The following is a 113512-nucleotide window of genomic DNA, read 5'->3' as shown; positions in this document are numbered from 1 at the left end:
CCTGGCGCCCGGCAATCGGAATCGTCCCGGCGGTGCGAAAGATGAAATTGAGCACTGGCAGGTTGTAGATCTTGTAGTACATCACGAAGCGAATCGGCCGACGCACCGCGCCACCGATCAGCAACGCGTCGACGAAGGACACGTGATTGCAGACCAGCAGCGCGGCGCCTTCATCGGGAATCGCATCCAGGTTGCGATGTTCCACGCGGTACATGGAATGGCTCAGCAGCCAGATCATGAAACGCATGCTGAACTCAGGGACGATTTTGAAGATGTAGGTGTTCACGCCAATGTTCAGCAGTGACACCACCAGGAACAGCTGGGGAATCGACAGTTCCAGCAGGCCCAGCAGGACAATGGAGACAATCGCCGAGACCACCATGAACAGCGCGTTGAGAATGTTGTTGGCGGCGATGACCCGCGCCCGCTCATTCTCGGCGGTGCGCGACTGGATCAGTGCGTACAGCGGCACGATGTAGAAACCACCAAAGACACCGAGCCCGAGGATGTCGATCAGCACCAGCCAGGCGTGGCCGAAACCGAGCACTTCGAGCCAGCCGTAGCCCTCGGCAATGCCAGGAATTCCGCCGGAATGCCACCACAACAGCAGCCCGAATACGGTCAGGCCGAACGAGCCGAAGGGAACCAGGCCGATCTCGACTTTACGCCCGGACAGCTTCTCGCACAGCATCGAACCCACGGCGATCCCCACCGAGAACACCGTCAGGATCAAGGTCACCACGGTTTCATCACCGTGCATCCAGTCCTTGGCGTAGGCCGGGATCTGGGTCAGATAAATCGCCCCGACAAACCAGAACCACGAGTTGCCGACAATGGAGCGGGACACCGCAGGGGTTTGTCCCAGGCCCAGTTTAAGCGTGGCCCAGGACTGGCTGAAAATGTTCCAGTTCAGGCGCATCTGCGGTGAAGCTGCCGCCGCCCGCGGAATGCCGCGACTCGCCAGGTAACCGGCTACGGCGATAACGATAATCGACGTTGCCACGACCGGCGCGTAATGCGCCGAGGACATCATGATCCCAGCGCCGATAGTGCCCAAGAGGATCGCCAGGAATGTGCCCATCTCCACCAGGCCATTGCCGCCGACCAGTTCGTCCTCGCGCAGCGCTTGCGGCAGGATCGAATATTTCACCGGCCCGAACAGCGCCGACTGGGTACCCATGGCGAACAGCGCCGCCAGCATCAACCACAAGTGATCGAACAGGAAACCCACCGCGCCGATCGCCATGATGGCGATTTCGCCGAATTTGATCAGACGAATCAACGCATCCTTGGCGAATTTTTCCCCGAACTGCCCTGCCAGTGCCGAGAACAAGAAGAACGGCAAGATAAACAGCAGCGCACACAGATTGACCCAGATCGAGCGGTCGCCCTCGATGGTCAGCCGATAGAGAATCGCCAGGATCAACGACTGCTTGAACACGTTGTCGTTGAACGCGCCAAGGGACTGTGTGATGAAAAACGGCAGGAAACGCCGCGTGCGGAGCAAGGTGAACTGCGAGGGGTGACTCATCTTCCATGTTCCTGAGTGGCGTGGTCGCTTATTGGAATGAGGTTTTTCGATCCAGGCCACACATTACCTGTCTTTAACGATTATTTCGCCAGCCCCGCAATGCATGGCGACACGAACAGCTCACCGTGCCAGGCGCCGAGCACCGTGCGGCGGCCGACGATCAGCCACATCACCGCCAGCATCGCCACCAGCACACAACCGAACACAGTAAAAAAACCCAGGCTCAGCAAGCTCGCCAGCTTCAGCGTTGCCAGCGCATACACGCCCAAGGGGAAGGTAAAGCCCCACCACCCGAGGTTGAACGGGATGCCAGTGCGCAAATAGCGTGCGGTGATCAGCAGCGCCATCAGCATCCACCAGAACCCGAAGCCCCACAGGGTGATACCGGCCACCACGCCCACGCCGGCGGCGACTTCACCTAAGCCCGGCAAGCCATTGGCGGCAAAAATCAGCGGCGCATCGCCTCCCAGCAACAACATGCCCAGAGCACCGGTCCCGATCGGGCCGAGGGCCAGCCAGCTCGAGGCGGCCATGTTTTCGTGGGGTAGTTTGTGCAGGGCCATGCGCAGCAGCAGAATCGTCAGGATGCTGAACGCTACGGGTAGGGAAAATGCCCAGAGGATGTAGCTGGTGACCAGCATCACCAGTTGCGAATGAGCGTCTGCCAAGTGCGGTGCCAACAACCCGCCACTGGCGGCGGCGACTTCAGCGGCCACCACGGGCAATAGCCACACGGCGGTCATCTGATCGATCCGGTGTTCCTGGCGGGTGAACATCAAAAACGGAATCAGCACGCCGCAGGCCAAGGACATCGCCACGTCGATCCACCACAACGTTTCCGCCAGCGGCACCACGCCCTCGCCCCACCGTGGCAAACCGAATACCAACAAGCCATTGATGAGGGTCGCCAGCCCCATGGGGATGGTGCCGAAGAACATCGAAACCGTTGAATGACCGAAAATCCGCCGGGCCTCGTCGAAGAACAGCACCCAACGGGCGGTGTACAGCCCCGTGAACAACATGAACAACAGGACATTGAACAACCATAACCCTTCGGCCAGGAGGTGCAGGCCTGGGACATCCCCCGGCCATTGCGCCAGGGCCAGGGCCAATACGCCGGTGCCCATGACGACAGCAAACCAGTTAGGCGTGAACTGGCGAATGGCTTCCAATGGCCTGGGCAAATGACTGAGTGGGCGCAAACGGTTGGTTGCAGCACAGCATGGCATGGCGAACTCCTGCTCTGGGACGAGATAGAGCCATGCTAGATTCAAATCGAATATCTATATAACGGGTAATTTCTCTATATATTATCGATTATGCAAATATCGATCAGACGCTGCCCTCGGTCTCGATCACCAGAATTCGCGCTTCTCCCAATGGCTTGGCCAGATGTTCGGTGCCCACCGATGCATAGAAAATATCCCCCGCGCTCAGCAAGGTATCCTTTTCGATACCGTCTTCCCGATAGCACATCTGCACTTGCCCATCGAGCACCACGAAGACTTCCTGACCTTCATTGATGTGCCATTTGTAGGGCTGATCGGTCCAGTGCAGGCGCGTGGTAATGCCGTTCATGTTGGCGATATCCAACGCCGCCCAGGCGCGATCGCCAGTGAAGGATTTACTGCGGATGATGTTCAACTCAGATCGCCCCAAAGAAAACACATAGGCGCCAATGTTAACCCAAACCAGGCGCTGTTCGCGCCTGACGCGACAGCCCCAGCAAGGCAACGATCAACAGCACAATCAACACCGCCCCATAGCCATCGGTGGTCGGGATCAGCCCGTACACACGGGTCAGGCTCCCCGCCAACAGTGACGGCAGGCTGAACGCCAGGTAACTGAGGACATAAAACGCCGACATCAACCCGGCCCGCTCATGGGGCAAGGCCAACGGCATGATGCTGCGCAATGCTCCCAGAAAGCCCGCGCCGAAACCGCTGCCAGTGACCAGCGTGCCGACGAAGAACAATGGCAAGCTAGCAGCGTGCACTGCGAGCAATACCAGCGCCAGACCGACCATCAACAGGCTGGCGGCCAGGCGCAGCATTTTGTCGGCCACCTGGTTGCGCAGCGTGTAGATACTCAACGCTCCGGTGAGCGTCAGCACCGCCACCAGCGCGCCGCCAATCAAATTGGAGGTGGTTCCGGTTGCGACCCGCACCAATGACGGCGCCAGTGACAAGTAGAAGCCGCCCACCGCCCAGGCCACCAGGTTCAAGGGCAGTATCAGCCACAAGGCGCGCCGTGCCTGGATCGGCACATGCAAGGTGGGGCGCAAAGATCGCCAGGCACCCGGTTGCGGGCTGACGCTCTCGGCCAGAAACCAGAGGTAAATGGCCTGGATCAGGAACAATCCCAGCAGAATCCAGTACGTCAGTTGCAGGGGCAACGGCGCGAACTCGGCCAACATGCCACAGCCAAATGCTCCGCAAGCCATGCCCAGCAAGGGCGCGACGCTGGTGATCAGCGGACCTTGCCGACGATCGAAGTCCAGCAAGGCAGCGCCAAGCACACTGGTGGCCATGCCCGTAGCGAAGCCCTGAATCAACCGTGCACCGATCAACCAGGCGATACTGTCGGCGTTGATAAACAGCAGCATTGCCAGCATGTTGAGCAACAGCGCTACGAAAATCACCGGTTTGCGTCCCAGATAATCCGACAACGAACCTACGGTCAGCAAAGCCGCTAACAGACTGAACGCGTACACACCGAAAATCAGCGTCAGGACCCCAGGGGAAAATTGCATCTGTTCCTGGTAGAGGTGATACAGCGGGGTTGGCGCACTGGACGCTGCGAGGAAACCGAGCAGGGTGATCGCCAGGAATATCAAACTGGCACGAGTCGAAGCTGGACGGGACATGGGCACACTCCACAAGGCAATCCACAAAAGCTAATTTTTTGCTTTTGCGGAGTGTGCTATCGACGCGCGCTTAAAGCAAATTCTTTGTGTTAAGGTCCGATCCATGGCTATTAAAGAAGGTTTACGTCCCGGCGGCAGAAGCGCCCGGGTACAAGAGTCGATTCATTCGGCGGTTCGCAGCCTGCTCCAGGAGCAGGACCGCGCCACCCTGACCGTGCCGCAAATCGCGGCCCGCGCAGGCGTAACCCCGTCCACCATTTACCGGCGCTGGGGCGACCTGCCGGCATTGCTGGGCGACGTCGCGATTGCCCGCATGCGCCCGGACTGCGCACCGCTGGACACCGGCAGCCTGCGCGGGGATCTTCGCGCCTGGGCCGAACAGTACCTGGACGAAATGAGCTCCGAGCCCGGTCGCAACATGATGCGCGACATCCAGGCCTGCGCCACGCCGGGCTATTGCGTGGGAATCATCAGCGGCCAGTTGCAGACCATCCTGGATCGCTATCCTGACGAGCCAAACCCCGGGGTCGAGCGACTGATCAATGTGGTGGTCGCGCCGACGGTGTTTCGCATCCTCTTTGCCACCGCGCCGTTGGCGGTTGAGGAGTTGTATCGGTTGGTGGATATCGCGTTGGCCCAGTAATACCGCCATCGCGAGCAGGCTCGCTCCCACATTTGAGCAGTTGTGAATACAAAATCCATATTCGCCGAAGATCCAGTGTGGGAGCGAGCCTGCTCGCGATGAGGCCGACCAGCACACCCCATGCCCCATTGCTGAGCGCAACCGGCGATACCTCGACACGCCTCGACCTTGGTCGACACTGACGAACCCGAGCGGGCATGCGAGACTGTTCTGCCGGGCACTGCCCCCGGGGTCTTTCGTTCAGGAGCTTCCATGTCGTTGTCCAGCGGGCTGATTGCCGTTGTTGCCCTGGCCTATATGGCCATCCTGTTCGCCATCGCCTTCTACGGCGACCGGCGCAGCACACCGTTGCCCCCTCGGGTGCGGGCGTGGGTCTACAGCCTGTCGCTGGCGGTCTATTGCACCAGCTGGACATTTTTTGGCGCGGTGGGCCAGGCTGCCGAACAACTCTGGTCATTCCTGCCGATTTACCTCGGGCCGATCCTGTTGCTGGTGCTGGCCCCGTGGGTCTTGCAGAAAATGGTGATGATCAGCAAGCAGGAAAACATCACCTCCATCGCTGACTTCATCGCCGCCCGCTATGGCAAATCCCAGTCCCTGGCGATTGTGATTGCCCTGATTTGCCTGGTGGGTGTGTTGCCGTACATTGCCTTGCAGCTCAAGGGCATCGTGCTCGGGGTGAACCTGCTCATCGGCGCCGGGGCCGACACCACGGGCACCCGCGCCCAGGACACGGCGCTGATCGTTTCACTGATCCTCGCGCTGTTCACCATCGTGTTCGGCACCCGCAACCTGGACGCCACCGAGCACCACCGAGGCATGGTATTGGCCATTGCCTTTGAATCGCTGGTCAAGCTGTTCGCCTTCCTTGCCGTTGGCGCCTTTGTCACGTACGGGCTCTACGACGGATTCGACGATCTGTTCAACCAGGCGATGCTCGCGCCGCGGCTGGAGCAATACTGGAAAGAAACCATCAACTGGCCGTCCATGGTGGTGCAGACCGGGGTGGCGATGATGGCGATCATCTGCTTGCCGCGGCAGTTTCACGTGACCGTGGTCGAGAACATCGAGCCCCAGGACCTGCGCCTGGCCAAGTGGGTGTTCCCCGCCTACCTGGCCCTGGCGGCGTTGTTCGTGGTGCCCATCGCCCTCGCCGGGCAAATGATGCTGCCCGACTCGGTGCTGCCGGATTCATTCGTCATCAGCCTGCCGTTGGCCCAGGCCCACCCGGCGCTGGCGGTGCTTGCGTTCATTGGCGGCGCCTCGGCGGCCACCGGCATGGTCATCGTGGCGAGTGTCGCGCTCTCCACCATGGTGTCCAACGACATGCTGCTGCCTTGGCTGTTGCGCCGCAACAACGCCGAGCGGCCCTTTGAAGTGTTTCGCCAGTGGATGCTGTCGGTTCGCCGGGTGAGCATTGTGGTGATCCTGCTGCTGGCCTATGTCAGCTACCGCCTGCTGGGGTCGACGGCGAGCCTGGCGACCATCGGCCAGATCGCCTTCGCCGCCGTGACCCAACTGGCGCCTGCCATGCTCGGCGCGCTGTACTGGAAACAGGCCAACCGTCGCGGGGTGTTCGCCGGCCTCGCCATGGGGATTTTCCTGTGGTTCTACACCTTGGTGTTGCCGATCGCGGCCCACAGCCTGGGCTGGTCGCTGAACAGTTTCCCGGGGCTTGCGTGGCTGCATGGCAACCCCTTGAACCTGCCGATTTCACCGCTGACCCAAGGGGTCGTGTTATCCCTGGCCGGTAACTTCACCCTGTTTGCCTGGATCTCCGTGCTGTCGCGCACCCGCGTGTCGGAACACTGGCAGGCCGGACGCTTCATCGGCCAGGAAATCAGCGCCCGCCCCAACCCCCGCTCGATGCTGGCGGTGCACATAGATGACCTGTTGCAACTGGCCGCGCGCTTCGTTGGCGAAGAACGGGCGCGCCAGAGTTTCATTCGCTTTGCCTACCGCCAGGGCAAAGGCTTCAACCCGAACCAGAATGCCGACAGCGAATGGATCGCCCACACCGAACGGCTCCTGGCGGGCGTGCTAGGGGCTTCGTCGACGCGCGCAGTAGTAAAAGCCGCGATTGAAGGTCGGGAGATGCAGTTGGAGGATGTGGTCCGAATCGCGGATGAAGCCTCGGAAGTGCTGCAATTCAACCGTGCACTGCTGCAAGGTGCCATCGAAAACATCACCCAAGGCATCAGCGTGGTCGATCAGTCCCTCAGGCTGGTGGCCTGGAACCGCCGATACCTGGAGCTGTTCAACTATCCGGACGGTTTGATCAGTGTGGGTCGGCCCATCGCCGACATCATCCGCTACAACGCCGAGCGCGGCCTTTGTGGCCCGGGCGAAGCAGAGGTCCATGTCGCTCGACGCCTGCACTGGATGCGCCAGGGCCGTGCACACACCTCTGAACGGCTGTTTCCCAATGGTCGGGTGATCGAGCTGATCGGCAACCCCATGCCCGGCGGCGGTTTTGTCATGAGTTTTACCGACATCACCGCTTTCCGCGAAGCCGAACAGGCCCTGACGGAAGCCAATGAAGGATTGGAGCAACGGGTGGCGGAACGCACCCGGGAACTGTCGCAACTGAACATGGCCCTGACCGAAGCCAAAGGCACCGCCGAGTCGGCCTACCAATCCAAGACACGGTTCCTGGCAGCAGTCAGTCATGACCTGATGCAGCCGCTCAACGCCGCACGCCTGTTCTCCGCAGCGCTGTCCCATCAGCACGACGCCTTGCCGAGCGAGGCACGGCAACTGGTGCACCACCTGGACAGTTCGCTGCGCTCGGCCGAAGACCTGATCACCGACCTGCTGGACATTTCCCGCCTGGAAAACGGCAAGATCAACCCTGACCGCAATCCATTTGCCCTCAACGAACTGTTCGATACCCTGGGCGCCGAGTTCAAGGTACTGGCCCAGGAACAAGGCCTCAAATTCCGGGTGCGGGGCTCACGACTACGGGTCGACAGCGACATCAAGTTGCTACGTCGTGTGTTGCAGAACTTCCTCACCAATGCCTTCCGCTATGCCAAAGGCCCGGTACTGCTGGGCGTTCGCCGTCGCAATGGCGAATTGTGCCTGGAGGTGTGGGATCGCGGCCCGGGCATCGCCGAAGACAAACTGCAGGTCATTTTCGAAGAGTTCAAACGTCTCGACAGCCATCAGACCCGTGCGGAAAAAGGCCTGGGCCTGGGCCTGGCGATCGCCGACGGGCTGTGCCGCGTGCTGGGTCACACCTTGCGGGTGCGTTCCTGGCCGGGGCGCGGCAGTGTCTTCAGCGTCAGCGTACCGCTGGCCCAGGCGCAGACTGCCTTGCCCAAGCCCGCAGCCGAACTCAACGGTCATTTACCAAAAGGCGCCCAGGTGCTGTGTGTCGATAACGAAGACAGCATTCTGATCGGCATGAACAGCCTGCTCACTCGCTGGGGCTGCCAGGTGTGGACGGCGCGCAACCGCCAGGAGTGCGAGCGTTTGCTCAGCGAGGGAGGCCGACCGCAACTGGCCCTGGTGGATTTTCACCTGGACAATGGAGAAACCGGAACCGAGCTGATGGCCTGGTTACGCAGCCGTATGGGTGAACCGATACCAGGCGTGGTGATCAGCGCCGATGGCCGCCCCGAGACGGTGGCGCAGGTGCATGCGGCGGGTCTGGACTACTTGGCCAAACCGGTGAAACCGGCCGCATTGAGGGCGTTGTTGAGTCGGCATTTGCCGTTGTAGAGAATCGATTTCCCACTGTCAGGCACACACTGCCTGGCATCAAGCCCAGGTTTTTACATCAAGCCTGAGGCTTTTCGGTCTCTTCAGGCAGTTCGGGCAGCCCATCGACATCGGTCATTGCCCGTTCGAGCAGTTCGGCTGGCAGGCTTTTGCTGGCCCGGGCGCCGAGCAATTTGAGTTGTTCGCTGCGGCTGATCAGATTGCCACGCCCTTCTGTGAGTTTGTTGCGCGCCGCACTGTAGGCTTTGTCCAGTTGCTGCAAACGGCTGCCTATTTCGTCCAGGTCCTGAATGAACAGTACGAACTTGTCGTACAGCCACCCTGCCCGCTCGGCGATTTCCCGGGCGTTCTGACTCTGGCGCTCCTGTTTCCACAAGCTGTCGATCACCCGCAACGTCGCCAATAGCGTCGTCGGGCTGACGATCACGATGTTGCGGTCGAAGGCTTCCTGGAACAGGTTCGGTTCGGCTTGCAGCGCGGCAGAAAACGCGGCCTCGATCGGTACGAACAACAACACGAAATCCAGGCTGTGCAAACCATCCAGGCGCTTGTAATCCTTGCCGGCCAGACCTTTGACGTGGGCCCGCAAAGAGACCACGTGCTGCTTGAGAGCGAGGTGGCCGATGCTGTCGTCCTCGGCGGCCACATATTGTTGATAGGCCGTAAGACTGACCTTGGAATCCACCACCACCTGCTTGTCGCCGGGCAGGTAAATCAGCACGTCCGGCTGGAACCGTTCGCCGTCCGGGCCCTTGAGGCTGACCTGGGTCTGATACTCGCGGCCCTTCTCCAGGCCGGCGTGTTCAAGCACCCGCTCCAGAATCAGCTCACCCCAGTTACCCTGGGTCTTCTGGCCTTTGAGGGCACGGGTCAGATTGGTCGCTTCATCGCTCAGGCGCAGGTTCAGCTGTTGCAGCCGTTCCAACTCCTTGCCCAGGGAGAAGCGTTCCCGCGCCTCGGCTTGATAGCTTTCCTCGACACGTTTTTCAAAGGATTGGATGCGCTCCTTCAGCGGGTCGAGCAACTGCCCCAACCGCTGCTGACTGGTTTCCGCGAAGCGTTGCTCACGCTCATCGAAGATTTTTCCTGCCAGCTCGGCGAACTGTGCCCGCAACTCGTCTCGCGAACCTTGCAGGTCGTCCAGACGTTGCTGATGACTTTCCTGTTGCTCACGCAGTTCGGCATGCAACGAAGCCGCCTGGGCATCGAGACGCCGCAGTTCCGCTTCTTTTCCGGCACGCTCCAAGTTCCAGGCATGGGCTGCGTCTCGGGCATTGTCGCGTTCGATCTGCAACAACTCGACTTCGCGACAAGCGGCGGCAAGCTCGGCTTGCCGGGCGGCGTTGGCCTGGCCCAGGTCGCTGATTTCATCGCGGCACGCATCGAGCTGGGCGTTCAAGCCGTCGTGGGCCATGTGGGCGGTGGCCAGACGCTCCTCCATTAACGCGAGTTCGGTTTGCGCGGCGCTGGCCTGGCGTTGCAGGTGCCAGGCCAGGGCGAGCAACGGCACCGCAGCACCCGCCAGGCCAAACAACAGGCTGGTCAAATCCATAGCCATGACAATTCCCGCCGATGAAATAAAGCCCGCAGGTTAACCAAGCGGCCAGGGGATGCCCAGCTCAGTCTTCGATTTCACCCAGCGCCTGGCGCGCACGATGATCCCCGGCCCTGGCAGCCTGACGCAGCAGATCCTGGCCGATACGGCGATCGCGCGCGTTCCCGCATTCACGGCACATCAGCTGACCGAGGCGACTTTGCGCAGCTACCACGCCTTCCCGGGCTGGTTGCTTGAGTAAACGGCCGGCCAAGTGTTTGACACTGGTGTTTTCCCCAAGGCGCGGGCTGTCGAGCAGCCATTCGGCCACGCGCATCGAAATGCGTTTGGGTGGGGTAACACCGGCGGGTGTGGAGGTAACAGGATTTGATACTGAGCGAAACTTCATAAAGCACTGTGGGACAGATCAGGAAGGCGCGCCACTCTACTCCTTTTTTCGCACGGGTAAAGTCGAAAAAATCCGGCACGCCCGTGCTAGAGCAAGCGCTTGGGACAATCCACAGAAGCTGTGGATAACTCAGTGGACAACCCCCCCTGAAGTCGCCGTAAGCCCTGTGGAACGGGGCCTGCGCTCAAACTGACGATTTTTTCACCAGTAAAAAAAGCGATGTTTTTCATTGACTTAAATTTTGGATACAGGCACCCACCCCAGATTGTTTCCACATGACAATACGGTGACAACCACCGCATCGAGTGTGCACAAGTAACACGTGAAATGGTTATATGGTTGCGCCGTTTTGGCTCATTTGCGCGGTAAAACCTGGGGATAACCTGACGACGTGCGGGCCGTTGTCCGTCGGCTAAGCGCAAAACCATTGATCGGTTCCTGTGCTATGGCCGATCACCGATGGGCAAACAAACGATCAGGCAGCGGCCAGGCAGGATCTTTTTTCCCCACCGTCCTTCCCTTCGACCACTCGATCCGTTACTATCCGCGGCGTTAGTACCAAGCTGAAAGTCAATTCCGGGTCGAATACATCTCCACGGTCAGCCTTCTTCAAGAGAAGCCTCACCGACAAAAAGAGACCGACCCCCTCGATGGTTTCCAGGTAATTCTTGCGTCAACACTGCCTTTGATCGATTGCAAAGGATGTTGCCAGACTCGTTACTCTGACCGAACCAGCCTGCAAAATTGATCAGGATCTTCACCCCGGGCCCAGAACCTTTGCCCTTGATGTGTTGCCTGCCCTCCTAAGTACCTACCTGCCAGCCCAAGCGCGCACTTTATATAGCGCTCAAACTGGCTGCTTTGTTCCAGTCGGGTTCTTCGTTCGACCAATGGTGGTCGACGTTACTGGAACGTTTTAACGTTGCACGGTTCTTAACCGTGTCATTTGTAGGAACACCCATAACATGTCGACTCAAATCCATACACAGGATGCCATCCGCACCCTAACCAACGCTTTTGCCCCAATGAACTGCCTGATCATGGCCGCTCGCAAAGGCTGCTTCAGCTTCACGCTGGTCAACGAACATGGCATCGCCCGTCACAGCGAACGCCTGTACCCCGATCAGTACTCCAGCGCAGAACCGCTGCAGGCCGTGATCGAGCGTACCCGTCAGGCACTGGTTGCCTGATACGCCGCAAAGGCTGAAACCCTAAGGCCCCGCCCCAAAAGCGGGGTTTTTTATTGCCCAGAATTTCTCGATAAAGCGCAACGGCTTAAGCACCGGGGGATATAACGGTTATAACCGTTCGGCGAAGATGTTTTAAAAACAGTCCTTTACAGCGGGAATATGACACTACACTTCAAGTCAAGCGGCATGATCCGCTTCCGGCGGAGCCTGAACCGAACCACTGCTGCCAAGCCCACACCTATTCAGGCTCTGCCCATTTCACGTTTCGAGGGTTTTATGGGTATCGCTGCCAGCGAACTGTGTCGATATGTGATCCGCCCGACGCTCCTGTACCTGGAGCGCCACAGTGCAACGGCGGAATCCTTGTTGTTGGGGATTGCCGCCAGCCAGTCCGCCCTGGGATCAGCCCTGCATGACCGTCGCGGGCACGGCCTGTACCGCATTCCCGAACCTCGCCACCGGGCGCTCTGGGACCATTACCTGGCTCTGGATCCGGAACGAGCCAGCCTGGTGCGAGGCCTGGCCAGCCAGCACGCCTTTCTCAGCGGCCCGCACCTGGAATTGACCGTCAATCTGCGTTACGCCACCGCCATTGCCTGGCTTTTGGTGGAGGAACAGAACCTCGCGCTTCCTGAAGCCGATGACCTGTTAGGCATGGCCCGGATCTGGCGCCAGACATTTCACCCTCAAGGGCGCCTGCGGGATTTCACCTGCGCCTGGCAAAGTTGTGTTTCGCCGCTGAATCAGGTCGCCTGCTAAGGTCAGATCTGGAAAGTTCCTACAACAGCCGCGAATTTGGTCTGATTGTCCTACAAAACCGCTCTAAATCAAGCCATACAGCCTATAGCGCTTAAACGAAAATGTTGGTAATTTTCGCCCCGGTGATCACCTGGAGTTCTAACAATGAAAAAAATGATGCTCAAAACCACCCTTGGCCTTGCCGTTACCTTGGCATCCACGCAGATTTTCGCCAGTGGCTTTGCCTTGAACGAACAAAGCATCAGTGGCATGGGCACCGGTTTCGCTGGGCGTTCTTCCTCTGCCGATGATGCAAGCACTGTGTTTGGCAACCCGGCCGGCATGTCGCGCCTCAAGCGCCAGCAAGTTACGGGCGGTATGGCCGCTATCGACGCGTCCACCGACATCAACGACGCCAGCGGTAGCCAATCGGGCACCAACAAGGGCGACATGGTGCCGTTCACTGCCGTTCCGATGGGCTATTACGTCAAGCCTATCGATGATCAATGGGCTTTCGGCCTGGGTGTATACGCACCGTTCGGCCTGATCACCGATTACGAAAGCAGCTTCCAGGGTCGCAACTTCGGCAGCAAGAGCGAAGTGAAAGTCGTCGCCTTCCAGCCCACCGTCAGCTACGCCTTCAACGACAAGGTGTCGATCGGTTTCGGCCCGACCATCAACCACATTTCCGGCGCACTGGAATCGACCCTGACCACGCCGCTTTCACCGAACGATGGCGAAGTGAAGATCAAGGGCGACGACATTGGCTATGGCTACAATATCGGCGTGCTGGTCCAGGCGACCGACACCACTCGTGTTGGCCTGACCTACCACTCCAAGGTCAAGTACAAGCTTGAAGGCCACACCAAGGTAAGCCCGGGTGCCGGCACTCCCGCCGGGTTCCTGAGCGGGGCGCGTTATGACGCTTCGCTGGACATCACGACACCTGAATCGGTGGACTTTTCGGTCACCCAGCAGCTCAACGATGCCTGGACCCTTTATGCCGGCAGCACCTGGACTCGCTGGAGCCGCTTGAAAGAAATCACCGTGGACAACGAAGGCGTCACGCCTGCAAACGGTGGTGCACTGGCCCCTGCGTTCCTTGGCACCATTACCGAGGAACAGAACTGGCATGACACCTGGGCCTACGCCATCGGTACGTCCTACCAGTTGAACAAACAGTGGGTGCTGCGTACCGGCCTGACTTTCGACCAGTCACCTACCAACAACATCGACCGCTCGCCACGCATCCCTACCGGCGACCGGACCATCTTCAGCCTGGGTGCAGGTTGGAGCCCGACCGAAGACCTGACCATCGACGTGGCGTATTCCTATCTCAAGGAAGAGAAAGTCAGCGTCAATCACAGCAACGCTCTGGGCCAGTCCTACAACGCTGAATACGAAAACAGCGCAAATGGCTTCGGTGTCGGTGCAACCTACCGCTTCTGATGATTCACGGCGAGCCTGAACCCCTCGCCATCTGAAGCGAAAAAAGCCCCGCACTCTGCAAAGAGGCGGGGCTTTTTCGTGACTGGCGATCAGGGGCGAGAGGCGATGGCCGCTTCTACCGCCTGGATGAATTCAGGATCGTCGGGTTTGGTCCGACTGGAGAAACTGGCGACGACTTTACCCTGGCGGTCCACGACATACTTGTAGAAATTCCATTTCGGTGCCCCGGACTGTTCGGCCAGATGCCTGAACAACGGGATGGCGTCCGCGCCGCGTACCGGTTGGGGCTCGGTCATGGTGAAGGTCACGCCATAATTGACGTAGCAGACCTTGGCCGTCTCTTCGCCGTCCTTGGATTCCTGTTTGAAGTCATTGGACGGTACCCCCAGCACTTGCAGACCGTCACCTTTATAGCGCTGGTTGAGTGCCTCCAGACCTTTGAACTGCGGGGCGAAACCGCAGAAGCTGGCAGTGTTGACCACCACCAGCGGCTGGCCGGCGAAACGCTGGCACAGATCGATGTTTTCCTTGGCCCGCAACTTGGGCAGCGAGCCCTCCAGCATGGGTGGGCAGTCAGCGGCCCATACGTGCCCGGTCAAAGCCAGCAGCAGAGCGGGTACAGCAAACCTGCGCATCAGCATGTCGCAATCTCCTTGAAAGCACGTCAGACCCCGACGTTACTCCCCCCTGCCCGGCGCCGTCCACCGCTCAGCAGGTGCCCATACCCAGTTGCATCAACGCCAGCCCGCCCTGATGCCACCCCCACCAGGCGACCACCAGCAGCAGGCCGGCACCGGCAGCAATCAACCACGGGCCTACGCGGCTCATGCCGCACCTGCCTGAACTTGCAGCCGCGCCACCGGACGCTCACGCACCGGCCAGTTCAACGCCGCCGCCAGCAGACTGAGCAGGATCGACACCTGCCAGATCAAGTCATAACTGCCGGTTCGGTCGTATACCACCCCACCCAGCCAGCCCCCCAGGAACGAACCTAACTGGTGGAACAGGAACACGATCCCACCCAACATTGAGAGATTTCGTACACCAAACAACGTCGCTACCGTGCCGTTGGTCAAAGGCACCGTCGACAGCCACAAAAAGCCCATCGCCATCCCGAACAGGTAAGCCGTGGTAGTCGTCACCGGCAACCACAGGAACAAGCCAATCACCACCGCCCGCAACAGGTACAACCCGGTCAGCAAGCGCGGCTTGGACATCCGACCGCCCAACCAGCCTGCGGTGTAGGTGCCGAAGATATTGAACAGGCCGACCAGGGCCAGCACGGTCGTGCCGACGCTGGCCGCCAGGTGCTGGTCCACCAGATAGGCCGGCAAATGCACGCCAATGAATACCACTTGGAACCCACAGACAAAAAAGCCAACCGCCAGCAGCCAGAAGCCGGAGTGGCTGCAGGCCTCGCGCAGCGCTTCGGACAAGGTTTGCTCATGACCGGTCAGCGGCGCAGGGGTGTCCTTGAGCATGCTCACCAGCGGCACGATCAGCGCCACCAGCAGCCCCAGCGCCAACAGCGCGGCAGACCAGCCGAGCCAGCCAATCAGCCCCAGCGTGCCCGGCAACATGGCGAATTGGCCGAAGGAGCCGGCAGCGCTGGCGATCCCCATGCCCATGCTGCGTTTTTCCGGCGGCACAGCACGCCCGACCACGCCGAGGATCACCGAAAACGACGTGCCGGACAGACCGATACCAATCAACAGACCCGCGCTCAATGAAAGCGACCATGGCGAGTCGGCCATGCCCATGAAGACCAGACCGAGGGCATACAGCACGCCACCGATGAGCACGACTTTCGCGGCACCGAAGCGGTCGGCCAGCGCCCCGGTAAAGGGTTGCGCCAAGCCCCAGATCAAGTTCTGCAAGGCAATGGCGAAGGCAAACACCTCACGACCCCAGCCAAACTCGGCGCTCATCGGCGCCAGAAACAGCCCGAAGCCATGCCGTACACCCAGGGACAACGCCAGGATCAGCGCGCCGCCCACCAGAACCCAACCACAGGTACGCCACATCGATGTCATTATTATTCTCCGGTCACGGGTATATACCCGCTTATCTTCGAACGAACCGGCTTCACGCCAGTTCATCCAGCAAGGCCAGCAACGTTGCGCGCTTTTCGGCGCCCAGCTTATCGATCAATCGTTGTTGCGCCGCTTCCCAGGCCGGCAACGCCGCCGCCAGCCGGGCATGCCCGGCTTCAGTGAGTTCGACAATGCGATTGCGCAAGTCTTCACCTTCGGCCAGCGCCACCAGCCCCTCACCTTCCAGTACCCGCAGGTTGCGCCCCAGGGTGCTGCGGTCCAGGCCCATGGCCTCGGCCAGGGAAGAGATACTCGGTTGGTCCAGGCGCGCCAGGTTGCTCAGCAAGGAATACTGGGCGACGTTGATCCCGAAGCCGTCGAGGGCGCCGTCGTAATACCTGCTGACGCCCCGAGCAGCGCGACGCAGGTTGATGCACAAACATTGGGAGGCAAGCATAGTGCGTGTATATACCCGCGATTAAGTGAATGCAAATTTTAATTCAGGAAATTTCAAACTGAATCCCCAGCCAGACAGGTAGCGCTCAATTCCAGATCAGCACCAGCCCCACCAACACCACCATTTCAAGCAGCTCCAGCAAGGCGCCTGCCGTATCCCCGGTACAACCTCCCAGCCTGCGCAACATCATCTGGCGCAACCCGATAAATACCGTTAGAGCGATGACCAGCGCCGATACCCCGACCCAGCCCGCCACCAGCACGCCCCCCAGCGCACAGGCCAGCAATACCTGCCAGCCGCTGTGGCGCGGCAGATGGTCGGCGAGCGCCTGCCCTAACCCGCCGGCACGCACGTATGGGGTGGTCAGGAATAACCCCAGCAACGCGCCACGCCCCAACACCGGCACGATGATCAATGCCAGGGTTTGTCGCTGCTCGATCAGGGCCAGCAATGCGGCGAATTTGAGCAGCAGCACCAACACCAGCGTAATCACCGCAATCGGCCCGCTGCGAGGGTCTTTCATGATCAGCAGCGTACGCTCGCGATCGCCAAAACCGCCGAGCCAGGCATCCGCGCTGTCGGCCAGCCCGTCCAGGTGCAGGCCGCCGCTAAGCAGCACCCAAGCGGTGAGCAACAGGGCTCCATGGAGCAGCAGCGGCGTGCCAAGCAACAGGGCATCAAGCCCCCACAACAAGCCTCCGAACAACAGACCTACCAGCGGATAAAACAGCAACGAACGCCCCAACTGCGCAGGCTCAGGCATGCCCGGCAAGCGAACCGGCAGGCTGCTCAGGAACTGCAAGGCGATCCAGAACGCCAGCATCTTCAGCCCTCTTCCTTCAACACCGAACCAGGCGACACCCGAAGAGAAAACAGCGCGCCATGAGCCACTTCTACATTGAGCAACTGCTCCCGAGGCAGACCGCGGGCTCGCGCCAGCAGCAAGCGCATCACCCCGCCATGGCTGACCAGCAATACGCGCTGCCCTGCATACGCGGTCCTCAGGCGTTCAACCGCCGCCAGGACTCGCTTCGAAAACTCCAGCACCGGCTCGCCGTCTGGCGGGGTGAATGCGTAGGGATCGGCCCAAAAGCGGCCCAGCGCCTCGGCGTCGGTGTCCATCAACGCCGCCGCGCTGCAGCCTTCCCAGGCGCCGAAATGCAGCTCCTGCAGATCCTTGTCCAAGTGCACCGGCAAATCGAACTGGACGCCGAGTTGCTCAGTGAAACGAGCGCAGCGCTGCAACGGTGAACTCACCAGCCGATCCCAAGGCCCGCCCGCCGCGACCGCCTCGCGCATCTGCTGCCAGCCCCTGTCCGTCAAGGCATCGTCGAGGCTGCCACGCAGCCCGCCGCCCAGTTCGGTCTCGCCGTGGCGCAGCAGGTCCAGGTGCAAAGTCATGCCGGGCGATCCGCCACAGCCGCTTCGGCAAACGTCGCCATCTGCCCGTGAAGATCACACGCCAGGCGCAACAGCGGCACCGCCAACGCCGCACCACTGCCCTCACCCAGGCGCAGGCCCAGGTCAATGAGCGGCTCAGCGCCGAGGGTTTCCAGAACGTGCCGATGCCCCGGCTCGGCACCGCGATGGCCGAACAACAGCCATTGCCTGCATTGAGGATTGAGACGCACCGCCACCAGTGCTGCGACGCTGCAGATGAAACCATCCACCAGCACCGCAACGCCCTGCTGGGCGCAGGCCAGATACGCGCCAGCCAACGCTGCGATTTCAAACCCGCCCAGGTTGAACAGTGTTTGCAGTGGATCGTTACGCTGTGCACCGTGCAACGCCAGGGCGCGCTCGATGACTTGAGCCTTGCGGCTGACACCCGCGGCGTCCAGCCCGGTGCCCGGCCCGACCAGGTGAGTCACCGGGCAGTCAAGCAAGGCACAGGCCAGGGCACTGGCCGCCGTGGTGTTGCCGATGCCCATTTCGCCGCCGATGAACAGCTGCGTTCCGGCGGCGACCGCGCGCAGCACACTGTCACGTCCGGCCAGCAATGCCTGCTCGCCTTGGGTCACGGTCATCGCCGGCCCCTGCACGAAATTCGCGGTACCTGGCCCCACGTTCAGATGCCGCACACCGGGTAGCGCCAGCGAAGGCGTCACAGTGCCCAGGTCAACCACTTCCAACGAGGCGCCCAGTTGCCGCGCCAATACACTGATCGCCGCGCCGCCGCTGACGAAATTGAGGAGCATCTGCCCGGTGACTTCCTGGGGATAGGCCGATACGCCTTCGGCCACCACACCATGATCACCTGCGAAAATTGCGATCCAGAGTTGATCCAGGCTCGGCTTGACCTGCCCTTGCAAACCCGCCAGTTGCACCGCCACTGCCTCGAGTCGCCCCAGGGAGCCGGCCGGCTTGGTCAGTTGTTGCTGACGGACCGCAGCCTGCTCCAGGGCCTGGGTGTCGAGGGGCTTGCACGGGTCCAGCCACCAGCGATGATTCATAACGCAGTACCTTTGAGAGTCAGGGGCAGGCCGGCAACGGTCAGTACGACGCGCTGGCAACGTTCGGCCAAAGCTTGATGCAGCCAACCGGCTTCATCGACATAACGGCGAGTCAACTCGCCCAGCGGCACGACACCCATTCCGGTCTCGTTGCTGACAAAAATGATTTCGCCCGGCAGCGCGCCAACGCACTCCAGCAGGGCGTCACGCTCGGCGTTCAACTGCTCGGGGTTGTCGAGCATCAGCAGATTGGTCAGCCACAGGGTCAGGCAATCCACCAACAGGCAGTGCCCTGAACCTGCGTTATCGCGCAGCACCCGCGCCAGGGCCAACGGCTCCTCCACCAGCGCCCATTCGGCCGGACGGCGAGCGCGGTGTTGGGCGACCCGTTCGTTCATCTCGCCGTCCAGGGGTTGGCTGGTGGCGATGTAGGTGACGGGCAATCGGCTGTCTGTGGCGAGCTTTTCGGCCAGGCGACTCTTACCGGAGCGGGCGCCGCCGAGGATCAGTTGCAGCATGTTTTTTACCTTTCAAATTGGCCGTGTTGCTGCCGGCTTCATCGCGAGCAGGCTCGCTCCCACAGTGGTTGTGCGATGCACACAAGTCCCTTGTGGGAGCGAGCCTGCTCGCGATGAGGCCAGTGCAGCCACCCTAGATCCCACACAGCTCACGCAACAGCCCGATATCCAAATGCCGCTCCACCAGATCCGCCAACCGCTCGATGTCCCGCTCGCGCAACCCGTGGTAGTCCACCGCCTGCACATTCTGCAACCCGGCCCAACGCAACAAGGCGCTGCTGGCCGCCGCTGACTCGAACAGCCCATGCAGATAGGTGCCGAAAATCTGTCCATCCAGACTCTGGGCGCCATCACAACGCCCGTCATCCAACTGCACCGCCGGGTTTTCCAATGCCGGGCCTGAGGTTACACCGGCATGGATTTCATACCCGCTGACCTCGGCCTCTTCCAGGGCCAGTCGACCGCGCACATTGCGCAACTGCTTCTCGTGTTCCAGGGTCGTTTCGAAAGCCAGCAAGCCCAGCCCGGTGCTGGAGCCCGCGGCCCCTTCCAGCCCCAGCGGATCGTGGACCTGCTGGCCGAGCATCTGCAGACCACCGCAGATGCCTAGCAACTTGCCTCCATAACGCAGGTGACGATGGATGGCCGTCTCCCAACCGTTGGCGCGCAGGTAGGCCAGGTCACTGCGCACGCTCTTTGAACCCGGCAGGATGATCAAGTCAGCCGCGGGAATGGGCTGGCCTGGGCCGATGAATTGCAGATCGACCTGCGGATGCAGGCGCAGCGGATCGAAATCGGTGTGGTTGCTGATGCGCGGCAATACCGGCACCACTACCTTGAGCACCTGCTCGGCCTTGTCGGCCTGCCGTTGATCGAGACCGTCCTCGGCTTCCAGATGCAGGTCCATCACGTACGGCAACACGCCAATCACCGGTTTGCCGGTGCGCGCCTCAAGCCAGTCCAGGCCCGGTTGCAGCAGGGCGATGTCGCCGCGAAAACGGTTGATGATGAAGCCCTTGACCCGCGCCTGTTCGCTGGGCGAAAGCAGCTCCAGGGTACCCACAAGGTGGGCGAAGACGCCGCCGCGATTGATATCGGCAATCAGCAGCACCGGACAGTCCACCGCCTCGGCAAAGCCCATGTTGGCAATGTCACCGGCGCGCAGATTGATCTCCGCCGGGGAACCCGCGCCCTCCACCATCACCACCGGATACGCCGCGCTCAAACGTTCGTGGGAGGCCAGCACCGCTTGCATCGCGATGGCTTTGTAATCGTGATAGGCCACCGCATTCATGGTGGTGACGGCGCGGCCATGGATAATGACCTGGGCACCGGTGTCGCTGTTGGGCTTGAGCAGCACCGGGTTCATGTCGGTATGCGGTTGGAGACCGGCCGCCTGGGCCTGCACGGCCTGGGCACGGCCGATTTCGCCGCCATCGGCCGTTACCGCGCTGTTGAGTGCCATGTTCTGTGGTTTGAACGGCACCACGCTCACCCCCTGACGCCTGACCCAGCGGCACAACGCCGTGACGAGAGTGCTTTTGCCGGCATCGGACGTGGTGCCCTGCACCATTACAGTGGTCATTGGATGTCCTTGGCGTAGGCCTCGAAAGCTTGCTCGAGGCGCAGGAATTCACCGTCATCGGCCGGCAACCCGAAGCGCAGGCTGCTGGTATGGGTAAACAAGCGCAGAAGAATGCCGCGCTGGGCCATGAAATCGTAAAGTGCCTGGGCGTGCTCAGTGACCAGCCATTGGAACAACCCGCAGCCGCCCTGAGGCTTGAAGCCGTGGCGTTCGAGCGTCAGCGCCAGGCGCTGACTAGTGTCTTCGCAGCGTTGGCGCTGGCGGGCCTGGGCGTCGCTGTCCAGCAGGCACGCCTGGCCCACCACCCGGGTCGGCCCGCTGACGGCCCACGGCCCGACTTGTTCGGCGAGCAACTTGAGCAAATGGCGCTCGGCCAATACAAATCCCAGGCGAACCCCGGCCAGGCCAAAAAACTTGCCGAACGAACGCAGCACGATCAATCCGACCTGATGGGCATGGGCGGCCAGGCTCAGTTGTGGCGTAACATCCATGAACGCTTCATCCACCACCAGCCAGCCACCGCGCTGGGCCAGTCGGGCATGCCAATCCAGCAAGCGCTCGGGGCTCAACAGCAAGCCCGTGGGGTTGTTGGGGTTGACCACCACCAGCACGTCAAGGCTGTCGAGGAAGAAGTCCACCTCCGGCTCCAGCACTTCACGCACGATGTAACCACTGCGGCGCCAGGCTTCGGCGTGTTCGGCGTAACAGGGTGAGAGGACGCCGACCTTGCCGGCCCGGCGCAGGCGCGGCAAGAGTTGGATGGCCATCTGCGAACCCGCCACCGGCAGCACATGCATGGCGCCGTAATAATCGCAGGCGGCCTGTTCCAACCCGTCATCGGTCTCAGGCAGGCGTGCCCAGGCCCGCGGTGCAATCGCCGGCACGTCGAACGGCCAGGGCGCCAGGCCGCTGGACAGATCCAGCCAGTGCGCCTCGGCAATCGCGTATTGCCGGGCCGCGTTGCGCAGGCGCCCACCGTGCTCAAGCATAAAACTCAGCTCCCAGGCAGAGAATCAGCAACCACAACCATACGCCACGCTGGACCAGTTGCCAGCCGCGATCAATGGCGTCGGCGTTCGCCGGCGCGCCTTCGCCCAAGGGCGGACGTTGATGCAATTGGCCGTGATACACCGCCGCGCCACCCAGTTCGACCCCCAGCGCACCCGCGCCGGCGGCCATCACGGGCCCGGCATTGGGACTGTCCCAGGTCGGGCCCTGAGTGCGCCAGCACTTGAGCGCCAGGCGGGTTTTTCCAAGCACGGCGTAAGTCAGCGCCACCAGGCGCGCCGGAATGTAGTTGAGCCCATCATCGATCTTGGCCGCTGCCCAACCGAAACGCTCAAAGCGCTCGTTGCGATAGCCCCACATGGCGTCGAGGGTATTGCTCAGGCGGTATAACACCACACCAGGCGCGCCCGCGACGGCGAACCAGAACAGCGCGGCGAACACCGCGTCGCTGCCGTTCTCCAGCACCGACTCAGTGGCGGCACGGGCAACGGCAGTCTCATCCAGTTCGGCGGTTTCGCGACTGACCAGATAGCCGACCCGCCGGCGCGCTTCATCCAGATCCCCGCCGCGCAGAGCCCGGGCCACTGGCTCGACATGCTCCCCGAGACTGCGCAGGCCAAGGGCAAGGTACAGCGCCAGGATTTCCACCAGCCAGCCCACCAACGGCGCCCAGGACAGCGCCGTCGCGAGCAGGGTCAACGGCACCACGGCGATGATCCACGCCGTCACGCCATGGCTGCGCCAGCCACGCCCGCCGGAGTTGAAACGCTGTTCGATACGATCGGCAAAGCGACCGAACGCCACCAGCGGATGCCAGCGTCGGGGTTCGCCCAACAGCGCATCCAGCGCCACCGCGGCAGCACTGAGCAACGCCACACTCATGGGCTTACTCCCCAATGGTTTTCGTAGAGCAATTCATCCAGCGCACGCGGCTGCGCCCAGCCTTCCAAGGCAAGCATCGGTGCCGGGTAAAACCCCTCGACCGGTCCCAGGCACAATATTGCCAGCGGTTTGGCGCCGGCGGGCAGGCCCAACAGCTCGGCCAGGGCCTGGGGCTCGAACAGCGAAACCCAGCCCATCCCCAGCCCTTCGGCGCGAGAGGCCAGCCACAGATTCTGGATCGCGCAAGACAGCGAGGCCAGGTCCATTTCCGGCAGGGTTCGTCGACCGAAGACATAGCGCTCGCGATCATCCATCAACGCCGCCACCAGCACTTCGGCGCAGTCGTTGAGACCTTCGACCTTGAGCTTCATGAATTCATCGCTGCGCTCACCCAGGGCCTCGGCGGTGCGGATGCGTTCCTGTTCCACCAGTTGACGGATTTGCCCACGCAAGGCGCGGTCGCTGATGCGAATGAACCGCCACGGCTGCATCAGACCCACACTGGGGGCTTGATGCGCGGCTTCCAGAAGGCGACGCAGCAACGCTGGCTCAACGGTGCCGCCGGTGAAGTGGCGCATGTCGCGGCGTTCGGCGATGGCCCGGTAGACGGCATCGCGTTCGGCCTGAGAGAAAGCGGTGTCTGTCATGGCCGCTTCGCGAGCAGGCTCGCTCCCACAGGGGTCAGGTGATCGGAGGTGGGAGCGAGCCTGTTTGCGATAGCGGCCTCAGGATCAGGTGCAAACAGCGCGGCAATCGCCCTTGGATTCGACGGAAAATAGAAGTGCACATAGGAAGCCGTCATCCGACCCTGCCGGAAAACCGCCTCCGCGCCACGCCCGCCATTGGGACTATGACCTCGGGCAATCGGCTCCAGCCCGGTGCTGGTGAGGGAATGATGATAGGTATGCCCGCGCAAAGTGCCCTCCGGCAACTCCACCGATTGCAGCGCCAGGGCCGCCAGACGCTTTTGCATCTGCGCGTCACCGGCCAGCAACCCAAGCAGCTCGGCGCGGGTGCCGTCCACATCCGTCAACGAGTCCAACAGATAAAGCATGCCGCCGCATTCAGCCAGCAAGGGTTTGCCTGCTTGATGGTGCGCGCGGATCGCCGCCAGCATCGGCGCGTTTTGCGCCAGCGCAACATGGTGCAATTCCGGATAGCCACCGGGCAGATACAGGCTGTCCGCCGCCGGCAGTTCGCTGTCATGAATAGGTGAAAAGAAGCTCAGTTGCGCGCCCATGGCTCGCAACAAATCAAGGCTGGCGCCATAGGTGAAGGCGAACGCTTCATCCCGGGCCACGGCGATGCGCACACCTTCCAGCCACGGCTGCGCGGCAATCACCGCTGGCGCGACGAACTCCACAGCCGGCGGCAACGCCACTTCACAACTGCCAGCCAAGGCATCGGCGGCGGCGTCGAGGCGCAGGTCCAGATCATTCAATTCACTGGCCTGGACCAACCCAAGGTGGCGACTTGGCAGCTCGATACCGGTTTCCCGTGACAGGGCGCCGTACCAGCGCAGGCCTTCGGTCAGGCTGCCTTCGAGCAACTGCGCATGACGCAAGGTGCCGACCCGATTGGCCAGTACCCCGGCGAAAGGCAAGTCCGGCTGATACCGCGCCAGGCCCAGGGCCAGGGCACCGAAGGTCTGGGCCATGGCCGTGCCATCGATCACCGCCAGCACCGGCACGCCGAAGTGCCGGGCCAGATCGGCACTCGATGGCGTGCCATCGAACAGCCCCATCACCCCTTCGATCAGAATCAAGTCGGCTTCGGCAGCAGCTTCCCACAACAATCGACGACTCTCCTGCTCGCCGACCATCCACATGTCCAGTTGGTAGACCGGCGCGCCGCTGGCCCGCTCCAGGATCATCGGGTCGAGGAAATCAGGCCCGCACTTGAAGACCCGCACCCTGCGTCCCTGCTTACGGTGCAAGCGGGCCAGGGCGGCGGTGACCGTGGTTTTGCCCTGCCCGGAAGCAGGAGCGGCGATCAGCACCGCCGGGCAGTGACGACTCGCCAAGGGAACATCGCTCACAGTTCGACGCCCTTCTGCGCCTTGATACCCGCTTGGAACGCGTGCTTGATCATGCCCATTTCGGTGACGGTGTCGGCCAGTTCAATCAATTCCGGCTTGGCGCCGCGACCGGTCACCACCACATGCTGCATCGGCGGACGGGCCTGCAAGTCGCTCAACACCTGGTCCAGGTCAAGGTAACCGTGCTTGAGGGCAATGTTGAGTTCATCGAGCACCACCAGGCCTATGGACGGGTCGCTCAACAATTGACGCGAAACTGCCCAGGCCGCTTCAGCCGCGGCGATGTCGCGCTGGCGATCCTGGGTTTCCCAAGTGAAGCCTTCGCCCATGACATGAAAGCGCACCTTCTCCGGGAAGCGACGGAAAAACAGCTCTTCACCGGTGCTGTTACGCCCCTTGATGAACTGCACCACGCCGCATTGCATGCCATGGCCCATGGACCGGGCCAGCATGCCGAACGCAGAACTGCTCTTACCCTTGCCGTTGCCGGTCAGCACCAGCAGCAGGCCACATTCGTTTGGCGAGTTGGCGATGCGCTCGTCGATCACGGCTTTCTTGCGCAGCATGCGCGCCAGGTGGCGTTCGTCGCGATCGGGGGTGTGGGTCATGGGAGCTCTCCGTTGGGATTGGATAACGGCGGGCGGGCACAAAAAAGACGGCAACAAGCCTGGCATCGCCCACCGTGATGCCGTTGGATGAATCAGGCCGGTCTCCGGGCTCATGAGCGGCGTGATGCCGGGCTGCGCGCCTTCCCATGTCGTACGGACACAGTGGCTGGTGGCCTGTGTAGTGCCAGGCGCAGCGTTGACTCATTTACCGTTGCGGGGGCAGCGCCGGGTTCGTATGCACTCACCGGCTTCCCTGTTTCACTCTGTCGACCCAACGATCGCCCGGTCACAGAGCACCTGAAACAAGCCGCGAAGGTTAGAGGGTTGGGGGTGGAGCGTCAATTAAAGCCGGCACAGGTTCAACAGCGGACATTGGCCCTGATCAATAAAATGACGCCAATCTTGTGCCATGCTGCGGCAAGTGATATCAAATAGGCATCACGACCCGATATCACAATAACAAGAGGGCAAAAGCATGCAAGGCATGATCATCAGCAATCCAAAACTGGAATTCCTGCGCCCGGTGCTGGAACGCTGGTTTGACTGTATCGACCGTTACAACGCCGTGCGCGGCGATAACGACACACCTTACTGGTTCGATGAAAAAGCCAATCTTGGCTTGCTCTCGGCCGCAGCCTGGATGGCCGAGATGGTCACGCTGCAGAACACCCCCACTCGCAAACAGAATGAAGAAGGCGAACGCAACGTCAGCGCCGATCTGTTCATCGCCGGCACCGAGGAGCGTGCTTTCATCCAGGCCACTCAACGCTGGCCGAAGGTCAAGAACCTCAATCTCACCCAGCCGCTGCTCGACATCACCAGCGACGCCAAACGTATCAGCTATTCCAGTGACCTGCGATTGGGCTGCCTGTTCGTCGCACCGCAAAAGGCCCAGCAGAGCGCCACGCCGGAAGAACTGCAGGACATGATCGATGAACTGCAGAAGGAAAATACCTGCGCCGTGGCCTGGTACTTCCCTTATGCCTATCGCAAGTTGCGCAATGAGGCCGGGCAGTATCATCCGGGCATCGCCGTGCTGTTCAAGCAGGCCCACGGCTGACCGGTTGAACCATCGCGGGTCTAAGCTTCTCTATGAATAACCACCATGCACTCATAGGGAAGCCCGCATGCTCAAGCCACCACACCTTCTGATCGTCGCATTGGCCGCAGGGCTTGTTGCTTGCGGCGAGTCCTCCACACTTCAGGTTTCCGACGGCACTGGCCCCTCGCCAAAACTGCCGGAACCGAACAAGACCCTGATCCCCACCGTCAACATTGCCGAGGCTATCGGCTGGCCGGATGGCGCCAAACCTACCCCGGCCCAGGGCCTGCAAGTGGGCGCATTCGCCGAAGGGCTGGATCATCCACGCTGGCTCTACGTGCTACCCAACGGTGACGTGCTGGTGGCAGAAACCAACGCACCGCCCAAACCGGACGACTCCAAAGGCATTCGTGGCTGGGTCATGGAGAAAGTCATGGGCCGCGCCGGTGCGGGGGTGCCCAGCCCCAATCGCATTACCCTGTTGCGTGATGCCAATCATGACGGCATCGCCGAAACCCGTACGGTCTTTCTGGAAAACCTCAATTCACCGTTCGGCATGACACTGGTGGGCAATGATCTGTACGTGGCCGACACCGACCGACTGATTCGCTTCCCTTATAAAGAGGGCGATACGCAAATCAAGGCGCAGCCGACCAAGGTCGTCGACCTGCCGGGTGGCACGCTCAATCACCACTGGACCAAAAACGTGATCGCCAGCCAGGACGGCAGCAAGCTGTACGTCACTACCGGTTCGAACAGCAATGTCGGGGAAAACGGCATGGAGGCCGAGGAAGGCCGCGCGGCCATCTGGGAAGTGGACCGTGCCAGCGGCAATCACCGCATCTTCGCCTCGGGCCTGCGCAACCCCAACGGCCTGGCCTGGGAGCCGCGCAGTGGCGCGCTATGGACCGCGGTGAATGAGCGCGATGAGATCGGCAGCGACCTGGTCCCGGACTACATCACCTCAGTCAAGGACGGCGCCTTCTATGGTTGGCCCTATAGCTATTACGGGCAGCACGTCGATAAGCGGGTCGAGCCACAAAAACCGGAACTGGTGGCCAAGGCCATCGCCCCGGATTACGCCGTCGGCCCACACACCGCGTCACTGGGGCTGACGTTCGCCGAAGGCAGCACCTTGCCAGCGCCGTTTACCGAAGGGGCTTTCATCGGGCAGCACGGCTCATGGAACCGTAAACCCCACAGCGGCTATAAAGTGATTTTCGTACCCTTCAACGCCGGCAAGCCGGTGGGGCAACCGGTGGATGTGCTGACCGGTTTCCTGAATGCAGATGAAAAAGCCCAAGGCCGACCAGTGGGTGTGGTGATCGACAAACAGGGCGGGCTGTTGGTGGCAGATGATGTGGGGAACAAGATTTGGCGGGTTTGGGCTAAATAACCGCTGAAGAAGCTGACCTGAACACTGGAACCTGTGGCGAGGGATTGTTCTCTCGCCACAAGAGCTCTGCTGAGCCGGCGCAAAAAGCGAACTTGAATCGTCAGGGATTACGCGCCAGATGCGCCGGTTGCAGCACACGCTTGGCACTGAGATAGGCTTTCTGCCAATAAGCCTTGGACAGGCTATCGAGCTTGACCGTACCCCCGGTCGCTGGCGCGTGGACGAAACGCCCCTCCCCGACATAGATCCCGGCATGGCTGACCTGAGAGCCACCGTTGGTGGCGAAGAAAATCAAATCACCGGTCTGCAACGCCTCCTTACCGACACTCGGGGCGCGCATACCAATCATCTCGCGGGTGGAACGCGGCAGGGAGATACCGGCCGCATCGCGATACACATAGCCGATCAGGCCACTGCAATCAAAGCCTGAATCCGGCGTATTACCGCCCCAACGATAGGGTGTCCCCACCAACCCCAGCGCCCGGAACAGCACGTCTTCGGCAACCGGGGAAAAGCTTTGCGCGGGTGCGAATACCACCGGAGCCCGCACGGGCGCAGGTGGCGGAGTACGGCTGGCGCAAGCGCTGAGCAGCGCGGCAAGGAGCATGAGAGCGAGGCGGGCCGACGTCGACATATGCAGAACAATCCTGATCTGGATGCGGCTTTTCTGCCGTGGGCATGAAAACAAAGCCGCCTGCGGAGTACGCAGGCGGATTGCCATCAATCAATGATCATGGATTCTAGCGGCTATGAGGCAAACTTCAAGTAAGACTTTAAGTTTGCCTTACAAACTGTGAGCTTACTTGCGAGCAGTGACCACGGTCGGTGCCATCGCGAGTGCGCGCTTGGCTTCGATGAAGGTCTTGCTCCAGTAGCTGTCGCCCAGGCTGTCGATTCGCACGCCACCGCTGCGACGGCTGCTGGAATGGATGAACTGGTTGTCACCCAGGTAGATACCGGCGTGACTGACGCGACCACGACGACCGTTGGTAGCGAAGAACAGCAGGTCGCCCGGCTCAAGCTCGTTACGAGCAACCAGCGGGGCCTTCACGTTGATCATTTCGCGAGTGGAGCGCGGCAGGCTCATGCCAGCCTCTTCGCGAAACAGATACCCGATGAAACCGCTGCAATCGAAGCCGGCCTCGGAGGAACCGCCAAAACGATAGCGGGTACCGATCAAGGACATGCCCCGCTCCAGGATGCTGTCAGCCAGCACCGGAAGCTGATAAGGCTTGCTGCCGGCGAAGTCTGCCAGCTCTTTGTCGGTGGCCATTTCTTCCTCAAGTGCAACAGAGGAAGACTGGGCAGTAACGGAATTTTGAACCTGTGGTTGTTGCGCTTGCTGGGACACTGGAGAGTGGGCAGCACAACCGAACAACAGGGTAACGAGTGCGAGAGGCACCAGGGGTGCGAAGCGACTTAGCATGGGCACGACCGTGGCTGAAGTTGTAAAGATGGCGAGACTATGCCCACTATCAAGCTCATTTGCAAATTCAATCGATGCAAATGTGACTTCTCGGTTTTAGGTTTACATCTAAGCGCCCCAACCGTTTTCAACCCTCTGCAGCCTGCAGCCCAGAAGGGACGCGGGCTGTGCCGTGGTAGAAACAGGCTATAAGCCACTATTGCTGCGACTTCTACCAGCCAAGGGTTTCTTTCAAAAAAGGGATGGTCAGCTTGCGCTGGGCCTGAAGCGACGCCTGGTCGAGACGTTCGAGCAGTTCGAACAACGCGCTCATGCTGCGGGTGCCGCGGGTAAGGATGAAGTGCCCGACCTCATCGGTCAGGTGCAGGCCACGCCGGGAAGCGCGCAACTGCAATGCACGGAGCTTGTCTTCATCGGAGAGCGGGCGCATCTGGAAAATCAGCGCCAGGGTGAGACGGGACTTGAGATCGGCCAGCTTCACCGGCAGCTCCCGCGGCGACGTCGATGCAGCAATCAGCAAACGCCGGCCGCTGTCGCGTAACCGGTTGAACAGGTGAAACAGCGCTTCTTCCCAATCAGCCTTGCCGGCCACCGCCTGAAGATCATCCAGGCAGACCAGTTCGTACTGTTCAAGATTGTCGAGGATCTCTACGCCGCGATCCAGCAACTCGGCCAATGGCAGATACACCGCCGGCTCACCCAATTGCTCGAACCGCAGGCAAGCGGCCTGCAACAGATGCGTGCGCCCCACCCCGTCCTTGCCCCACAGATAAATCAGGCTCTCGGTCCAGCCGGCGTCGGCTTCGCAAAGCCGCTCGACATAGCCGAGTGCAGCGGCATTGGCGCCTGGGTAGTAGTTGATAAAGGTGGCGTCATCACGCAGACGCACACCTAGGGGCAGCTGAATCGGTTTCATGCTGACTGAACAGTTCCAAAAGAACCGTTAGTGGCCTCTGTGTAAAGTGCGCAAAGTTTATACCCGTGACGCGGACCGCACAATGCGCCGGACCACGAGCAAAATCAAAGGTTTGCAGCGACAGAACGATGGAGCGACGGTTTCCCTGACGCTGGGACAACCGCCGCGCCCGCCATTGGCGCTATAGCTCGGGGTCTTCGACGCCACTGTAGATGTCTGAATCCTTGTACAGATCGTGCATATGACGCACCAGCACCATGATCACCGCCGCCACCGGCAGCGCCAGCAGGACCCCGGTAAAACCGAACAACTCACCCCCTGCCAGGATCGCAAAGATCACCGCCACTGGATGCAGGCCGATGCGATCACCCACCAGCAACGGTGTCAGCACCATGCCTTCCAGCGCTTGCCCGACCATGAACACCGCCACGATGCCGACCATCGGGTACAGATCACCGCCAAACTGGAACAAGCCGGCAATCAACGCCGCGCCGATACCGATGACGAAGCCCATATAGGGCACGATGGCCGCAAGCCCGGCGATCAAGCCGATCAATAGCCCCAGCTCCAGGCCCACCAGCATCAATCCCGCCGCATAGATGAAGCCCAGCGCCACCATCACCAACAATTGCCCTCGCACAAACGCCCCCAACACTTCATGGCATTCGCCGGTCAGGGTCATGATGCGTTCTTCACGATGGCGTGGCAGCAGGCTGCGAATCTTGGCCATCATCAAGTCCCAGTCGCGCAGCAGATAAAAAGCCACCACCGGAATCAACACCAGGTTCGCCAGCCAACCGATCAACGCCAGCCCCGAGGCTGTGGCCTGGCTCAACACCACACCGACGATGTCAGAGGTCTGGCCCATATGCTCGCTGATGGCCGCCTTGACCTTGTCGAACTTCCAGAAGCCTTCAGCCAACCCCAGCCTCGACTGCACCCACGGCACGGCAGTGTGCTGTAACCAGTCGAGCATCTGCGGCGCCAGCTCGTACAGGCGCATCAGTTGCTTGGCCAGCATCGGTATCAGCACCAGCATCAGAGCAATGACAATCAAGATGATCAGCCCAAACACCGACACCACGCCCCAGGTCCTGGACAGGCCGAGTTTTTCCAGGCGATCTACCAGTGGGTCGAACAGATAGGCCAGGAGCAACGCAACCAGGAACGGCGTGAGGATCGGATGCAGCAAATAGATGAACACAAACAGCAGGGCGACCCCACCCAACCAGAACCAACGCCGCGTATCGCCCATGAACCACTCCTAGCTATATAAGAAAGAAAAACTACCAGCGAAACCGCAGGTTGGCGGTCGGCGCTGGCGCTGGCGCGGCGGCCGGAATGGAGCCATCAGCGGCTGGCTGGGGTACTGGCACTGGCGCGACGGCTTCGCCGGCAGGAATTTCCTGCAGTTTCGCCAGGGCCAATTGCGCTTTCAACTGTTCGGCGCTGCCCTTGACCCGATAAATGATCCGGTCCCCTTCAACCCGCTGCAACTGCCCACCGAACGGCTCGATCAAACGCCCAAGCGCCGCATAACGCTCCAGGTTCATGCCCTGCACTTCCAGCAGCTGCTCGGTGGCCACGCCCGGCTTGGTAACGAAACGCGGCGCCAGGCGTTGACTCACCGCCAGCATCACCGCATCAGCCAGGGCGGCAGGGTCGGCGCCCTGGGCATTGCCCTGCTCGCGCTGGTCACCCTGCCACAAGCGCCAGGTCGCCTGCCATTGGCCGCCCTCTTCCTTGGCATGGACCGCCAGCAAGGCGTCTGCACCATAACGCTGCGATGCCTCGCGCAGCGGGGCCGGATCACTGCCTTCCAGGTTTGGTGCGGTAGCAACGATCTGCTCGCTCAAATCCGCCAGGGGCAGGTGCAGCGGCAGGCCGCGGTGCTGGGCGGCGCGGCGCAGTGGCTCGGCACTGCCCTGGCCATCGCCTACCAGGTTGGAACCTTCAGCCGAGTCGTTCAGCCACCAGCCCAGGATCGCAGGCCGATTCGCGCCCCACAGCGACAAGCCCGCCGAGCGCAAGGCCCGGTCAGTGCTCGCTGGATCGAAATCCACCTTGAGGCTTTCCGGCGGCCCGGCGTCGTAACCATATTGAAGAATGATCTGCTGGGGATCCTTGCGGATCGCCGCCAGACCGGGATTCTGCGCGGCCTCGGCATCGCCGGTCAGGCGCAGCACCAGCGTGTCGAGGGCGCGCAAAGTCGCCTGGTCACGCTCTTGCGGGGCCTGGCTGCTGACCGGCTCGAGCACCTGATAGAGGCTATTGAGGTTTTCGGCATGGCTCGCCACGCTGATCAACGACAGGCAGCCCACAGACAAGAGTTTGAAAAAACGCATGGAAGATTCCCGGACATAACGGCTGGAACAGGCCGTGTGAAGAAAATTGAGCATGGCTGTGACCACAGCACCTGGCAAAACATTCACACACCCGCTGGAAGTTTCGCACTGTCATAACCATAGCCGGTTACCGCTACACCTTATACAGACGCATCGCGCAGCACCAATAGGAGAAATATCGGTTTTTTTCCAAGGATATGTCCCTGCCCGTCGGCGCGAGGATGGCCGCTGCCCCTCAAGCCTGATAAAATCGCGCGCCTTCGCAGACCGGCAATGGCTGGGCACCCGGAATAATTCGTACAACGGTTATTCAATGGCCCCGGCGGTCGGTCGTTACCCAGAAATCCCCCCTAAAGGCCTGGATCATGAGCAAGCAACCCTCCCTGAGCTACAAGGACGCCGGTGTAGACATCGACGCCGGTGAAGCATTGGTCGAACGCATCAAGAGCGTCGCCAAGCGCACTGCGCGCCCGGAAGTCATGGGCGGCCTGGGCGGTTTCGGCGCCCTCTGCGAGATCCCGGCCGGCTACAAGCAACCGGTGCTGGTTTCGGGCACTGACGGCGTCGGCACCAAACTGCGTCTGGCCCTGAACCTGAACAAGCACGACAGCATCGGCATCGACCTGGTGGCCATGTGCGTGAACGACCTGGTGGTGTGCGGCGCCGAGCCGCTGTTCTTCCTCGACTACTACGCCACCGGCAAACTGAACGTCGACACCGCCGCCCAGGTGGTAACCGGCATTGGCGCCGGCTGCGAGCTGTCCGGCTGCTCCCTGGTCGGCGGCGAAACCGCTGAAATGCCAGGCATGTACGAAGGCGAAGACTACGACCTGGCCGGCTTCTGCGTCGGTGTCGTGGAAAAATCCGAAATCATCGACGGTTCGAAAGTCGCCACTGGCGATGCCCTGCTCGCCCTGCCATCGTCCGGCCCGCACTCCAACGGTTACTCGCTGATCCGCAAGATCATCGAAGTCTCGGGTGCCGACATCGAGAACACCCAGCTCGACGGCAAGCCACTGGCCGACCTGCTGATGGCCCCGACCCGCATCTACGTCAAGCCGCTGCTCAAGCTGATCAAGGACACCGGCGCCGTCAAGGCCATGGCCCACATCACCGGTGGCGGCCTGCTGGACAACATCCCGCGCGTACTGCCAAAAGGCGCCCAGGCGGTAGTTGACGTGGCGAGCTGGACCCGTCCGGCCGTGTTCGACTGGCTGCAAGAGAAAGGCAACGTCGATGAAACCGAAATGCACCGCGTGCTGAACTGCGGCGTAGGCATGGTGATCTGCGTGGCCCAGGAGCACGTTGAAACGGCCCTGAATGTACTGCGTGAAGCCGGCGAGCAACCTTGGGTCATCGGCCAGATCAGTACCGCCGCCGAAGGCGCTGCCCAGGTCGAGCTGAAAAACCTTAAGGCTCACTGATGCAAGAACAGAAGCCTGCAACCTGTGATGTCGTGGTGCTGTTGTCCGGCACCGGCAGCAACTTGCAGGCCCTGATCGACAGCACGCGAACCGGCGATAGCCCGGTCCGCATCCGCGCGGTGATTTCCAACCGCGCCGATGCCTACGGCCTGCAACGCGCCAGGGATGCGGGTATCGACACCCGCGTCCTGGATCACAAAGCGTTCGATGGCCGCGAAGCCTTCGATGCCGCGCTGATCGAACAGATCGACATGTTCAATCCGCAACTGGTGGTCCTGGCCGGCTTCATGCGCATCCTCAGCGCCGGCTTCGTGCGTCACTACCAGGGCCGCCTGTTCAATATCCATCCATCGCTGCTGCCCAAATACAAAGGGTTACACACTCACCAGCGCGCGCTGGAGGCCGGAGACACGGAGCATGGCTGCTCGGTGCACTTCGTCACCGAGGAACTCGATGGCGGACCACTGGTCGTACAGGCAGTAATACCGGTAGAGTTGCACGACACGCCGCAAAGCCTGGCCCAACGGGTTCACGCCCGGGAACACCAGATCTACCCGATGGCCGTGCGTTGGTTTGCCGAAGGCCGGCTGACCCTCGACGATCGCGGTGCCTCACTGGACGGCCAGTTGCTCGCCGCCAGCGGCCATTTGATTCGATACTAGGAGATTTTATGCGTCGCGCCCTGCTCTTCGCTTGCGCTCTGCTTGCCCTGCCCCTGGCACAGGCCGCAGACCTTCAACCGTTCTCCGCCAGCTACACCGCCGACTGGAAACAGCTGCCCATGAGCGGCACCGCCGAGCGCAGCCTGACCAAAGAGGCCAACGGCACCTGGAAGCTGAGCTTCAAGGCTTCGATGATGATCGCCAGCCTGACGGAAGAAAGCACCCTGACCCTGGACAAGGACACACTGCTGCCACAGTCCTACCACTTTGAACGTGGCGGCTTGGGCAAGGCCAAGAAAGCCGACCTGGATTTCGACTGGAACACGAAGATGGTCACCGGCACCGATCGCGGCGATCCGGTCAAACTGCCACTCAACCGTGGCATGGTCGATAAATCCACTTATCAGTTGGCCCTGCAGCACGACGTGGCGGCCGGCAAGAAAAGCATGAGTTATCAGGTTGTCGATGATGGCGAGATCGACACCTACGACTTCCGCGTACTGGGCCCGGAGAAGGTCGATACCAAAGCCGGCCAGATCGACGCGATCAAGGTCGAGCGCGTGCGCGACCCGACAAAAAGCAAACGCATCACGGTGCTCTGGTTCGCCAAGGATTGGGATTACCTGCTGGTACGCCTGCAACAGGTCGAGACCGACGGCAAGGAGTACAACATCATGCTCCAGGACGGTACGGTCAACGGCAAGGCTGTCAAAGGCAGCTGATCCACACCGATATCAAGAGAAGCCCCGCCCAGTGCGGGGCTTTTTTATGCGCGGATTTCCTGAACACTAAAACTGCACCCGCGCAAAGTTAACCTGTGGAAGATGAATCGGTGGGAGCGAGCCTGCTCGCGATAGCGCTAGGTCAGCCGGCATCGGTATTGACTGATACACCGTTATCGCGAGCAGGCTCGCTCCCACAAGGTGACTGCCCGACATTTCACCCCCCCGAAACATGAAAACTTCTTCATGAAAAACACCCTGCGACCGAATGCCGCGCATTGCCTGACCTGCGGGATCGCTGAGTTTTTCATGAAATTTTCTTAACAGGCCCAGGCATTTACTTAGCCGGCTACCCAAATCTATAACAAAGTCCTGCACACGCCTTGCTGCAGATAACAGAGATTGGAGCTTGCAAGATGACTGTGAAAGTAACTGAACGCGATGACGCTCACATGTCCCACGAAGGTATTGCCGCCGGTATTCGCATCTGGGATGTACACCAACAGGACCTGCTGGTGGGGATGTTCCACTCCGAGACGGATGCCCATAACTACAAAGCCGAGCTGGAATGCCAGGAAAGGCAGCGCTCGGCTGAAATGACAGAATCCTGAACGATAAGCATCCCTGTGGGAGCGAGCCTGCTCGCGATAGCGGTGGATCAGCGACATCAATGTTGGCTGACAGACCGCCATCGCGAGCAGGCTCGCTCCCACAGTTTAGTGTTCAGTTCATCCTTACCACATCAAATCATCAGGGATCTGATACGCCGCATACGGATCATCAGCATCCACTTCTTCGGTCTGGGTATTGAGCTGCACGATGCGCTTGGGATCGCGCTCCTGGATCTTCAGGGCCGCTTCGCGCGGGATCACTTCGTAGCCGCCGGCATGATGGACGATCGCCAGCGAGCCGCTGCTCAACTTGTTGCGCATCAGCGTGTTGACCGAGATGCGCTTGACCTTCTTGTCGTCGACAAAGTTGTAATAATCCTCAGTGGTCAGCTTCGGCAAACGCGAGACTTCGATCAATTGCTTGATCTGCGCGGCCCGGGCTTTCTGCTCGGCTTTTTCCTGCTGCTGACGGTTGAGTTCCTGATCGCGCTTGACCTTCTCGGCCATGGCCTCTTGGGCGGCGCGCTGCTGGGAGTCATCCAGTTCGATCTGGCCCTTGTGGGCCAGGCGCTGCTGTTTCTGTTTCTCTTTGCCGACCTGCTTGGCCTGCTTTTGGTTGACCAGCCCTGCTTTGAGCAACTGGTCGCGAAGGGAAAGGCTCATGGTGCTTACTCACTTAGGCAACAGCCTCAGCCACAGCTGGGCAAATTCTTTTCCTGACGTTTGGCTTCGCCCCATAAGGCGTCCAACTCTTCGAGGGTGCAATCTTCCATGGGACGGTGGGTGTCGCGCAATGCCTGTTCGATAAATCGGAAACGTCGCTCGAATTTCCCATTGGCGTCACGCAGGGCCGTTTCCGGGTCGATTTTCAGGTGCCGGGCCAGGTTCACTACGCTGAACAGCAGGTCGCCGATCTCATCGCTGATGGCCACCGAATCGTTGTCAGCCATCGCTTCGAGGACTTCGTCCAGCTCCTCCCGGACCTTGTCGAGCACCGGCAACGGGCCTGGCCAGTCGAAACCGACCTGAGCCGCACGTTTTTGCAACTTCGCCGAGCGGGACAACGCCGGCAAGGCAACGGGTACATCGTCAAGCAACGACAGCTGCTCCGGTGCCGAGGCCTTCTCGGCCCGCTCCTCGGCCTTGATTTCTTCCCAGCGCTGCTTGACCTGTTCTTCGCTCAGGCGCGGGATGTCCACGGGCGCGTAGAGGTCACCGGTAGGAAATACATGGGGATGGCGGCGGATCAGCTTGCGGGTGATGCTGTCGACCACGCCGGCGAATTCGAAGCGGTTTTCCTCTCGCGCCAACTGGCTGTAATACACCACCTGAAACAACAGGTCGCCCAGCTCACCCTGCAAGTGATCGAAGTCACCACGCTCAATGGCATCGGCCACTTCGTAGGCTTCTTCCAGGGTATGGGGGACGATGGTCGCGTAGGTCTGCTTGATGTCCCACGGGCACCCGTACTGCGGGTCGCGCAGACGGTTCATCAGATGGAGCAGGTCTTCAAGGCTGTACATCAATCCAACTCATCACAAATCACCCTGTGGGAAATAATCCACTGGGAGTATGCCTGTGAAAGCAAAACTTGCTCGCGATTGAGGTGGTGGCCCCAACGTATGTCGGAACTGATCCACCGCTATCGCGAGCAAGCTTTGCTCCCACAGGCTCGCTCCCACATTTGGACCGCGCTTAACCCGGCGTGCGATTACGCCGGGTCTCGATGATGTTCGGCAGTTGGGAAATCCGCCCCAGCAACCGCCCCAGCGCATCCAATCCCGGAATCTCGATGGTCAGGGACATCAGCGCCGTGTTGTCTTCCTTGTTCGAACGGGTGTTGACCGCCAACACGTTGATCCGCTCGTTCAGCAACACCTGGGACACGTCACGCAGCAGGCCGGAACGGTCGTAGGCGCGGATGATGATGTCCACCGGGTAGGTGAGCACCGGCACCGGGCCCCAACTGACCTGGATGATCCGCTCCGGCTCACGGCCGGCCAGTTGCAGCACCGAAGCACAGTCCTGGCGGTGAATGCTCACCCCACGGCCCTGGGTGATGTAGCCGACGATCGCATCCCCAGGCAACGGCTGGCAGCAGCCGGCCATCTGGGTCATCAGGTTGCCCACGCCCTGGATCTGGATGTCGCCGCGCTTGCCCGGTTTGTAGCCGGTGGCTTTGCGCGGGATCAGTTCCAACTGCTCGTTGCCGCGTTCCGGCTCCACCAGTTGCTGAGCCAGGTTGACCAGTTGCGCCAGGCGCAAGTCGCCGGCACCGAGGGCGGCGAACATGTCTTCGGCGGTCTTCATGTTGGCCTTTTCGGCCAGCTTGTCGAAATCCACCTGCGGCAGGCCCAGGCGACTGAGTTCGCGCTCGAGCAAAGTCTTGCCGGCGGCGACGTTCTGGTCGCGGGCCTGCAATTTGAACCAGTGAACGATTTTCGCCCGCGCTCGCGATGTGGTGATGTAGCCCAGGTTCGGGTTCAGCCAGTCGCGGCTCGGCGTGCCGTGTTTACTGGTGATGATCTCGACCTGCTCACCGGTTTGCAGGCTGTAGTTGAGCGGCACGATCCGCCCGTTGATCTTGGCGCCACGGCAGTTGTGGCCGATCTCGGTGTGGACGCGATAGGCAAAGTCCAGCGGCGTGGCACCCTTGGGCAGGTCGATGGCGTGGCCGTCGGGGGTAAAGATGTAGACCCGATCCGGCTCGATATCGACCCGCAATTGTTCGGCCAGACCGCCGATATCACCGAGCTCTTCATGCCACTCGAGCACCTGACGCAGCCAGGAGATTTTCTCTTCGTAGTGGTTGGAGCCCGACTTGACGTCGGTGCCCTTGTATTTCCAATGGGCGCAAACCCCCAGCTCGGCTTCCTCGTGCATGGCGTGGGTGCGAATCTGCACTTCCAGCACCTTGCCCTCCGGACCGATCACCGCCGTGTGCAGCGAGCGATAGCCGTTTTCCTTCGGGTTGGCGATGTAGTCGTCGAACTCCTTGGGGATGTGCCGCCACAAGGTGTGCACGATACCCAGCGCGGTGTAGCAGTCGCGCATTTCCGGGACCAGTACGCGAACGGCGCGAACGTCGTAGATCTGGCTGAACTCCAGGCCTTTGCGCTGCATTTTGCGCCAGATCGAATAGATGTGCTTGGCCCGGCCGCTGATGTCGGCCTCAACGCCGGTGGCCTGCAATTCTTCCCTCAACTGGGTCATCACATCCGTGATGAAGCGCTCGCGATCCAGGCGCCGCTCATGCAGCAACTTGGCGATCTGCTTGTACTGGTCGGGCTCCAGGTAGCGGAAGGACAGGTCCTCCAGCTCCCACTTGATATGGCCGATGCCAAGGCGATGGGCCAGGGGGGCGTAGATGTCGAACACTTCCCGGGCGACGCGGTTGCGCTTTTCGTCGTCGGCGGATTTCACCGCGCGGATCGCGCAGGTGCGTTCGGCCAGTTTGATCAGTGCGACGCGCACGTCGTCGACCATGGCCACCAGCATCTTGCGCAGGTTCTCCACCTGGCCCTGGGTGCCCAGGACCATGGACTGGCGTGGACTGAGACTGGCACTGATCGCCGCCATGCGCAGCACGCCGTCAATCAGCTTGGCGACCACCGTGCCAAAACGCTGGCTGACCACCGGCAATTGGATCTGCCCTTCGCGCACACCGCGGTATAGCACCGCAGCCACCAGGGAGTCCTGGTCGAGCTTGAGGTCGGCAAGGATTTCGGCGATCTCAAGGCCCGTCTGAAAACTCGAGGTGCCTTCGGACCAGAGGTTCTTCGCCGCGTTGTGCTGCTGTTCCGCTTCACGCGCGAACTCGCAGGCTTCTTTCAAGGCTTCGCGATCCAGTGCCGTGTCGATACTGACCGCGTGATCGAGCCAAGCCTCGAGATTGATACTGCCGTCGGTGTTGATCGGCTGGTGTGCTCTCACCTGTACCATCTTTACATACCTTCCCTATGACGCAGATTCAATGCGTCAATAACGCTGACCTTCGTTGCCCGTGTCCCCGCCCAGGGCTGTGGCGGTTGGCACGAACGGGTCAGTCGGACAAGCCATCCTGGCTCGCTTCAAATAACGCCATGGCCTCGACATGTGCCGTCTGAGGAAACATATCGAGAATCCCGGCACGTTTTAACCGGTAGCCCTGCTTGATCAATTCGACCGTGTCCCGGGCCAAAGTTGCCGGGTTGCACGATACATATACCAACCGCCTGGCACCCAGGGATGCCAGTTTGCGCACCACCTCGAAAGCACCGTCGCGGGGTGGGTCCAAGAGTACCGCAGAAAAGCCTTCGCCGACCCACTCGGCACCCGACAACGGCTGGGATAAATCGGCCTGAAAAAAGGCAGTGTTATTCAAATTGTTGCTGACGGCATTGGCCGCCGCGCGGTCAACCATGGCCTGTACACCTTCCACCGCCACCACTTGGCGCACCGCCTTGGCCAGGGGCAAGGCAAAGTTGCCCAGGCCGCAGAACAAGTCCAGCACCCGCTCCTCGGCTCGGGGCGCGAGCCACTCCAGGGCTTGGGCCACCATCGCCTCGTTGACCCCGGCATTGACCTGGATGAAATCCCCCGGCCGGTAAGCCAGCTCCAGGTCCCAGGCCTCAAGGCGATAACCCAGCGTCTGTCCCGGTTCGACCGGTTGCGGCTCGCCCTCACCCTGCAGCCACAACTGGGCTTGGTGGGCGGCGCAGAAATCCTTGAGGATCGTCAGGTCAGGCGCCGACAGTGGCGACACGTGCCGCAGCAACACCGCCAGGGACGAGCCAGCAAACAATTCCACATGTCCCAGCGCCTGGGGCTTGCTCAGGCGACGGAGCATGTCCGGCAAGCGACTCATGATCGGCTGCAAGGGTTGTACCAGTACCGGGCAATCGCCGATGGCCACGATGTCCTGGCTGCCGACGGCACGAAAACCCACTTCGAGTTTTTTTGCCTTCTGATCCCAGCGCACCGCCACGCGGGCACGACGCCGATAACCCAGTTCCGGCCCGCTCAATGGCGCAGCCCATTCATCCGGCTGCACGCCGGCGACCCGCGACAACTGCTCGGCGAGCATGCGCTGTTTCAGGGCGAGCTGTTCGTTGTGGGGCAAATGCTGGACGCTGCAACCGCCGCAGCGACCGGCATGCACGCACGGCGCCGCACGGCGCAGTTCACTGGACAGGAACACTCGCTCAGTGCGGGCATCGACCACTTTGCCATGGGCCCCCAGCACCCGCGCCTCGACCTCTTCGCCGGCCAGGGCGCCGATCACGAACCAGGTGCGCCCGTCCAGAAAGGCAATGCCCCGGCCATCGTTGGCCAAGCGTTCGATGGTCAAGCGCTGCTTCTTTCCGGTGGGCACCTGCGGGGCCCGGCTTCCGCCGCTGGGCTGGAAGCGCAGACCTCTTTCTTGCTTGGCCATCAGTTGGGCGCGTCGAAAATGCCGGTCGACAAGTAGCGGTCGCCGCGGTCGCAGATGATCGCGACAATGACCGCGTTTTCGACTTCCTGGGACAAGCGCAGCATGCCCGCCACGGCACCGCCCGAAGACACGCCGCAAAAGATGCCTTCTTCACGGGCCAGACGACGGGTGATGTCCTCGGCCTCGCTCTGGGCCATGTCGATAATGCGGTCCACGCGGTCGGCCTGGTAGATTTTCGGCAGATACTCCTCGGGCCAGCGACGGATGCCGGGGATGGCCGAGCCTTCCATCGGTTGCAGGCCGATGATCTGCACGTTCGGGTTCTGTTCTTTCAAATAGCGCGAGGTGCCCATGATGGTGCCGGTGGTGCCCATCGAGCTGACGAAATGGGTGATGGTGCCATCGGTCTGGCGCCAGATCTCAGGGCCAGTGGTGGTGTAGTGGGCTTCGGGATTGTCCCCGTTGGCGAACTGGTCGAGCACCTTGCCGCGACCCTCGGCCTGCATCCGCTCGGCCAGGTCCCGGGCGCCCTCCATGCCTTCGTCTTTGCTCACCAGGATCAATTCGGCGCCATAGGCGGTCATTGCGGCCTTGCGCTCGGCACTGGAGTTGTCGGGCATGATCAGGATCATCTTGTAGCCCTTGATCGCCGCCGCCATGGCCAAGGCAATACCGGTGTTGCCAGAGGTCGCCTCGATCAGCGTATCGCCGGGGCGGATCTGCCCACGCAATTCGCCACGGGTGAGCATCGACAGCGCCGGCCGGTCCTTGACCGAACCCGCCGGGTTATTCCCTTCGAGCTTGAGCAAAAGCGTATTGCTGGTCACGCCGGGCAGGCGCTGCAAACGAACCAGCGGAGTGTTGCCGACGCAATCGGCGATAGTGGGGTACTGCACGGTCATGGCGTATTCGCAATCCGGACTGCGGGGGCGCCTATCATACCGGCAAACCTTGCCAGGCCATATCACGCAAAGTGTGGTGGTTATGGCTTATGGGAATAAGCAACGAAAGTGGGCTGCAAGCTGCCACTCAGAAATCCTGATTGAAGGGATCGCCGAGGCACGGCAACCGGCGAGACCGATGCACGGCGACATCAATTTTACGAAGATTGCCTGCCCGCAAGTCGCTACACTGCGCAGGTATTGCGTGCCGGATGCGCGCAAAGCTCAAACAGACCGCTGGATGCAGGAGAAAAGTGTGCTCAAGAAACTGGGAATCAAAGGCCGCGTGCTGTTGCTGACCCTGTTGCCGACCAGCCTGATGGCGCTGGTCCTGGGCGGCTACTTCACCTGGATGCAGCAATCGGACTTGCATGCCCAGTTGCTGCAGCGTGGCGAGATGATCGCCGAACAGCTGGCGCCGCTGGTCGCCCCGGCCATGAGCCACCAGGACACCGATCTGCTGGAGCGGATCGCCACCCAGTCCCTCGAGCAAGCGGATGTGCGCGCCGTGACCTTCCTGGCTCCCGATCGCACATCGCTGGCCCACGCCGGCCCGACGATGCTCAACCGAGCCCCGGAGGGCAACAGTGCCCAATTGCTGCAACGCACCGGCAACGATGCCACGCGTTACCTGCTGCCAGTATTCGGCAAGCACCGCAACCTGGCCGGCGAGCTGATTCCCGAAGAAGCCGATCGGCTGCTGGGTTGGGTCGAACTGGAGTTGTCCCACAGTGGCATGTTGCTGCGCGGCTATCGCAGCCTGTTCGCCAGCCTGCTGTTGATCAGCGCCGGCCTGTGCCTGACCGCACTGCTGGCGTTACGCATGGGTCGCACGATCAACCGGCCCCTGAGCCAGATCAAGCAAGCCGTGGCGCAACTCAAGGACGGCCACCTGGAAACCCGTCTGCCGCCTCTGGGCAGCCAGGAACTGGATGAGCTGGCGTCGGGCATCAATCGCATGGCCAGCACCTTGCAGAATGCCCAGGAAGAGTTGCAGCACAGCATCGACCAGGCCACTGAAGACGTGCGCCAGAATCTGGAAACCATCGAGATCCAGAACATCGAGCTGGACCTGGCCCGTAAGGAAGCCCTGGAAGCGAGCCGGATCAAGTCCGAATTCCTGGCGAACATGAGCCATGAAATCCGTACGCCGCTCAACGGCATCCTCGGCTTCACCCATCTGCTGCAGAAAAGCGAATTGACCCCGCGTCAGCTCGATTACCTGGGCACCATTGAAAAATCCGCCGACAGCCTGCTGGGCATCATCAACGAGATCCTCGACTTCTCGAAGATCGAGGCCGGCAAACTGGTGCTGGACAACATTCCGTTCAACCTGCGGGACTTGTTGCAGGACACCCTGACCATCCTCGCCCCCGCCGCCCACGCCAAACAACTGGAGCTAGTGAGCCTGGTCTACAGGGACACGCCCCTGTCGCTGGTGGGCGATCCGCTGCGCCTCAAGCAGATCCTGACCAACCTGGTGAGCAATGCCATCAAGTTCACCCGCGAAGGCACCATCATCGCCCGCGCCATGATGGAAGACGAACACGAAGACAGCGTGCAACTGCGCATCAGCATTCAGGACACCGGTATCGGCCTGTCGAACCAGGACGTACGGGCCCTGTTCCAGGCGTTCAGCCAGGCCGACAATTCCTTGTCCCGGCAACCGGGTGGCACCGGCTTGGGCCTGGTGATTTCCAAGCGGCTGGTGGAGCAGATGGGTGGCGAAATCGGCGTGGACAGCACGCCGGGCGAAGGCTCGGAGTTCTGGATCAGCCTGCGCCTGCCCAAGACCCGTGACGACGCCGAAGATTTGCCTGGCCCGCCGCTACTGGGTCGGCGCGTAGCGGTGCTGGAAAACCATGAACTGGCCCGTCAGGCCCTGCAACACCAGCTCGAGGACTGCGGTCTGGTGGTGACACCGTTCAACACCCTGGAAAACCTGACCAACGGTGTGACCGTCGCCCACCAGACCGATCAGGCGATCGACCTGGCGGTGCTGGGCATCACCAGCAACGACATGCCGCCGGAACGCCTCAGCCAACACATCTGGGATCTTGAGCATCTGGGCTGCAAGGTACTGGTGCTGTGCCCCACCACTGAACAGACGCTGTACCACCTCTCCGTGCCCAACCCCCACAGCCAATTGCAGGCCAAGCCGGCCTGCACGCGCAAGTTGCGCCGCTCGCTTTCCGACCTGGTCAACCCGCGCCCGCCCCGCAACGAACCCAACGAACCGGTGGGCAGCCGCGCACCCAAAGTGCTGTGCGTGGACGACAACCCGGCCAACCTGCTGTTGGTGCAAACGCTGCTCGAAGACATGGGCGCCAAGGTGCTGGCGGTGGAAAGCGGTTATGCGGCGGTCAAGGCCGTGCAAAAGGAAACCTTCGACCTGGTGCTGATGGATGTCCAGATGCCCGGCATGGACGGTCGCCAGAGCACCGAGGCGATCCGCCAATGGGAAAGCGAGCGTCATTGCACGCCGCTGCCAATCGTCGCCCTCACCGCCCACGCCATGGCCAACGAAAAACGCGCCCTGCTGCAAAGTGGCATGGATGACTACCTGACCAAGCCCATCAGCGAACGGCAACTGGCCCAGGTGGTGCTTAAATGGACCGGCCTGGCCCTGCGTAACCAGGCGCCGGACCGGAGCACCGACGCTCAGGGCGGCAGCGAACTGCTGGTGCTCGATCATGAAGAAGGCCTGCGCCTGGCCGCCGGCAAGGCCGATCTGGCGGCGGACATGCTGGCGATGTTGCTGGCGTCCCTGGAAGCCGACCGCGAAGCGATTCGCCAGGCCAGCGAGGCCAATGATCACAACGCCCTGATCGAACGGGTCCACCGCCTGCATGGCGCCACTCGCTACTGCGGCGTGCCGCAATTGCGCGCCGCCTGCCAGCGCAGCGAGACCCTGCTCAAGCAACAGGACCCCAAGGCCGAGGCCGCTTTGCAGGAACTGGAACGTGCCATCGACCGCCTGGCTAACGAGGCACGCATCAGCGCCTGATCCAGGGCAATAGCCCAAAACCCGGGATCAAGGAAAATCTAAACGCCTAGAGGCTTATCTTTTGTGCCAGGAGGCCGCCATGCGCGCGATTCTTTTCAGCAGCCAGACCTACGACCGCGACAGTTTCAGCAAAACCCCGGCGCCCGCTGGCCTTGAACTGCAGTATCAGCCGGCACGCCTGAACCTCGACACCGTGGCCCTGGCCGAACACCATGAAGTGGTGTGCGCCTTCATCAACGACGACCTGAGTGCCCCGGTGCTGGAGCGGCTGGCACAGGGCGGCACGCGGCTGATCGCCCTGCGCTCTGCCGGCTATAACCATGTCGACCTGGCCGCTGCCAAACGGCTGGGGTTGAGCATCGTCCGGGTGCCGGCGTATTCGCCCCATGCCGTGGCCGAGCATGCCGTGGCGCTGATCATGGCCCTCAATCGCTGCTTGCATCGCGCTTACAACCGCACCCGGGACGGCAATTTCAGCCTCCATGGGCTGACCGGTTTCGATCTGGTGGGCAAGACGGTCGGCGTGATCGGCACCGGGCAGATCGGCGCGACGTTCGCGCGGATCATGGCCGGCTTCGGCTGCCGGTTATTGGCCTACGATCCGTCCCCCAACCCGCAGGTCCAAGCCCTGGGCGCTCGCTACCTGCCCTTGGCCGATCTGCTGGCGCAAGCACAGATCATCAGCCTGCATTGCCCGCTCAACGAGCAGAGCCGACATTTGATCAACGCCGATTCATTGGCTGCCATGCAACGTGGCGTGATGCTGATCAACACCGGACGCGGCGGCCTGGTGGACACACCCGCCTTGATCGAGGCGTTGAAAAGCGGTCAGTTGGGCTATTTGGGGCTGGATGTCTATGAGGAAGAAGCGCAACTGTTCTTCGAGGACCGCTCCGACCTGCCCTTGCAGGATGATGTGCTGGCTCGGTTGCTGACGTTCCCCAACGTGGTGGTCACCGCGCATCAGGCCTTCCTGACCCATGAAGCGTTGGCCGCCATCGCCGCGACAACCCTGGACAACATCGGCGCCTGGGCCGCCGGCACCCCACAAAACCTGGTGGACAGCTGAGCATTACCCTTGTGGGAGCGAGCCTGCTCGCGATTACGATGGGCCTGTCAGCATGGCGTCGACTGACGCCCCGCTATCGCGAGCAGGCTCGCTCCCACAGGGGATTTCGTCGCCTGGATCATCCCAACCCATGGCCCGTGCTAGCATATCGCGCCTATCTGGAGGACCCATGGCCGAACACGATTTCCGCTACACCCTGATGAACCCGCAACACACCCTGACCGAGGTCCGCGCCCTGGCGCCGGGCCGTTATCAGGTCACCGGCAACGGCGGTTCGATTCAGGCCAACGATGTGCTGCTCGTCACCCTCAAAGGCAGCAAGGATTTGTCCATGCGCCTGACCGTGGACACCGTTCGGCACTTGCTCAAGCCCATGGGTCAATGGACCGCCATGACCACCGGCCCGGTGTTCGGGGAGCTGGCGATCCACACCTGGCAGGTCAACTGCGACCGCTGCGCCAAGCAACTGAGCTTTGAATTTGCCGTCGACGCCAAGCTCGGCGTCAAGGCGCAGAAGCCGGCCGCCACCGCGCGCATTGCCGAGCTGGGCTGGACCACCGTCGGTGAAAAACACCTGTGCCCGACCTGCCAGGAAGCCGCCTGATGAAACGCCTGGCCCTGACCGCGCTGATCGGCGCCGGCCTGATGGGTTGCGCCGCCGAGCCGGTGCAATTGCAGCAAAACCGCAGCTACATCCTGGAATGGATTGGCGAACGGCCCTTGATGGACTACAGCAACCTGACCATCACCCTCGGGGACGACGGTCGAGCCTACGGCAACGGCGGCTGTAACCACTGGTTCGCGCCCTACACCCTGGAAGGCCACCGATTGAGCTTCGGCAAGATCGGCAGCACCCGCAAACTCTGCGCCCCGGCGCTGATGGAGCAGGAGACGCGCTTTTTGCAGGCCTTGGAAAAGGTCGAACGCTGGGACATCTCGCCCATCGAGCAAATGCGCTTCTGGCCGGCCCAGGGCAAGCCCCTGCGGTGGTGGCTGGAGGAAGGTTGAGACCCGTTAAAACACGGACATAGGTTGCACCCGTGGCGCGGGAGCAAGCTCCCTCGCCACAAAAGCCTCCTTGCCTCCTTGCTCATTGCCACAAAGAGGGGTTATTTGAACGCCTGCAACGCCTCAAGCTTGGCCATCACCGCCGCCGCCGTCTGTTCCCCCAGCATCTGCTCGCGCACCTTACCCTGGTTGTCGATGATGTAAGTCACCGGTAACCCTTCGCTGCGCGGGATATCAAAAAAGTCGGCCGGGTCCCGGGCCAGCACGGTGAAGCCGATGCCCATTTTCTCGCTGGCGCTCTTGAGCTCCTCACCTTGCACCTGATCAAAATTGACCCCGAACACCCCCACGTTACGGCCCTTGAGCTGTTCGGCCAGGGCATTGAACTCGGGGATTTCGGTACGGCACGGTGCGCACCACTCGGCCCAGTAGTTGAGCACCACCCACTGTTTATCCAGCCGTTTTGAGGCGATAGCCTGACCGTTCTGGTCAACCCCGTAGTCATTCCCGCAGCCGGCGAGCAACAAAATCCCCATGAATGCCAGTGCCGTCGTCAATCGCCTTGCCATGTGCCAATCCTTGTATTGAATGTGAACGTCGGCGCGGCCCACCGTTTTCGAACGCGCCCGTCTCAGGTGCCTGGTACCTCGCGACACAGTAGAATAGCCGCCACCTTACGCAAGATGCGACCCGCTCATGACCGATCTGACGCTATATCACAACCCGCGCTGCTCCAAATCCCGCGGTGCGCTGGAACTGTTGGAGGCCCGTGGCCTGACGCCCACCGTGGTCCGCTACCTGGAAACCCCGCTCGACGCAGCGCAGTTGGAACGCCTGTTGGCCAAGCTCGGCATCACTGCCCGGCAACTGCTGCGCACCGGTGAGGACGAATACAAGACCCTGAACCTGGCCGATGAAAACCTGAGCCAGTCCCAACTGATCGCCGCCATCGCCGCTCACCCCAAACTCATGGAACGACCGATTCTGGAAACCGCTGACAAGGCCGTGATCGGGCGCCCGCCAGAGAAGATCCTGGAGATCCTGCCGTGAGTACACCGTACATTCTGGTGTTGTATTACAGCCGCAGTGGCTCGACCAACGAAATGGCCCGGCAGATCGCCCGGGGCATCGAGCAGGCCGGGCTGGAAGCGCGGTTGCGCACGGTGCCGGCAATTTCCGCCGAGTGCGAAGCGGTATCGCCGGACATTCCCGAACAAGGCCCGCTGTACGCCAGCCTCGATGACCTGAAAAACTGCGCCGGCCTGGCCCTGGGCAGTCCGACCCGTTTCGGCAACATGGCCGCGCCGCTGAAATACTTTCTCGATGGCACCAGCAACCTGTGGCTGACCGGCGCCCTCGTGGGCAAGCCGGCCGGTGTGTTCACTTCCACCGCGAGCCTGCATGGCGGCCAGGAAACCACTTTGCTGTCGATGATGCTGCCGCTGTTGCACCACGGCATGCTGATCACCGGCCTGCCCTACAGCGAGTCAGCCTTGATCGAAACCGAGGGCGGAGGCACGCCGTACGGCCCGAGCCATCACGCCGGGGCCGACGGTAAAAGCGGCTTGAACGAACATGAAGTGGCGCTGTGCCGGGCACTGGGCTTGCGCCTGGCAAAAACCGCCCTACTGCTGGAGAACGGCCGTGGCTAAGAAGCCGAAAATCCTGCCGCCCATTCAGTGGCTGGAACCGCGGGTACGCATCGCCCGGGCCCTGAGCCTGCTGTGCTTTTTCGGGCTGGTGGGGTTGCTCTGTGTGTATTACCTGCTGATCGCCGACCTGCACGGCGCGCGCCCCTGGGTAATTCTGCTGATCGAGCTGGTGCCGCTGCTGATACTGGCGCCAGGCATGATCAGCGGCAGCCCCCGCGGGCATTCGTGGATGTGCTTTGTGGTGAACCTGTACTTCATCAAAGGCGCGCTGGCGGCCTATGACCCGAACCGACAGGTGTTCGGTTTGCTGGAAATGGCGGCGAGCGTGGCGGTGTTCTGCTCGGCGCTGCTGTATGTGCGCTGGCGGTTTCAGTTGAACCGGCGGTTGGCTGGAGAAGGCGAGATTTCCGTCGCCTGATAGAAGGCTATCGCGAGCAGGCTCGCTCCCACATGAGATTTGTGGCGTTCACAGATCCCCTGTGGGAGCGAGCCTGCTCGCGATGCGTCCTCAATGATTGACGGTATACGCCAGCATCATCGAAATCTGGCTCATGGGCCTTCCACCACTCTCTTCATGCCACTGGTTGAAGGCCTGCTGCACCGTCGCCAGATCCCGCAGGCTGGTGGGAACTTTGTCGATGATGTCCTGCGCATTGAGCGCCGCCACCACGTCATAACTGGGCACAAAAGTGTCCTTGCCCATCATCCGCAGGAAACGCGGAGCCGACAGACCGCCCAGTTGATGGCCGTGCTTTTTCAGGTAGGTCCACAGGCCTACGATGTCGGTCACCGGCCAGTCGGCGATCAGCGCGCCAAAGCTGCCTTTTTCATGGGCCACGTCCAGTATCAATTGCGCGTTGCGCGGCACGCTCTTGAGCTTGCCCAAGTGACGGATGATCCGCGCGTCCTGCATCAGCCGCTCCAGGTGCTCGGCGCTCATCAGCACGACTTTTTCCGGGTCGAACTTGAAAAACACTTCCTCGAACGCCGGCCACTTGGCGTCCACCAGGCTGTGCTTGAGCCCGGCGCGAAACACCCGCAACGCCATGGTCGAGAGGTAGCGGTCGTCGCTGATCTTGCGCAGTTGGGCCGGGGTCTTGGGAACAGGCAGGTGGGCTTCCAGTTCAGCCGCCGAACCGAAGCGGTTCAGACAATACTCGTGCAGCCACTTGTAATCGCGCATGCCCTCTCCTGGGGTCGGAAATGAAAACGGCGCTCTAAGTGGCCTGGCCACGAGCGCCGTGAATAGGAGCCGCTGAGTTCGTCAGAGGTTCACCACGTTGACGAATCGCGGCGTGGCGCTTTCGTCGATGCGCAGGTTGGTGAAGTCGAACAGGTTACGGTCCGCCAGTTGCGACGGAACGACGTTCTGCAAGCCGCGGAAAATGCTCTCGGTACGGCCCGGGGTCTTGCGCTCCCACTCCTGCAGCATCTCCTTGACCACCTGGCGTTGCAGGTTTTCCTGGGAGCCGCACAGGTTGCAAGGGATGATCGGGAACTGCTTGAAGTCTGAATAGGCCTGGATGTCTTTCTCGCTGCAGTAGGCCAGCGGGCGGATCACCACGTTGCGCCCGTCATCGGCGCGCAGCTTGGGCGGCATGGCTTTGAGCGAGCCGTTGTAGAACATGTTGAGGAAAAAGGTCTCGACGATGTCGTCACGGTGGTGCCCCAGGGCCATCTTGGTCGCGCCGATCTGGTCGGCAAAGGTGTAGAGCGTGCCACGACGCAGGCGTGAGCACAGCGAGCAGGTGGTCTTGCCTTCCGGGATCAGTTCCTTGACCACCGAATAGGTGTCCTTCTCGACGATGTGATATTCCACGCCCAGCGATTGAAGGTAGGCCGGCAACACATCCTCGGGGAAACCGGGCTGCTTCTGGTCCATGTTCACCGCGACAATGTCGAACTTGATCGGCGCAACCTTCTGCAAATGCATCAGCACATCGAGCAAGGTGTAGCTGTCCTTGCCGCCGGACAGGCAGACCATGACCTTGTCGCCGTCTTCAATCATATTGAAATCAGCGACCGCCTCACCGGCCTGGCGGCGCAGGCGCTTTTGCAGTTTGTTCTGGTTGACCGTAAGAGTGCCCATGACGCGAAATCCGTGAGGTGTGACGAAAGGCCGGCATTTTACGCAAAAAATCCCGAATATGGCACCGCCCCTGTGGCGAGGGAGCTTGCTCCCGCTGGGTTGCGAAGCAGCCCTCTGGGCTCGTCTGTTGGCCTCTGCTTCGCAGCCGAGCGGGAGCAAGCTCCCTCGCCACAGGAAATCTCTTGGCCATGGGAAGCGCTCACAGATCACGCCGCGATTAGCCTGCTCCTTTACAGCGCGATTTGCTCTAAGCCCCCCATCCCCCTGGCGAGAACTCCTTTCTATACTGCGACATAAGGTCGCACACACTTACAGACCTGTACTTACTCGGCCGTTTGGCCCGTAGGCGCTCCGTTGGGGGGCGATGGCAATAACAAAGGAGTGACTGACTATGATCCATCATGTCGTGGGGCTCTTTACCCACCCTGATCAAGAATGGAAAGAAATCCGTGGCGATCAGGAGGAAAGCATCAGCCACATGTACCTCACCCACACGCTGATCCTGGCGGCCATTCCCGCGGTATCGGCGTTTATCGGCACCACGCAGGTGGGATGGGTCATCGGCAACCGGCCTCCGGTGATGCTCACCCAGGAAAGTGCGCTGTGGATGACCATCATGTCGTACCTCGCCATGTTGGGCGGTGTGGCGGTGATGGGCGCCTTCGTGCACTGGATGGCCCGCACCTATGACGCCAACCCGAGCCTGGCGCGCTGCGTCGCATTCGCCACCTACACCGCGACCCCCTTGTTCATCGGCGGCCTGGCGGCGCTCTATCCGCACATGTGGCTGGGGATGATCGTCGGTACGGCAGCGATCTGCTACACCGTCTACCTGCTGTATGTGGGCCTGCCCACTTTCATGAATATTCCTCAGGACGAGGGTTTTCTGTTTTCCAGTTCGGTGCTCGCCGTGGGCCTGGTGGTGCTGGTGGCTATCATGGCGTTTACGGTGATTGTCTGGGGGCTGGGCGTCGGTCCGGTGTATACCAACTGAAGGGTTCGAACCCGCTCAGGGTTCCCTTCTGAAAACAAAGCAATATCTGCCAATACAGGCCGCCGCAAGGCGGCCTTCCTGTGTTTGGCGCTGGCGAAACGACCACTGGGCGTCTGGGCGATTCGCAACGGCCGGCGCTTGCGGCATACTCAAGCCTCTGGAGACCCGTACAGCATGCTTGAGCAACTCAATACCCGCGTCGAAGAGTGTTACCAACAAGCCGAAACCTTTTTCAAACGTCCTTTCAAACGTCCCGTGGTCAGCTTCAAATTGCGTGGCCAGAAGGCCGGTGTCGCGCACCTGCATGAGAATCTGCTGCGCTTCAATCCACAGTTGTACCGGGAAAACGCCGAAGACTTTCTCAAGCAGACCGTCGCCCACGAGGTTGCGCACCTGATTGCCCATCAGCTATTCGGCGAACGCATTCAGCCCCATGGTGAAGAGTGGCAACTGATCATGCGCGGCGTGTACGAACTGCCGCCCAACCGCTGCCATACCTACGAGATCAAGCGCCGCAGCGTGACCCGTTACATCTACAAATGCCCCTGCGACGGCAGCGACTTCCCCTTCTCGGCCCAGCGTCACAGCCTGGTACGTCAGGGGCGCCGCTATTTGTGCCGCAGTTGCCGCAATACCTTGGTGTTCAGTGGGGAGACTCGGGTGGAGTAGCAGGTTTTTGTGGCGTCTGGGCTGGCCCCATCGCGAGCAGGCTCGCTCCCACAGGAATTCTGTGAGTGCTATAGATCCAGTGTGGGAGCGAGCTTGCTCGCGATGAGGCCCGAAAGAACGCTACAAAACCACCCCGGCATCGCGCAGTTGCGCAATCCGCTCAACACTAAACCCCAACTCCCCCAACACCTGATCCGTGTGCGCTCCCAGCCCCGCGCCAATATGCCGAGGCTCGGGCAAGCCGTGCGAGAACTTCAACGGACAGGCCATCTGCGCCTGGCTCGAACCATCGCCACGAGGCACCTGGGTCACGACGTCCCGGGCCGCCAACTGGGGATGCCTGAGTGTTTCTTCCAGGCTCAGCACCGGTTCGACGCAAGCATCAACCCCCGCAAACAACCGGCACAGCTCAGCGAAATCATGCTTCTGGAATTCAGCCTGCAATTGCTGCTTTAGCTGCCGTTGCTGATCTGGATGGGGCGACAGCCCCTGGGCCGCCAGCTCCGGCCGTCCCAGGGTCTCGCACAACGCCTGCATGAAGACCGGCTCCAGGCTGCCCACCGACATCCAACGGCCATCCCGGGTGCGGTAATAGTCATAGAAGCTGCCACCGTTGAGCATCTGGTTTTCCCACTCAGGTGCCACGCCGCAGGCCAGATAACCGGCACCGGCCAAAGCGTTGAGGCTGAACACACAGTCGGTCATGCTCACGTCCAGATGCTGGCCCTGCCCGGTCTGCTGACGGGCGATCACCGCCGCCAACAGCCCGATCACCCCGTGCAGGGAACCACCGGCGATGTCCGCCGCCTGAATGCCCAGCGGTAATGGCCCAGCGTCGGCACGCCCGGTGTGGCTGGCGAGCCCCGCCAGGGCCAGGTAGTTGATGTCGTGGCCGGCGCGGTCCTTGTAGGGCCCGGTCTGGCCGTAGCCGGTGATGGACACGTAGATCAATCGGGGATTGATCGCCTTCAAGGCTTCGTACCCCAGGCCCAGCCGCTCCATCACACCGGGGCGGAACTGTTCCAGCAGGATGTCGTGGTCGCCCAGCAACTGCTTGATCACCTCCAGCGCCGCCGGCTGCTTGAGGTCCAGGGCCAGGCTGCGCTTGTTGCGGTTGAGGTAGGCATGGCTGGCCGAGACGCCCTGATCATGGGGCGGCAGTATCCGTAACAGATCCGGGCGGGTCGGCGACTCGATGCGCAACACCTCGGCCCCCATGTCCGCCAGCAACAATGAGGCGAACGGGCCGGGCAGCAGGGTCGAGAAGTCCAGAACCTTGAGCGATGCCAGTGGGCCTTGCATGGGCGATCTCCGCGTGATGATGCCCTCAAGACTAGGCAGGGGTTGGCGGTGGAGCAATTACCGCAGATGTCAGTCTGGCTGACCATTGCGCTCAGCAACAGCATCCTCGACTGAAAAATCCCTCAAATAAAAAAACCCGCCGAAGCGGGTTTTTTATTGCAGCGAAAGGTTACTTCACAGCAGCAGGGGTTGGGCCTTCGGCCACGCCCAGGTCGTCTTCTTCACGGGTGTCGGAGATGCCGCGACCGCCGGAAGCCAGTTCGCTCTGCAACTGGTCTACGTCCAGTTCCTTGACCCACTTGGCAACCACGATGGTGGCCACAGCATTGCCCACCAGGTTGGTCAGGGCGCGGGCTTCGGACATGAAGCGGTCGATACCCAGGATCAGCGCCAGGCCGGCTACTGGCAGATGACCCACGGCCGACAGGGTGGCCGCCAGCACGATGAAGCCGCTACCGGTCACGCCGGCAGCACCTTTGGACGACAGCAGCAGCACCAGCAACAGGGTGATCTGGTGAGTCAGGTCCATCGGCGTGTCGGTGGCCTGGGCGATGAACACCGCAGCCATGGTCAGGTAGATCGAAGTGCCGTCGAGGTTGAACGAGTAGCCGGTCGGGATCACCAGACCCACCACGGATTTCTGCGCACCCAGACGCTCCATCTTGATCAGCATGCGTGGCAGGGCCGATTCCGACGAGGAAGTACCCAGCACGATCAGCAGTTCTTCACGGATGTAACGGATCAGCTTGACGACACTGAAGCCGTGGGCCCGGCAGATGGCGCCCAGCACCACCAGGACGAACACCACACAGGTGATGTAGAAGCAGATCATCAACTGGCCCAATTGCACCAGCGAACCGACACCGTAGGCGCCGATAGTGAACGCCATGGCACCGAACGCACCGACGGGCGCCAGTTTCATGATCATGTTGATGATGTTGAACATCACGTGGGCGAAGCGATCGATGAAGTCCAGCACCGGCTTGCCGTAGGCACCCAGGCGATGCAGGGCGAAACCGAAGATCACCGAGAACATCAGCACTTGCAGGATATCGCCATTGGCGAACGCGCCGACGATGGTGTTCGGGATCACGTTGAGGATGAAGGCCACGATGCTCTGGTCTTTACCGGCCGAGATGTAACCGGCGATCTTGCTGGTGTCCAGGGTCGTCACATCGATGTGCATGCCGGCGCCCGGTTGCACGACGTTGACCACGACCAGACCGATCAACAGGGCGATCGTGGAGACGATTTCGAAGTACAGCAGCGCGTAGCCACCGGTCTTGCCCACCGACTTCATGTTCTGCATGCCGGCAATACCGCTGACAACGGTACAGAAGATGATGGGAGCGATGACCATTTTGATCAGTTTGATGAATCCGTCACCCAGCGGTTTGAGGGCAACGCCGGTCTGCGGATAGAAGTGGCCGAGCAAAATGCCGATGGCAATGGCTACGATCACCTGGAAATACAGGGATTTGTACAGTGGCTGACGAGTCGTCATGGCAAACCTTCCTCAAGCGTCCCGTGTGACAACATCCACCTGTCGTCCACGAAACCTCAATTGCGAACCCTCCTGCACTGGAGGGATTTGTTTTGGCGGCTGCACGGCGGCAGACCTGCGGATGCCTATCGCAAGGCCCATGCCATTTTCCGGAAAATGCCTACAACCCCTGAGCTACAAGGGCTACACGCGGGTAAACAGACCTGAACAGCCAGACGCAGATGGCGGATTCCCGCCCACAAGGCCGTTCTCGCTCCGGGATTTGGCGGATATCCGCCTTGTCGAGCGCAAGGCCCCTGCTACCATCGGCAGCTCAATAAACGGATTCCTGCCATGCGCCAACGCACCATCGCCAGCCACTTCGCCCGCGCCGCCCTGGGTGGTGCGCGCCGGCAAGGTTTCGATTACGTTCCCTTGTTGCAACAGCTGGGCATCAGCCCCGAGCTGTTGGACGAGCCGCGAGCACGCATAGCACCAGCGCAGTTCGCCAGCCTGTTGCAGGCCCTGCGGCTGGCACTGGGGGACGAGTATCTGGGGTTTGGTCGGGCCCCCAGTAAACCCGGGACGTTTGCCATGATGTGTCACGCGTTGATCCACTGCCGGACCCTGGGCAAGGCACTTCAGCGCGGGTTGTTGTTCTACAGCCTCTTCCCGGACGCCCCGAGCCTGACGCTTGAGGCCGAAGGGGAACGGGTGCGCTTGAACCTGGATGAAACGACACTGCGCGACCCCGACCATTTCCTGGCTGAAAGCCTGCTGGTGATCTGGCATCGCCTCGGCAGTTGGCTGATCGGCCAGCGGATCGGTCTGGAACAGGCGACATTCAGCTATGCCAAGCCCGCCCATGGGGCCGAGTACGATCTGTTGTTCCCCTGCCCGCTGGTGTTCCAGGCGCAACGTTGCAGCCTGTTGTTCCACAGTCGTTACCTGAATATGCCGTTGTTGCAGGACGAACGAACCCTCAAACACTTTCTCGAACATTCCCCCGCCGACCTGCTGTCACGCCCTGACGATGGCAACAGCCTGAGCAGCCAGCTACGCCGCCTGCTCAGCCGCGACGCCGCACGCTGGCCGGATCTGGACACCGTCGCCGCCCATCTGCACATCAGTCCGCAGACGTTGCGCCGGCATCTGCGGGAGGAAGGCACCAGCTTCCAGGAACTCAAGGATCAGCTGCGGCGGGATATCGCCATCTACCATCTGGGACGCGCGGACCTGTCGTTGCAGCAGATTGCCGAACAGCTGGGATTCTCTGAACCGTCGGCGTTTCACCGGGCATTCAAGAAATGGACGGGGGTGACGCCGGGGGCTTATCGGGAGCAGGAGAGTTGATGGAGGGGCTGCAGATTTTCAGTGGACACACAACCCGCGCGCCCCTCAGATCAAAATGTGGGAGCTTGGCTTGCCCGCGATGGCGCCCTTGAGACCGCCATCGCGGGCAAGTCATGCTCCCACAGGTCTGATTCCAGCAGGTATCCGTTAGCAGTCAAAGCACCGGAAAATGAATCCGAAATGCCGCCCCGCCCAACTCTGAATCCCCCAGGGTCAACCGGGCGCCGTAGCTTTCGATGATGTCTTTGACCACCGCCAGCCCAATGCCCTGCCCCGGATGCTGGCGATCCAGCCGTTCGCCACGCTGCAGAATCCGCGCGCGTTGATCCGGCGGCACACCTGGCCCGTCATCCTCGACACACAATTCAATACCGCCGAGGGTCTGATGCACGCTGATGCGCACCTCGCCCAGGCACAGCCGATAGGCGTTTTCCAACAGATTGCCGAGCATTTCCAGCAAGGCGCCCTGCTCGATCGGCACATGGCACTGCTCCGGCAGATCGAAGCTGACGTGGACGCGCTTGTCGCGATAGACCTTGTCCAGCGTATCGCACAGGCTTTGCAGCACCGGGCGCAAGCGCACCTGATGGCGCACCAGGCCACTTTTGCGCAGGCTCGCGCGCTGCAACTGATAGCCGATCTGCTGGCTCATGCGCTCGATCTGGCTTTGCAGCACCCAGGCCTGTCCACGATCTTCGGTGCGCCGGGCCATGTCTTCACTCACGCCTTGCAGCACCGCCAGCGGGGTTTTCAGGCTATGGGCCAGGTCATCGAGGGAGTCACGATAGCGGCTGCGCTGCTCCCGCTCGCCATGCAACAGGCGGTTGAGGGAACCGGTCAAGCGCAGCAGCTCCCGGGGGTGCTCGGTGCTGAGACTTTCCCGGCTGCCGCTTTCGATTTCGTCCAGTTCCTGGCTCAGGCGCCTCAACGCGCGAAGTCCCCAGCTCAGGCCAATCCACAACAGGGCCAACAACACTGCCAGCGCAGCACCGAAGCCCAGGTAGAGATTTTCCCGCAGGCCGTCGAGCGTCACTTCGTAATCGCGCACCGGTTGCAGGGTGACGAAACTGAACGCCGCGCTCTGGCCACCGAGCAGTTTGACTTCGACGTCGTAGACGAAAAACTCCTGGCCGTTGTCTTCGCGGATACGCGCGAACTGATCGCCCTGGCCGTCGTAGCGCGGCGTGTAATTGATGTTCTCTTCCCGAGTGGCCTTGGACCGCCACACCAGACGCCCGTCGCGATCATAGATGTAGCCCAGCAGACGGGCGTCGGCGAGGTTAAAGCGCTCATCGGGCAATTGCGCCGGCATCTTCAAGCGGTTGTTTTCCACGCGGGCAGCGGAAATGAGCGTGGTCACGTCCGACGCCAGGCGTTGTTCGATGGACTCCTGCAGGGCCAGGCTGAACGCGCCTTGCATGGCCGGCAGCAGTGCCAGCATGAACAACACCGCCAGGGTCATGGCGGCCAGCATCAACCGCAGCCGTAGCGAACGAATCACTGGCAACGCTCGTTGAACAGGTAACCCAGGCCACGCACGGTTTCGATCGGTTTGAAGCCGGCCGGGGCTTCCAGTTTGCGCCGCAGACGCCCCACTAGCACTTCGATGACATTGGGGTCACGCTCGTCGTCATCCGGGTAAAGCTGCTCCATCAAGCGGTCCTTGGCGACCACCTGCTGATGATGGCGCATCAGGTATTCAAGGATGCGGTATTCATAGGCCGTCAGCGCCAACGCTTCCTCACCCAGGGACGCTTGCTTGCGATTGAGGTCCAACAGCAACGGACCGGCCACGATGGTCGACTGGGTGAAACCACTGGAACGGCGCAACAACGCGTTCAGGCGGGCCTCCAGCTCTTCGAACTGAAACGGCTTGACCACGTAGTCGTCGGCACCGGCGGCCAGACCTTCGACCTTGTCCTGCCAGTTGCCGCGGGCAGTAAGGATCAGGATCGGGAAGGTCTTGTCCTGGGAGCGCAACCGGCGGATCAGCTCCAGCCCGCTGATGCCCGGCAAGCCCAGGTCGATCACCGCCAGGTCGTGATTGAATTGCGCGACCTGATACAAGGCCTCCTCGGCATTGGCCACGGCCTGCACCACATGGCCGCTGTCGGTCAGACGGGTCTGCAGGTGATGGCGCAGCAAGGCTTCGTCTTCGACGACCAGTAATTTCATGGGGCTCTCCCAGGCAAATCGAACAGTCCAGTCATGCACATCGGTTTACGAGAAGCGGCGCCGGATCGTCTTGGGCCGATCCGGCTGACCACGCTCACCTTCCAGCCTTAGAACGTGTAGTTGGCCGAGAGATAAGTCTGGGCACTGCTGGTCAGGTCCAGCGATCCAACCTTGCCACCTGCGTGGGGGCTCATCTCGGTGCTGGCGTTGCTGCGCAGGTAACGGTAACCCAGTTCCAGCGAGGTGTTTTGTGAAACCTTCTGCAGGATGCCGGCCTGCAAGCCCACGGCGTAGCCGATATCGCTGTCACGGCTATAGCCGGGGGAGTCCTGGGTCAGTTTGGTCAGGCCCGCCGTACCGCCGCCGAACAGCTTGGTGCTGCCGGTGACCGGATAGAACATATCGTAACTGCCCAGCAGGTTTTCCTGGCGCAATTTAATGCCATTGTGAGTGCCCGAAACGTTGTCGTACGTGGCGTAGTAGCGACCCTGGTCGTTTTGCCGGCCCAGTCGGACGCCATAGGTGGTGTCCTTGCCGATGATACCGTCGGCGTTCGGGTGATTGAGGTTAGCGTTCAGCGCGTCGGACTTCTTGACCTTGTCGCTGGTCTGGCCGAGGGTCAGGCTGGCGAAGTTGTCATCGGCGTGGGCCATGGCGCTGGCGCCCAGCACCGTGAAAGCCAACAGCAGAGTTTTCATGTGAGTCATGTTCAAGCTCCTGTGCAACGTGGGTGGTTTGTGAAGTCACAGCCACGTTAACCAACCGTCCCTGAATGGCCCTTGAACGTTCTCTGAACCTGTGCTGAATGAATCGGCTAAAGTGTTCTGTCTCACCCCCTGCACTTATCAAGGAGATCCGTCATGCACAGGTTGCTTGCTGTTGTACTTCTGGCCTTTAGCGCCGCGAGCCACGCCGCCATCCAGACCCAGGAGATTCCCTACACCAGTGCCGACGGCACCAAACTGATGGGTTACTACGCTTACGACGACGCGGTCAAAGGCCCGCGCCCGGGCGTGGTGGTGGTACATGAATGGTGGGGGCTGAACGATTATTCCAAGCGCCGCGCCCGTGACCTCGCGGGCCTGGGCTACAGCGCGCTGGCCATCGACATGTACGGCGACGGCAAGAACACCGAGCACCCCAAGGACGCCATGGCGTTCATGCAGGCGGCTCTCAAGGACGGCAAGGCGGCCAGTGCGCGGTTCCAGGCCGGCCTCGACCTGTTGAAGAAACAACCCCATACCGACCCGGACAAAATCGCCGCCATCGGTTACTGCTTCGGCGGCAAAGTGGTGCTGGATGCGGCGCGCCAGGGTGTTCCACTGGCCGGCGTGGTGAGTTTCCACGGCGCGCTGGTCACCAATACCCCGGCAACACCGGGCAGCGTCAAGGCCAAGGTCCTGGTCGAACATGGCGCGCTGGACAGCATGGTCACCCCGGACAACGTCACCGCGTTCAAGAGCGAAATGGACAAGGCCGGTGCCGACTACACCTTCGTCAACCTTGAAGGCGCCAAGCACGGCTTCAGCAACCCCGACGCCGACCGCCTGGGTCACGGCGAACATGGCGGGCCGGATATTGGCTACAACAAGCAAGCCGATGAAAAGTCCTGGGCGGACATGCAGAAGTTCTTCAAGAAGATTTTTGGCTGAACCCCATCCTTCAGCTGAAACACCCCCCTGTGGCGAGGGAGCTTGCTCCCGCTGGGCTGCGAAGCAGACCCAACGTCTGCGAGCGCTGCGCACTGGAGCGCCAGCCCGGTCGAGCGGGAGCAAGCTCCCTCGCCACAAAAGCCTCACCCGCTCACAATCTTTATGCCCCACTACCCAGCCTCAAGCCAACCCGGCAAAATGCCGGGCATGAACGCTCTCCCCGCCCTGCCCGCCTGCTGCACGCCCCTGGACGATCAATGGCTGTTGCCTCAAGTCCTGCCCGATACCCTGCTGCTGAGCACCCGCTTCGATCCGTTGTTGCTAAGCGCTGATGATTTTCCGAACAGTGCCATCGAGCCGCCCGCCAGCATCCAGCGTTCGGTGGCCAAGCGTCAGGCGGAATTTCTTGCCGGGCGGATCTGCGCCCGAGCGGCCCTTCATCAGTTGGACGGCCAGACGTGCGTGCCGGCCATCGGTGACGACCGCGCCCCGGTATGGCCGGCCCATGTCAGTGGCTCGATCACCCACAGCACCGGCCGGGCCGCGGCCATCGTCGCCAGAAAACACCACTGGCAAGGGCTGGGCATGGACCTGGAAAACCTGCTCGATCCCGAGCGGGCCGAGCGCCTGGCCGGTGAAATCCTTACCCCGCCGGAACTGCTGCGCATGGCCGCGACCGCGCAAGATGACCGAGCATTGCTGGTGACCCTGACCTTTTCCGTGAAGGAAAGCCTGTTCAAGGCGCTGTACCCGATCGTCAGGCAGCGCTTTTATTTCGAACATGCCCAAGTGCTGGAATGGACCCACAGCGGACAGGTTCGGCTGCAGTTGCTCACCGACCTGTCGGCCGAGTGGCGTCATGGCAGTGAACTGTCGGCGCAGTTTGGTGTGAAGGATGGGCAGTTGTTGAGTCTGGTGGGGATCAAGGCCTGAGATTTGTCGCGTTTTTCAGGCCCTTATCGCGAGCAGGCTCGCTCCCACAGGAGACTGCATTTCAATGTGGGAGCGAGCCTGCTCGCGATAAGGCCCGCACAGGCGCCACACCTTCAAGACCTGTCCTGATGCCGCGGCCAGCTCAAGCTGAAGCAGGCCCCACCCAGACTCTTGCTCTTGCCGATCAACGCCCGGCCATCGTGCCAGTGGATGATCCGCCGCACGATCGACAACCCCAACCCATGACCACCTGAAGCACGGGCACGGCTGTCGTCCAGGCGCAGGAAGGGCTTGAAGATCCGCTCCCACGCCGCCTCCGGCACGCCGGGCCCGTCGTCCTCGACGTCCACCCGACAACGCAACTGACCCACCTGGTAACTGACCGTCACCCGGGAGCTGGCGTGACGCATCGCATTGCTCACCAGGTTCTGCAGGGCCCGATGCAAGAAGCGCGGCTCGGCCTCGACCCAGGCGCCATCGCAATCAGCGGCAGACAGGCACAGGCCGCGCTCGACCGTAATCCCGGCCCGAAGCGGTCCCAACTCTTCAATGACCTGATTGACCAGCGCATCCAGATCCACGCGCTGGAAGTTCAGGGCCGGCGATCCCTGCTCCAGTCGCGCATAGGTCAGCATCTCGTCCACCAGCCGATCCAGGTCTTCGATGTCGTGATCCATGCCCGCCAGGTATTTGTCCCGGGCCTGGGGCGTGGTAGCGCTGCCGATCATCTCCAGGCCAAAACGCAGGCGCGCCACCGGGGTGCGCAACTCATGGGACACTGCACGCACCAGCTCCCGCTGAATCGCCAACAACTGCTGCAAGTGTTCGGCCATGCCGTTGAACGCGGCGGCCAATCGCCCTACCGAGTCAGCACCGCGAGCCGGCACCCGGGTTTCCAGGCTGCCCTGGGCGATCTGGGTGGCGGCCGATTCCAGACCACGCAGGCGCCGCTCCAACTGGCGCACCAACAGGTAAACGATCAGCCCGATCAGGCTCAACCCCAGCGCCGCGATCAGCACCAGCCACTCAGGCGGATAAGGGTTCATCTGGTACAACGGGCCGATTTCCAGCACCCACGGCGTACCGACCATGCCGGCGAACACCCGGATCGAGTCACCGCCCTTGCCCAGCGCCATGACCGTGTCGCCCTCGGCCACGCGCCGACGCTGGTCTTCGTCCATGTCCGCCTGCGTAATGGGCATCAGCCGCAGGTCAAACCCGAAGCCTTTTTCCTGCTTGAGTTGCGCCAGGCGTTCAGGCTGCTCGGCCACCGGGTAACGCACCAACTCATCGGCCAGCAGGTAGATAGTTGCCCGGGCCAGTTGCTCGCTGATCTGACGGACCTCCCCGACCAGCATCAGTTTTTCAGCGTCGCTGACCAGCCGATAAACTTTCGCCGCATGGGGCCCGGTCTGCTCCACCAGGGCCTGGCCGCGCATGACACGGGTGCGCTGGCCGAGATCCAGATCGGTCTGGGCGTAAGTCTGCAACGCCAGGGGAATGCCCAGCAGGCGTTCCCACACCGCCAGGGCCCGGCGTCGCTCGGTGTCGTTCATGGGCCGCAGATTATCGGCCATCAAGGAAAACGTGCCGTGGGCCAGACGCTCGCGGTACTGCTCACTGCGAGTCTGGTTGAGCAAATGCAGGGCCAGCACGCCGAGCACCGCCACCAGCACCAGCGCCGCGCACATGCCGCCGTAAATGCGCAGGAAGATCGAGTTCACGACGTCGGGTCTACGCAAGCTTCAGGAACGAACAGATAACCCTTGCTGCGGATGGTCTTGATCAGCCGTGGATGGTCCGGGTCGTCGCCGATCTTGGGACGGATGCGCGAGATGCGCACGTCGATGGAGCGGTCCTGGCCGTCATAACCGATGCCACGCAGGGCGGTGAAGATCTCTTCCCGGGACAGGATGCGCCCGGCGTTGGACACCAGCAGCCACAACAGATCGAACTCGGCACTGGTCAGCTCAATGCCGTGGTCTTGCAGCCAGGCTTCGCGCAAGGCGTTGTCCACTACCAGCGGGCCGAATTGCAAGCGCCGTGGCTTTTGCGACGTGGCCGGTTCCGGTTCGCTGCGTCGCAACAGGGCCTGGACGCGGGCCAAGAGCAAGCGTGGCCGCACCGGCTTGCAGACGTAATCGTCGGCGCCCAGGTCCAGGCCCTGGATCTGATCGGTGTCGTCGGTGCGGGCGGTGAGCATCAGGATCGGCCCGTCGTAATGCTCGCGTACCTTGCGGCAGATGCTCAGGCCGTCCTCGCCGGGCAGCATCAGGTCGAGGATCACCAGGTCCGGCTGCTCGGCAATGATCCGCGCCGCCGCCACCGCACCGTTGCCTTCAATGGCCACGCGCAGGCCGTTGCTTTCCAGGTACTCGCGAGTCAGCTCGGCCAGCCGCTGGTCATCCTCGACGATCAATACCTGCCAGGCTTCTTGTTCCACGGGGGGGCCTCGTCTTGTTGTGTATATAGAAGAAAGGATAGGCACCTGACTTGTGGCGAGGGAGCTTGCTCCCTCGCCACAAGACGTCCGCTCCAAATATAGAATCCAGATCCTCCCGTCTTTTTGTCATGTTAAAGGAGGATAAGCATGCCCATGCACGGGCCGATTGTATAAACGCCGGCCCTGCATAAAACAAGCGGACAAATGCGTTCGGTCGCGCGGGACTTGTGTGGTAACGTCCGCGCCCGCAAAAACCATCGGGCTGTTTTCGGATCGTTAAAACGATGAAAAAAGGTCCACTCCAGCAAGGTCGCGGCCTACAGAGCTGTTCCACGTTTCGCACACAAATTACGCACAGGCTTATCCACAGGTAGCACGTTGCATTCATCCCCCAAAACGCATTATCTTGTAGCCCGTCGCGTAAAAAACCCTACATGTAGGGTTTTCGACCAAAAACCAAACACAAGTCGGACAGATAATTCAAGCGCTTTTCTTGCCTTTGTCCGACTGAAACACCGCATTCCCCCAAGACCAGACCGCCCCCTGCGGATGGCCATCGTTTCAAGGTCAAAACGACCGGAACGGTACGGGTGTTGCAGTCCATTGCAGGCACCTCTGCAATCCGGTTTCGAGCCCAGGCTCGAAGCCCAGAACTTCGGAAGGAAGCGGTATTCAGGCCTGCTTCCTACTGTCCCGAAGTTGTTATACCCGGCGCCAGTCGGTTGTAGTGCTTCAGGACGGAACGGTGGGCACCGTGATGGTGCCCAAACAAACATAGAGAATGTGGAGACACCCATGCACACCGACACAACTCGCGAGAACCCGCAGGGCACCGCGCCGCTGGCCGCTGATTCGAACTCGGATCTGGCCGCTACCGCGCCTGGCCAACTGCGTGTGATCAAGCGTAACGGCACTGTCGTTCCTTACACCGATGACAAGATCACCGTCGCCATCACCAAAGCGTTTCTCGCAGTTGAGGGCGGCACCGCCGCCGCTTCGTCGCGCATCCACGACACCGTGGCCCGCCTGACCGAGCAAGTCACCGCAACCTTCAAGCGTCGCATGCCGTCGGGTGGCACCATCCACATCGAAGAAATCCAGGATCAGGTCGAACTGGCCCTGATGCGTGCCGGCGAGCAGAAAGTGGCGCGTGACTATGTGATCTATCGTGATTCGCGCGCCAAGGAACGCGCCATCCGCACCCCGGCCGACGCCCCGGTACTGGCTCACCCTTCGATCCGCATCGCACGCGCCGACGGCAGCCTCGCGCCGCTGGACATGGGTCGCCTGAACACCATCGTCACCGAAGCCTGCGAAGGCCTGGAAGAAGTCGACGGCGACCTGATCCAGCGCGAAACCCTGAAAAACCTCTATGACGGCGTCGCACTCAAGGATGTCAACACTGCACTGGTGATGACCGCGCGGACCCTGGTGGAACGCGAGCCGAACTACTCCTTCGTGACCGCCCGCCTGCTGATGGACACCCTGCGTGCCGAAGGCCTGAGCTTCCTGGAAGTCGCCGAGAGCGCGACCCACCACGAGATGGTCGACCTGTACGCCAAGGCCTTGCCGGCCTACGTCGCCAAGGGTATCGAATTCGAATTGCTGAACCCGGTACTGGCCGAGTTCGACCTGGAAAAGCTCGGCAAGGCGATCAACCACGAGCGCGACCAGCAGTTCACTTACCTGGGTCTGCAAACCCTGTACGACCGTTACTTCATCCACAAGGACGGTATCCGCTTCGAACTGCCGCAGATTTTCTTCATGCGCGTGGCCATGGGCCTGGCGATCGAAGAGAAGCAGCGTGAAGACCGTGCCATCGAGTTCTACAACCTGTTGTCGTCCTTCGACTACATGGCCTCGACCCCGACGCTGTTCAACGCCGGCACCCTGCGTCCACAACTGTCGAGCTGCTACCTGACCACCGTACCGGATGACCTGTCGGGCATCTACGGCGCCATCCACGACAACGCCATGCTGTCCAAATTTGCCGGCGGCCTGGGCAACGACTGGACCCCGGTTCGCGCATTGGGCTCGTACATCAAGGGCACCAACGGCAAATCCCAGGGCGTCGTACCGTTCCTCAAGGTAGTCAACGACACCGCAGTCGCGGTCAACCAGGGCGGCAAGCGCAAGGGCGCGGTGTGTGCCTACCTGGAAACCTGGCACATGGACATCGAAGAGTTCATCGAGCTGCGCAAGAACACCGGTGATGACCGTCGTCGCACCCACGACATGAACACCGCCAACTGGATCCCTGACCTGTTCATGAAGCGCGTCTTCGACGACGGCAAGTGGACCCTGTTCTCGCCATCCGAAGTTCCAGACCTGCATGACCTGACCGGCAAGGCTTTCGAAGAGCGCTACGAGTACTACGAAGCCCTGACCGAGTACAACAAGATCAAGCTGTTCAAAGTCGTCCAGGCCAAAGACCTGTGGCGCAAGATGCTGTCGATGCTGTTCGAAACCGGCCACCCATGGCTGACCTTCAAGGACCCGTGCAACCTGCGCAGCCCGCAGCAGCACGTGGGCGTGGTCCACAGCTCGAACCTGTGCACCGAGATCACCTTGAACACCAACAAGGACGAGATCGCCGTCTGCAACCTGGGCTCGATCAACCTGCCGAACCACATCGTCGATGGCAAGCTGGACACCGCCAAGCTGCAACGCACCGTGAACACCGCCGTGCGCATGCTCGACAACGTGATCGACATCAACTACTACTCGGTGCCGCAGGCGAAGAACTCCAACTTCAAGCACCGTCCGGTCGGCCTGGGCATCATGGGCTTCCAGGACGCCTTGTACCTGCAGCACATCCCGTACGGTTCGGACGCTGCGGTCGAGTTCGCCGACAAGTCCATGGAAGCGGTCAGCTACTACGCGATCCAGGCTTCCTGCGACCTGGCCGACGAGCGCGGCTCGTACGAGACGTTCCAGGGTTCGCTGTGGTCCAAGGGCGTGTTGCCGCTGGACTCGCAACAGATCCTGATCGAGCAGCGTGGCCAGAAATACATCGACGTTGACCTGAACGAATCCCTGGACTGGGCACCGGTTCGCGCCCGTGTACAGAAAGGCATCCGTAACTCCAACATCATGGCCATCGCACCGACCGCCACCATCGCCAACATCACTGGCGTGTCGCAGTCGATCGAACCGACCTACCAGAACCTGTATGTGAAATCGAACCTGTCGGGCGAGTTCACCGTGATCAACCCGTACCTGGTTCGCGACCTCAAGGCCCGCGGCCTGTGGGACTCGGTCATGATCAACGACCTGAAGTACTACGATGGTTCGGTACAGCAGATCGAGCGCATCCCGCAGGAGCTCAAGGAGCTCTACGCCACCGCGTTCGAAGTGGACACCAAGTGGATCGTCGACGCGGCCAGCCGTCGCCAGAAGTGGATCGACCAGGCTCAGTCGCTGAACCTGTACATCGCTGGCGCCTCGGGCAAGAAGCTGGACGTGACCTACCGCATGGCTTGGTACCGTGGCCTGAAAACCACCTACTACCTCCGTGCCCTGGCCGCCACCAGCACCGAGAAGTCGACCATCAACACCGGCAAGCTGAACGCTGTTTCCAGCGGCGGCAACCACGGTGACGATTCGGTCCTGGCGGCTCCAGCCGGCCCGGCACCCGTGCCAAAAGCCTGTGCGATCGACGAGCCGGATTGCGAAGCTTGCCAATAAGCTGAGTGGGTGAGCGCTGCAAGGCGCTTGCTAAAAGAAAACCCCCGATAGACCGCTGGTTTATCGGGGGTTTTCTTTTGCCTTGAGAAAAGTAGCGACTGGGCGCGCCCCATCGCGAGCAGGCTCGCTCCCACATATGTTCCGGTTCGTTCGCAAGATTTGCGCTCACTGAAAATCCCTGTGGGAGCGGCTTTGGTTCAGCCAGTGACCACATTGGAATGCGTCCACCTGTGGGAGCGAGCCTGCTCGCGATGAGGCCGGGACAGCCCCCCCGAAAACACCCACCCACAAAAAAGCCCCTCTTGCGAGGGGCTTCTTGTGCAGCGTTCAAGCGACCTTCGATATCAAGCCATCTGAATGATGGTCTGCATGATGGTGCTCTGGGTGGAGATGGTCTTGGCGTTCGCTTGGTAGTTGCTCTGGGCCTTGATCAGCTCGACCAGTTCGTTGGTCAGGTTGACGTTGGACTCTTCCAGGGAGTTGGAGACGATCGAACCCAGGGTGCCGGTTTCCGGGGCATCGTAGCCCGGGATGCCCGACGCGAAGGTTTCTTTCCAGCTGCTGCCGCCTACCGGCTGCAAACCTTGCTCGTTGGTGAAGCTGGCGAGGGCGAGCTGACCGATCGGCTTGGTCTGGTTGTTGCTGAAGTTGGCCAGCAGTACACCACTACCATCGATGGTCAGGTTGGTGATCTGGCCGGTGGCGTAGCCGTTCTGGGCAGGGATTGACCGAGCGGTGTCAGCGTTGAATTGGGTGGTGTTGGCCATGGAGACCGTAATCGTCGACGAACCGGCACCGTTGGCGGTCCACACGCCGTTGGTCACGGTACCCGGCACCCAACCGTCCAGTTCCAAATCGTTACTGATGGTCGGCGCGGTCGGCGGAACTGTGACCGGTCCTGGAGTACTGACCTGAACCAACTTACCACTCGAATCAAAGGTCATCGTCGAAGGAACGGGAGCGTTCGGCGCAACCGGCGCACTGCCATTGAGGTTACGGCCATCGATCAGGGTGTAGACATCCCACGTGTTGGCGCCAGTCTTGACCATGTACTGGTCCATCGAGTGCTGGTTGCCCTGGGTATCGTAGACAGGTGTGGTGAATTGCTTGGTGAACGTGGCGGTATCGGTTGGATCGAATACGTAGGGAGCCGCCTGGGAAATCGGCGTCGCCGTCGAATTCAGGTTAATCGTCGACGAAACCAGGCTGGTCGCTTGCGGCGGCAGGTTGGAAGTGTCGATACGCAGGTCGGTCAGAATACCGTTGAGGATGTTGCCATTGGCATCCACGCCATAGCCCTGCAAACGCGCAGTGCCATCGCTGTTGGTGATGAAACCTTCCTTGTCGGTCTTGAACGTACCGGCACGGGTGTAGCTCAGGGAACCGTCGTTGCTCAGGACAAAGAAGCCCGAACCCTGGATGCCCATGTCCAGCACGTTGCCGGTGTTGTTGACGTCACCCTGGCTGAACTGCTGGGAGACGTTGGCCAGGCGCACGCCGTTACCGACGGTCTTGGTGCCGCTGCCCAGCCTGGTGGCCGAGTAGACGTCTTCGAATTCCGCACGGGACGATTTGAAACCGGTGGTCGCCACGTTGGCGATGTTGTTGCCGGTCACGTCCAGGTGCTTGTTGGCTGCATAGAGACCGCTAAGGCCGATGTTGAAAGACATGTTGCACTCCTTTTGCCGGTTTAGTCGGCTCTACATACCAATAGTTTGTACTTTGGACAGGGCGATGCTGCCCAGCCCGGCCAGGTTGAGCATCAGCTCACCGCCCGTCTGGCTGATCGTCACGCTGCTGACGGTCGCCGGCAGGTTGGTGATCAGCGACACGGGCTTGTCGTCGATAGTGGTCGAAGCGGTGAAGGTGTAAGTACCCGACTCAAGGGTGGTGCCCGCATCGTTCTTGCCATCCCATATGAAGGCCGAATTACCGGCATTCTGGCTACCCAGCTCGATCGTACGAACGGTCTTGCCGTCCTTGTCCGCGATCTTGATCGCGAGCGAGGACACCGAGGCTGGTACCACCACCGTGCCGTTGAGGCTCTTGGAGGTATCGACCACAGCCTTGTTACCCGGGGCTATGACCGAACGGCCCACCAGTGACGAGGCTTGCAGGGCCTGGGACGAGTTGTAGTTGCCGGCAATACCGCTCACGGTTTCGTTGAGTGTGGTGATGCCTTCCAGGCTGCTGAATTGCGCCAACTGGGCAACGAACTCGCCGTTATCCTGCGGCTCCAGCGGGTTCTGGTTTTTCAGCTGGGTGACCAGCAATTGCAGGAACGCATCCTTGCCCAGTTCCTTGGAACCGGTAGCCGCATTCGTCGCCGAGGCCAGGCCATCGGTGGTGGTGTTGGTCTTGACCGAGGAGTTGGCCAGAATCTCGTTGAGGCTCAAACCACTGGTGGTGTTGGTGACGCTCATGTGACTCGCCCCTTATCACTGACCGAGGGTCAGGACCTTCTGCATCATGGTTTTGGCGGTGTTCATCATTTCGACGTTGGTCTGGAACGAACGACTGGCGGAAATCATGTCGGCCATTTCTTCAACGACGTTCACGTTCGGGTAATAGACGTAGCCCTTGGCGTCGGCGGCCGGGTGGTTCGGCTCGTAGCGTGCGTCGAGGTTGCTCTGGTCTTCGACCACGCCGAGCACCTGCACACCCTGCCCTGCGGCGTCCTGCTCCTGGAACAGCGAGTCGCTGCCGCCGGATTGGCCGCCCTGGAACATGGTGGCGAACACCGGGTGACGGGCACGGTAGGTCTGGTCGATGCTCGACGACACGGTCTCGGCGTTGGCGATGTTACTGGCAACGGTGTTCAGACGCGTGGTCTGGGCACTCATGGCGCTGCCGGCAATGTTGAATACGCTCGCAATCGACATGACTTACTCTCCGCGCAGGGCCGATACCAGCCCTTTGAATTTGCTATTGAGCAGGGTGAAGCTGGCCTGGAAGTTCACGGAGTTTTCCGTGTAGTTGGACTGTTCCAGTTGAGCGTCCACGGTGTTCTGGTCGATCGAAGGCTGCATCGGCGTGCGGTACATCAGCGACTCATCGGCATTGCCCAGGCCTTCGGCTTCGATGTGACGGCTGTTGGTCATGTTCAGGGCGAAGTGGCCGTTCTTGGCCTTCTCGTTCTGCTCGGCGAGCACTTTGGAGAAGTCCAGGTCCCGAGCCTTGAAGTTCGGGGTGTCGGCGTTGGCGATGTTGTTGGCCAGGACTTCGGCACGCTGGGCTCGGAAGCTCAGGGCCTTTTCGTGGATGCCGAGCGCTTTATCGAAACTGATGCTCATGTTGGAAACCTTCGGGTGACCAGAATTTACGTACGATGGACATAGCAAGCGTCGTGCCACTTTCAAAAAGCCCATAAACCGGGGCTTTTGCGGGCATCGGCAAAGCGGCAATGCCAGAAAAGCGGCAATCGGTTTCCGCTGGCTGCCGCTTTTCTGCCGCTTCCACCCAGGCAATGGGGATCAAATGTGGGAGCGAGCTTGCTCGCGATAGCGGTGTGTCAGTCAACATTGATGGCGTCTGCAATACCGCTATCGCGAGCAAGCTCGCTCCCACAGGAGGCTGTGGTGCATTGGAAAAAACCGGCAGGCAAAAAAAACGGGAGCCTTTGCGGACTCCCGTTTTTTTTGACAACCCAAGCAATCACTTCGCCTGATAGATGATCCCTGGACTGCACTGCACCATCTGGTAGTGGTCCGGCAAACCGTTCAATGCCTCGGAGGCGCCGAGGAACAGGTAGCCGCCCGGTTTGAGCGTGCTGTGGATGCGCAGCAGGATGTCTTTTTTCACTTCGGCAGAGAAGTAGATCAGCACGTTGCGGCAGAACACGATGTCGAACTTGCCCAGACTGGCGTAGCTGTCCAGCAGGTTGAACGAGCGGAATTCCACGCGGTTCTTGATCGGCGCCTTGACCACCCATTTACCCGGCCCTTTGGGGTCGAAGTAGCGTTGCAGGCGATCAGGCGACAGGCCGCGGCCGATGGCCAGGCTGTCGTATTCGCCGGTCTTGCAGTTGTTGAGCATCGTTCCGGACAAATCGGTGGCGACGATTTGCACGCCCATTTTCAGCTGGCCGATATTGGTCCGCTCGAACTCATCGATGGACATCGACAGCGAATAGGGTTCCTGTCCCGACGAACAGGCCGCCGACCAGATCCGCAAGCGTTGCCCCGGACTGGCCTTGATGGCCGCCGGCAGCACCCTGTTCTTCAACACCTCGAACGGATAGGTGTCGCGAAACCACAGGGTTTCGTTGGTGGTCATGGCATCCACCACCATCTCGCGCAACCCACTGCGCGGCTGGGTCTGGATGCGCTGGACCAGTTCGCCCAACGATTTCAGGCCCTGTTGCTCCATCAACTTATTGAGACGGCTCGACACCAGGTATTGCTTGTTTTCACCAAGCAAAATGCCACAGGCTTTTTCCAGGAAGACCCGGAACTGTTCGAAATCCAAATTACCCGTAGACAAAATACCGCCTCTTTCATCGTATTGACTTGCCGGGCGCACAACGCGCCCAACCTTTATTCTGCAGCCTTGATGCGCTCGACTACCCGGGAAGCCAGGTCATCGGGCCGGAACTTGGCCAGAAAATCATCGGCCCCCACCTTCTTGACCATCGCCTGGTTGAAAACACCGGACAACGAGGTGTGCAAGACAATATGCAGCTTTTGCATGCGCGGGTCGTTGCGGATTTCCGACGTCAGGGTGTACCCGTCCATCTCCGGCATTTCAATGTCGGAGATCATCATCAGAAACTCCTCTTCCGGCTTCTTGCCCTCTTCCACCAGCTTGCGCAGGTAATCCAGGGCCTGGCGTCCGTCGTTCAACGCTACCACTTCGACACCGACCGTTTGTAGACAACGGGTCACCTGCTTACGTGCCACCGAAGAATCATCAACCGTCAGGACCCGCAGCGAAATCGCCTTGTGCTGGGTTTCGGCGTCGACCACCCCCACGGAAATCGTTTCCGGGGTCGGTGCCACTTCGGCGAGGATTTTCTCCACGTCGATGATTTCCACCAACTGGTTATCGACCCGGGTCACCGCCGTGAGGTAGTGATCGCGACCGGTGCCCTTGGGCGGCGGATGGATCTCTTCCCAGTTCATGTTGACGATGCGCTCCACCGAGCGCACCAGGAAGCCCTGGGTCTTGGTGTTGTACTCGGTGATGATCACGAACGGATTGCTCTGATCCAGAAGCCGTCCCGAACCGGTCGCCATCGCCAGATCGAGAATCGGGATGGTCGCTCCGCGGATATTGGCCACACCGCACACGACGGGGCTGGACTTGGGCATCAGGGTCAGCTTCGGGCACTGGAGCACCTCGCGAACCTTGAATACGTTGATCCCGTACATCTGTTGGCCGTCGAGACGGAACAACAACAGCTCCAGGCGATTCTGACCGACCAGCTGAGTGCGCTGGTTTACCGAATCCATTACTCCCGCCATGCCCTGACTCCTACCTAACGCTAATGTGTCCGACGCGCATTCATCACTAAACGGCACGGGGCTTGCTATTGAACCGGCATGAACGCACAAACGACATTTTTTCGACGCCTGACCACTCACTGCCGCCACTGGCTCGGTGCACTGTTGGCTGCCTGCCTGCTCGCTTTGGGCGGCCCTGCCTTTGGTGCTGTTCCGGTTACCTTGCCTGATCTCCTTATCGGCGTCACTCAGGGCTTTCTTGAATTCACCGTAGAAGACTACCTGGCAACCAGTCAAACCGAAGGTCGCTACGAAATCGAAGTCAACCAGCTCGACCCGCGCCTGCGCATGCCCATGTGTGACAAGGAATTGACTGCGTCTCTGGAGAGCCCGGCCAGACCACTGGGCCGGGTCACGGTGAAGCTGCGGTGCGACAGCGCCGCGCCCTGGACGGTGTTCGTGCCCGCTCAAGTGCGCCTGTTTCGCGAAATCGTCACCACCACCCGTCCGCTCAAGCGGGCCGGGATCGTCGAGCCTCAGGACGTGACACTGCGTGAACGGGATGTCAGCCAGATCAACCAGGGTTTCCTCACCTCCGTCGATCAGGCCATCGGTCAGAAACTTGTCCGACCAATGGTCGCCGACCAGGTCATTACCCTGGTCCACCTGGAACAAGCCGAAGTGGTGCGCAAGGGCGATCAGGTGGTCATCACCGCCCGCAGCGGGACCCTGGCCGTGCGGATGCCGGGCGAGGCTTTGTCCAACGGCGGCATGCGAGAACAGATTCGGGTAAAAAACCTTAATTCCCAACGTGTTATCAAGGCGCAGGTAATGGCCCCAGGCCATGTGGAAGTGGCTATGTAGCGATCGGGTGGAAATGGGTAGAGAGCTGGCGCTTGCCCACGGTGTTCCCTAGACTGTGCCTTACGCAAAGGCATGCGCAGACGTGCGCACGTTCATTGAATAAATGAGCCTAAAGTTTTTTTGGGGATGGCCGAAAACATGGCAAGCGTCCAAATACCCAGAGGTTTTTTACCATGGTCATCGATTTCAATCGTTTAAACAGCTCTTCACCGCTAACAGGCACTACGCGCCCTAACGCCAGCAAGGAAACCGTCGAAACCGACAAATCCGCGCCGGCCGAACAAGCCGCCACTGTCAGCAACGGGGAGTCGGTACACCTCAGCAATGAGGCTCAGCAGTTGCAGAAGGTCACTGACAAGCTGCGCGATCAACCTGTCGTCGACAACGCCCGTGTGGCCGAGTTGAAAGCAGCAATCGCCGATGGCAGCTATAAAGTCGACAGCAACCGTGTAGCCAGCAAACTGCTCAACTTCGAAGCCCAGCGCTAGGCCAACGCCTGCGCCAGGCTTTTGGACGCTTAAGACCTAAGGCCAGCCATGCACGACACTAATTTGTTGCAACTGATCACCGACGACTTTGCCCCGGCGCAACAATTGCTGGAGCTATTGCAGGCCGAGTCCCTGGCATTGCACGGTCGCGACATGCCGTCGCTGGAGAATATCCTGGCGCAGAAACAGGCATTGATCATTCTGCTCGATCAGCATGGCCGCAAGCGCAGCGAGATCCTCGCCAGCCTCAACCTGCCCGCCAATCGCGATGGCCTTGAGCAGCTGGCCAGCCAGTCGTCGGTGGGCGATCAACTGTTGTCCCAAAGTGAAGTGCTCAACGACCTGCTCGCTCAATGCCAGGCCGCCAACATTCGCAACGGACAGTCGATCCAGGTTCAGCAAGCCGCCACCGCCAACCAGTTGCGCATTCTCAACGGCGGTGAAATCCCGACGCTCTATGACGCTCGCGGTTCGACCGCCAAGATGGTCAAGCACCGCCCGCTCAGCCAGGCATGAAACGAACAGTGCCGGCGCTCTATCAACGCGCGACACATGCTGGCAAAATGCTGGCTACTCGTCGTATTTTGCCTGGAGATTGACCCACCGTGTTCAATGCCTCAAACGCGGATGATGCTCCGCAGCCGCCCAAGGTCCTCGCCACGCCCCTGGAAATTTCCGGCAACCTGCGGATGCTGCAAGATAGCCATGACCCGCTGATCATCACCTTCCACGAACGCAGCCAGCGCTTCCAGAGCTATCTGGTCGATGTCGACCGGGAGCGTAACGCCCTCGCCCTGGACGAAATGATCCCCCGGGACGGTGAACGCTTCCTGTTGGCGGGCGAGCCGTTTCGTGTCGAGGGTTTCCATGATGGCGTGCGCATCGCGTGGGAAAGCAACGGCCCTTTGACCATCGATGAGTCCAGCGACGGCCGCTGCTATCGCGGCGCCTTGCCTGATGAAGTGGTTTACCACCAACGCCGCAACGCCTTCCGCGCCGCCCTCAAGCTGGCGCAACTGGTAAGCGTCGAGCTGGGCGGTGACAAACTCAAGTCACCGGTTGACGGCAAGCTGCTGGACATTTCCGCCACAGGCTGCAAGTTGCGTTTCGAAGGTGACATTACCGCACGCCTGCAATTGGGCCAGGTCTACGAGCGCTTTATCGCGGCATTGCCCTTCGGCAACATGACCGCACCGGTCGAACTGCGCTATCTGCATTTCGAAGAAAGGATCAACACCACCTTCGCCGGCGTACGCTTCCACAACATCAGCGGCCTGGTGCAACGGCAGGTTGAGCGTTTCGTGTATCAGCTACAGCGCGAAGCCCGTCGTTTCGACAAAGACGACCTCTGATTTTCGACACGTAAAAAAACGGGCAGTCCCTTGCGGTGACTGCCCGTTTTTTTATGACTGGCTCAAGGCCTGGCCTGAGTGAAATCGGGGCTCGACGGCTCGTCGCTGGCCTCTTCGGCGGCAACTTCCTCCATGACGGGTTCTTCGTCGGCCGGTTCTTCCGTCGGCACAGGATCGACGTGCATCTGCTCCTGCACCACTTGTTCGTCCACACGGGGATCCAGGCACGCCACCAGAGGCGAACTGGACATGCTGTCCGGCATTGCCACGTGATGCAGCGGTGCGTCGTCGACCTGATGCAGGTTGGTCACCGCCTTCGGCCGGATTCGCCACACCAGCACCAGGGCGAAGAAGGCAAAAAAGGCATAGAGCATCTGGCTGCCGAACATCTTCATCAGCACCCCCGCTACCAGCGGCCCGATACTGGCGCCAACCCCATAGGTCACCAGCAGCATGGCCGTCAGGGATACCCTTCGATCAGCTTCGACGTGGTCGTTGGAAAACGCCACCGCCAACGGATACAGGCAGAACTGCACCAGCGAACAGAAGAATCCCGCGACGAACAGCACCTCCAACGGCACCGTGGGCAATATCGCCAACGGCAGCGCACAGACTGTCAGCACCAGCGCAAAGCAGCGGATCAGCAGCGCCCGGTCATATCGATCGGAGAGCCAGCCCAGGGGCCACTGAACCAGCAATCCGGCAAAGATGCAGCTACCCATGAACAGACCAACCTGCTCGGTCGACAGCCCCTGCTGAGAAGCGTACAGCGGCGCCAAGCCATAGAACGAACCGACGATCAGCCCCGAGCCCAGCACCGTACTCAATGACTGCGGCACTCGCTTGATGAAAAAGCGCGGCTCCATGGGCGCCGGGTGCAGCGCCGCAGGGTGAATCCGCCGGGTGAGTGTCACCGGCACCAGGCACAAGGCGAAGCACAGCGCCACCAGCATCAGCAACTCAAGCCCCAAGGCCGGGTGCATGACCAGAATCAACTGACCCAGCACCAGGCCCAGGTAGGAAGCGATCATGTAACCACTGAATACCACGCCACGCTGCTTGGCATCGGCCTGCTCGTTGAGCCAGCTCTCGATCACCATGTACTGGCACATCATGCCCAGGCCGACAATTACCCGCAGCACGATCCAGGCCGGCAGCCAATCCACCAGGCCATGGCCCAGCACCGCCGCACCGACAATCCCGGCGCAGGCCGAATAAGCCCGGATGTGCCCGACGCGGGCGATCAGCCGGTGGCCGATCTTGCCCCCCAGCACCAGGCCGAAATAGTTGGCGGCCATCAGCGCACCGACCCACAGGCTGTCGACATTGTCGGCAGCCAGGCGCAAGGCCAGGTAGGTACTCAGCAGGCCCGAGCCGATCAACATCATCAGCGAGGCGAAATACAGCGCTCGAAAAGGTTTCCAGATTTGGCGCATCGGCGTTCCGAGCGGCTCCTTGAGATGAGTACGGGCTATTTAGAAGATAGCCCGAATGCGACGTTTGGTTATGCCTGGGCCGCTAGAACACGCCGCTCCCAGGGAGTAATTTCATCAAAGAAGCTGGTCAGCTCCATGGTCTTCGAAGCGATGTAGCCTTCGATGAACTCCGTACCGAACAGTTCCTTCGCCAGATGACTACGCTTCAGACGTTCCAGGGCTGCATGCAAGGTACATGGCAGCGAAAGATTGTCCGGCACTTGGAATTCGCCCTGGATCGCGGCGCTCGGCTCCAGGCGATTTTCGATGCCATAAAGCCCCGCAGCCAGACTGGCGGCAATCGCCAGATAGGGGTTGGCATCGGCACCCGGCAAGCGATTCTCGACCCGACGGGCCGCTGGCGAACTGGCGGGAATCCGCAACCCGGCCGAACGATTGTCATGGGACCAACAGGCATTGTTCGGTGACGCAAACGGGTGACACAGGCGCTGGTAGGAATTCACGTTCGGCGCGAACAGCGCAGTGAAATCCGCCATGCCGGCCTGTTGCCCACCGATGAAATGCCGGAACGCCGCCGTCGGCTCGCCCGCTTCATCGCTGAACACATTGCGGCCGCTGTCCAGCTCGACGACGCTCTGATGAATATGCATCGAACTGCCCGGCGTATGGGCCAGGGGCTTGGCCATGCAGACCACGGTCAGGCCGTGTTTGAGGGCAACTTCCTTGAGCAGGTGCTTGAACAGGAACGTTTGGTCGGCCAGCAACAGAGGATCGCCGTGAAGCAGATTGATCTCGAACTGGCTCACGCCCATTTCATGCATGAAGGTATCGCGAGGCAAGCCCAGCGCCGCCATGCATGCATAGACCTCTTTAAAGAACGGTCGCAGGCCATTATTGGAACTGATGCTGAACGCCGAGTGACCGTCTTCACGCCGTCCGTCCATGCCCACGGGCGGCTGGAACGGCTGGGTCGGGTCCGGGTTGGGGGCGAACACGAAAAATTCCAGCTCGGTCGCCACCACGGGCGCCAAGCCGAGGGCGGCATAACGAGCAATAACCTGTTTGAGCTGACCGCGCGTGGAGAGCCGGGAGCTTTCACCAGTCAGCTCATCAGCGTCGCAAATCGCCAAGGCTCGCGGCTGTTCGCTCCAGGGCAAGCGGTGAATGTGTTTCGGGTCGGCCACCAGCGCCAGGTCGCCGTCGTCGCTGCCATAAAAACGCGACGGCGGATAACCGCCCATGATGCATTGCAACAGCACACCCCGCGCCATCTGCAACCGTCGACCCTCGAGGAAGCCCTCGGCAGTCATCACCTTGCCTCGTGGCACGCCATTCAAATCCGGGGTGACACACTCAATCTCATCAATGCCCGTCAGTCGCTGCGCGAGTGAACACTGGCAATCGGTCGTCATGACGCAATCCTTGTTATGTGCGAGCCGCTAACGGCAACCCGTACAAAATAGGCTTCGGGTGTTCGGAATATCAAGCGGCCCAAGACAATAAACAACAAGCCCTGGAACACTGGGTGGGGTTGTGTCGACAGATTTATGAGTGCCGGGCAGGCTCAGGGCAGATAAATCCGGAACACGCCCCCGCCCAACGCGCCGCCATTGGCAATCTCGGTCCGCCCGCTCACGCCGCCACGCTGATGCAACCCGGCAATCCGCGCGGCGAAGTACAAGCCCAGTCCGGTGCTGCCGCTGCTGTGATTGATGCCCTGCACATACTCGGCCTGACGCTCGATCATCTCGGCCGGGTAGCCTTCGCCGTCGTCATTGATGGTCAGCACCAGTTGCCCGGCCTCGTCGCTCGCACTGATCAGCAACGCCTGGCGCGCGTGGCGGATGGCATTGTTGATGCTGTTATCGAGCACCGACGCAATCAGCTCACGATCGAAAAAACCCAGGGGGCTCAGCGGGTCGACTTCGTAGGTGACCATGATCCCGCGACTGCGGAACACATCCTGATGACCGGCCAGTTGCGCCTCGATAAAGTCATCCAGCTCGTGATAGGCCGGATGCAGCGGCAACTGGTTGACCCCCAGCTTGTACAACCCCAGCAACTGCACCAGCAGGCCATTGAGGTGGGCGAACTCGAACTCCATGACGCCCTGCTCCGAGGTCTGCCGCTCGGATTCGGGCAAACGCTCAAGCCACTGGGTATGAGCCTGCATGAGCAAGGTCAGGGAGTTTTTCATGTCGTGCACGGTAGACGCGATCACCGTGGAAAAATCGAGAGCCTGTTCGCTGTCATTCATCGCCAAATGCCTTGCTTCGCAGTTTCTGATAACGCGCAAAACGCGCATCGGTGTCGGGCATCATGCCCACCAGTTTCAGGCAGGCGCGGCACTCCTGCAGCAGCTCCGATTCCACGCTGGTATCGGTGCCATGCAACAGTGACTGCGCCATGTTCAAAGCAATACTGATGTTCTTCGGTTGCATCTTCAGGGCTCGACGGAACAGCTCTCGCGCCTCGGGCAACGCGCCGGTCTTGTAGACGCGCACACCTTCACGGTTCAGCTCAGCGGCGGCATTGCCTTGATTGAGGATATTCGGATCGTCGGTCAGCTTGGCGATGCCTTGCATCACCGTCGGATCATCGCCATAGATCTCCGCGCAGTTCTTGAGCATCGACTCGCCGGCGCTGGTCTGACCGAGCATCTGCAACTGCTTGGCTACCAGCAACGCGGCCTCGGCGCTCATGAACTGCTCCATACCGTCGAGGCGCTGCAAGGCCTGCTCGGTGAGCTTTTCGGCGGTTTCGGCATCGTTGAGCAACAGGCTCGTGGCCTTCATCAACCGCGCACGCACCTGCAACCCAGGATCGTTGAGATTTTCCTTGGCCACGGCGCTGAGGGTGGTGTTGATTTCCAGCCGAGTGCGGGTATCCAGGCCTTTTTCGCTGCCCTTGCTGATCAGTGCATGGGCCAGGCCCAGGTTGCTTTCCGGGTCCTTGAAGCGCGACTGCGCGCCCTGCCCCACCGCTTGGCGATAGGCCTTGGACGCGGTCTCGAAATCTTCGTTGGTCATTGCCAGCTTGCCCAGCAGCGACTGCCGTCGCACCGCCAGTGGCGATAGACGAACCGCCTCTTCCAGCACGTGTTGCGCCTGCTTCGTATCGCCTTCGGCCACCAACACTTCAGCCATGCCGTCATACAACGCCGGCATCATCGGGAATACTTTCAAGGCCTTCTCATAAACATCCTTGGCCTGCCCCACCAGGCCACGCTTGAACAACAACTTCCCCAGCCCCGCATAGGCCCACGGCAAAGGACGGTCAGCCAGGATGGTGTTGTACAGCCGCTCAAGGGCTTCATTCTGATTCAGGTCCCGCAGCGCATCAGCCCGATAACGCAGACACAACGGCCCGTAGCGCGGATCCTGCTTGCACAGGGCGATACAGGCATTGAGCACTTCCATCGGCTTGCCACGATCCAAGGCTTGCAGGATCGGCTTGAGCAGGGTCTTGCGCTGCTCGAGCCGTTCCAGCCGCTGGGCCAGGCCGGAGCGGTTGAACGGTTTGGTCAGGTACGCATCCGGCTCATGCTCCAAGGCACTGAGCACCATCGCCTGGCTGCTTTCAGCCGTCACCATGAGAAACACACTTTCATGGCTGATCAGCTTCTCGACCATCAGGTCTTCCAGCACCTGCTGACCGTTCTTGCGACCGTCGCCCAGGTGATAATCCTGCAAAATAAAGTCATAGCGCTTCTGCGAGCACATGCGCAGCGCCACTTCACCGGTGTCAGCGGTGTCCACGTCCTTGACGCCCAGCTCACGCAACATGGACCGGACGGAACTGCGGAAATCCGAGAAATCATCGACGATCAGAAAACTTTTTTGGTGGTACGCCAGCATCGAGGATGTCCAGGCAAGTAAAAAGATGCACCCAATGGCAAAACAACAAGACGCCGTGTCACCGCCCGGTGTGGCGCGCATTGCTAGCCGTTTTCGCGCGCCGAAACGCGATAGAAAACAGGGCTCGTCAGGGTATCGGCAGGAAATGGCGTTCCGTTAAGAGATTGTGTGAGGTGGTTCCGGGACCCATCGGCTACCTGCCGGGCATGGAACAGGTGGACCGGGGACATGGTTAACCTCTGCCTGGCCGTGACCTTGAACAGCTTGGTTGGGCGGTTCAGCCCTTAACAAAAGGCCAGCTCTTGGGTTAGGGACTGTAGGCTCTCAGCATCAATGCCCTCCACGACAGTGAATAGCTGGTCGGGGGATGGCTTCTTGTCAGGCTGGGCGGGCTTGGGGTTCAGATAGGAATCGATGACACGCTCGGCGTTGGCGTCGGCTGCGATGTCCAGATGCAGCGGGGGAACGGGAGGGTCTGGTATGAGTTTGTCCATGGAATACCCCTAACGTAAGTGGGAGCCGCCACGTCCGCTGCTAAACGAGTGGGTGGCAGCCGTGCGCAGGTTAGCAGACCGGTACGTTAGGAAACCGGCGCACCCGAGGATGCCCTGCGCATAGCTGCCATAAGAATTCGGGCAACAAAAATGCCCGCATTGAAGGCAGTTGCCATGCGCCTAACGTGATTCCGAGCTGCTAAACCCGACCGCTAATTGGCAGCGGTGGACAAAGACTAGGCACCGGAATCAGCAGGCGCAAGGGACTGGAATTTTCTAGGAAATGTCCTACAAGTCAATGGGGAATATTCTTTCCGTCGGTTCCTACGGCGAGCTGGTTTAGTCGTTCCAGGCCGAAAAAATTGCGTATAGTCCCGCCCGCCGCCTTGCCGCAATCCGCTTTGGTAAACCGCCGTTTCTAGAAGGAGCTTGAATTTGTACAAGGGATTTACAGGAGTCGTTTTTCTGTTACTGGGCGGCTGCTCGCTGCATCCATATTCCAAGGATGAGCTGTTGAACACCGGCACAACCAGCCCCGAGTATTGCCTGACGCAAGAGCGGGCGGTGGTGGAAGAACGCGTGCAAGGCTACCTGAACCACTGCTTCCACCCCCAAGTAACCGAGCTCAACACCGGCGCAAGACTCGTCAACACCATTCAATTGAAAGTCGACCGGAACGCCGAAAGAAGTGACATGGTGCTGTGGGCGCCAACAATTTACGGAAGCCAGTTCTATATGAACCTGATCGTCTCGGAAAAGAACCCCGCCTGCAAAACCACCATGACCGCCGTGGCTTCAGGCTGGGGATTCGCGCGAAACTTTCCGAAGATCCTGGAAAGCGCAAACGGGGAAGACCCGTGGTGCCCGCTATAACCTCCACCAATTGATTAATCAACTGGCTCTCGTGGCAAGGGAGCTTGCTCCCGCAGGGCTGCGCAAGCAGTCCTCGCGCCGCTATAGGTATGTCACGCCCCCCTTCGCTTATCAAACAAGCTGCCCCCTCTACTGCCATCAACGCCTCGCTTAAATCAGCTACGTTGCCGCGGCATAAAATCTTCGATGCTCTTGTTTCTCAGTTGCAGCAGAGACATAACGAATTCTGGCTCGACCCCCATCAGAAACTCCATAGCGTCGTAGATTTTCCATTGATGTATTTCGGGGCGATCTATTATCGAGCTGAGGTGCTGTTTAACAAACGGGATGTACTCCGGATACCGCTCACGCTTTAAGAAGGCGAAAGCGTCAGATATTTCAAAGGGTTCCGTTCCTGCCAACTCGATGATAGTAGACAGTGGTAAAAAAACTTGAGCCCTAGCGACTTCCCTTTGTCCCCTGTCGACCATATTTGCGAAGTACATGGTTACAGCCATGAGGATCTGGCGATAAGTATCATCGTATCCATGCAACCTGTGGGGGTAGGTATTTTTGATAAGTTCCGGCTTTTCCATGCTTTCGCTTAATGCAACCAACCCCTCGAAAATCCCCCAGCTAGTCAACAATTTTGCAGCTTCGAAGCGCACAACATCATCATCTGAATTGCGAAGCAAATCCAACACTGCAGTCATTCTTTCCTGCGGTATATCTTCGGCATCCAGCTCACCTGCCTCGGCGGCATAATCAGCATGATCCGGTATGCCGTGGAGTAGGTCGTAGGTTTTCCGATCCACAATGAACCCTATTTCTGAATGAATTTAATATAGCCGGCCGGTACACAACCCTTGATCAAGCACTCACCATCACGCATCACGTTCACCAGGTCTGACTCCGCCCTGCTCAATGAAGTCTCATTTTTTGGGCTGGGGTTGCTTGTGTATTTATTCCGCGCGGCATTTACCCTAGCCTGAAGCTCAGCAACGACCTCACGATTGCTCAAAAACTTTGTGTCTGGTAATACACCAGAATCTATATCCTGCTGCAATCGCTTGACGTCGATTTCTATTTTTTGAGAGCCGTAATCTTTAGGATTGGATGACACTCTCGGGTCGGTCACAGAAATGTACGGAGAATTTTCAGAACCGCCTCCGCGCACATGTGTCTGAATGCTGCCTGTCCCCTCAAGATTAGGGGGTACCAAATCGCCATTCTCTTTAATGTAGGCCTTTGGCTTTCCATTTCCCCCCACAGATAAAGAAAAATCATTGTCGCTGCGCACTACTACAGGGTCGGCTGGAACTTTAGGCACACTGGAACTGCCAGAGTCTTTAGCACCTTGACTCGCACTACCCCGTCCAGATGCCCCAATCCTCGGCACCCCAAGACTCGCCGCATTCATAGCGCCGACCACAATGTTGCCGATGCCATTCCACGTATCACCATCGTAGACCTGGCCCGCACCGTGTCCTGCTTGGAGTGCACCATTCGCCGCAGCTGCGACCCGAATCGTAGTGCCGAGATTTCCGGTCAGGAAATACAGAGCAGGTGACCCCACGTCACTCATCGCCTGCATTTCACGATTGATGCGCAGGTAACCCTCAGCATCGCGGTACAGCATTTCGCTAGCGCTCTGGTCCCTGGACCAAAAGATGTTGGCCACCGACACGCCGTCCCGAGCTCTCAGGTCGTCGGCGTAGGCAATTCGCTCCTGGGTAGTACCGCCCGCATACGGGTAGTCTCGGTATGGATCCGGTCCGTTTTTAAGCAGATTATTGATGCTCGTGCGAGCAGCCTCCACCCCGTGTTCCTGGCTTTGCTCGTAGCCGTAGACCTGAAGATAAGCGCCCAGCTCTGTTTTCTCTGCCGGAGAAAGCGACGCGGGATCGGTGTGAAAACGCTCCAACAACGCATCGCTACGCTGGTCCGAGCCTTGGAGCACCATCATCTTTTTGGCGGCGTCCAGGCTCTTGGTTTCTTCATACTCCTTGAGAGCTCTGTCTCGCTCCGCTTGGGAGTGGTCTCCGAGGAAGTTGTAACGCGTGCCGTTTTCCGCCACTTGCGCGGCAACGTCCAGATCTCCATTGGATGCCGCAGCGCCTAGTACGCCGACAACTTTTGAAAGTGCGACCAGATTCTCTTGGGCCCGAGTGTATTCAGGTGTACCGGGCTCCAGATGCGAGGGCAGGAGCGTATCCCCCAGCAAACCGATAAGAACCTCGTTTGCCCCGCCCGCTATTGCTCCTGTACGGAAGTCTCCTCCCATGACTTCCGCCATCAATCCGCCCAAGGCCGAATGAAGCAGAATCGCTTCCAAGCTGCCTTCGGCCAGACCGAAGTCGCCGATTTTTCCGGCGCCATACGCTCCACCAATGCTGGCCGCCGTTCCAGCCAACGAAGTTGCTAAGTTGTCTTGGTAACTGCCTCCGTACACCGCTGTTTTAATCGCAGCATCCGCAGCCACTTTCATAGCGACTGTCTTTACGCTCTCGGCATTGAAGCCAACCGTGCTGGCGTCATAGCCAAGCCCTTGGGCAACCCCTGCCGTAGCTATCGAGACGGCATACCCTTTCAGGCTCTCCTTGGAAGTAACGTCCTTGGCAATCGCGCCGAGGTTTCCTCGGTTGTCGATGGTACTGACCGTCGCCTTGGTCGCGACGCTGATTGCTCCGGCCTGAACCATGGTATTCATGCCAGCCATCATCGGCCCCATAACGGCCGCGAGGGCAATGGCGATGATCAGTTGTGAAGCCGGCCCCAAGCCCGACGTGTTGTATTTGAAGGACTCATGGATCTCCTTTACTTGCCGCCAGTCCACGTCACCGCGCTGCTCGGCTTCCTTGATCCAGGCCAGTTGCGGATCGGCTTTTATCATCGCATCAATGGTCTGGCTGACCGTTTTCTGATCGACATGCTTGATGTCGATCTTCAGACCTTCGACTGCCTTGATGGTGATATTGCCCGCCGCCGCCATCTGCGTCTGGCGCAGGGTTTCGTCAGTATTACCCTTGCCCTTAGCGGAGTTCCAGAACGCATTGTTATTGGTCTTCGTATGGCTTTCGTCGTGCAGATCCTTCACGCCTTCGAAGACGATGGCGCCGCCACTTTCCAGTATCAGGTCCTTCCCGCTTTGCAGCTTGGCGACTTGGTAGCGCTGGTCATCGCCACTCTTGAGCGTCAGGTCGCCTCCCGTCTGGATCTGGCTGCCGATATGGGTGATTTGTGTCACCTCATCGCGCCGCATCTTCAAGCTGCCCCAACCGCCTTTTTTCTTCATGTCATACAGCGAGTAATCACGATTCTGCTCAGCCAACAGACTCAGCTGCTTCCCCGCCACCAAATAGGCCGCGTTACCCGCCGCAATCTTGCTCGCGACCATCAACAGATCATTGTGCGCAGCAACCCTTACATCCCCCCCAGCATCGAGGGTGGTCGCCTGCTGCGAGACATGGTCCTCTTCCTTGTTGATCTTCTTGCCGCTGCGCTTGTAGCGGTATTCGCTGGACTCCTCGTTCGCCGCCGAGATCAGGGCGACATCGTTGCCGCTCAGGTTGATATCGCCTTTGGCTTGGAGATGGCTGGCGACAACAGTGAGGTTGTTGCCGGCGGTGACGTTCAGGTTGCCACCCGCCTTGACCTCACTGGCGTGCTGAACGGTCTGGCTTTGCTCCCAGAAGTGGCGTTTGTCCTGGCGCATCGAGCCGCTTTCTTCGCGAGCCGCGGAGATGACAACGTCGTTGCCCGCGCTCAAGTCCGCGTTGTTGCCCGCGGTAATCGCGCCGCCCACGTTGAGCAAATCGCCCGCTGCACGCATGGTGAGATTGTTACCGGCCTCGATACGCGCAGCATTGTCGACAACGGAGGTCTTCGAACTGAAGCCCTTGCCGCTGTTTTCGATGGTGCTAATGGTCCGGTCGTTGCGGATGTCGCCGGTCAAGGTCGACAGCTCGACGTCCTTGCCCTTGAGGATGCCGCCTTGCATGTTGACCAGGTCTTTGCCCGCGACCAACTTGAGCCGCTCACCAGCCTCGGCCAGGCGCGTGTTGACCAGATTGTTCCCGGCCGCCGCCGAGAGGTTCTCGCTGGCACGCAGCGTCCCGGCGTTCTTCAGGTCGGTGCCTGCAATCAGGGTGAGGTTCTTGCCTTGGATCAACGCGCCATCGGCCATCAGCCGGTTGTTGGCCTGGGCCAGGTAAAGCACCGGCACCAGGACATGTTGACCATTGACGACCTGGTCTTCCATCCAGACGATGTCGTGGGTCAGCGCGGCGACTTGTTGCGAAGTCAGGGTCACGCCAACGGCCAGGTTCAGTTGTTCCTTGCTGGCGATGGCGTTGTTCATCAGGTACTTGAACATGCCTTCGTCGGAGGTCTGGCCATCGAGAAAGCGTTGGCTGGTGCGGGCGATCACGGCTTGCTGGATCAGGCGTTGCTCGTACAAGCCATCGCCCAGGCGCTTCCAACTGGTGTCGGGGTCATAACCCAGGTTGCCCAACAGGTAGTCCGAGCTCATGAACTGCTTGAGGTCGGTCAGCGCGGGGTTGGTTTCAATCAGGTATTTCGGGCCGATGATGACCCGGCTGGCGGCCGAACCCTGGACAGTGGCCTGGCTTTGGTCATGACTGTTTTGCGCTGCGGCCGCGCTGTCGACGACACGAAACAAGCCATTCTCGCCAGTCGGCAAGGTGAACCCGGGCATGGTGGTCGGGTTGACTTGTTGTTGGGCCAGATCAGGCGGTAGCTGCGGGTTGAGCACCACGACTGCTGGCTGTGCGGCGTCGGCCACATCGGTGGCCGCTGACTTGGTCGCTCCGGCCAGCGGCGCCTGGAACTGCACGATGCTGCTGTTCTCCAGCCGCTGCGTAGCCTGGATGCTGATGTCGCCGCCCGATTGAACAACCGCGGGCGCCAGCGATTCCCCTGGCGTCACTGTGGTGATGTCGCCTACCTGACGGAAGGAGTTGAGCGCATCTACCGGCACCTGTTTCGGATTAGCCTGGGCGTTGTAGGGGACAATGTATCTGTCGCGGAAACGCTCGTCGGTTCCATCCGTGACCCTGCCGGTGTTCCAGGTCCGCGTCCTGACGCTGGTCCCGGCGGCGGCGCCACCGTTGGCGAAGTTGTCTGCGGTGATCAGCAGGTTGCCAGCCGAGGCCATCACGCTGTATTGGTTGGTCACCGCAGAGCCATCAACGGTCAGTTTCGCCCCACTCATCAGGGTGGCACTGGCCGAGTCTTCAAGCACTGCGCTTTGGTAGGTCTCCCGGGCTATATAGTCGACGTTGTGGTGGTCACCACCGCAGTCATAACATTTGACACTGATGGAGCCCGACACCAGCTCATCGGTGGTGGAGAAAACGTCCTTGCGATTGATCAAGGTGTCGCTGCGCAGCGACATGTCCTTGGCCGATTCAAGGGTGCCGGAGATGTTCTCCAGCAACGTGCTGCGAGCGACGCCATCTCGTGCCGCGACATTCAACGCCCCCAGGCTGTAGACGTCCGCACGATAGTTGGTGAAGCGGTTGAAACGCAGGGCCATGTCCGCGCCACTGAAGATCAGACCGCGATCGTTGAGCGCCTCGTTGGCAACCAGTTCGACGGTGTCGGCGCCGCCCAGCGTGCCTGTATTGACCAGGCTCGTGGCGGCCAGGGAGAACTTGCCGCCGCCGGTGATCCGTCCGGCATTGTTCAATGCACCGAGACTGGTGACGGTGGTGGTGCCACCGCCAGCCAGGCGCGCGCCGCTGGAGAGATCGATACTGGCGGCGCTCAGATCGAATTGATCGACACTGCTGAGGCGGCTGTTTTCGGTACCGACATAAGCGCCGGTCAGCTTCAGATCCAAATCAACGTCGCTGCTGATGGTGCCCGCGTTATTCCAGGTGCCGCCCGTGGCCAGCAGGCTTTGCACGGCGATCAACTTGCCGGTGCTGGTCTGATTGAGCTGGCCCACCTTCAGGTTCAGGACATTGGCCTGGATATCCGAGCTGTTGTCCCAACGTGCCGCGTCGACGGTCAGGGTGCCTGAGGTCATCAGGCTGCCGCCGATGTTGCTGAACCTGGCCAGGTCCACACCTAACGTGCCGGTGCCCACATGACGAATATTGCCGTCAGCATTCTTGAAGCCTGCCATCTGCAAGGACAGGTCCTGGGTAGCCGCTTCAATGACGCCGCCCTGGTTGTCCAGCAGTTGATCAACCGTTAGCGTCGCGGTCCCCAGCTTGCCCACTGAGCGCAACTTACCGCCCTGGTTATCAATCGATACGGCCGTGATCAGCAGGCCGTTGGAACCTTCGACCAGACCGAGCTGGTTGTTCAGCGCCCCGGTCAACCCGAAATCAACGGTGTTTGCCGCAGCGCGTCCGTCGCTGTTGTCCAGATCCTGGGCACGCACCGTCAGGGCCTGTTTGGCGAGCACTGCACCGTTGCGGTTCTCGAACGTAGCGGTAGTGAGCTCGGCGCTCCCGGACAAGGCCGAGATTTGCCCACCATTGTTGAGCACCGCTTGTTTCGCATCGAGATTGACGGACTGCGCCTGGATCAACCCGGCCTCGCCAGCGGAGGTGAGCGACTCGCCGTTATCCAACACCTTGTTCAACTCAGCTTTCAGCCAACCGCCAACACTGGCAAGAACACCGCCACGGTTATCGAGACTGTTCGCCTCGACATCCACGTTCCCGGCCTGGGTAATGGCGCTGCCATCCCGGTTGACGAAATCCCCGGTGATATCGACCTTCAGGTCACCCTGGCTGAGCAGGCTACCTTTGGTGTTATCGAGACCACCGCCGTTGATCGTCAGCCCCTGTTCGGTGCTGATGATCGCCTCATTGTTATTGAACAGTTGCTGGTGAGCGGTCAGGCTCATGGCCTTGACCGAGGCGATATAGCCATCGTCGCTGTTGTTGATGCGGTCTGCGGTCAGGGTCAGTTTCCCCTGGCTGACCACCTTGCCGTCCTGCTGGTTGAAGCTTTTCAGCGTGGCAACGAGATCACCCTGGCTGGTGATTTGTCCTGCGCTATTTTCAGCGCTACCACCCCCAAGGGTCAGTGCGGCGTCGGACGCAATTTTGCCGCCGCTGTTATCCAGCGTTTGCGCTTCGAGCTTCAGGAAGTTGTGGCTGCTGATAACGCCTGCGCTGTTCTTTAGCGTCCCGGCGATCAGAGTCTGCTCGCCGTCGCTGGCGATGATCCCTTTATCGCGGTTATCCAAGGCTCCAGTGGCCACTGCTTGAATGTTGCCTTGGCTGACCAGCGTGCCGGCGCGGTTGTCGATGTCCTTGCTGTCGAGCGTCAGGCTCTTGCCGGCGGAAAAAGTGCCGCCGCGATTGTCGAGGGTCTGCGTGGTCGTGGCTTTCAAGTCGCGACTGGCGATCACGTTCTGCCCGCGATTGTCGATGTTCGCCGCGGTCAGCACGACATCGCCAATCTGGTTGCGGGTGTTATCGACGTTGACGCCTGCTTCGATGATGCCAAGGTTGTTGAGCTGGCCGTCGGTGGTCAGCGTGACCTTCTCGCGCGCCGCGATAGCGCGCTGGTTGCTGAGAGCGCCGTTGGTTGTCACCTGAACATGGCTGCCGGCATACATCGTCCCTTGGGCGTCCAGGCTTTGAGCCTTGATCTCGACGGCGCCTGCCGCCGTGGTTTGCGCCAAGCTCAAATGACCATTGGCATCAAGCTGGATATCACCGCCACTGGCGACCATCTTGCCGTCGAGCTTGACCCCGACCCCGGCCTCGGTGCCCACCAGTTTGATGGTGCCAGCGTACATGCCACCCAAGGCCGAGGAGTCGATGGCCAGTTGCGGTTTGGCGCTGCCGTCGTCGGCACGGACGGTGGCATTGAGGGTATCGGCGTTGACGTCGTTACGACCGGCAATAATTGTCAGATTCTTTGCCTGGATCTCGGCATTGATCTTCGCGCTGCGGGTGATGATTTCGAAACGGTCGACGTTGTTGGCGTTGAGGCCTGCGCCTTCGATCGCAACGCTGCCCTGGTCGACCTGATAGCGACTCAACTGACCGTTTTCGATAATCGGTTTGCCGGTGGTCAGGGTCGCCTTCGGGGTATTGATAAACCCGCAACCATTACAGGTGATGCCATAAGGGTTGGCGACAATGACATGGGCCGACTGCCCCGCCACTTCGGTGTAGCCACGCAGCTGGCTCGGGTTGCCGCCGTTGACTTCGTTGAGGATGACTTTGGCGGCCGTGCCCTTGAGGTTCGGGTTGCCGAGGATGATCCCGCCCAGTTGCGTGGACTGGGCGGCGTTGGTGGCGTTGTTGAGGATCACGCCGTTGCTGCCGACGTTGTAGTCCTTGAACTGGTTGTGAGACAGGCCACTGCCGTTGGGCTTGGCGATGTTGACCACCGGCACGCCATTGCCGGCCTGGCCGAGGCTGGTGCCCGGGGCGCTGACCACGATGCCGCCCGCCTGGGCCCACATCGGCTGCCAGAACATGACGTTGGCCAACAGGAACGCCAGGCCGCGCTTGGGCATGCCCCAGAAGTGCTCGCGGGTTTGCACGGCAGCAGAAGGCTGGCGGGCCAGGAAGGCGTATTGACGGTCGTCCATGATCAAGTCTCGTTGCAGCAGTTTTTAAAAAGGCTGTATTTAGAAAAAGGAATCCACGCGGAAATAGATCGGCGCTTCGCGCTCGGCCAGGGCATCCGGACGTTCCAAGGAGTGGGCAAAGGTCACGCTGGCCGTCAGGTGCTCACCGCGGGCGAACAACTCCACCGAATTGCTCGACATGCGCCCGTGCTGGTCGCCGTTGTAGCGATTACCGCGAATCACGCCCTGGTCGTAACCGAGGCTAGTGCCGTATTCGGCGAACACCGGGCGCAGCCACTCCAGCGTCACCGGGCGGCTCCAGCGCAGGTCGTTGCGCCAGTAACCACCACTGTCGCCGGACAGCGTCTGGTCCTTGTAGCCTCGGACCGACGCCAGTCCGCCCAGGCTCATGCGCTGCGAGGCGAATAGCGCATCCTCGCTGCGCTGGCCGGTCATCAGGCTGCTGAAACTGAAGGATTCGCCGCCCAGCATGAAGGGCTGCAAATAGCTGAGGGTGGCGGTGTATTTGCGGTAGCGGGCGTCGGCCTGCCCGGGGCCCGGATCGTCGTCGCCCTGGGCATCGAAAGCGCCGATGCCTTGCTGTACACCCAGGTCCAGGTTGACGAATGCATTGCCGACCCGTCGTCCATGGTTGATGCCGAACTGCGCCTCGCTGATGCGATTGCTGCTGTTACCGAGCTTGCTGTCGTTGACGAAGTTGTTAGTGCGCAGGTACGCCAAGCCGGTGTTGAGCGAAGTTTTGCTCACCGCGTCGCGATGGACCACCCGCTCCAGGCGCACCTGATGGCTCTGACTGTCACCGCTCTGCTTGAATTTGAAGCCATTGGCCTGGCCCAGGGCGCGGTACTCGCTCTGACTGTAGCTGTAGCTCAGGTTCCACCAGCCAAATGGCAGGTTGTAATAGAGCATGGCATTGCGCGAGGTTTTCTGATGATCGCTGACGGCATCGTGGCCGCCGCGCAAGGCCAGTTGATCGGCCAGGCCCAAGGGGCTGTCCCAGTCGAAGGAGGTGCCCCATTGCTGTTCACCGGTGCTCTTCTGGCCATCGTTATGCCGCGCCAGACCAATGCGCCAAGGCTTTTGCGGGGTGTTTTTGACCAGCACATTACTGCCACCGAGATCTTGCCCCGGCGCCAGCTCCATCTGCACGCGATTGGACGGCAAACGGTTCAGTTGATCGACCATCTGTTCGATGTCCCGCAGATTGAGCAAATCGCCCGCCTTGCCGGGAAAGCTCATGGCCAGTTCCCGCTCGGACAGGCCACTGCCCTCGGCACCCTTCAGCCCTTCCAGCCGGCCCTCAACGACCAGCACTTGCAAGTGACCGCTGGACAGGTCCTGTTGCGGCAAATAGGCACGACTGGTGACCAGGCCTTTTTCCAGGTAGTAATCGGTGATGACCTTGAGCAGCTCGTTAAGCTGTGGCACGCCCAGGCATTGGTTGATATAGGGCTTGAGCAGTTGTTCGCGCTCACTGGCCGAAAGACTGTCGGCGCCCTTGATTTCGATGGTCTTGATGGGGAAGCAACGGGTGTCCACAGGCGCAGTTGGCTGAGTCGGCTTCGCCGCCTTGCCAGGCAATTCCTTGAGTTCTTCCAGGCGTCGACGCTGCTCTTCGAGCAAGCGATCCTGGCGTTCGCGGATCAGGTCCGTGTCGCCGGGTGTTGGCGCAGCGTAGGCAAGTGTTAGCGGAGAAAGGCACAGCAAAGCCAGGCACGACCTCGCCCAATGGGCGGGTGAGAACATGTTCGATCCCTCGATACGGAAATGGCAGCAAACTGGCGAGCAGACAAAGCACCGGATATCGGTCTTCTCATTTCGGGGAACGCCGGAAAGTCCAGGCTGACTCCGAAAATACTCACGCTACTAATGCGCAAAACTACGCGCACACCAGACCCGGCATATCGCCTTCGGTTCAAAGGAGGGGAAACTTTCTGCTCAAAAAAGAGACGTGTCTCACAGGACGCATTAGAAACCACCGACATAAAGCGTCTTGTCGGACCTGTACGGGGTGGATTTTTTCGCGATGAGGGAACCGACGCCCGTACCGACCAAGGGGATTTGGCGCAAGAGAGGCAAACCAGTGGGGGGCTGGAGAATGATGGTGTCCCAGGGCAGGTTCGAACTGCCAACCTTCCCCTTAGGAGGGGGATGCTCTATCCAATTGAGCTACTGAGACACAAGTCGACCACGAGAAACGCGGTGCGTTGGACGGCGTGCATGTTAACGGTCAGCCTGGCGTTTGTCATGTCGTCCATGGCTTTTTAAGTGTAGGCAAATGTACCGTTCGCCAAGTCTCCCATCGAAGAGCCTGGACCGGACCGCCGCTCATCTGGCCCACCCTGCTCATTCTAGTAAATCGGCAAATCGCCACTATCCTATACAATACAAGGACAGCATCGCGCCGCCGCCTGCGTCATGGTTATCCGCCAGACGGTATGGCACATCGACACGATGCAGTGGTCACAAGATGCGGACCTGGAAATTTTTCCAACCAGTCCGCATTTTTGACGAAGGGTACTGGCATAACGCCTTTACGCGGATCAATATTTGTCACAGAATTGGCGCCAATGATCTGGCAATTTTGAGGCATGATGCGGGCCTCTTAACAATTCAGGTTGAACATTTGGCTAAGGGGCTTGTCCTATCGACATCCTGCGGCCAATCCCGAGAACCGCTCCCCTGAACTAACCGGTTAAATATATGCGCCCAATGAAACAGGCAATTTATTCCAGCCGTACGGCTGACAAGTTCGTCGTACGTCTGCCAGACGGAATGCGGGAACGCATTGCCGAGGTGGCTCGCAATCATCACCGCAGTATGAACTCCGAAATCATCGCGCGCCTTGAGCAAAGCCTTATTCAGGAAGGTGCGTTGGGTGAAGAGCTCAGCATGCGACTGGACAGCCCAGAGCTGTCACTGCATGAACGCGAGCTGCTTCAACGATTCCGACAACTCTCTCATCGCCAGCAAAACGCTCTCGTTTCGCTGATTGCTCATGACGTAGAAATGACCGCAGACGCGTCCTGATAGCATCCAAGATATTGAAGCCAGCCTTGTGCTGGCTTTTTTTTGCCTGGCATTTGGTGACTGAGATTTCCGGCGCCCACGAAAAAGCCCGCCAAATTGGCGGGCTTTCTTGAGGCGCGAATCAGAGCAGGAAAATCGTCGCCAATCCCAGGAAAATGAAGAACCCGCCGCTGTCGGTCATGGCGGTAATCATCACGCTGGCCCCCATGGCGGGGTCACGCCCCATTCGAGCCAGGGTCATGGGAATCAATACCCCCATCAAGGCCGCCAACAACAAGTTGAGCGTCATGGCGGCGGTCATCACCACTCCCAGCGACCAACTGCCGTATAGCAGGTACGCCACCACGCCGATCACCCCCCCCCAAACCAGACCGTTGATCAAGCCCACGGCCAGTTCCTTGCGCATCAATCGCGATGTATTGCCGGTACTGACCTGGTCCAGCGCCATGGCGCGGACGATCATGGTAATGGTCTGGTTGCCGGAGTTGCCGCCAATCCCTGCAACGATAGGCATCAGCGCCGCAAGGGCCACCAGTTTTTCGATGGAGCCTTCGAACAAGCCGATCACACGGGACGCGATGAAAGCCGTGATCAAATTGACCGCCAGCCAGGCCCAACGGTTACGCAGGGACTTCCAGACCGAGGCGAAGATGTCTTCCTCTTCGCGCAGACCGGCCATGTTGAGGACTTCGCTTTCGCTCTCCTCACGAATCAGGTCGACCATTTCGTCGATGGTCAGACGGCCGATCAACTTGCCGTTCTTGTCGACAACGGGCGCAGAAATCAAATCGTAACGTTCGAACGCCTGGGCCGCATCGTAGGCATCTTCGTCCGGATGAAAACTCACCGGATCACTGGCCATGACCTCGGCTACCTGCTTTTCCGGATCATTGACGAGCAATCGCTTGATAGGCAGCACGCCCTTAAGCACACCGTCGTAGTCCACCACAAAGAGCTTGTCGGTATGCCCCGGCAACTCCTTGAGACGGCGCAGATAACGCAATACCACTTCAAGACTGACATCCTCACGGATGGTCACCATCTCGAAGTCCATGAGCGCACCGACCTGCTCCTCGTCATAGGACAACGCCGAACGCACGCGCTCGCGCTGTTGGCCATCGAGGGTTTCCATCAGTTCGTGGATAACGTCCCGTGGCAGTTCGGGCGCAAGGTCGGCGAGTTCGTCGGCGTCCATTTCCTTGGCCGCCGCCAGCAGTTCGTGATCATCCATGTCAGCGATCAGGGTTTCACGAACCGAGTCGGACACTTCAAGCAGGATGTCACCGTCACGATCCGCCTGGACCAACTGCCAGACCGTCAGACGCTCTTCCAGCGGCAAGGCTTCAAGGATGTAGGCGACGTCGGCGGAGTGCAGGTCATCGAGCTTGCGTTGCAGCTCGACGAGATTCTGCCGGTGGACCAGGTTCTCGACCAGGTCGTGATGCGGGCCTTCCTGGCGATGCGTCAGGTCTTCGACCACCCGCTGGCGATGCAGCAGCTCAACGACTTGAGCAAGGCGATCCTGAAGGCTTTCCTGCGTTTTCTTTACTTCTATTTCGGTCATAGGCGAACTCCACTCCCAGCAGTGGAGCACGCCGGAAGGATCAATCAGTCAGTTCATGATTGGTAAAACGAGATATTGAGTAACTACTGGGTAAGTCCATGGGATATTCCACAAGCCCCGGCGGGGCTGACGGGCGCAATCATACACCGCTTGACGCTTTAAAACGTTAAAAAATCATGGCAAGAACAAGCGCTTGCGAGACATACCTGAACGCAGATTGAACCTCTATGCCTACGACGACTTATCCTGAAAAGAAAACACACGCCCCGGTAAAAATGTAGCGGCTAACCTTCTTTTCTTCACCGTCAAGGAGGACGTCAGGATGCTCGTCAGTCGCTACCTGTTTTTACTCGCTGCCCTGCCCTGCCTGCCTTTGGGGGCTGCCGGGCAAAGCGTGCATCGCTGCGAAAATACCGCCGGGCACGTAACCTTTACCACCCTGAGTTGCCGACCGGAAGAAACCCTGTCACTTCAGCAGATACATCCGACCAGCCCGGGCAGGGCCGAGCCAATGACAGAGGCCATGCTGCCCGAAGCAGAGTTTCGGCAAACATTCGGCAACAAAGCCAACCGCAAGGAACCGACTGTTGTCGGCCAACTCGAAGACCGCTGTGGCAACCTGCTCAATGCCAGACAACGCCGCGAAGCGATCATGAACCGGCGAGTCGTCAGTGGCATGAGCCAGCAGGACGTGGAAAGCGCCCTGGGCAGACCCGACTCGGTCAAGATCAGGAATTCGAGCACGCGATATACCTACAAAGCGAAAAAAGGTCGCAGCGCAGAGATCGTGTTCGATGAGAAAGGGTGCGTGAAAGGCAAATCACAGACAGCAAAAAGCCCGCGTTAAACGCGGGCTTTTTGGTGTTTGGTGCACTCGACAGGATTCGAACCTGTGACCGCTCGGTTCGTAGCCGAGTACTCTATCCAGCTGAGCTACGAGTGCAAGTTGTGGTTTTATACCAGATCACAACTGGTTGAAGCCAAGTTATTTGCATCACTGCAAAAAACTCTTAAATGGTGCACTCGACAGGATTCGAACCTGTGACCGCTCGGTTCGTAGCCGAGTACTCTATCCAGCTGAGCTACGAGTGCATTTGTTGCCGCGCATTATAGGTCGCCGAATCTTTTTGTAAAGCGCTTTTTTTCAGTAATTTCAATAACTTACCGATAAAGCCAGATTACGTCGCACTAAATAAATAATGGCGGAGAACGGGGGATTCGAACCCCCGACACCCTTTTGAGGTGTACTCCCTTAGCAGGGGAGCGCCTTCGGCCACTCGGCCAGCTCTCCGCAACACGGGGCGTATATTAACCACCTTCATCCCCGTTTGCAAACATAAAAAACGATAAAAATTAATGGCTTGGTTCGTCGTCCTTCTCTTTCTTGATACGCAGGTAAATTTCCTCTCGGTGCACCGCGACCTCTTTCGGGGCGTTGACGCCAATACGCACTTGATTTCCTTTGACGCCGAGCACGGTCACGGTGATTTCGCCATCGCCAATAATCAGGCTCTCTGCGCACCGACGAGTCAGAATCAGCATACCTTTCTCCTCACGCAATTCAGTTCAGGGACAACAGTCTGCAAAAAAAGGCGTAGGCCCTACGAACCGAAACGGTCGCAGCCTACAAGCCTAGTATTGACCAGCGCGAGCAAAAGAACAGTTTTGGAGCGCGCCTTTCAGAAAAACAAAGGGCGCGGTAAACCGCGCCCCAAGACAACGCCTTACTCGCCCTGTCGGGCAGCAGCGTCGAGTTCGAAAGCCGTGTGCAGGGCGCGCACGGCCAGTTCCAGGTACTTCTCTTCGATGACCACGGAAACCTTGATTTCCGAAGTAGAGATCATCTGGATGTTGATGCTTTCCTTGGCCAGGGATTCGAACATACGGCTGGCCACGCCTGCGTGAGAGCGCATGCCGACACCGACGATCGAGACCTTGGCGATCTTGGTATCACCCACCACTTCCCGGGCACCAATCTCATCAGCAGTCTTTTTCAGCACCGCTTCAGCGGCCTGGTAGTCGTTGCGGTGCACGGTGAAGGTGAAGTCGGTGGTGTTATCGTGCGCGACGTTCTGCACGATCATGTCGACTTCGATGTTCGCGGCACTGATCGGGCCGAGAATCTTGAACGCCACGCCGGGGGTGTCTGGCACGCCACGGATGGTCAGCTTGGCTTCATCGCGGTTGAAAGCGATGCCGGAAATGATCGGCTGTTCCATGGATTCCTCTTCATCAATAGTAATGAGGGTGCCCGGACCCTCTTTGAAGCTGTGCAGAACGCGCAGCGGAACGTTGTACTTGCCGGCGAATTCGACGGCCCGGATCTGCAGCACCTTGGAACCGAGGCTGGCCATTTCCAGCATCTCTTCGAAGGTGATCTTGTCCAGGCGCTGAGCCACTGGCACCACCCGTGGGTCGGTGGTGTAGACACCATCCACATCGGTGTAGATCTGGCATTCGTCAGCCTTGAGTGCCGCCGCCAGCGCCACGCCCGTGGTATCGGAACCGCCACGGCCGAGGGTGGTGATATTGCCGTGCTCGTCCACACCCTGGAAACCGGCGACCACCACGACGCGACCGGCCTTCAGGTCGCCGCGAATTTTCTGATCGTCGATCTGCAGAATACGCGCTTTATTGTGCGCGCTGTCCGTCAGGATACGAACCTGGTTGCCGGTGTAGGACACCGCCGGCACACCCCGCTTGATCAGCGCCATGGCCAGCAAGGCGATGGTCACCTGCTCGCCAGTGGAAACGATCACATCCAGTTCGCGCGGAACCGGCTGTTGGTCGCCGCTGATTTGCTTGGCCAGATCGATCAGACGGTTGGTCTCGCCGCTCATGGCCGACAGCACAACCACCAGGTCATCGCCCGCTTCACGGAATTTCTTAACCTTGTCGGCGACTTGTTCGATTCTCTCGACAGTACCGACCGAGGTGCCTCCAAATTTCTGTACGATCAAAGCCATTTCAAAGCCGCCTCTGCCCATGAAGGGCGCCCAATAATCACTCAACAGCGACCGGAGTCGTCACTAGACAACGACCCCGGAGCACTGCCTTAAATACCCTGCTCTACAAATGCAACGGTTTGGGCCAGTGCTGCGTCCAGCGCGCCGGCGTCGGTGCCGCCGCCTTGCGCCATGTCCGGACGACCACCGCCCTTGCCGCCCACTGCCGCAGCGGCCTGCTTCATCAAATCACCGGCTTTGAGTTGGCCAGTCAGGTCTTTGGTCACGCCTGCGACGAGAACGACCTTTTCCTCATGGACACTGCCGAGCAGGATCACTGCGCGGCCGAGTTTGTTTTTCAGTTGATCGACCAGCGCCAGCAGTGCCTTGCCGTCCTGGCCATCCAGGCGCGCGGCCAGCACTTTCACGCCCTTGACGTCCACGGCCTGGGCCGACAGATCGTCGCCTGCGGCGCTGGCAGCCTTGGCCTGCAACTGCTCGAGTTGCTTTTCCAGCAGACGGTTGCGCTCCAGCACAGCCGAGAGCTTGTCGATCAGGTTGTCACGGCTGCCCTTGATCAGGCTCGCCGCTTCCTTGAGTTGTTCTTCGGCGGTGTTGAGGTACGCCAGGGCCGCCGCGCCGGTGACTGCTTCGATGCGACGCACACCAGAAGCCACACCGCCTTCGCTGATGATCTTCAGCAGGCCGATGTCACCGGTCCGGTTGGCATGGATACCACCGCACAGCTCCACGGAGAAATCGCCGCCCATGCTCAGCACACGCACGCTGTCGCCGTACTTCTCGCCAAACAGCGCCATGGCGCCCTTGCGCTTGGCGGTCTCGATGTCGGTTTCTTCGGTCTCGACCGGCGAATTCTTGCGGATCTCGGCGTTGACGATGTCTTCCAGCGCCTTGAGTTGCTCAGGCTTGATAGCCTCGAAATGGCTGAAGTCAAAGCGCAAGCGCTGACTGTCCACCAAAGAGCCTTTCTGCTGAACATGCTCGCCCAGTACCTGACGCAACGCGGCATGCAGCAAGTGCGTCGCCGAGTGGTTCAGCGAGGTAGCGTGACGAACCTCGGCGTCGACATGCGCGGCTACCGGAGCGGCAATCATCAGGCTGCCCGAGGCCAATACGCCGTGGTGCAGGAATGCGCCGCCGGTCTTGGTGGTGTCACGCACATCGAAACGCGAGTTGCCGGCCTGCAGGTAACCGCTGTCACCGATCTGTCCGCCGGATTCGGCGTAGAACGGCGTCTGGTCCAGCACGATCACCCCTTCCTGGCCTTCGCTCAGGATGTCGACCGACTGCCCGTCCTTATAGATAGCCACGATCTTGGCCGAACCGGTCGTGGCGGCGTAGCCGGTGAATTCGGTGGCCACGTCAACCTTGACCAGGCTGTTGTAGTCCATGCCGAAGGAGCTGGCGGAGCGCGCGCGCACTCGCTGGGCTTCCATCTCGCGCTCGAAACCTTCCTCGTCGAGGGTCAGGTTGCGTTCGCGGGCGATGTCGCCCGTCAGGTCCATCGGGAAACCGTACGTGTCGTACAACTTGAACACGACATCGCCCGGTACCACGTTGCCCTTGAGCTCGGCCAAATCCTGCTCGAGGATCTTCAACCCCTGCTCCAGGGTTTTGGCGAACTGCTCTTCCTCACCCTTGAGCACGCGCTCGATGTGGGCCTGCTGGGATTTGAGTTCCGGGAAGGCCTCGCCCATTTCGGCCACCAGGGCCGCGACGATCTGATAGAAGAAGCTGCCCTTGGCGCCCAGCTTGTTGCCGTGACGGCAGGCGCGACGAATGATCCGACGCAACACATAGCCGCGGCCTTCGTTGGACGGCAACACACCATCGGCAATCAGGAAGCCGCAGGAACGGATATGGTCGGCCACCACTTTGAGCGAAGCCTGGTTGTCGTTACTGCAACCGATGGCCTTGGCCGAAGCACTCAACAGGCTCTGGAACAGGTCGATTTCGTAGTTGGAGTGAACGTGCTGCAACACCGCACTGATCCGCTCCAGGCCCATGCCGGTGTCGACCGACGGCGCTGGCAACGGATGCAACACGCCATCGGCGGTGCGGTTGAACTGCATGAAGACGTTGTTCCAGATCTCGATGTAGCGGTCGCCATCTTCTTCCGGCGAGCCGGGTGGGCCGCCCCAGATGTCGGCGCCGTGATCGTAGAAAATCTCGGTGCAAGGGCCGCACGGGCCGGTGTCGCCCATGGTCCAGAAGTTATCGGAGGCGTATGGCGCACCCTTGTTGTCGCCAATGCGCACCATGCGCTCAGCCGGGACACCGACCTCTTTGGTCCAGATGTCATAAGCCTCGTCATCGCTGGCGTAGACCGTTACCCAGAGTTTCTCCTTGGGCAGGTTCAGCCACTTGTCGGAGGTCAGGAACGTCCAGGCAAAGGTGATGGCGTCGCGCTTGAAATAATCACCGAAACTGAAGTTACCCAGCATTTCGAAGAAGGTGTGGTGACGAGCGGTATAGCCGACGTTTTCCAGGTCGTTGTGCTTGCCGCCGGCGCGCACGCATTTCTGGCTGCTGACGGCACGGGTGTAGGCACGTTTTTCCTGGCCCAGGAAGCAGTCCTTGAACTGGTTCATCCCCGCGTTGGTGAACAGCAGGGTCGGGTCGTTGCCCGGAATCAAAGAGCTGGAGGCTACTCGGGTGTGGCCTTGCTCTTCGAAGAAGCGAAGGAAGGCTTCACGGATTTCTGCGCTTTTCATTAGGTTCTTCCACGGAGGCTGCGGCCAAAGGCCTGTGCAAAACGTCAACAGACGAAGCAACGGCAAAGGGCCGCATTATATCGGCCCTTCGCGTGGGGTACAGCGTGTTTATGCGATAGAAACTGTCAATTGGGCCGCTTGGCGGGTCAGTTACGGGAAAAGTCGACGAAAGAGCGGATCACTTCGTCGATTTGCGCGGCGCTGACATCCATGTGGGTCACCATTCGCAGGCGTGGCGCGGCGCTGAGCTTGATACCACGCTCGGCGGCAAACGCCCTGATGGCCTCGGCCCGCTCGCCCATCTGCACGTAGACCATGTTGGTCTGCACCGGCTCGACCTCGTAACCCGCCCCACGCAAGCCCTCGGCAAGCCGCTGGGCATTGGCGTGGTCATCGGCCAGGCGCTGGACCTGATGATCCAGGGCATACAACCCCGCCGCAGCCAGGATCCCGGCCTGGCGCATACCCCCGCCCACCATCTTGCGCAGCCGGCGCGCCTTGCCGATCAGTTCGGCGCTGCCGCAGAGGACCGAGCCAACGGGAGCGCCAAGGCCCTTGGACAGGCACACCGACACCGAATCGAAATGTTGGGTGATCTCCCGGGCATCGACGTTCAACTTGACCGCGGCGTTGTACAGCCGCGCGCCGTCAAGGTGCAACGCCAGGCCGTGCTCGCGCGTGAAACGCCGGGCCCGGGCCAGATACTCCAGCGGCAGGACCTTGCCTTGCATGGTGTTTTCCAGCGCCAGCAGGCGAGTACGGGCGAAGTGGAAGTCATCGGCTTTGATCGCGGCAGCAACCTGCTCCAGGTCCAGAGAGCCGTCCGCTTGCACGTCAAGGGGTTGCGGCTGGATTGAACCCAGTACCGCCGCCCCGCCGCCTTCGTATTTATAGGTGTGAGCCTGCTGGCCAACGATGTATTCATCACCACGCTCGCAATGGGCCATCAGCCCCAGCAAGTTGCTCATGGTGCCGGTGGGTACGAACAGCGCCGCGGCAAAGCCCAGGCGCCCGGCCAGTTCGGCCTCGAGGCGATTGACGGTCGGATCTTCGCCATACACATCGTCGCCGGTCGGCGCGCTGGCCATCGCATCCAGCATGGCGGCGGAAGGTTGGGTGACGGTGTCGCTGCGAAGATCGATAACGCTCATGAATCTGGCCTCGGGTGCGGGTGGGGGGAATTCCCTTTCGAAGGTCAATTACTGCGGTCATGGCGACGATTAATCAAGACCAGTCGAAGGAAAAGATCACCTGCACCTGAAGATCTCTCAGAACACCTATGGGAGCGAGCTTGCTCGCGATGGCGGCAGCGCATCCAACATCAATGCAATCTGAACCACCGCTATCGCGAGCAAGCTCGCTCCCACAGGGGTTATGTGTTAAAAATCCTGCGCCGCCAAAAACCATGGCGGCGAAACGTTCTCAGGGCGGGGTGCAATTCCCCACCGGCGGTAATTGCACGCAAGGTGCATAGCCCGCGAGCGCTTGGCGATACACGGCTTTTGCGGTGTAGCGTCAAGGTCAGCAGACCCGGTGTGATTCCGGGGCCGACGGTCATAGTCCGGATGAAGAGAGAACGGGATCGGCACCCAAGGGCCGTCTGCGACTGTCTGCGCGCGACGCACCCTCGAATCCCCTTCGATTCATGACGCCCTGTTTTTTACACAAACAGGAACCAGAACATGCAACCCACCGCAATCGACAGTAAAAGCAAACATCATCCGGGCGAGCGCGTCGCGTTCATCCAGGCCTGCTGGCACAAGGAAATCGTCGACCAGAGTCGTAAAGGCTTCGTCGCCGAAATGATCAATCAGGGTTATCAGGAAAGCGATATCGACTTCTTCGAAGTCGGCGGCGCCTTCGAGATCCCGCTGCATACCAAGCTGCTGGCCAAATCTGGCCGCTACGCCGGCATCGTCGCCGCCGGCCTGGTGGTGGACGGCGGCATCTACCGTCACGAATTCGTCGCCCAATCGGTGATCAGCGGCCTGATGCAGGTTCAGCTGGAAACCGAGGTGCCGGTGTTCTCGGTCGTACTCACTCCCCATCACTTCCACGCTGGGGAAGAACATCAGAAGTTCTTCTTTGAGCATTTCGTGCACAAGGGCCAGGAAGCGGCGAAGACCTGTGCCGATACCCTGCACAAGACCCGGGCGTTGCGGCGCAGTGAGCAGCGGGCGGTAGCGGTCTAAATCCAGACACAGATCCAAATGTGGGAGCGAGCCTGCTCGCGATAGCAATGTAGCAGTCGACAGCAATGGCGACTGACACTCCGTCATCGCGAGCAAGCTCGCTCCCACAAAAGGCTTGTATCAGTTTGGGATTCAGGTCAGGCCAGGTTTTCGTCCGTCGCCGGCACAATCAGGATCCCGGCCCGCAAACCATTCTTCACCTTGGGGTTGGGGAAGATGATCCGGGCGCCCTCTTCTTCGATCACCCAGCGGGTCTGGGCAATGTCTTCGGCCAGCACATAACCTTTTCCAAGTTCCGAGAAGTTCTCGATGTCCGCCGGTAGGTTCAGGCGGAAACTGTCGCTGTGCTTGATGATTTCCCGCGCGACGCTGAACAGTTGCAGGCCGTCCAGACTTTCGTCCGATTCGGGTTCGCTGCCTTCGATGATCTGTTGCAGACGGGTTTCCAGCAGGCTGACGTTGACACCGTCGTTTTCCCCGAACGGCCGGGCCTTGCCCAGTTCCAGGGTGAAAGACTCGGCACCCAACTGGTCATAGGTGTAGGCGCTGAACACAATGGACGGTTTGTTCTGCAGCAGCACCGCTTCCATGCCGGCGGCGCGCAGCCGCGCCAGTTCACGGCGTGAATGCTGGCGACCTTCCTTCCACGGATACAGGGCGAATTGCTCAATCTTCGAACCCCGGATGGCGGTGTGCAGGTCGTAATGCAAGCGACTGCGGTCCGGCACGCTGAAGAAACTGGCGGCCAACCGCTCCAATTCGCACGCCCGCAACGCCTCGGCGCCGCCGCTCAACTCATGGCGACCATTGAACAACCGATTGACGTCCTGCTCGACAAAACGCTCTCCGCGACGAATGGCCTCGGGATTGCCGAACAGAAACAGAATGCGTGCCCGTGGCTTGAGATCCCCACGGGCGATGTCGTGCAGCAACCGATCAAGCAATTCGATCGGTGCGGTTTCGTTGCCGTGGATACCGGCTGACAGCAACAGGTCCTGGCCATTGTCCCGGGCCTGGGGCGGCTTGACCTCCAGCGCGCCCTCGCTCAGCCAGCGCATCCGTACGCCCTCGACAGTCAGTTGAGTCTTCTCCGCCGGTTCACGGCCGGCGAGGGTCAGTTCAAGCAATTTGCCGAGGGCGAGCATAGCGCGGCTCCTTAATGGTCGTGGCCGCAATCCGGGCCATGGACATGATCATCGTCGCCCATGTCGGCCGGTTCCATTTCCAGTTGCAGGCTCACCAGGTTGGTCGCCAATGGGCGCAACAACAGGTTGGCGTATTCCTCATCGCCTTCTTCGACATCGACACCGATCAGCAACTGACCGCGGCCGTCCTGCTGGATCCACAGCTCTTTGCCCTGCCACATGACCGCAACGCGGGTGCAGGAGGTTTCCAGTTGGGTGCCGTCGGTGTCTTCAAGGATCAGTTGCAAGGTATCGCTCATGTTTTTACGTTCTCGTCGGGGAAAAAGGCAACGCGCCCTGCTTTGACTGTAGTCAGGTCGCGCGCGCTTTCAATTGATCTGGAAAGGATAAACCGCGCCAAGTTTAAGGATTTGTGTCAGCTCATCCAGTGCCGCCCGGCATTCGAGCAGCAACTGCGGGTCTGCCAGGTCGTTTTCGGTCATACGATCGCGGTAGTGACGCTCGACCCATTGGGTCAGCGAATCGTACAACGGCGCGGTCATGATAACCCCTGGGTTGACGGCGGCCAGTTCGGTTTCATTGAGTGCCACGCGCAGCCTCAGGCAAGCCGGGCCACCGCCGTTCTGCATGCTTTGCTTGAGGTCGAAGACCTTCACTTCGCCGATCACCCCGCCAGAGCCCGTCAGGCCTTGCAGGTACTGCCAGACGCGTTCGTTGCCGCGGCACTCCTCCGGCACGATCAACAGCATCGAGCCGTCGGGACGCGACAGCAACTGGCTATTGAACAGGTAGGAACGTACCGCGTCATCGACGGTAACCGCCGAACGCGGCACGCATACCGACTGAAATTTCCCACCGACCTTGGCGAGTTTGCTGCTCAGCTCGGCCAGCATCCGGTCGGTCTCGAGAAACGCATCCTCGTGATAGAACAACACTTCGCCGTTGCCCACCGCGATCACATCATTGTGGAACACGCCCTGGTCGATCACCGATGGGTTCTGTTGGGCGTAGACCACGCCCTCCTCCCTCAGACCATGCAGACGAGCGACCGCTTGAGAAGCTTCCAGGGTCTGGCGCGCCGGGTACTTCTGCGGCGCGGGAAAACGGGTATCGAAGGCGCTGCGGCCGAACACGAAGAATTCAACACCGGCCTCGCCGTAGGTCCGGCAGAAACGCGTGTGGTTGGCCGCGCCTTCGTCGCCGAACTGCGCCACCGCTGGCAGCGCGGCGTGGTGGGCGAAGTGCTGCTGATCGGCAAACATCGCCCCCAGTACGCGACTGGTGGTCGGGTGTTCAATGCTGCGGTGGTATTTGCAGTTCAGGTTGGCGGCAGTGAAATGCACGCGGCCGTCAGCCGTGTCGGCGCTTGGGCTGACAGTGGCGGCGTTGGCCACCCACATGCTGGAGGCCGAGCAACTGGCGACCAGCAGCGGCATCGCTTCTTTGGCAGCCTGCTGAATGACCTGGGCATCGCTGCCGGCAAAACCCAACCGACGCAGGGCCGCCACGTCGGGACGCTCCTGTGGCGCCAGCACACCTTGCTGGAAGCCCATGTCCATCAGCGCTTTCATTTTCGCCAGGCCCTGCAACGCCGCTTCCTTGGGGTTGGAGGACTGTTGGCTATTGCTCTGGGACGCGACGTTGCCGTACGAGAGCCCGCCGTAGTTGTGGGTCGGCCCCACTAGACCGTCAAAGTTGACTTCATAGGATTTCATCAGCGAGGCTCCACGAGAATCTGTTTTTTATAGGCATCAAGTAACAACCGCAGCGCGGCCATCGCGAGCAAGCTCGCTCCCACAGGGTTTTGCGCAATCCTTTGTGGGAGCGAGCTTGCTCGCGATTGGGGTTCACACCATGCTCACGCCGGGAGTAAGGGCAGCCGGCATGACAAGGCTTGGTGTCTCCAGGGAAGCCACCGGATACGCACAATAATCGGCCGCGTAGTAGGCACTGGCGCGGTGGTTGCCCGAGGCCCCAACACCGCCGAACGGCGCGCTGCTGGCCGCTCCCGTCAGTTGTTTGTTCCAGTTGACGATGCCGGCACGGCTCTGCAGCCAAAACTGCTGGTAGCGCTCCTGGGAATCCGACAGCAGGCCCGCAGCCAAGCCATATTGGGTGTTGTTGGCCTCGGTGATTGCCGCAGCGAAATCCGCGTAGCGAATCACCTGCAACAACGGCCCGAACAGTTCTTCATCAGGACGCTCGGCTACCGTCGTCACATCCAGGATGCCCGGTGTCAGTAACGCAGCCTGGGCTTGCGGTTGGGTCATGGTCAACAGCGGCACGGCGCCCAGGCCCAGCAAATGGTTCTGCGCATCCATCAGCGCCTTGGCTGCGGCCAGGGAAATCACCGAGCCCATGAACGGCGCCGGTTGCTGATCAAAGGCGCCGACTTCCAGCGTCGAGCTGACCGCCACCAGGCGCGCCAGCAAGGTATCGCCCCACGCCCCTTCGGGCACCAACAGGCGGCGCGCGCAGGTACAGCGCTGGCCGGCAGAAATGAAGGCCGACTGAATGATGGTGTAGACCGCCGCGTCGACGTCCGCCACCTCATCCACCACCAGCGGATTATTACCGCCCATTTCCAGCGCCAGGATCTTGTCCGGGCGCCCGGAAAACTGTTGATGCAACAGGTTGCCGGTGCGGCTGGAGCCGGTGAAAAACAACCCGTCGATGCCCGGATTGGCCGCCAGGGCGATACCGGTTTCCCGCGCGCCTTGCAGCAGGTTCAGCACGCCCGCCGGCAGGCCGGCCTCGACCCAGCACTTGACCGTCAGCTCAGCGACTTTCGGGGTCAGTTCGCTGGGTTTGAACAACACGGTGTTGCCCGCCAACAAGGCCGGGACGATGTGACCGTTGGGCAAATGGCCGGGGAAGTTGTAAGGGCCGAACACTGCCACCACACCGTGGGGCTTGTGCCGCAGCACAGCGGTAGCGTCACCCAGGGGGCCGCTTTTTTCGCCGGTCCGCTCGCGGTAGCTCTGAATCGAAATGGCGACCTTGTTGACCATGCTGGTGACTTCGGTGGTCGCTTCCCACAACGGCTTGCCGGTTTCTTCACCGATGCAGTGGGCCAGTTCATCGGCGTGGCTCTTCAAGGCAGCGGCAAACGCTTCCAGCACCTGGATACGCTCATCCAGCGAACGGCGGGCCCAGTCCGGGAAGGCCTGACGCGCGGCCTGCACCGCCGACTCCACCTGCGCCGCCGTGGCGCCATTGCCAGACCACAGCACTTGCTGGGTCACCGGGTTCAACGACTCAAAGAGATCACCCTGACCTTCCAGCCAGCTTCCAGCGATGTACAGCGACTTCATTATTTCGACTCCCGAGCAGCGGACAACGCAACGGCGCGCACCTGATCGCCGGCGTTGAGTTGAAGACGTTTGGCAGTCAGCGGATCAACCACCAAGGTGCCCGCGGCCAAGCGCGCCGGTGCAGCAGTGATGCGGCAGTCTTCGCGTTTGCGGTTATGCATGATGAACGGCGTGGCGTCGTCGCCCGGCGTGCCGATGGCCAATACCAGTGCCTGGCTGTCGCGGATCGCGCGGATCTTGCCGGTTTCACATTCAACGGCCGGACCGGCGTCGAAGATGTCAACGTAACCCTGGTAACTGAAACCTTCGCTCTTGAGCATCGACAGCGCTGGCTCCGTGTCGGGATGAACCTGGCCGATCACCGCCCGGGCATCCTCCGACAGGAAACAGGTGTACAGCGGGAACTTGGGCATCAGCTCAGCGATGAAGGCCTTGTTGCCCACGCCGGTCAGGTAGTCGGCCTGGCTGAACTCCATCTTGAAAAAGTGTCGCCCCAGGCTTTCCCAGAACGGCGAGCGGCCTCGGTCATCGGACATGCCACGCATCTCGGCGATGATCTTGTTGCCAAACAGTTTCGGGAATTCGGCGATGAACAGCAGCCGCGCCTTGGCCAACATGCGGCCATTGAGGCCAGTGCGGTAGTCGGCGTGCAGGAACAGCGAACACAGCTCGGAGTTGCCGGTCAGGTCGTTGGCCAAAAACAGCGTCGGGATTTCCCGATAGATGTTCAGCTCCTGGGAGGCGCTGACCGTCAGGCCGACCCGGAAGTTGTACCAGGGCTCGCGCAGCCCAACGGCCCCGGCGATGGCTGAGATGCCCACCACACGACCGTCGTCGTCTTCGAGCACGAACAGGTAGTCCGCATCGCCACGTCCGGCTTCGCCGCGAAAAGTCTTCTCGGCCCAGCCGACCCGATGAGCCAGGCGCTCCTCGTTGGCCGGCAAGGTGGTCAGGCCGGTGCCGGTGCTGCGGGCCAGGGCAATCAGAGCGGGTAAATCGCTGCTGCGTACGGGACGAACGATCATGCTATCTCCTCAAACGGGCCGCTTGCGCCACCCGCGAAACTTCGCTGTAAGGCGTTAAACCGCCACCAGGCGCACGCTGGCACCCTCACCGACGCCCAAGGCTTCGGCCGCTTCCATATCCAGGGTCACCGGTTTGCCGGGCGCGTAGTCAAGCTCCAACAGAACGGCGCGGTAATCCTGCAACTGGGCGTTGGCCACCAGGTATTGTCGGCCGGCGCCCTTGACGGGCTCGCCGAGCTTGACCGGCACCACGCGGCTCTGGGCAATCGAGCGGATCCCCGAGACACGGGCATGCAGAGTCGGGCCACCGTCAAAGATGTCGATGTAATGATCGGTCTCGAAACCCTCGCGCATGAGGATGTCGAAGGTGATCTGCGCACGCGGATGGACCTGGCCCATGGCTTCCTGGGCGGCGTCCGGCAACAGCGGCACGTAGATCGGGTAATGCGGCATCAGCTCGGCGAGGAAAGTGCGGCTCTTCAGCCCGCACAGGCGCTCGGCGGCAGCGTAGTTGAGGTCGAAGAAGTTACGACCGATGGCGTCCCAGAACGGCGAATCGCCATTTTCATCGCTGTAGCCGACGATCTCGGTCACCACCGAATCGGCAAAGCGCTCCGGATGGCTGGCGACGAACAGCAGGCGTCCACGCGAATTGAGTTCCGACCAGGGCGAACCGACCAATTCCGGCACCACATAGAAGCTGGTCAGCAGGCTGTTGCCGGTCAGGTCGTGGCACTGGGAAAGCACGTGGATCTTGTTGTGGATCTTCAGCTCACGGGAGGCGTGAACGAACGTTTCGTTGCGGAAACTGTAGAACGGCTCGGAATAACCGGCCGAGGCGACGATGGCCGAACAGCCCGCCAGCTTGCCGGTCGCGGTATCTTCAAGGACGAAGAAATAGCTTTCTTCGCCGTTGAAGCTGACTTCGGCGGCAAACGAGGCTTCACTCGCGGCGATCTTGTCGCTCAGGCGTTCCACGTCATCCGGCAAGGAAGTGACACCGATCGGACTGTCCGCAGCCAGACGCTGTACCTCGCCCAGATCCGCCATTTGTGCGGGGCGCATCACCAGCATGGTGTCACTCCTTTACTTGAAATAAATGGTTCGACCATTAGGTCGATACACAGAAAAATAACTAAACGACACGCTGACCCGCATTGCATCTGCGGCGGTCTTCGATTTTTCAGCCGCTGCAAGACTCCTGTGGGAACAAGCTTGCTCGCGATAGCGGTGTGTCAGACAACATCAATGCTGACTGATCCGGCACCATCGCGAGCAAGCTCGCTCCCACAAGGGGTCCGGTTCAGCCTTAGGCTTGCGTCAGCTTCGCCGCGGCGCGCTCGAAGCGGTCCAGGCCGGCATCGATGTCGGCATCTTCGACCACCAGGCTCGGCGCGAAACGAATCACGTCCGGACCTGCCTGCAGGATCATCAGGCCTTCCTGTTCAGCAGCGTTGAAAATGTCCTTGGCCTTGCCTTTCCAGGCGTCGTTCAGCACACAGCCGATCAGCAGCCCCAACCCACGCACCTGGGTGAACAGGCCGTATTTCTCGCCGATCTGCTCCAGCCGAGCCTTGAACTTGCGGTGCTTGGCTTTGACGCCTTCGAGCACTTCAGGCGTATTGACGGTATCGATCACCGCTTCGGCCACCGCACACGCCAGCGGGTTGCCGCCATAAGTGGTGCCGTGGGTGCCGACCACCAGATGCTTGGCCAACGCTTCGGTGGTGAGCATTGCCGCGATCGGGAAACCACCGCCCAGGCTCTTGGCGCTGGTGAGGATGTCCGGGACCACGCCGTAATGCATGTAGGCGAACAAGTGGCCGCTACGGCCCATGCCGGTCTGCACTTCATCGAATACCAGCAGCGCGTCGTGGGCATCGCACAAATCACGGGCACCTTGCAGGTAACCCAGCTCGGCCGGCAATACGCCGCCCTCGCCCTGGATCGGCTCCAGCACCACGGCGCACGTCTTGTCCGAAATGGCCGCTTTCAAAGCCGCCAGGTCGTTGTAAGGGACGTGGGTAATACCGGTGATTTTAGGACCGAAACCGTCGGAATACTTCGATTGCCCGCCCACGTTCACGGTGAACAGCGTACGGCCGTGGAAGCTGTTGAGCGCGGCAATGATTTCGTACTTCTCGCTCCCGAAACGATCGAACGCGACGCGACGGGCCAGCTTGAAGGCGGCCTCGTTGGCTTCGGCGCCGGAGTTGCAGAAGAAAGCCCGCTCGGCAAAGGTTGCATTGACCAGTTTATGGGCCAGGCGCAGGGCCGGCTCATTGGTAAAGACGTTGGACACATGCCACAGCTTGTTCGCTTGTTCGGTCAGGGCGGCGACCAGTTTCGGATGGGCGTGCCCCAATACGTTGACCGCGATACCGCCGGCGAAGTCGATCAGTTCGCGACCGGACTGGTCCCACACGTGGGAACCGGCGCCACGCACAGGGATGAAAGCAGCAGGCGCATAGTTGGGGACCATAACCTGATCGAAATCGGCGCGTTGTACGGCGGCTTGCTCAACGGACATCGGAGTCTCCTGAAGAGGAACACCCGCCTGGAACTGGCGAGCGATGAGGGGATTGTAAGGACAGTTTTCAGCCCGGCCTTGTCGCCAAGCGACAACTTCTTATAGCGCCAACCCCCGTTTTTAGCGGGTTTATGGCAATGCGACAAATAGCGTCGCAAAGGCGCAGTTTAAACGTTGTCGCGGGATTTTAGGCGTTGGCTTCTACATTTCCCTGGCCATGCAAAACCCTGTGGCGAGGGGATTTATCCCCTCGCCACAGGGTTACATACCCCCGCCCTTACAGAGGAGGCGCCGGCCCTAGCCGCGTTCGGACGGCACCGACGACAATTCGAATGGGCTGCTGCTGCGCCGCTGGTTGCGGTCTTCCCGAGGCGTGGCGCCGAAGAAGTTGCGATAGGCGCTGGAAAAATGTGGCCCCGAGGAGAAGCCGCAGGACAGGCCGATCTGAATGATCGATTTGCTGGTCTGCATCAGCATCTGCCGCGCCTTGTTCAGACGCAGTTCCAGGTAGTACTGGCTCGGCACGCGATTGAGGTATTGCTTGAAAATCCGCTCCAACTGGCGACGGGACACGCACACATGCTGGGCAATTTCGTCGGTGGTCAGCGGTTCTTCGATGTTGGCTTCCATCAACAGCACGGCCTGGGTGAGCTTCGGATGGCTGGAGCCCAGACGGTTCTGCAACGGGATGCGCTGGCGCTCACCCCCCTCGCGGATGCGCTCGACCACCAGCTCTTCAGAGACCGCGCCGGCCAGTTCCGCGCCGTGATCGCGCGCCAACACAGCCAGCAGCAGATCGAGCACCGACATGCCACCGCAAGCGGTCAGGCGATCGCGGTCCCAGTCAAACAGATGGCTGGTGGCAATGACCTTGGGGAAACGCTCGGAAAAGTCGTCCTGCCAGCGCCAATGCACGGCGGCGCGGAAACCATCGAGAAGACCCAGTTGGGCCAACGGGTAGACACCGGCGGACAAACCGCCAATCACACAACCGGCACGCACCAGCTGTTTGAGCGCGCTGCTCAGGGGTGGCGCAAGAGCGGACGGGGGTTCGTCAGCCAGCAGAAACAGCTTCTGGAACCCTTCAAGCTTGCCGGCCCAGGGTTCGCCCGGTAGCTGCCAGGCGCCTTCGGTCTGCGGCTCGGCCTGCAAAAACGACAATTCGTAGACGACATCCGGATGCACCCGCTGAGCAACACGCAAGGCCTCCTCGGCCAGCGCCAGCGTCAAGGCTTTAGTGCTGGGCCAAATCAGGAAACCAATTCGATGGGCAGTCATGGTGGGCAATCCGAAGCGAAAACAGTGTTAAAGCCAAAAGCGGCTGCAACCAAATTAGACCATCTGGCGCGCGATGCGCAGCATGACCTGAATCAGGTGCGTAACGGGAGCGATTACTTGAGGCTGCCCGAAAGAAATTGTTGCAGCCGCTCCGATTGCGGATTGACCAGCACTTCGCGCGGGTTGCCGCTTTCTTCAACGATGCCTTTGTGCAGGAAGATCAGTTGGTTCGACACTTCCCGGGCAAAGCCCATTTCGTGGGTCACCACCACCATGGTCCGGCCTTCCAGCGCCAGGGCCT

General features: G+C 60.5%; 100 protein-coding genes, 4 tRNA genes and 2 riboswitches (2 of these 106 only partly in view). Of the genes, 32 read left to right on the top strand and 72 right to left on the bottom strand.

The features are described 5' to 3' along the window. The 4 genes from PSEUDOMOFG3G_RS05185 to PSEUDOMOFG3G_RS05170 form a co-directional block, all read right to left on the bottom strand. Positions 1–1531: the 5' portion of an MFS transporter gene (locus tag PSEUDOMOFG3G_RS05185; protein ID WP_139049381.1), read on the bottom strand. 344 nt of this gene lie to the left of the window's left edge; 1531 of the gene's 1875 nt are visible here — the first part of the coding sequence; it begins with the start codon at positions 1529–1531; its stop codon lies beyond the left edge, outside the window. An 80-nt stretch (positions 1532–1611) separates the two neighbouring features. Further along, positions 1612–2760 carry a TDT family transporter gene (locus tag PSEUDOMOFG3G_RS05180; protein WP_139049380.1) on the bottom strand — a complete coding sequence of 383 codons (1149 nt, stop codon included), beginning with the start codon at positions 2758–2760 and terminating at the stop codon, positions 1612–1614. A gap of 103 nt (positions 2761–2863) precedes the next feature. Further along, on the bottom strand, positions 2864–3175 hold the full coding sequence (locus PSEUDOMOFG3G_RS05175; protein WP_171061328.1) for a cupin domain-containing protein: 312 nt from the start codon (positions 3173–3175) through the stop codon (positions 2864–2866). A gap of 37 nt (positions 3176–3212) precedes the next feature. Next, positions 3213–4397: an MFS transporter gene (locus tag PSEUDOMOFG3G_RS05170; protein ID WP_139049379.1), complete on the bottom strand. Its 1185-nt coding sequence runs from the start codon at positions 4395–4397 to the stop codon at positions 3213–3215. Positions 4398–4500: 103 nt separating this feature from the next. Here PSEUDOMOFG3G_RS05170 and PSEUDOMOFG3G_RS05165 point away from each other — a divergent pair, with 103 nt between their 5' ends. Together PSEUDOMOFG3G_RS05165 and PSEUDOMOFG3G_RS05160 are read left to right on the top strand one after the other, a co-directional pair. Then, entirely contained in the window at positions 4501–5040 is a 540-nt protein-coding gene (locus PSEUDOMOFG3G_RS05165; RefSeq protein WP_076383769.1) for a TetR/AcrR family transcriptional regulator, read from the top strand. Positions 5041–5292: 252 nt separating this feature from the next. Beyond that, positions 5293–8763 carry a PAS domain-containing hybrid sensor histidine kinase/response regulator gene (locus tag PSEUDOMOFG3G_RS05160; RefSeq protein WP_047228702.1) on the top strand — a complete coding sequence of 1157 codons (3471 nt, stop codon included), beginning with the start codon at positions 5293–5295 and terminating at the stop codon, positions 8761–8763. Between the two features lie 58 nt (positions 8764–8821). On the opposite strand, the gene rmuC is transcribed toward PSEUDOMOFG3G_RS05160, so the two are convergent. Together rmuC and PSEUDOMOFG3G_RS05150 are read right to left on the bottom strand one after the other, a co-directional pair. Continuing rightward, positions 8822–10204, bottom strand: coding sequence for a DNA recombination protein RmuC (gene rmuC, locus PSEUDOMOFG3G_RS05155; RefSeq protein ID WP_171061333.1), 1383 nt, complete (start codon positions 10202–10204; stop codon positions 8822–8824). 178 nt (positions 10205–10382) lie between these two features. Next, positions 10383–10706 carry a hypothetical protein gene (locus PSEUDOMOFG3G_RS05150; RefSeq protein WP_076383767.1) on the bottom strand — a complete coding sequence of 108 codons (324 nt, stop codon included), beginning with the start codon at positions 10704–10706 and terminating at the stop codon, positions 10383–10385. A 965-nt stretch (positions 10707–11671) separates the two neighbouring features. Here PSEUDOMOFG3G_RS05150 and PSEUDOMOFG3G_RS05145 point away from each other — a divergent pair. From PSEUDOMOFG3G_RS05145 to PSEUDOMOFG3G_RS05135, 3 genes are all read left to right on the top strand, one after another. Beyond that, on the top strand, positions 11672–11896 hold the full coding sequence (locus PSEUDOMOFG3G_RS05145; protein ID WP_007898912.1) for a hypothetical protein: 225 nt from the start codon (positions 11672–11674) through the stop codon (positions 11894–11896). Positions 11897–12172: 276 nt separating this feature from the next. After that, a complete protein-coding gene (locus PSEUDOMOFG3G_RS05140) occupies positions 12173–12655 on the top strand; it encodes a hypothetical protein (protein ID WP_047228705.1) in 483 nt (160 codons plus the stop codon). 144 nt (positions 12656–12799) lie between these two features. Next, complete coding sequence (locus tag PSEUDOMOFG3G_RS05135; RefSeq protein ID WP_047228706.1) at positions 12800–14083, top strand: OmpP1/FadL family transporter; 1284 nt, start codon at positions 12800–12802, stop codon at positions 14081–14083. 89 nt (positions 14084–14172) lie between these two features. Here the strand turns inward: PSEUDOMOFG3G_RS05135 and PSEUDOMOFG3G_RS05130 are convergent, their stop codons facing one another. The 13 genes from PSEUDOMOFG3G_RS05130 to cobO all read right to left on the bottom strand — a co-directional run bounded on the left by PSEUDOMOFG3G_RS05130 (position 14173) and on the right by cobO (position 25665). Then, complete coding sequence (locus PSEUDOMOFG3G_RS05130; RefSeq protein ID WP_076383766.1) at positions 14173–14724, bottom strand: glutathione peroxidase; 552 nt, start codon at positions 14722–14724, stop codon at positions 14173–14175. A gap of 183 nt (positions 14725–14907) precedes the next feature. After that, the gene (locus PSEUDOMOFG3G_RS05125; protein WP_076383765.1) at positions 14908–16116 is read right to left on the bottom strand and encodes an MFS transporter; all 1209 of its coding nucleotides are present in this window, start codon (positions 16114–16116) and stop codon (positions 14908–14910) included. Between the two features lie 52 nt (positions 16117–16168). Further along, positions 16169–16573: a MarR family winged helix-turn-helix transcriptional regulator gene (locus tag PSEUDOMOFG3G_RS05120; protein WP_047228709.1), complete on the bottom strand. Its 405-nt coding sequence runs from the start codon at positions 16571–16573 to the stop codon at positions 16169–16171. A gap of 85 nt (positions 16574–16658) precedes the next feature. After that, positions 16659–17396, bottom strand: coding sequence for an adenosylcobinamide-GDP ribazoletransferase (locus PSEUDOMOFG3G_RS05115; RefSeq protein WP_139049377.1), 738 nt, complete (start codon positions 17394–17396; stop codon positions 16659–16661). A 2-nt stretch (positions 17397–17398) separates the two neighbouring features. Then, positions 17399–17974 carry an alpha-ribazole phosphatase family protein gene (gene cobC, locus PSEUDOMOFG3G_RS05110; RefSeq protein WP_139049376.1) on the bottom strand — a complete coding sequence of 192 codons (576 nt, stop codon included), beginning with the start codon at positions 17972–17974 and terminating at the stop codon, positions 17399–17401. Further along, positions 17971–19026, bottom strand: a complete 1056-nt coding sequence (gene cobT / locus PSEUDOMOFG3G_RS05105; protein WP_076383762.1) for a nicotinate-nucleotide--dimethylbenzimidazole phosphoribosyltransferase — start codon at positions 19024–19026, stop codon at positions 17971–17973. Before cobT ends, cobC begins: the two co-directional genes overlap by 4 nt. Then, positions 19023–19544 (bottom strand): bifunctional adenosylcobinamide kinase/adenosylcobinamide-phosphate guanylyltransferase, encoded by a 522-nt coding sequence (cobU, locus tag PSEUDOMOFG3G_RS05100; RefSeq protein WP_139049375.1) that lies wholly within the window; start codon positions 19542–19544, stop codon positions 19023–19025. The genes cobT and cobU overlap by 4 nt, the downstream gene beginning before the upstream one ends. Before the next feature lie 133 nt (positions 19545–19677). After that, positions 19678–21129 (bottom strand): cobyric acid synthase, encoded by a 1452-nt coding sequence (locus tag PSEUDOMOFG3G_RS05095; protein ID WP_139049374.1) that lies wholly within the window; start codon positions 21127–21129, stop codon positions 19678–19680. Further along, the gene (gene cobD, locus PSEUDOMOFG3G_RS05090; RefSeq protein WP_139049373.1) at positions 21126–22118 is read right to left on the bottom strand and encodes a threonine-phosphate decarboxylase CobD; all 993 of its coding nucleotides are present in this window, start codon (positions 22116–22118) and stop codon (positions 21126–21128) included. Before cobD ends, PSEUDOMOFG3G_RS05095 begins: the two co-directional genes overlap by 4 nt. Continuing rightward, on the bottom strand, positions 22111–23019 hold the full coding sequence (cbiB, locus tag PSEUDOMOFG3G_RS05085) for an adenosylcobinamide-phosphate synthase CbiB (RefSeq protein ID WP_076383759.1): 909 nt from the start codon (positions 23017–23019) through the stop codon (positions 22111–22113). The genes cobD and cbiB overlap by 8 nt, the downstream gene beginning before the upstream one ends. Continuing rightward, positions 23016–23666: a 5,6-dimethylbenzimidazole synthase gene (gene bluB, locus PSEUDOMOFG3G_RS05080; RefSeq protein WP_139049372.1), complete on the bottom strand. Its 651-nt coding sequence runs from the start codon at positions 23664–23666 to the stop codon at positions 23016–23018. The genes cbiB and bluB overlap by 4 nt, the downstream gene beginning before the upstream one ends. Beyond that, positions 23663–25057, bottom strand: coding sequence for a cobyrinate a,c-diamide synthase (locus PSEUDOMOFG3G_RS05075; RefSeq protein ID WP_139049371.1), 1395 nt, complete (start codon positions 25055–25057; stop codon positions 23663–23665). Before PSEUDOMOFG3G_RS05075 ends, bluB begins: the two co-directional genes overlap by 4 nt. Next, entirely contained in the window at positions 25054–25665 is a 612-nt protein-coding gene (cobO, locus tag PSEUDOMOFG3G_RS05070) for a cob(I)yrinic acid a,c-diamide adenosyltransferase (RefSeq protein WP_139049370.1), read from the bottom strand. Before cobO ends, PSEUDOMOFG3G_RS05075 begins: the two co-directional genes overlap by 4 nt. 77 nt (positions 25666–25742) lie before the next feature. Further along, positions 25743–25981: riboswitch (cobalamin riboswitch) on the bottom strand. A gap of 159 nt (positions 25982–26140) precedes the next feature. Here cobO and PSEUDOMOFG3G_RS05065 point away from each other — a divergent pair. Both PSEUDOMOFG3G_RS05065 and PSEUDOMOFG3G_RS05060 read left to right on the top strand, forming a co-directional pair. Continuing rightward, positions 26141–26725 carry a hypothetical protein gene (locus PSEUDOMOFG3G_RS05065; protein WP_047228720.1) on the top strand — a complete coding sequence of 195 codons (585 nt, stop codon included), beginning with the start codon at positions 26141–26143 and terminating at the stop codon, positions 26723–26725. A gap of 67 nt (positions 26726–26792) precedes the next feature. Then, entirely contained in the window at positions 26793–28103 is a 1311-nt protein-coding gene (locus tag PSEUDOMOFG3G_RS05060) for a sorbosone dehydrogenase family protein (protein ID WP_047228721.1), read from the top strand. 100 nt (positions 28104–28203) lie between these two features. On the opposite strand, the gene PSEUDOMOFG3G_RS05055 is transcribed toward PSEUDOMOFG3G_RS05060, so the two are convergent. The 5 genes from PSEUDOMOFG3G_RS05055 to PSEUDOMOFG3G_RS05035 all read right to left on the bottom strand — a co-directional run bounded on the left by PSEUDOMOFG3G_RS05055 (position 28204) and on the right by PSEUDOMOFG3G_RS05035 (position 32790). Then, positions 28204–28737, bottom strand: a complete 534-nt coding sequence (locus tag PSEUDOMOFG3G_RS05055) for a C40 family peptidase (RefSeq protein WP_047228722.1) — start codon at positions 28735–28737, stop codon at positions 28204–28206. Between the two features lie 165 nt (positions 28738–28902). Then, complete coding sequence (locus PSEUDOMOFG3G_RS05050; protein WP_047228723.1) at positions 28903–29529, bottom strand: C40 family peptidase; 627 nt, start codon at positions 29527–29529, stop codon at positions 28903–28905. A gap of 211 nt (positions 29530–29740) precedes the next feature. Beyond that, on the bottom strand, positions 29741–30445 hold the full coding sequence (gene hda, locus PSEUDOMOFG3G_RS05045; protein ID WP_003178999.1) for a DnaA regulatory inactivator Hda: 705 nt from the start codon (positions 30443–30445) through the stop codon (positions 29741–29743). Between the two features lie 181 nt (positions 30446–30626). After that, positions 30627–31700, bottom strand: a complete 1074-nt coding sequence (locus PSEUDOMOFG3G_RS05040) for an AI-2E family transporter (RefSeq protein WP_047228724.1) — start codon at positions 31698–31700, stop codon at positions 30627–30629. Between the two features lie 31 nt (positions 31701–31731). After that, a complete protein-coding gene (locus tag PSEUDOMOFG3G_RS05035; RefSeq protein WP_139049369.1) occupies positions 31732–32790 on the bottom strand; it encodes a DUF2066 domain-containing protein in 1059 nt (352 codons plus the stop codon). Positions 32791–33155: 365 nt separating this feature from the next. Here PSEUDOMOFG3G_RS05035 and purM point away from each other — a divergent pair, with 365 nt between their 5' ends. The 4 genes from purM (at position 33156) to PSEUDOMOFG3G_RS05015 (ending at position 36209) form a co-directional block, all read left to right on the top strand. Beyond that, positions 33156–34214 carry a phosphoribosylformylglycinamidine cyclo-ligase gene (gene purM / locus PSEUDOMOFG3G_RS05030; protein ID WP_092457205.1) on the top strand — a complete coding sequence of 353 codons (1059 nt, stop codon included), beginning with the start codon at positions 33156–33158 and terminating at the stop codon, positions 34212–34214. Continuing rightward, positions 34214–34876: a phosphoribosylglycinamide formyltransferase gene (purN, locus tag PSEUDOMOFG3G_RS05025; RefSeq protein ID WP_139049368.1), complete on the top strand. Its 663-nt coding sequence runs from the start codon at positions 34214–34216 to the stop codon at positions 34874–34876. Before purM ends, purN begins: the two co-directional genes overlap by 1 nt. Before the next feature lie 8 nt (positions 34877–34884). Further along, the gene (locus PSEUDOMOFG3G_RS05020) at positions 34885–35598 is read left to right on the top strand and encodes a DUF3108 domain-containing protein (RefSeq protein WP_047228728.1); all 714 of its coding nucleotides are present in this window, start codon (positions 34885–34887) and stop codon (positions 35596–35598) included. Between the two features lie 416 nt (positions 35599–36014). Beyond that, complete coding sequence (locus PSEUDOMOFG3G_RS05015) at positions 36015–36209, top strand: hypothetical protein (protein WP_047228729.1); 195 nt, start codon at positions 36015–36017, stop codon at positions 36207–36209. Between the two features lie 123 nt (positions 36210–36332). Here the strand turns inward: PSEUDOMOFG3G_RS05015 and PSEUDOMOFG3G_RS05010 are convergent, their stop codons facing one another. The 5 genes from PSEUDOMOFG3G_RS05010 to cysM form a co-directional block, all read right to left on the bottom strand. Further along, positions 36333–36872, bottom strand: a complete 540-nt coding sequence (locus tag PSEUDOMOFG3G_RS05010; protein ID WP_030142404.1) for a DUF2058 domain-containing protein — start codon at positions 36870–36872, stop codon at positions 36333–36335. A 26-nt stretch (positions 36873–36898) separates the two neighbouring features. After that, a complete protein-coding gene (mazG, locus tag PSEUDOMOFG3G_RS05005) occupies positions 36899–37732 on the bottom strand; it encodes a nucleoside triphosphate pyrophosphohydrolase (RefSeq protein ID WP_047228730.1) in 834 nt (277 codons plus the stop codon). Between the two features lie 172 nt (positions 37733–37904). After that, positions 37905–40151: a GTP diphosphokinase gene (gene relA / locus PSEUDOMOFG3G_RS05000; protein WP_047228731.1), complete on the bottom strand. Its 2247-nt coding sequence runs from the start codon at positions 40149–40151 to the stop codon at positions 37905–37907. Between the two features lie 100 nt (positions 40152–40251). Continuing rightward, positions 40252–41622, bottom strand: coding sequence for a 23S rRNA (uracil(1939)-C(5))-methyltransferase RlmD (gene rlmD, locus PSEUDOMOFG3G_RS04995; RefSeq protein ID WP_139049367.1), 1371 nt, complete (start codon positions 41620–41622; stop codon positions 40252–40254). Further along, positions 41622–42524, bottom strand: coding sequence for a cysteine synthase CysM (gene cysM, locus PSEUDOMOFG3G_RS04990; protein WP_047228733.1), 903 nt, complete (start codon positions 42522–42524; stop codon positions 41622–41624). Before cysM ends, rlmD begins: the two co-directional genes overlap by 1 nt. Positions 42525–42819: 295 nt before the next feature. Between cysM and PSEUDOMOFG3G_RS04985 the strand changes: the two genes are divergently transcribed. The 4 genes from PSEUDOMOFG3G_RS04985 (at position 42820) to PSEUDOMOFG3G_RS04970 (ending at position 47647) form a co-directional block, all read left to right on the top strand. Next, entirely contained in the window at positions 42820–45570 is a 2751-nt protein-coding gene (locus PSEUDOMOFG3G_RS04985; RefSeq protein WP_076386570.1) for a response regulator, read from the top strand. A gap of 79 nt (positions 45571–45649) precedes the next feature. Next, positions 45650–46639, top strand: a complete 990-nt coding sequence (locus PSEUDOMOFG3G_RS04980) for a 2-hydroxyacid dehydrogenase (RefSeq protein WP_139049366.1) — start codon at positions 45650–45652, stop codon at positions 46637–46639. Between the two features lie 169 nt (positions 46640–46808). Continuing rightward, positions 46809–47243 (top strand): hypothetical protein, encoded by a 435-nt coding sequence (locus PSEUDOMOFG3G_RS04975; RefSeq protein ID WP_047228735.1) that lies wholly within the window; start codon positions 46809–46811, stop codon positions 47241–47243. Next, positions 47243–47647: an META domain-containing protein gene (locus PSEUDOMOFG3G_RS04970; RefSeq protein WP_047228736.1), complete on the top strand. Its 405-nt coding sequence runs from the start codon at positions 47243–47245 to the stop codon at positions 47645–47647. Before PSEUDOMOFG3G_RS04975 ends, PSEUDOMOFG3G_RS04970 begins: the two co-directional genes overlap by 1 nt. 101 nt (positions 47648–47748) lie before the next feature. Here PSEUDOMOFG3G_RS04970 and PSEUDOMOFG3G_RS04965 read toward each other — a convergent pair whose 3' ends face one another. Further along, entirely contained in the window at positions 47749–48216 is a 468-nt protein-coding gene (locus tag PSEUDOMOFG3G_RS04965; protein ID WP_139049365.1) for a TlpA disulfide reductase family protein, read from the bottom strand. A gap of 127 nt (positions 48217–48343) precedes the next feature. Here PSEUDOMOFG3G_RS04965 and arsC point away from each other — a divergent pair, with 127 nt between their 5' ends. The 3 genes from arsC to PSEUDOMOFG3G_RS04950 are packed head-to-tail and all read left to right on the top strand — an operon-like array spanning position 48344 to position 49717. Beyond that, positions 48344–48697 carry an arsenate reductase (glutaredoxin) gene (arsC, locus tag PSEUDOMOFG3G_RS04960; RefSeq protein WP_047228738.1) on the top strand — a complete coding sequence of 118 codons (354 nt, stop codon included), beginning with the start codon at positions 48344–48346 and terminating at the stop codon, positions 48695–48697. After that, positions 48694–49299 carry an NAD(P)H:quinone oxidoreductase gene (wrbA, locus tag PSEUDOMOFG3G_RS04955; protein ID WP_047228739.1) on the top strand — a complete coding sequence of 202 codons (606 nt, stop codon included), beginning with the start codon at positions 48694–48696 and terminating at the stop codon, positions 49297–49299. Before arsC ends, wrbA begins: the two co-directional genes overlap by 4 nt. After that, complete coding sequence (locus tag PSEUDOMOFG3G_RS04950) at positions 49292–49717, top strand: DUF2069 domain-containing protein (RefSeq protein WP_139049364.1); 426 nt, start codon at positions 49292–49294, stop codon at positions 49715–49717. The genes wrbA and PSEUDOMOFG3G_RS04950 overlap by 8 nt, the downstream gene beginning before the upstream one ends. A gap of 90 nt (positions 49718–49807) precedes the next feature. Here PSEUDOMOFG3G_RS04950 and PSEUDOMOFG3G_RS04945 read toward each other — a convergent pair whose 3' ends face one another. Together PSEUDOMOFG3G_RS04945 and ttcA are read right to left on the bottom strand one after the other, a co-directional pair. Next, positions 49808–50482, bottom strand: a complete 675-nt coding sequence (locus PSEUDOMOFG3G_RS04945) for a DNA-3-methyladenine glycosylase I (RefSeq protein WP_076383753.1) — start codon at positions 50480–50482, stop codon at positions 49808–49810. An 81-nt stretch (positions 50483–50563) separates the two neighbouring features. Further along, the gene (ttcA, locus tag PSEUDOMOFG3G_RS04940; RefSeq protein WP_047228742.1) at positions 50564–51388 is read right to left on the bottom strand and encodes a tRNA 2-thiocytidine(32) synthetase TtcA; all 825 of its coding nucleotides are present in this window, start codon (positions 51386–51388) and stop codon (positions 50564–50566) included. Positions 51389–51779: 391 nt separating this feature from the next. Here ttcA and PSEUDOMOFG3G_RS04935 point away from each other — a divergent pair, with 391 nt between their 5' ends. Next, positions 51780–52382, top strand: coding sequence for a Yip1 family protein (locus PSEUDOMOFG3G_RS04935; protein ID WP_047228743.1), 603 nt, complete (start codon positions 51780–51782; stop codon positions 52380–52382). Between the two features lie 174 nt (positions 52383–52556). Next, positions 52557–53051, top strand: coding sequence for a SprT family zinc-dependent metalloprotease (locus PSEUDOMOFG3G_RS04930; protein ID WP_047228744.1), 495 nt, complete (start codon positions 52557–52559; stop codon positions 53049–53051). Positions 53052–53171: 120 nt separating this feature from the next. Here the strand turns inward: PSEUDOMOFG3G_RS04930 and PSEUDOMOFG3G_RS04925 are convergent, their stop codons facing one another. After that, complete coding sequence (locus PSEUDOMOFG3G_RS04925; protein ID WP_139049362.1) at positions 53172–54353, bottom strand: CaiB/BaiF CoA-transferase family protein; 1182 nt, start codon at positions 54351–54353, stop codon at positions 53172–53174. Between the two features lie 169 nt (positions 54354–54522). After that, positions 54523–55857 (bottom strand): dicarboxylate/amino acid:cation symporter, encoded by a 1335-nt coding sequence (locus tag PSEUDOMOFG3G_RS04920; RefSeq protein ID WP_047228746.1) that lies wholly within the window; start codon positions 55855–55857, stop codon positions 54523–54525. A 333-nt stretch (positions 55858–56190) separates the two neighbouring features. Here PSEUDOMOFG3G_RS04920 and PSEUDOMOFG3G_RS04915 point away from each other — a divergent pair, with 333 nt between their 5' ends. Continuing rightward, positions 56191–57189 carry an AraC family transcriptional regulator gene (locus PSEUDOMOFG3G_RS04915; protein WP_047228747.1) on the top strand — a complete coding sequence of 333 codons (999 nt, stop codon included), beginning with the start codon at positions 56191–56193 and terminating at the stop codon, positions 57187–57189. A 154-nt stretch (positions 57190–57343) separates the two neighbouring features. On the opposite strand, the gene PSEUDOMOFG3G_RS04910 is transcribed toward PSEUDOMOFG3G_RS04915, so the two are convergent. The 3 genes from PSEUDOMOFG3G_RS04910 to PSEUDOMOFG3G_RS04900 all read right to left on the bottom strand — a co-directional run bounded on the left by PSEUDOMOFG3G_RS04910 (position 57344) and on the right by PSEUDOMOFG3G_RS04900 (position 60071). Beyond that, entirely contained in the window at positions 57344–58690 is a 1347-nt protein-coding gene (locus tag PSEUDOMOFG3G_RS04910; RefSeq protein WP_139049361.1) for an ATP-binding protein, read from the bottom strand. Beyond that, positions 58687–59364, bottom strand: a complete 678-nt coding sequence (locus PSEUDOMOFG3G_RS04905; protein WP_047228749.1) for a response regulator — start codon at positions 59362–59364, stop codon at positions 58687–58689. The genes PSEUDOMOFG3G_RS04910 and PSEUDOMOFG3G_RS04905 overlap by 4 nt, the downstream gene beginning before the upstream one ends. 107 nt (positions 59365–59471) lie before the next feature. Next, positions 59472–60071, bottom strand: coding sequence for a hypothetical protein (locus PSEUDOMOFG3G_RS04900; protein WP_107321731.1), 600 nt, complete (start codon positions 60069–60071; stop codon positions 59472–59474). A gap of 153 nt (positions 60072–60224) precedes the next feature. Here PSEUDOMOFG3G_RS04900 and PSEUDOMOFG3G_RS04895 point away from each other — a divergent pair, with 153 nt between their 5' ends. Together PSEUDOMOFG3G_RS04895 and PSEUDOMOFG3G_RS04890 are read left to right on the top strand one after the other, a co-directional pair. Continuing rightward, positions 60225–61016, top strand: a complete 792-nt coding sequence (locus PSEUDOMOFG3G_RS04895; RefSeq protein WP_047228751.1) for a dienelactone hydrolase family protein — start codon at positions 60225–60227, stop codon at positions 61014–61016. A gap of 207 nt (positions 61017–61223) precedes the next feature. Beyond that, on the top strand, positions 61224–61949 hold the full coding sequence (locus PSEUDOMOFG3G_RS04890; protein ID WP_218277734.1) for a 4'-phosphopantetheinyl transferase: 726 nt from the start codon (positions 61224–61226) through the stop codon (positions 61947–61949). Between the two features lie 113 nt (positions 61950–62062). Here the strand turns inward: PSEUDOMOFG3G_RS04890 and PSEUDOMOFG3G_RS04885 are convergent, their stop codons facing one another. Together PSEUDOMOFG3G_RS04885 and PSEUDOMOFG3G_RS04880 are read right to left on the bottom strand one after the other, a co-directional pair. Further along, complete coding sequence (locus PSEUDOMOFG3G_RS04885) at positions 62063–63673, bottom strand: ATP-binding protein (protein ID WP_047228753.1); 1611 nt, start codon at positions 63671–63673, stop codon at positions 62063–62065. After that, positions 63670–64392, bottom strand: coding sequence for a response regulator (locus PSEUDOMOFG3G_RS04880; RefSeq protein ID WP_047228754.1), 723 nt, complete (start codon positions 64390–64392; stop codon positions 63670–63672). Before PSEUDOMOFG3G_RS04880 ends, PSEUDOMOFG3G_RS04885 begins: the two co-directional genes overlap by 4 nt. 795 nt (positions 64393–65187) lie before the next feature. On the opposite strand from PSEUDOMOFG3G_RS04880, the gene PSEUDOMOFG3G_RS04875 reads away from it, so the two are divergent. Further along, a complete protein-coding gene (locus PSEUDOMOFG3G_RS04875; protein ID WP_139049360.1) occupies positions 65188–68079 on the top strand; it encodes a ribonucleoside-diphosphate reductase subunit alpha in 2892 nt (963 codons plus the stop codon). A 344-nt stretch (positions 68080–68423) separates the two neighbouring features. Here PSEUDOMOFG3G_RS04875 and flgE read toward each other — a convergent pair whose 3' ends face one another. The 7 genes from flgE to PSEUDOMOFG3G_RS04840 are packed head-to-tail and all read right to left on the bottom strand — an operon-like array spanning position 68424 to position 73541. Then, on the bottom strand, positions 68424–69749 hold the full coding sequence (gene flgE / locus PSEUDOMOFG3G_RS04870) for a flagellar hook protein FlgE (RefSeq protein ID WP_139049359.1): 1326 nt from the start codon (positions 69747–69749) through the stop codon (positions 68424–68426). A gap of 30 nt (positions 69750–69779) precedes the next feature. Then, positions 69780–70502: a flagellar hook assembly protein FlgD gene (gene flgD / locus PSEUDOMOFG3G_RS04865; RefSeq protein WP_047228757.1), complete on the bottom strand. Its 723-nt coding sequence runs from the start codon at positions 70500–70502 to the stop codon at positions 69780–69782. Between the two features lie 15 nt (positions 70503–70517). After that, on the bottom strand, positions 70518–70961 hold the full coding sequence (gene flgC, locus PSEUDOMOFG3G_RS04860) for a flagellar basal body rod protein FlgC (RefSeq protein ID WP_014339780.1): 444 nt from the start codon (positions 70959–70961) through the stop codon (positions 70518–70520). Between the two features lie 3 nt (positions 70962–70964). Further along, the gene (gene flgB / locus PSEUDOMOFG3G_RS04855; RefSeq protein ID WP_047228758.1) at positions 70965–71372 is read right to left on the bottom strand and encodes a flagellar basal body rod protein FlgB; all 408 of its coding nucleotides are present in this window, start codon (positions 71370–71372) and stop codon (positions 70965–70967) included. Then, on the bottom strand, positions 71353–71733 hold the full coding sequence (locus PSEUDOMOFG3G_RS04850; RefSeq protein ID WP_171061327.1) for a hypothetical protein: 381 nt from the start codon (positions 71731–71733) through the stop codon (positions 71353–71355). The genes flgB and PSEUDOMOFG3G_RS04850 overlap by 20 nt, the downstream gene beginning before the upstream one ends. Next, a complete protein-coding gene (gene cheR / locus PSEUDOMOFG3G_RS04845; protein ID WP_139049357.1) occupies positions 71734–72561 on the bottom strand; it encodes a protein-glutamate O-methyltransferase CheR in 828 nt (275 codons plus the stop codon). 53 nt (positions 72562–72614) lie between these two features. Further along, positions 72615–73541, bottom strand: a complete 927-nt coding sequence (locus PSEUDOMOFG3G_RS04840; protein ID WP_047228760.1) for a chemotaxis protein CheV — start codon at positions 73539–73541, stop codon at positions 72615–72617. A 78-nt stretch (positions 73542–73619) separates the two neighbouring features. Here PSEUDOMOFG3G_RS04840 and flgA point away from each other — a divergent pair, with 78 nt between their 5' ends. The 4 genes from flgA to PSEUDOMOFG3G_RS04820 all read left to right on the top strand — a co-directional run bounded on the left by flgA (position 73620) and on the right by PSEUDOMOFG3G_RS04820 (position 76224). Further along, a complete protein-coding gene (flgA, locus tag PSEUDOMOFG3G_RS04835; RefSeq protein WP_047228761.1) occupies positions 73620–74384 on the top strand; it encodes a flagellar basal body P-ring formation chaperone FlgA in 765 nt (254 codons plus the stop codon). Positions 74385–74557: 173 nt separating this feature from the next. Beyond that, positions 74558–74872 (top strand): flagellar biosynthesis anti-sigma factor FlgM, encoded by a 315-nt coding sequence (gene flgM, locus PSEUDOMOFG3G_RS04830; RefSeq protein ID WP_047228762.1) that lies wholly within the window; start codon positions 74558–74560, stop codon positions 74870–74872. Between the two features lie 48 nt (positions 74873–74920). Then, entirely contained in the window at positions 74921–75388 is a 468-nt protein-coding gene (locus PSEUDOMOFG3G_RS04825; protein WP_047228763.1) for a flagella synthesis protein FlgN, read from the top strand. A gap of 89 nt (positions 75389–75477) precedes the next feature. Next, entirely contained in the window at positions 75478–76224 is a 747-nt protein-coding gene (locus tag PSEUDOMOFG3G_RS04820; RefSeq protein ID WP_047228764.1) for a flagellar brake protein, read from the top strand. 62 nt (positions 76225–76286) lie between these two features. On the opposite strand, the gene PSEUDOMOFG3G_RS04815 is transcribed toward PSEUDOMOFG3G_RS04820, so the two are convergent. From PSEUDOMOFG3G_RS04815 to PSEUDOMOFG3G_RS04795, 5 genes are all read right to left on the bottom strand, one after another. Continuing rightward, on the bottom strand, positions 76287–77660 hold the full coding sequence (locus tag PSEUDOMOFG3G_RS04815; RefSeq protein WP_139049356.1) for an MFS transporter: 1374 nt from the start codon (positions 77658–77660) through the stop codon (positions 76287–76289). 68 nt (positions 77661–77728) lie between these two features. Beyond that, complete coding sequence (locus PSEUDOMOFG3G_RS04810) at positions 77729–78970, bottom strand: glutamine synthetase family protein (RefSeq protein ID WP_171061332.1); 1242 nt, start codon at positions 78968–78970, stop codon at positions 77729–77731. 254 nt (positions 78971–79224) lie between these two features. Then, positions 79225–79917, bottom strand: a complete 693-nt coding sequence (locus PSEUDOMOFG3G_RS04805; RefSeq protein WP_139049354.1) for a sensor histidine kinase KdpD — start codon at positions 79915–79917, stop codon at positions 79225–79227. Beyond that, the gene (locus PSEUDOMOFG3G_RS04800; protein ID WP_139049353.1) at positions 79910–81517 is read right to left on the bottom strand and encodes a tetratricopeptide repeat-containing response regulator; all 1608 of its coding nucleotides are present in this window, start codon (positions 81515–81517) and stop codon (positions 79910–79912) included. The genes PSEUDOMOFG3G_RS04805 and PSEUDOMOFG3G_RS04800 overlap by 8 nt, the downstream gene beginning before the upstream one ends. Before the next feature lie 284 nt (positions 81518–81801). Beyond that, the gene (locus PSEUDOMOFG3G_RS04795; RefSeq protein ID WP_223194580.1) at positions 81802–82011 is read right to left on the bottom strand and encodes a hypothetical protein; all 210 of its coding nucleotides are present in this window, start codon (positions 82009–82011) and stop codon (positions 81802–81804) included. A gap of 435 nt (positions 82012–82446) precedes the next feature. On the opposite strand from PSEUDOMOFG3G_RS04795, the gene PSEUDOMOFG3G_RS04790 reads away from it, so the two are divergent. Further along, a complete protein-coding gene (locus tag PSEUDOMOFG3G_RS04790; RefSeq protein ID WP_047228769.1) occupies positions 82447–82884 on the top strand; it encodes a hypothetical protein in 438 nt (145 codons plus the stop codon). A 155-nt stretch (positions 82885–83039) separates the two neighbouring features. Here PSEUDOMOFG3G_RS04790 and PSEUDOMOFG3G_RS04785 read toward each other — a convergent pair whose 3' ends face one another. The 4 genes from PSEUDOMOFG3G_RS04785 to PSEUDOMOFG3G_RS04770 all read right to left on the bottom strand — a co-directional run bounded on the left by PSEUDOMOFG3G_RS04785 (position 83040) and on the right by PSEUDOMOFG3G_RS04770 (position 93632). Continuing rightward, positions 83040–83678: a hypothetical protein gene (locus PSEUDOMOFG3G_RS04785; protein WP_047228770.1), complete on the bottom strand. Its 639-nt coding sequence runs from the start codon at positions 83676–83678 to the stop codon at positions 83040–83042. A gap of 8 nt (positions 83679–83686) precedes the next feature. Then, positions 83687–91453, bottom strand: coding sequence for a DUF637 domain-containing protein (locus PSEUDOMOFG3G_RS04780; RefSeq protein ID WP_139049352.1), 7767 nt, complete (start codon positions 91451–91453; stop codon positions 83687–83689). 39 nt (positions 91454–91492) lie between these two features. Next, positions 91493–93199, bottom strand: a complete 1707-nt coding sequence (locus PSEUDOMOFG3G_RS04775; RefSeq protein ID WP_139049351.1) for a ShlB/FhaC/HecB family hemolysin secretion/activation protein — start codon at positions 93197–93199, stop codon at positions 91493–91495. A gap of 356 nt (positions 93200–93555) precedes the next feature. Next, positions 93556–93632: transfer RNA gene (locus PSEUDOMOFG3G_RS04770), tRNA-Arg, on the bottom strand. 524 nt (positions 93633–94156) lie between these two features. Between PSEUDOMOFG3G_RS04770 and PSEUDOMOFG3G_RS04765 the strand changes: the two genes are divergently transcribed. Beyond that, positions 94157–94483 (top strand): Arc family DNA-binding protein, encoded by a 327-nt coding sequence (locus tag PSEUDOMOFG3G_RS04765; RefSeq protein ID WP_047228772.1) that lies wholly within the window; start codon positions 94157–94159, stop codon positions 94481–94483. A 121-nt stretch (positions 94484–94604) separates the two neighbouring features. Here the strand turns inward: PSEUDOMOFG3G_RS04765 and mgtE are convergent, their stop codons facing one another. Next, a complete protein-coding gene (gene mgtE, locus PSEUDOMOFG3G_RS04760) occupies positions 94605–96047 on the bottom strand; it encodes a magnesium transporter (protein WP_047228773.1) in 1443 nt (480 codons plus the stop codon). 322 nt (positions 96048–96369) lie between these two features. Here mgtE and PSEUDOMOFG3G_RS04755 point away from each other — a divergent pair, with 322 nt between their 5' ends. After that, the gene (locus PSEUDOMOFG3G_RS04755; RefSeq protein WP_047228774.1) at positions 96370–96894 is read left to right on the top strand and encodes a SmpA/OmlA family outer membrane lipoprotein; all 525 of its coding nucleotides are present in this window, start codon (positions 96370–96372) and stop codon (positions 96892–96894) included. Between the two features lie 19 nt (positions 96895–96913). Here PSEUDOMOFG3G_RS04755 and PSEUDOMOFG3G_RS04750 read toward each other — a convergent pair. The 7 genes from PSEUDOMOFG3G_RS04750 to ltaE all read right to left on the bottom strand — a co-directional run bounded on the left by PSEUDOMOFG3G_RS04750 (position 96914) and on the right by ltaE (position 102878). Next, positions 96914–96990 (bottom strand) — tRNA-Arg (locus PSEUDOMOFG3G_RS04750). 72 nt (positions 96991–97062) lie between these two features. Then, positions 97063–97139, bottom strand: a tRNA-Arg gene (locus tag PSEUDOMOFG3G_RS04745). A gap of 108 nt (positions 97140–97247) precedes the next feature. Further along, positions 97248–97338 (bottom strand) — tRNA-Ser (locus PSEUDOMOFG3G_RS04740). A 62-nt stretch (positions 97339–97400) separates the two neighbouring features. Then, positions 97401–97589, bottom strand: a complete 189-nt coding sequence (csrA, locus tag PSEUDOMOFG3G_RS04735) for a carbon storage regulator CsrA (protein WP_003178872.1) — start codon at positions 97587–97589, stop codon at positions 97401–97403. A 182-nt stretch (positions 97590–97771) separates the two neighbouring features. Beyond that, on the bottom strand, positions 97772–99013 hold the full coding sequence (locus PSEUDOMOFG3G_RS04730; protein WP_047228775.1) for an aspartate kinase: 1242 nt from the start codon (positions 99011–99013) through the stop codon (positions 97772–97774). A gap of 89 nt (positions 99014–99102) precedes the next feature. Then, positions 99103–101727, bottom strand: a complete 2625-nt coding sequence (alaS, locus tag PSEUDOMOFG3G_RS04725; RefSeq protein ID WP_139049350.1) for an alanine--tRNA ligase — start codon at positions 101725–101727, stop codon at positions 99103–99105. A 146-nt stretch (positions 101728–101873) separates the two neighbouring features. After that, entirely contained in the window at positions 101874–102878 is a 1005-nt protein-coding gene (gene ltaE, locus PSEUDOMOFG3G_RS04720; RefSeq protein ID WP_139049349.1) for a low-specificity L-threonine aldolase, read from the bottom strand. A gap of 263 nt (positions 102879–103141) precedes the next feature. Then, positions 103142–103309, top strand: a riboswitch (FMN riboswitch). 100 nt (positions 103310–103409) lie between these two features. Between ltaE and PSEUDOMOFG3G_RS04715 the strand changes: the two genes are divergently transcribed. Beyond that, a complete protein-coding gene (locus PSEUDOMOFG3G_RS04715; protein ID WP_139049348.1) occupies positions 103410–103919 on the top strand; it encodes a 6,7-dimethyl-8-ribityllumazine synthase in 510 nt (169 codons plus the stop codon). Positions 103920–104056: 137 nt separating this feature from the next. Here PSEUDOMOFG3G_RS04715 and astE read toward each other — a convergent pair whose 3' ends face one another. The 9 genes from astE to PSEUDOMOFG3G_RS04670 all read right to left on the bottom strand — a co-directional run. After that, positions 104057–105064, bottom strand: coding sequence for a succinylglutamate desuccinylase (astE, locus tag PSEUDOMOFG3G_RS04710; RefSeq protein WP_047228779.1), 1008 nt, complete (start codon positions 105062–105064; stop codon positions 104057–104059). A gap of 11 nt (positions 105065–105075) precedes the next feature. After that, positions 105076–105363 (bottom strand): hypothetical protein, encoded by a 288-nt coding sequence (locus tag PSEUDOMOFG3G_RS04705; protein ID WP_047228780.1) that lies wholly within the window; start codon positions 105361–105363, stop codon positions 105076–105078. A 69-nt stretch (positions 105364–105432) separates the two neighbouring features. After that, positions 105433–106779 (bottom strand): N-succinylarginine dihydrolase, encoded by a 1347-nt coding sequence (gene astB, locus PSEUDOMOFG3G_RS04700; RefSeq protein ID WP_076383739.1) that lies wholly within the window; start codon positions 106777–106779, stop codon positions 105433–105435. A 132-nt stretch (positions 106780–106911) separates the two neighbouring features. After that, on the bottom strand, positions 106912–108381 hold the full coding sequence (gene astD, locus PSEUDOMOFG3G_RS04695) for a succinylglutamate-semialdehyde dehydrogenase (RefSeq protein ID WP_171061331.1): 1470 nt from the start codon (positions 108379–108381) through the stop codon (positions 106912–106914). Then, positions 108378–109403 (bottom strand): arginine N-succinyltransferase, encoded by a 1026-nt coding sequence (gene astA / locus PSEUDOMOFG3G_RS04690; RefSeq protein WP_139049346.1) that lies wholly within the window; start codon positions 109401–109403, stop codon positions 108378–108380. Before astA ends, astD begins: the two co-directional genes overlap by 4 nt. Before the next feature lie 54 nt (positions 109404–109457). Continuing rightward, a complete protein-coding gene (aruF, locus tag PSEUDOMOFG3G_RS04685; protein WP_047228784.1) occupies positions 109458–110477 on the bottom strand; it encodes an arginine/ornithine succinyltransferase subunit alpha in 1020 nt (339 codons plus the stop codon). 235 nt (positions 110478–110712) lie between these two features. Further along, positions 110713–111933 carry an aspartate aminotransferase family protein gene (locus tag PSEUDOMOFG3G_RS04680; protein WP_092392986.1) on the bottom strand — a complete coding sequence of 407 codons (1221 nt, stop codon included), beginning with the start codon at positions 111931–111933 and terminating at the stop codon, positions 110713–110715. 297 nt (positions 111934–112230) lie between these two features. Then, the gene (argR, locus tag PSEUDOMOFG3G_RS04675) at positions 112231–113211 is read right to left on the bottom strand and encodes a transcriptional regulator ArgR (protein ID WP_139049345.1); all 981 of its coding nucleotides are present in this window, start codon (positions 113209–113211) and stop codon (positions 112231–112233) included. A 113-nt stretch (positions 113212–113324) separates the two neighbouring features. After that, a protein-coding gene (locus PSEUDOMOFG3G_RS04670; RefSeq protein ID WP_047228787.1) for an ABC transporter ATP-binding protein crosses the window boundary here: on the bottom strand, positions 113325–113512 show its 3' end. 577 nt of this gene lie beyond the right edge of the window; 188 of the gene's 765 nt are visible here — the last part of the coding sequence; the start codon falls outside the window, past its right edge; it ends in the stop codon at positions 113325–113327.

Origin of the sequence: Pseudomonas sp. FG-3G (assembly GCF_901007645.1) — a bacterium.
In the GTDB taxonomy this organism is placed as follows: domain Bacteria; phylum Pseudomonadota; class Gammaproteobacteria; order Pseudomonadales; family Pseudomonadaceae; genus Aquipseudomonas; species Aquipseudomonas rhizophila.
Note: the sequence above shows the minus strand (reverse complement) of the source record. Positions and strands in the feature narration are given on the sequence as shown.

Excerpts from the sequence above, each read along its gene's own strand:
- PSEUDOMOFG3G_RS04905 (WP_047228749.1), bottom strand. The coding sequence starts at position 59,364 with ATGAAATTACTGGTCGTCGAAGACGAAGCCTTGCTGCGCCATCACCTG.
- ltaE (WP_139049349.1), bottom strand. The coding sequence starts at position 102,878 with ATGAGCGTTATCGATCTTCGCAGCGACACCGTCACCCAACCTTCCGCC.
- flgC (WP_014339780.1), bottom strand. The coding sequence starts at position 70,961 with ATGTCGATTGCGAGCGTATTCAACATTGCCGGCAGCGCCATGAGTGCC.
- PSEUDOMOFG3G_RS04775 (WP_139049351.1), bottom strand. The coding sequence starts at position 93,199 with ATGTTCTCACCCGCCCATTGGGCGAGGTCGTGCCTGGCTTTGCTGTGC.
- PSEUDOMOFG3G_RS04795 (WP_223194580.1), bottom strand. The coding sequence starts at position 82,011 with ATGGACAAACTCATACCAGACCCTCCCGTTCCCCCGCTGCATCTGGAC.
- PSEUDOMOFG3G_RS05040 (WP_047228724.1), bottom strand. The coding sequence starts at position 31,700 with ATGGGCGATACGCGGCGTTGGTTCTGGTTGGGTGGGGTCGCCCTGCTG.
- PSEUDOMOFG3G_RS04680 (WP_092392986.1), bottom strand. The coding sequence starts at position 111,933 with ATGTCCGTTGAGCAAGCCGCCGTACAACGCGCCGATTTCGATCAGGTT.
- cbiB (WP_076383759.1), bottom strand. The coding sequence starts at position 23,019 with ATGAGTGTGGCGTTGCTCAGTGCTGCCGCGGTGGCGCTGGATGCGCTG.
- PSEUDOMOFG3G_RS05120 (WP_047228709.1), bottom strand. The coding sequence starts at position 16,573 with ATGCTTGCCTCCCAATGTTTGTGCATCAACCTGCGTCGCGCTGCTCGG.
- PSEUDOMOFG3G_RS04755 (WP_047228774.1), top strand. The coding sequence starts at position 96,370 with ATGCTCGTCAGTCGCTACCTGTTTTTACTCGCTGCCCTGCCCTGCCTG.
- mazG (WP_047228730.1), bottom strand. The coding sequence starts at position 37,732 with ATGTACAGCCTTGAAGACCTGCTCCATCTGATGAACCGTCTGCGCGAC.
- PSEUDOMOFG3G_RS05015 (WP_047228729.1), top strand. The coding sequence starts at position 36,015 with ATGACTGTGAAAGTAACTGAACGCGATGACGCTCACATGTCCCACGAA.
- cysM (WP_047228733.1), bottom strand. The coding sequence starts at position 42,524 with ATGACCGTGCAGTACCCCACTATCGCCGATTGCGTCGGCAACACTCCG.
- flgM (WP_047228762.1), top strand. The coding sequence starts at position 74,558 with ATGGTCATCGATTTCAATCGTTTAAACAGCTCTTCACCGCTAACAGGC.
- PSEUDOMOFG3G_RS05050 (WP_047228723.1), bottom strand. The coding sequence starts at position 29,529 with ATGCTAAGTCGCTTCGCACCCCTGGTGCCTCTCGCACTCGTTACCCTG.
- PSEUDOMOFG3G_RS04930 (WP_047228744.1), top strand. The coding sequence starts at position 52,557 with ATGCTTGAGCAACTCAATACCCGCGTCGAAGAGTGTTACCAACAAGCC.
- rmuC (WP_171061333.1), bottom strand. The coding sequence starts at position 10,204 with ATGGAGGAGCGTCTGGCCACCGCCCACATGGCCCACGACGGCTTGAAC.
- PSEUDOMOFG3G_RS04705 (WP_047228780.1), bottom strand. The coding sequence starts at position 105,363 with ATGAGCGATACCTTGCAACTGATCCTTGAAGACACCGACGGCACCCAA.
- PSEUDOMOFG3G_RS04815 (WP_139049356.1), bottom strand. The coding sequence starts at position 77,660 with ATGCGCCAAATCTGGAAACCTTTTCGAGCGCTGTATTTCGCCTCGCTG.
- PSEUDOMOFG3G_RS04920 (WP_047228746.1), bottom strand. The coding sequence starts at position 55,857 with ATGACGACTCGTCAGCCACTGTACAAATCCCTGTATTTCCAGGTGATC.
- PSEUDOMOFG3G_RS05055 (WP_047228722.1), bottom strand. The coding sequence starts at position 28,737 with ATGTCGACGTCGGCCCGCCTCGCTCTCATGCTCCTTGCCGCGCTGCTC.
- PSEUDOMOFG3G_RS05115 (WP_139049377.1), bottom strand. The coding sequence starts at position 17,396 with ATGCTGGCGTTCTGGATCGCCTTGCAGTTCCTGAGCAGCCTGCCGGTT.
- PSEUDOMOFG3G_RS05135 (WP_047228706.1), top strand. The coding sequence starts at position 12,800 with ATGAAAAAAATGATGCTCAAAACCACCCTTGGCCTTGCCGTTACCTTG.
- flgD (WP_047228757.1), bottom strand. The coding sequence starts at position 70,502 with ATGAGCGTCACCAACACCACCAGTGGTTTGAGCCTCAACGAGATTCTG.
- PSEUDOMOFG3G_RS05165 (WP_076383769.1), top strand. The coding sequence starts at position 4,501 with ATGGCTATTAAAGAAGGTTTACGTCCCGGCGGCAGAAGCGCCCGGGTA.
- PSEUDOMOFG3G_RS05020 (WP_047228728.1), top strand. The coding sequence starts at position 34,885 with ATGCGTCGCGCCCTGCTCTTCGCTTGCGCTCTGCTTGCCCTGCCCCTG.
- flgE (WP_139049359.1), bottom strand. The coding sequence starts at position 69,749 with ATGTCTTTCAACATCGGCCTTAGCGGTCTCTATGCAGCCAACAAGCAC.
- PSEUDOMOFG3G_RS05060 (WP_047228721.1), top strand. The coding sequence starts at position 26,793 with ATGCTCAAGCCACCACACCTTCTGATCGTCGCATTGGCCGCAGGGCTT.
- arsC (WP_047228738.1), top strand. The coding sequence starts at position 48,344 with ATGACCGATCTGACGCTATATCACAACCCGCGCTGCTCCAAATCCCGC.
- PSEUDOMOFG3G_RS05160 (WP_047228702.1), top strand. The coding sequence starts at position 5,293 with ATGTCGTTGTCCAGCGGGCTGATTGCCGTTGTTGCCCTGGCCTATATG.
- cobU (WP_139049375.1), bottom strand. The coding sequence starts at position 19,544 with ATGCTGCAACTGATCCTCGGCGGCGCCCGCTCCGGTAAGAGTCGCCTG.
- PSEUDOMOFG3G_RS04975 (WP_047228735.1), top strand. The coding sequence starts at position 46,809 with ATGGCCGAACACGATTTCCGCTACACCCTGATGAACCCGCAACACACC.
- flgA (WP_047228761.1), top strand. The coding sequence starts at position 73,620 with ATGAACGCACAAACGACATTTTTTCGACGCCTGACCACTCACTGCCGC.
- csrA (WP_003178872.1), bottom strand. The coding sequence starts at position 97,589 with ATGCTGATTCTGACTCGTCGGTGCGCAGAGAGCCTGATTATTGGCGAT.
- PSEUDOMOFG3G_RS05170 (WP_139049379.1), bottom strand. The coding sequence starts at position 4,397 with ATGTCCCGTCCAGCTTCGACTCGTGCCAGTTTGATATTCCTGGCGATC.
- PSEUDOMOFG3G_RS05125 (WP_076383765.1), bottom strand. The coding sequence starts at position 16,116 with ATGACATCGATGTGGCGTACCTGTGGTTGGGTTCTGGTGGGCGGCGCG.
- hda (WP_003178999.1), bottom strand. The coding sequence starts at position 30,445 with ATGAAACCGATTCAGCTGCCCCTAGGTGTGCGTCTGCGTGATGACGCC.
- astB (WP_076383739.1), bottom strand. The coding sequence starts at position 106,779 with ATGAAATCCTATGAAGTCAACTTTGACGGTCTAGTGGGGCCGACCCAC.
- flgB (WP_047228758.1), bottom strand. The coding sequence starts at position 71,372 with ATGAGCATCAGTTTCGATAAAGCGCTCGGCATCCACGAAAAGGCCCTG.
- mgtE (WP_047228773.1), bottom strand. The coding sequence starts at position 96,047 with ATGACCGAAATAGAAGTAAAGAAAACGCAGGAAAGCCTTCAGGATCGC.
- PSEUDOMOFG3G_RS04825 (WP_047228763.1), top strand. The coding sequence starts at position 74,921 with ATGCACGACACTAATTTGTTGCAACTGATCACCGACGACTTTGCCCCG.
- PSEUDOMOFG3G_RS04800 (WP_139049353.1), bottom strand. The coding sequence starts at position 81,517 with ATGCTGGCGTACCACCAAAAAAGTTTTCTGATCGTCGATGATTTCTCG.
- PSEUDOMOFG3G_RS05140 (WP_047228705.1), top strand. The coding sequence starts at position 12,173 with ATGGGTATCGCTGCCAGCGAACTGTGTCGATATGTGATCCGCCCGACG.
- PSEUDOMOFG3G_RS04915 (WP_047228747.1), top strand. The coding sequence starts at position 56,191 with ATGCGCCAACGCACCATCGCCAGCCACTTCGCCCGCGCCGCCCTGGGT.
- PSEUDOMOFG3G_RS05180 (WP_139049380.1), bottom strand. The coding sequence starts at position 2,760 with ATGCCATGCTGTGCTGCAACCAACCGTTTGCGCCCACTCAGTCATTTG.
- PSEUDOMOFG3G_RS04970 (WP_047228736.1), top strand. The coding sequence starts at position 47,243 with ATGAAACGCCTGGCCCTGACCGCGCTGATCGGCGCCGGCCTGATGGGT.
- rlmD (WP_139049367.1), bottom strand. The coding sequence starts at position 41,622 with ATGGCCAAGCAAGAAAGAGGTCTGCGCTTCCAGCCCAGCGGCGGAAGC.
- PSEUDOMOFG3G_RS04965 (WP_139049365.1), bottom strand. The coding sequence starts at position 48,216 with ATGGCAAGGCGATTGACGACGGCACTGGCATTCATGGGGATTTTGTTG.
- cobD (WP_139049373.1), bottom strand. The coding sequence starts at position 22,118 with ATGCTTGAGCACGGTGGGCGCCTGCGCAACGCGGCCCGGCAATACGCG.
- PSEUDOMOFG3G_RS04715 (WP_139049348.1), top strand. The coding sequence starts at position 103,410 with ATGCAACCCACCGCAATCGACAGTAAAAGCAAACATCATCCGGGCGAG.
- PSEUDOMOFG3G_RS05010 (WP_030142404.1), bottom strand. The coding sequence starts at position 36,872 with ATGAGCCTTTCCCTTCGCGACCAGTTGCTCAAAGCAGGGCTGGTCAAC.
- purM (WP_092457205.1), top strand. The coding sequence starts at position 33,156 with ATGAGCAAGCAACCCTCCCTGAGCTACAAGGACGCCGGTGTAGACATC.
- cobC (WP_139049376.1), bottom strand. The coding sequence starts at position 17,974 with ATGACTTTGCACCTGGACCTGCTGCGCCACGGCGAGACCGAACTGGGC.
- PSEUDOMOFG3G_RS04925 (WP_139049362.1), bottom strand. The coding sequence starts at position 54,353 with ATGCAAGGCCCACTGGCATCGCTCAAGGTTCTGGACTTCTCGACCCTG.
- PSEUDOMOFG3G_RS04730 (WP_047228775.1), bottom strand. The coding sequence starts at position 99,013 with ATGGCTTTGATCGTACAGAAATTTGGAGGCACCTCGGTCGGTACTGTC.
- argR (WP_139049345.1), bottom strand. The coding sequence starts at position 113,211 with ATGACTGCCCATCGAATTGGTTTCCTGATTTGGCCCAGCACTAAAGCC.
- PSEUDOMOFG3G_RS04810 (WP_171061332.1), bottom strand. The coding sequence starts at position 78,970 with ATGACTGCCGAGGGCTTCCTCGAGGGTCGACGGTTGCAGATGGCGCGG.
- PSEUDOMOFG3G_RS04900 (WP_107321731.1), bottom strand. The coding sequence starts at position 60,071 with ATGACTCACATGAAAACTCTGCTGTTGGCTTTCACGGTGCTGGGCGCC.
- PSEUDOMOFG3G_RS04875 (WP_139049360.1), top strand. The coding sequence starts at position 65,188 with ATGCACACCGACACAACTCGCGAGAACCCGCAGGGCACCGCGCCGCTG.
- aruF (WP_047228784.1), bottom strand. The coding sequence starts at position 110,477 with ATGCTGGTGATGCGCCCCGCACAAATGGCGGATCTGGGCGAGGTACAG.
- PSEUDOMOFG3G_RS04935 (WP_047228743.1), top strand. The coding sequence starts at position 51,780 with ATGATCCATCATGTCGTGGGGCTCTTTACCCACCCTGATCAAGAATGG.
- ttcA (WP_047228742.1), bottom strand. The coding sequence starts at position 51,388 with ATGGGCACTCTTACGGTCAACCAGAACAAACTGCAAAAGCGCCTGCGC.
- PSEUDOMOFG3G_RS04980 (WP_139049366.1), top strand. The coding sequence starts at position 45,650 with ATGCGCGCGATTCTTTTCAGCAGCCAGACCTACGACCGCGACAGTTTC.
- cobO (WP_139049370.1), bottom strand. The coding sequence starts at position 25,665 with ATGACCCACACCCCCGATCGCGACGAACGCCACCTGGCGCGCATGCTG.
- PSEUDOMOFG3G_RS04765 (WP_047228772.1), top strand. The coding sequence starts at position 94,157 with ATGCGCCCAATGAAACAGGCAATTTATTCCAGCCGTACGGCTGACAAG.
- PSEUDOMOFG3G_RS04840 (WP_047228760.1), bottom strand. The coding sequence starts at position 73,541 with ATGGCGGGAGTAATGGATTCGGTAAACCAGCGCACTCAGCTGGTCGGT.
- PSEUDOMOFG3G_RS04890 (WP_218277734.1), top strand. The coding sequence starts at position 61,224 with ATGAACGCTCTCCCCGCCCTGCCCGCCTGCTGCACGCCCCTGGACGAT.
- PSEUDOMOFG3G_RS04780 (WP_139049352.1), bottom strand. The coding sequence starts at position 91,453 with ATGGACGACCGTCAATACGCCTTCCTGGCCCGCCAGCCTTCTGCTGCC.
- PSEUDOMOFG3G_RS04895 (WP_047228751.1), top strand. The coding sequence starts at position 60,225 with ATGCACAGGTTGCTTGCTGTTGTACTTCTGGCCTTTAGCGCCGCGAGC.
- PSEUDOMOFG3G_RS05035 (WP_139049369.1), bottom strand. The coding sequence starts at position 32,790 with ATGCGTTTTTTCAAACTCTTGTCTGTGGGCTGCCTGTCGTTGATCAGC.
- PSEUDOMOFG3G_RS05095 (WP_139049374.1), bottom strand. The coding sequence starts at position 21,129 with ATGACCACTGTAATGGTGCAGGGCACCACGTCCGATGCCGGCAAAAGC.
- purN (WP_139049368.1), top strand. The coding sequence starts at position 34,214 with ATGCAAGAACAGAAGCCTGCAACCTGTGATGTCGTGGTGCTGTTGTCC.
- astE (WP_047228779.1), bottom strand. The coding sequence starts at position 105,064 with ATGCTCGCCCTCGGCAAATTGCTTGAACTGACCCTCGCCGGCCGTGAA.
- PSEUDOMOFG3G_RS05065 (WP_047228720.1), top strand. The coding sequence starts at position 26,141 with ATGCAAGGCATGATCATCAGCAATCCAAAACTGGAATTCCTGCGCCCG.
- bluB (WP_139049372.1), bottom strand. The coding sequence starts at position 23,666 with ATGACAGACACCGCTTTCTCTCAGGCCGAACGCGATGCCGTCTACCGG.
- PSEUDOMOFG3G_RS05145 (WP_007898912.1), top strand. The coding sequence starts at position 11,672 with ATGTCGACTCAAATCCATACACAGGATGCCATCCGCACCCTAACCAAC.
- PSEUDOMOFG3G_RS04945 (WP_076383753.1), bottom strand. The coding sequence starts at position 50,482 with ATGCGCGATTACAAGTGGCTGCACGAGTATTGTCTGAACCGCTTCGGT.
- alaS (WP_139049350.1), bottom strand. The coding sequence starts at position 101,727 with ATGAAAAGCGCAGAAATCCGTGAAGCCTTCCTTCGCTTCTTCGAAGAG.
- cobT (WP_076383762.1), bottom strand. The coding sequence starts at position 19,026 with ATGAATCATCGCTGGTGGCTGGACCCGTGCAAGCCCCTCGACACCCAG.
- relA (WP_047228731.1), bottom strand. The coding sequence starts at position 40,151 with ATGGTACAGGTGAGAGCACACCAGCCGATCAACACCGACGGCAGTATC.
- astA (WP_139049346.1), bottom strand. The coding sequence starts at position 109,403 with ATGATCGTTCGTCCCGTACGCAGCAGCGATTTACCCGCTCTGATTGCC.
- PSEUDOMOFG3G_RS05130 (WP_076383766.1), bottom strand. The coding sequence starts at position 14,724 with ATGCTGATGCGCAGGTTTGCTGTACCCGCTCTGCTGCTGGCTTTGACC.
- PSEUDOMOFG3G_RS04805 (WP_139049354.1), bottom strand. The coding sequence starts at position 79,917 with ATGAATGACAGCGAACAGGCTCTCGATTTTTCCACGGTGATCGCGTCT.
- PSEUDOMOFG3G_RS05150 (WP_076383767.1), bottom strand. The coding sequence starts at position 10,706 with ATGAAGTTTCGCTCAGTATCAAATCCTGTTACCTCCACACCCGCCGGT.